Annotated in this window: 95 protein-coding genes, 1 tRNA gene and 2 pseudogenes (1 of these 98 only partly in view); 21 read left to right on the forward strand and 77 right to left on the reverse strand. The window is 46.1% G+C overall.

What is annotated here, in order from left to right:
* Nucleotides 1–1,652, forward strand: partial view of a sensor histidine kinase gene (locus AC50Y5_RS15535; RefSeq protein ID WP_494861883.1) — the 3' portion only. The gene continues 154 nt to the left of window position 1, outside the view; 1,652 of the gene's 1,806 nt are visible here — the last part of the coding sequence; its start codon lies beyond the left edge, outside the window; the stop codon is at nucleotides 1,650–1,652.
* Entirely contained in the window at nucleotides 1,645–3,249 is a 1,605-nt protein-coding gene (locus AC50Y5_RS15540; protein WP_494861885.1) for a response regulator, read from the forward strand. The genes AC50Y5_RS15535 and AC50Y5_RS15540 overlap by 8 nt, the downstream gene beginning before the upstream one ends.
* A gap of 123 nt (nucleotides 3,250–3,372) precedes the next feature.
* Here the strand turns inward: AC50Y5_RS15540 and AC50Y5_RS15545 are convergent.
* The 30 genes and pseudogenes from AC50Y5_RS15545 to AC50Y5_RS15690 form a co-directional block, all read right to left on the reverse strand.
* Nucleotides 3,373–4,368 (reverse strand): annotated as a pseudogene (locus tag AC50Y5_RS15545) (glycoside hydrolase family 43 protein).
* 151 nt (nucleotides 4,369–4,519) lie between these two features.
* Complete coding sequence (locus tag AC50Y5_RS15550) at nucleotides 4,520–4,969, reverse strand: MarR family winged helix-turn-helix transcriptional regulator (protein ID WP_494861887.1); 450 nt, start codon at nucleotides 4,967–4,969, stop codon at nucleotides 4,520–4,522.
* Between the two features lie 210 nt (nucleotides 4,970–5,179).
* Nucleotides 5,180–5,848: an NAD(P)H-dependent oxidoreductase gene (locus AC50Y5_RS15555; RefSeq protein WP_056041782.1), complete on the reverse strand. Its 669-nt coding sequence runs from the start codon at nucleotides 5,846–5,848 to the stop codon at nucleotides 5,180–5,182.
* A gap of 239 nt (nucleotides 5,849–6,087) precedes the next feature.
* Nucleotides 6,088–8,355: a helix-turn-helix domain-containing protein gene (locus tag AC50Y5_RS15560; RefSeq protein WP_494861889.1), complete on the reverse strand. Its 2,268-nt coding sequence runs from the start codon at nucleotides 8,353–8,355 to the stop codon at nucleotides 6,088–6,090.
* Between the two features lie 210 nt (nucleotides 8,356–8,565).
* Nucleotides 8,566–10,083: an extracellular solute-binding protein gene (locus tag AC50Y5_RS15565; RefSeq protein WP_494861891.1), complete on the reverse strand. Its 1,518-nt coding sequence runs from the start codon at nucleotides 10,081–10,083 to the stop codon at nucleotides 8,566–8,568.
* Between the two features lie 37 nt (nucleotides 10,084–10,120).
* Nucleotides 10,121–11,002 carry a carbohydrate ABC transporter permease gene (locus tag AC50Y5_RS15570; RefSeq protein ID WP_056041787.1) on the reverse strand — a complete coding sequence of 294 codons (882 nt, stop codon included), beginning with the start codon at nucleotides 11,000–11,002 and terminating at the stop codon, nucleotides 10,121–10,123.
* Between the two features lie 21 nt (nucleotides 11,003–11,023).
* Complete coding sequence (locus tag AC50Y5_RS15575; RefSeq protein WP_494862316.1) at nucleotides 11,024–11,932, reverse strand: ABC transporter permease; 909 nt, start codon at nucleotides 11,930–11,932, stop codon at nucleotides 11,024–11,026.
* A gap of 989 nt (nucleotides 11,933–12,921) precedes the next feature.
* A complete protein-coding gene (locus AC50Y5_RS15580; RefSeq protein ID WP_494861893.1) occupies nucleotides 12,922–14,376 on the reverse strand; it encodes a family 43 glycosylhydrolase in 1,455 nt (484 codons plus the stop codon).
* 46 nt (nucleotides 14,377–14,422) lie between these two features.
* Nucleotides 14,423–16,813: an alpha-L-arabinofuranosidase family protein gene (locus AC50Y5_RS15585; protein WP_494861895.1), complete on the reverse strand. Its 2,391-nt coding sequence runs from the start codon at nucleotides 16,811–16,813 to the stop codon at nucleotides 14,423–14,425.
* 36 nt (nucleotides 16,814–16,849) lie between these two features.
* Nucleotides 16,850–17,797 carry a glycoside hydrolase family 43 protein gene (locus tag AC50Y5_RS15590; RefSeq protein WP_494861897.1) on the reverse strand — a complete coding sequence of 316 codons (948 nt, stop codon included), beginning with the start codon at nucleotides 17,795–17,797 and terminating at the stop codon, nucleotides 16,850–16,852.
* An 84-nt stretch (nucleotides 17,798–17,881) separates the two neighbouring features.
* Nucleotides 17,882–18,721, reverse strand: coding sequence for a carbohydrate ABC transporter permease (locus AC50Y5_RS15595; protein ID WP_494861899.1), 840 nt, complete (start codon nucleotides 18,719–18,721; stop codon nucleotides 17,882–17,884).
* Nucleotides 18,706–19,653, reverse strand: a complete 948-nt coding sequence (locus AC50Y5_RS15600; RefSeq protein ID WP_494861901.1) for a carbohydrate ABC transporter permease — start codon at nucleotides 19,651–19,653, stop codon at nucleotides 18,706–18,708. The genes AC50Y5_RS15595 and AC50Y5_RS15600 overlap by 16 nt, the downstream gene beginning before the upstream one ends.
* 71 nt (nucleotides 19,654–19,724) lie before the next feature.
* Nucleotides 19,725–21,077 (reverse strand): ABC transporter substrate-binding protein, encoded by a 1,353-nt coding sequence (locus AC50Y5_RS15605; RefSeq protein WP_494861903.1) that lies wholly within the window; start codon nucleotides 21,075–21,077, stop codon nucleotides 19,725–19,727.
* Nucleotides 21,078–21,278: 201 nt separating this feature from the next.
* On the reverse strand, nucleotides 21,279–22,862 hold the full coding sequence (locus AC50Y5_RS15610; protein WP_494861905.1) for a response regulator: 1,584 nt from the start codon (nucleotides 22,860–22,862) through the stop codon (nucleotides 21,279–21,281).
* Between the two features lie 8 nt (nucleotides 22,863–22,870).
* Entirely contained in the window at nucleotides 22,871–24,664 is a 1,794-nt protein-coding gene (locus tag AC50Y5_RS15615; protein ID WP_494861907.1) for a sensor histidine kinase, read from the reverse strand.
* Between the two features lie 118 nt (nucleotides 24,665–24,782).
* Nucleotides 24,783–28,508, reverse strand: coding sequence for a LamG-like jellyroll fold domain-containing protein (locus tag AC50Y5_RS15620; protein ID WP_494861909.1), 3,726 nt, complete (start codon nucleotides 28,506–28,508; stop codon nucleotides 24,783–24,785).
* Between the two features lie 160 nt (nucleotides 28,509–28,668).
* Nucleotides 28,669–34,449, reverse strand: a complete 5,781-nt coding sequence (locus AC50Y5_RS15625; RefSeq protein WP_494861911.1) for a LamG-like jellyroll fold domain-containing protein — start codon at nucleotides 34,447–34,449, stop codon at nucleotides 28,669–28,671.
* Nucleotides 34,450–34,804: 355 nt separating this feature from the next.
* A complete protein-coding gene (locus AC50Y5_RS15630; RefSeq protein WP_494861914.1) occupies nucleotides 34,805–37,195 on the reverse strand; it encodes an alpha-L-arabinofuranosidase family protein in 2,391 nt (796 codons plus the stop codon).
* A gap of 31 nt (nucleotides 37,196–37,226) precedes the next feature.
* Nucleotides 37,227–38,666, reverse strand: coding sequence for a glycosyl hydrolase family 28 protein (locus tag AC50Y5_RS15635; protein WP_494861917.1), 1,440 nt, complete (start codon nucleotides 38,664–38,666; stop codon nucleotides 37,227–37,229).
* Nucleotides 38,667–38,879: 213 nt separating this feature from the next.
* Nucleotides 38,880–39,788, reverse strand: coding sequence for a response regulator transcription factor (locus tag AC50Y5_RS15640; protein ID WP_494861921.1), 909 nt, complete (start codon nucleotides 39,786–39,788; stop codon nucleotides 38,880–38,882).
* Nucleotides 39,781–41,523, reverse strand: a complete 1,743-nt coding sequence (locus AC50Y5_RS15645) for a sensor histidine kinase (protein ID WP_494861922.1) — start codon at nucleotides 41,521–41,523, stop codon at nucleotides 39,781–39,783. The genes AC50Y5_RS15640 and AC50Y5_RS15645 overlap by 8 nt, the downstream gene beginning before the upstream one ends.
* A gap of 213 nt (nucleotides 41,524–41,736) precedes the next feature.
* A complete protein-coding gene (locus AC50Y5_RS15650; RefSeq protein ID WP_494861925.1) occupies nucleotides 41,737–42,684 on the reverse strand; it encodes a glycoside hydrolase family 43 protein in 948 nt (315 codons plus the stop codon).
* A 17-nt stretch (nucleotides 42,685–42,701) separates the two neighbouring features.
* Nucleotides 42,702–43,619 (reverse strand): glycosyl hydrolase, encoded by a 918-nt coding sequence (locus tag AC50Y5_RS15655; RefSeq protein ID WP_494861927.1) that lies wholly within the window; start codon nucleotides 43,617–43,619, stop codon nucleotides 42,702–42,704.
* 2 nt (nucleotides 43,620–43,621) lie between these two features.
* A complete protein-coding gene (locus AC50Y5_RS15660) occupies nucleotides 43,622–44,650 on the reverse strand; it encodes a family 43 glycosylhydrolase (RefSeq protein ID WP_494861929.1) in 1,029 nt (342 codons plus the stop codon).
* Nucleotides 44,601–44,873, reverse strand: coding sequence for a family 43 glycosylhydrolase (locus AC50Y5_RS15665; RefSeq protein WP_494861931.1), 273 nt, complete (start codon nucleotides 44,871–44,873; stop codon nucleotides 44,601–44,603). The genes AC50Y5_RS15660 and AC50Y5_RS15665 overlap by 50 nt, the downstream gene beginning before the upstream one ends.
* 144 nt (nucleotides 44,874–45,017) lie before the next feature.
* On the reverse strand, nucleotides 45,018–46,571 hold the full coding sequence (locus AC50Y5_RS15670; protein ID WP_494861933.1) for a type 2 periplasmic-binding domain-containing protein: 1,554 nt from the start codon (nucleotides 46,569–46,571) through the stop codon (nucleotides 45,018–45,020).
* Between the two features lie 81 nt (nucleotides 46,572–46,652).
* Complete coding sequence (locus AC50Y5_RS15675; RefSeq protein WP_046229252.1) at nucleotides 46,653–47,522, reverse strand: carbohydrate ABC transporter permease; 870 nt, start codon at nucleotides 47,520–47,522, stop codon at nucleotides 46,653–46,655.
* A gap of 27 nt (nucleotides 47,523–47,549) precedes the next feature.
* A complete protein-coding gene (locus tag AC50Y5_RS15680; protein ID WP_494861935.1) occupies nucleotides 47,550–48,419 on the reverse strand; it encodes an ABC transporter permease in 870 nt (289 codons plus the stop codon).
* 873 nt (nucleotides 48,420–49,292) lie between these two features.
* The gene (locus AC50Y5_RS15685; protein ID WP_430163155.1) at nucleotides 49,293–49,736 is read right to left on the reverse strand and encodes a hypothetical protein; all 444 of its coding nucleotides are present in this window, start codon (nucleotides 49,734–49,736) and stop codon (nucleotides 49,293–49,295) included.
* A 37-nt stretch (nucleotides 49,737–49,773) separates the two neighbouring features.
* Nucleotides 49,774–50,325: a pyridoxamine 5'-phosphate oxidase family protein gene (locus AC50Y5_RS15690; protein ID WP_494861938.1), complete on the reverse strand. Its 552-nt coding sequence runs from the start codon at nucleotides 50,323–50,325 to the stop codon at nucleotides 49,774–49,776.
* A 172-nt stretch (nucleotides 50,326–50,497) separates the two neighbouring features.
* On the opposite strand from AC50Y5_RS15690, the gene AC50Y5_RS15695 reads away from it, so the two are divergent.
* Nucleotides 50,498–51,100 (forward strand): TetR/AcrR family transcriptional regulator, encoded by a 603-nt coding sequence (locus tag AC50Y5_RS15695; protein WP_494861940.1) that lies wholly within the window; start codon nucleotides 50,498–50,500, stop codon nucleotides 51,098–51,100.
* A gap of 191 nt (nucleotides 51,101–51,291) precedes the next feature.
* Here the strand turns inward: AC50Y5_RS15695 and AC50Y5_RS15700 are convergent, their stop codons facing one another.
* The gene (locus AC50Y5_RS15700; protein ID WP_494861941.1) at nucleotides 51,292–54,057 is read right to left on the reverse strand and encodes an adenosylcobalamin-dependent ribonucleoside-diphosphate reductase; all 2,766 of its coding nucleotides are present in this window, start codon (nucleotides 54,055–54,057) and stop codon (nucleotides 51,292–51,294) included.
* Nucleotides 54,058–54,467: 410 nt separating this feature from the next.
* Here AC50Y5_RS15700 and AC50Y5_RS15705 point away from each other — a divergent pair, with 410 nt between their 5' ends.
* The 3 genes from AC50Y5_RS15705 to AC50Y5_RS15715 all read left to right on the forward strand — a co-directional run bounded on the left by AC50Y5_RS15705 (nucleotide 54,468) and on the right by AC50Y5_RS15715 (nucleotide 58,477).
* Complete coding sequence (locus tag AC50Y5_RS15705; protein ID WP_494862318.1) at nucleotides 54,468–56,210, forward strand: DEAD/DEAH box helicase; 1,743 nt, start codon at nucleotides 54,468–54,470, stop codon at nucleotides 56,208–56,210.
* Complete coding sequence (locus AC50Y5_RS15710) at nucleotides 56,203–57,402, forward strand: YqhG family protein (protein ID WP_494861942.1); 1,200 nt, start codon at nucleotides 56,203–56,205, stop codon at nucleotides 57,400–57,402. Before AC50Y5_RS15705 ends, AC50Y5_RS15710 begins: the two co-directional genes overlap by 8 nt.
* A 178-nt stretch (nucleotides 57,403–57,580) precedes the next feature.
* Complete coding sequence (locus AC50Y5_RS15715) at nucleotides 57,581–58,477, forward strand: hypothetical protein (protein WP_494861944.1); 897 nt, start codon at nucleotides 57,581–57,583, stop codon at nucleotides 58,475–58,477.
* On the opposite strand, the gene AC50Y5_RS15720 is transcribed toward AC50Y5_RS15715, so the two are convergent.
* Nucleotides 58,468–58,662 (reverse strand): YqzE family protein, encoded by a 195-nt coding sequence (locus tag AC50Y5_RS15720; protein ID WP_056041798.1) that lies wholly within the window; start codon nucleotides 58,660–58,662, stop codon nucleotides 58,468–58,470. The two genes, AC50Y5_RS15715 and AC50Y5_RS15720, sit on opposite strands and share 10 nt — an antisense overlap.
* A gap of 179 nt (nucleotides 58,663–58,841) precedes the next feature.
* Here AC50Y5_RS15720 and AC50Y5_RS15725 point away from each other — a divergent pair, with 179 nt between their 5' ends.
* A complete protein-coding gene (locus AC50Y5_RS15725) occupies nucleotides 58,842–59,579 on the forward strand; it encodes an N-acetylmuramoyl-L-alanine amidase family protein (protein ID WP_235533308.1) in 738 nt (245 codons plus the stop codon).
* Here AC50Y5_RS15725 and AC50Y5_RS15730 read toward each other — a convergent pair.
* The gene (locus AC50Y5_RS15730) at nucleotides 59,532–60,476 is read right to left on the reverse strand and encodes a divergent polysaccharide deacetylase family protein (RefSeq protein WP_235533309.1); all 945 of its coding nucleotides are present in this window, start codon (nucleotides 60,474–60,476) and stop codon (nucleotides 59,532–59,534) included. The two genes, AC50Y5_RS15725 and AC50Y5_RS15730, sit on opposite strands and share 48 nt — an antisense overlap.
* Before the next feature lie 203 nt (nucleotides 60,477–60,679).
* On the opposite strand from AC50Y5_RS15730, the gene AC50Y5_RS15735 reads away from it, so the two are divergent.
* The 3 genes from AC50Y5_RS15735 (at nucleotide 60,680) to AC50Y5_RS15745 (ending at nucleotide 62,505) form a co-directional block, all read left to right on the forward strand.
* The gene (locus AC50Y5_RS15735; RefSeq protein WP_494861954.1) at nucleotides 60,680–61,510 is read left to right on the forward strand and encodes a hypothetical protein; all 831 of its coding nucleotides are present in this window, start codon (nucleotides 60,680–60,682) and stop codon (nucleotides 61,508–61,510) included.
* Between the two features lie 231 nt (nucleotides 61,511–61,741).
* On the forward strand, nucleotides 61,742–62,341 hold the full coding sequence (locus tag AC50Y5_RS15740; protein ID WP_494861956.1) for a hypothetical protein: 600 nt from the start codon (nucleotides 61,742–61,744) through the stop codon (nucleotides 62,339–62,341).
* 80 nt (nucleotides 62,342–62,421) lie between these two features.
* Nucleotides 62,422–62,505: transfer RNA gene (locus AC50Y5_RS15745), tRNA-Leu, on the forward strand.
* An 86-nt stretch (nucleotides 62,506–62,591) separates the two neighbouring features.
* On the opposite strand, the gene AC50Y5_RS15750 is transcribed toward AC50Y5_RS15745, so the two are convergent.
* On the reverse strand, nucleotides 62,592–63,602 hold the full coding sequence (locus tag AC50Y5_RS15750; protein WP_056041805.1) for an LLM class flavin-dependent oxidoreductase: 1,011 nt from the start codon (nucleotides 63,600–63,602) through the stop codon (nucleotides 62,592–62,594).
* Between the two features lie 365 nt (nucleotides 63,603–63,967).
* Between AC50Y5_RS15750 and AC50Y5_RS15755 the strand changes: the two genes are divergently transcribed.
* Entirely contained in the window at nucleotides 63,968–64,384 is a 417-nt protein-coding gene (locus tag AC50Y5_RS15755) for a MarR family winged helix-turn-helix transcriptional regulator (protein WP_155973513.1), read from the forward strand.
* A 169-nt stretch (nucleotides 64,385–64,553) separates the two neighbouring features.
* On the opposite strand, the gene AC50Y5_RS15760 is transcribed toward AC50Y5_RS15755, so the two are convergent.
* From AC50Y5_RS15760 to AC50Y5_RS15795, 8 genes are all read right to left on the reverse strand, one after another.
* Nucleotides 64,554–65,744 carry a Ger(x)C family spore germination protein gene (locus tag AC50Y5_RS15760; protein WP_494861959.1) on the reverse strand — a complete coding sequence of 397 codons (1,191 nt, stop codon included), beginning with the start codon at nucleotides 65,742–65,744 and terminating at the stop codon, nucleotides 64,554–64,556.
* A complete protein-coding gene (locus AC50Y5_RS15765) occupies nucleotides 65,737–66,840 on the reverse strand; it encodes a GerAB/ArcD/ProY family transporter (protein WP_494861961.1) in 1,104 nt (367 codons plus the stop codon). The genes AC50Y5_RS15760 and AC50Y5_RS15765 overlap by 8 nt, the downstream gene beginning before the upstream one ends.
* 26 nt (nucleotides 66,841–66,866) lie before the next feature.
* Nucleotides 66,867–68,519 carry a spore germination protein gene (locus AC50Y5_RS15770; RefSeq protein WP_056041812.1) on the reverse strand — a complete coding sequence of 551 codons (1,653 nt, stop codon included), beginning with the start codon at nucleotides 68,517–68,519 and terminating at the stop codon, nucleotides 66,867–66,869.
* A 149-nt stretch (nucleotides 68,520–68,668) separates the two neighbouring features.
* Complete coding sequence (locus AC50Y5_RS15775) at nucleotides 68,669–68,851, reverse strand: hypothetical protein (protein WP_056041814.1); 183 nt, start codon at nucleotides 68,849–68,851, stop codon at nucleotides 68,669–68,671.
* A 142-nt stretch (nucleotides 68,852–68,993) separates the two neighbouring features.
* Nucleotides 68,994–69,350, reverse strand: coding sequence for a HesB/IscA family protein (locus AC50Y5_RS15780; RefSeq protein ID WP_430163114.1), 357 nt, complete (start codon nucleotides 69,348–69,350; stop codon nucleotides 68,994–68,996).
* Nucleotide 69,351: 1 nt separating this feature from the next.
* Entirely contained in the window at nucleotides 69,352–70,275 is a 924-nt protein-coding gene (locus tag AC50Y5_RS15785; protein WP_494861964.1) for a transposase, read from the reverse strand.
* Between the two features lie 62 nt (nucleotides 70,276–70,337).
* Nucleotides 70,338–71,702 (reverse strand): FAD-binding oxidoreductase, encoded by a 1,365-nt coding sequence (locus tag AC50Y5_RS15790; RefSeq protein ID WP_494861966.1) that lies wholly within the window; start codon nucleotides 71,700–71,702, stop codon nucleotides 70,338–70,340.
* 19 nt (nucleotides 71,703–71,721) lie between these two features.
* Nucleotides 71,722–73,122: an MFS transporter gene (locus AC50Y5_RS15795; RefSeq protein WP_494861968.1), complete on the reverse strand. Its 1,401-nt coding sequence runs from the start codon at nucleotides 73,120–73,122 to the stop codon at nucleotides 71,722–71,724.
* Between the two features lie 169 nt (nucleotides 73,123–73,291).
* On the opposite strand from AC50Y5_RS15795, the gene AC50Y5_RS15800 reads away from it, so the two are divergent.
* A complete protein-coding gene (locus AC50Y5_RS15800) occupies nucleotides 73,292–73,954 on the forward strand; it encodes a helix-turn-helix transcriptional regulator (RefSeq protein ID WP_056041821.1) in 663 nt (220 codons plus the stop codon).
* Nucleotides 73,955–74,035: 81 nt separating this feature from the next.
* On the opposite strand, the gene AC50Y5_RS15805 is transcribed toward AC50Y5_RS15800, so the two are convergent.
* From AC50Y5_RS15805 to pelA (AC50Y5_RS15860), 12 genes are all read right to left on the reverse strand, one after another.
* Nucleotides 74,036–74,344, reverse strand: coding sequence for a hypothetical protein (locus AC50Y5_RS15805; RefSeq protein WP_056041823.1), 309 nt, complete (start codon nucleotides 74,342–74,344; stop codon nucleotides 74,036–74,038).
* 251 nt (nucleotides 74,345–74,595) lie between these two features.
* On the reverse strand, nucleotides 74,596–75,786 hold the full coding sequence (gene cntE / locus AC50Y5_RS15810; protein WP_056041825.1) for a staphylopine family metallophore export MFS transporter CntE: 1,191 nt from the start codon (nucleotides 75,784–75,786) through the stop codon (nucleotides 74,596–74,598).
* 62 nt (nucleotides 75,787–75,848) lie between these two features.
* Nucleotides 75,849–76,592: an ABC transporter ATP-binding protein gene (locus tag AC50Y5_RS15815; protein WP_056041827.1), complete on the reverse strand. Its 744-nt coding sequence runs from the start codon at nucleotides 76,590–76,592 to the stop codon at nucleotides 75,849–75,851.
* Nucleotides 76,579–77,400 (reverse strand): staphylopine uptake ABC transporter ATP-binding protein CntD, encoded by an 822-nt coding sequence (cntD, locus tag AC50Y5_RS15820; RefSeq protein WP_056041829.1) that lies wholly within the window; start codon nucleotides 77,398–77,400, stop codon nucleotides 76,579–76,581. The genes AC50Y5_RS15815 and cntD overlap by 14 nt, the downstream gene beginning before the upstream one ends.
* A 4-nt stretch (nucleotides 77,401–77,404) precedes the next feature.
* Nucleotides 77,405–78,298, reverse strand: a complete 894-nt coding sequence (cntC, locus tag AC50Y5_RS15825; RefSeq protein WP_056041831.1) for a staphylopine uptake ABC transporter permease subunit CntC — start codon at nucleotides 78,296–78,298, stop codon at nucleotides 77,405–77,407.
* On the reverse strand, nucleotides 78,299–79,231 hold the full coding sequence (opp1B, locus tag AC50Y5_RS15830) for a nickel/cobalt ABC transporter permease (RefSeq protein WP_056041833.1): 933 nt from the start codon (nucleotides 79,229–79,231) through the stop codon (nucleotides 78,299–78,301).
* Between the two features lie 26 nt (nucleotides 79,232–79,257).
* Nucleotides 79,258–80,892 carry a staphylopine-dependent metal ABC transporter substrate-binding lipoprotein gene (gene cntA, locus AC50Y5_RS15835; RefSeq protein ID WP_494861973.1) on the reverse strand — a complete coding sequence of 545 codons (1,635 nt, stop codon included), beginning with the start codon at nucleotides 80,890–80,892 and terminating at the stop codon, nucleotides 79,258–79,260.
* A gap of 31 nt (nucleotides 80,893–80,923) precedes the next feature.
* A complete protein-coding gene (locus AC50Y5_RS15840; protein WP_494861975.1) occupies nucleotides 80,924–82,237 on the reverse strand; it encodes an opine metallophore biosynthesis dehydrogenase in 1,314 nt (437 codons plus the stop codon).
* A 46-nt stretch (nucleotides 82,238–82,283) separates the two neighbouring features.
* Nucleotides 82,284–83,081, reverse strand: a complete 798-nt coding sequence (locus AC50Y5_RS15845; protein WP_494861977.1) for a methyltransferase domain-containing protein — start codon at nucleotides 83,079–83,081, stop codon at nucleotides 82,284–82,286.
* 27 nt (nucleotides 83,082–83,108) lie between these two features.
* Nucleotides 83,109–83,939, reverse strand: coding sequence for a histidine racemase CntK family protein (locus AC50Y5_RS15850; RefSeq protein ID WP_056041841.1), 831 nt, complete (start codon nucleotides 83,937–83,939; stop codon nucleotides 83,109–83,111).
* Nucleotides 83,940–84,218: 279 nt separating this feature from the next.
* Nucleotides 84,219–85,238: a DMT family transporter gene (locus AC50Y5_RS15855; RefSeq protein WP_235533310.1), complete on the reverse strand. Its 1,020-nt coding sequence runs from the start codon at nucleotides 85,236–85,238 to the stop codon at nucleotides 84,219–84,221.
* Between the two features lie 216 nt (nucleotides 85,239–85,454).
* Nucleotides 85,455–86,405: a pectate lyase gene (gene pelA / locus AC50Y5_RS15860; protein ID WP_056041843.1), complete on the reverse strand. Its 951-nt coding sequence runs from the start codon at nucleotides 86,403–86,405 to the stop codon at nucleotides 85,455–85,457.
* Nucleotides 86,406–86,674: 269 nt separating this feature from the next.
* Here pelA (AC50Y5_RS15860) and AC50Y5_RS15865 point away from each other — a divergent pair, with 269 nt between their 5' ends.
* Genes AC50Y5_RS15865 through AC50Y5_RS15875 form a run of 3 tightly spaced genes read left to right on the forward strand, consistent with a single transcriptional unit; the run spans nucleotide 86,675 to nucleotide 89,128 of the window.
* Complete coding sequence (locus tag AC50Y5_RS15865; RefSeq protein WP_494861979.1) at nucleotides 86,675–87,466, forward strand: helix-turn-helix domain-containing protein; 792 nt, start codon at nucleotides 86,675–86,677, stop codon at nucleotides 87,464–87,466.
* Entirely contained in the window at nucleotides 87,463–88,098 is a 636-nt protein-coding gene (locus AC50Y5_RS15870; protein ID WP_056041847.1) for a GNAT family N-acetyltransferase, read from the forward strand. The genes AC50Y5_RS15865 and AC50Y5_RS15870 overlap by 4 nt, the downstream gene beginning before the upstream one ends.
* A 25-nt stretch (nucleotides 88,099–88,123) precedes the next feature.
* Nucleotides 88,124–89,128: an alpha/beta hydrolase family protein gene (locus AC50Y5_RS15875; RefSeq protein WP_056041849.1), complete on the forward strand. Its 1,005-nt coding sequence runs from the start codon at nucleotides 88,124–88,126 to the stop codon at nucleotides 89,126–89,128.
* A 128-nt stretch (nucleotides 89,129–89,256) separates the two neighbouring features.
* On the opposite strand, the gene pelA (AC50Y5_RS15880) is transcribed toward AC50Y5_RS15875, so the two are convergent.
* The 7 genes and pseudogenes from pelA (AC50Y5_RS15880) to AC50Y5_RS15910 form a co-directional block, all read right to left on the reverse strand.
* Nucleotides 89,257–90,207, reverse strand: coding sequence for a pectate lyase (gene pelA, locus AC50Y5_RS15880; protein ID WP_494861982.1), 951 nt, complete (start codon nucleotides 90,205–90,207; stop codon nucleotides 89,257–89,259).
* Nucleotides 90,208–90,374: 167 nt separating this feature from the next.
* Entirely contained in the window at nucleotides 90,375–90,866 is a 492-nt protein-coding gene (locus AC50Y5_RS15885) for an EVE domain-containing protein (protein WP_494862323.1), read from the reverse strand.
* 210 nt (nucleotides 90,867–91,076) lie between these two features.
* The gene (locus AC50Y5_RS15890) at nucleotides 91,077–91,682 is read right to left on the reverse strand and encodes a pentapeptide repeat-containing protein (RefSeq protein WP_494861988.1); all 606 of its coding nucleotides are present in this window, start codon (nucleotides 91,680–91,682) and stop codon (nucleotides 91,077–91,079) included.
* A 21-nt stretch (nucleotides 91,683–91,703) separates the two neighbouring features.
* Nucleotides 91,704–92,024, reverse strand: coding sequence for a hypothetical protein (locus tag AC50Y5_RS15895; protein WP_056041855.1), 321 nt, complete (start codon nucleotides 92,022–92,024; stop codon nucleotides 91,704–91,706).
* The gene (gene uvrA / locus AC50Y5_RS15900) at nucleotides 91,990–94,566 is read right to left on the reverse strand and encodes an excinuclease ABC subunit UvrA (protein ID WP_494861992.1); all 2,577 of its coding nucleotides are present in this window, start codon (nucleotides 94,564–94,566) and stop codon (nucleotides 91,990–91,992) included. Before uvrA ends, AC50Y5_RS15895 begins: the two co-directional genes overlap by 35 nt.
* A gap of 153 nt (nucleotides 94,567–94,719) precedes the next feature.
* Nucleotides 94,720–95,732 (reverse strand): annotated as a pseudogene (locus AC50Y5_RS15905) (MFS transporter).
* A gap of 63 nt (nucleotides 95,733–95,795) precedes the next feature.
* Nucleotides 95,796–95,969 (reverse strand): hypothetical protein, encoded by a 174-nt coding sequence (locus tag AC50Y5_RS15910; RefSeq protein WP_442952561.1) that lies wholly within the window; start codon nucleotides 95,967–95,969, stop codon nucleotides 95,796–95,798.
* A 142-nt stretch (nucleotides 95,970–96,111) separates the two neighbouring features.
* Between AC50Y5_RS15910 and AC50Y5_RS15915 the strand changes: the two genes are divergently transcribed.
* On the forward strand, nucleotides 96,112–97,056 hold the full coding sequence (locus AC50Y5_RS15915; RefSeq protein WP_056041862.1) for a helix-turn-helix transcriptional regulator: 945 nt from the start codon (nucleotides 96,112–96,114) through the stop codon (nucleotides 97,054–97,056).
* Nucleotides 97,057–97,149: 93 nt separating this feature from the next.
* On the opposite strand, the gene AC50Y5_RS15920 is transcribed toward AC50Y5_RS15915, so the two are convergent.
* The 5 genes from AC50Y5_RS15920 to AC50Y5_RS15940 all read right to left on the reverse strand — a co-directional run bounded on the left by AC50Y5_RS15920 (nucleotide 97,150) and on the right by AC50Y5_RS15940 (nucleotide 101,518).
* Nucleotides 97,150–97,701 carry a methylated-DNA--[protein]-cysteine S-methyltransferase gene (locus tag AC50Y5_RS15920; RefSeq protein ID WP_056041863.1) on the reverse strand — a complete coding sequence of 184 codons (552 nt, stop codon included), beginning with the start codon at nucleotides 97,699–97,701 and terminating at the stop codon, nucleotides 97,150–97,152.
* Nucleotides 97,702–97,796: 95 nt separating this feature from the next.
* A complete protein-coding gene (locus AC50Y5_RS15925) occupies nucleotides 97,797–98,195 on the reverse strand; it encodes an Rrf2 family transcriptional regulator (protein WP_056041866.1) in 399 nt (132 codons plus the stop codon).
* A gap of 94 nt (nucleotides 98,196–98,289) precedes the next feature.
* Nucleotides 98,290–100,056, reverse strand: coding sequence for a sensor histidine kinase (locus tag AC50Y5_RS15930; protein WP_494861995.1), 1,767 nt, complete (start codon nucleotides 100,054–100,056; stop codon nucleotides 98,290–98,292).
* Nucleotides 100,053–100,733: a response regulator transcription factor gene (locus tag AC50Y5_RS15935; protein WP_056041870.1), complete on the reverse strand. Its 681-nt coding sequence runs from the start codon at nucleotides 100,731–100,733 to the stop codon at nucleotides 100,053–100,055. Before AC50Y5_RS15935 ends, AC50Y5_RS15930 begins: the two co-directional genes overlap by 4 nt.
* Nucleotides 100,734–100,966: 233 nt before the next feature.
* Complete coding sequence (locus AC50Y5_RS15940; protein WP_494861997.1) at nucleotides 100,967–101,518, reverse strand: hypothetical protein; 552 nt, start codon at nucleotides 101,516–101,518, stop codon at nucleotides 100,967–100,969.
* Nucleotides 101,519–101,615: 97 nt separating this feature from the next.
* On the opposite strand from AC50Y5_RS15940, the gene AC50Y5_RS15945 reads away from it, so the two are divergent.
* Nucleotides 101,616–102,212, forward strand: a complete 597-nt coding sequence (locus tag AC50Y5_RS15945) for a TetR/AcrR family transcriptional regulator (RefSeq protein ID WP_494861999.1) — start codon at nucleotides 101,616–101,618, stop codon at nucleotides 102,210–102,212.
* 103 nt (nucleotides 102,213–102,315) lie between these two features.
* On the opposite strand, the gene AC50Y5_RS15950 is transcribed toward AC50Y5_RS15945, so the two are convergent.
* Both AC50Y5_RS15950 and AC50Y5_RS15955 read right to left on the reverse strand, forming a co-directional pair.
* A complete protein-coding gene (locus tag AC50Y5_RS15950; RefSeq protein ID WP_494862001.1) occupies nucleotides 102,316–102,852 on the reverse strand; it encodes a ClbS/DfsB family four-helix bundle protein in 537 nt (178 codons plus the stop codon).
* Nucleotides 102,853–102,906: 54 nt separating this feature from the next.
* Nucleotides 102,907–103,482 (reverse strand): GNAT family N-acetyltransferase, encoded by a 576-nt coding sequence (locus tag AC50Y5_RS15955; RefSeq protein ID WP_494862003.1) that lies wholly within the window; start codon nucleotides 103,480–103,482, stop codon nucleotides 102,907–102,909.
* Nucleotides 103,483–103,659: 177 nt separating this feature from the next.
* Between AC50Y5_RS15955 and AC50Y5_RS15960 the strand changes: the two genes are divergently transcribed.
* Nucleotides 103,660–103,962, forward strand: coding sequence for a hypothetical protein (locus tag AC50Y5_RS15960; RefSeq protein WP_494862005.1), 303 nt, complete (start codon nucleotides 103,660–103,662; stop codon nucleotides 103,960–103,962).
* Nucleotides 103,963–104,021: 59 nt separating this feature from the next.
* Here the strand turns inward: AC50Y5_RS15960 and AC50Y5_RS15965 are convergent, their stop codons facing one another.
* From AC50Y5_RS15965 to AC50Y5_RS15985, 5 genes are all read right to left on the reverse strand, one after another.
* Nucleotides 104,022–104,447 (reverse strand): Rrf2 family transcriptional regulator, encoded by a 426-nt coding sequence (locus AC50Y5_RS15965; protein ID WP_099521865.1) that lies wholly within the window; start codon nucleotides 104,445–104,447, stop codon nucleotides 104,022–104,024.
* Nucleotides 104,448–104,461: 14 nt separating this feature from the next.
* A complete protein-coding gene (locus AC50Y5_RS15970; RefSeq protein WP_494862007.1) occupies nucleotides 104,462–105,034 on the reverse strand; it encodes a xanthine phosphoribosyltransferase in 573 nt (190 codons plus the stop codon).
* A gap of 3 nt (nucleotides 105,035–105,037) precedes the next feature.
* Nucleotides 105,038–105,262: a hypothetical protein gene (locus AC50Y5_RS15975; protein ID WP_056041882.1), complete on the reverse strand. Its 225-nt coding sequence runs from the start codon at nucleotides 105,260–105,262 to the stop codon at nucleotides 105,038–105,040.
* A 111-nt stretch (nucleotides 105,263–105,373) separates the two neighbouring features.
* Nucleotides 105,374–105,694, reverse strand: a complete 321-nt coding sequence (locus AC50Y5_RS15980; RefSeq protein ID WP_046229684.1) for a hypothetical protein — start codon at nucleotides 105,692–105,694, stop codon at nucleotides 105,374–105,376.
* 82 nt (nucleotides 105,695–105,776) lie between these two features.
* On the reverse strand, nucleotides 105,777–106,346 hold the full coding sequence (locus AC50Y5_RS15985) for a xanthine phosphoribosyltransferase (protein WP_056041884.1): 570 nt from the start codon (nucleotides 106,344–106,346) through the stop codon (nucleotides 105,777–105,779).
* Nucleotides 106,347–106,577: 231 nt separating this feature from the next.
* On the opposite strand from AC50Y5_RS15985, the gene AC50Y5_RS15990 reads away from it, so the two are divergent.
* Nucleotides 106,578–107,291, forward strand: coding sequence for a hypothetical protein (locus tag AC50Y5_RS15990; RefSeq protein ID WP_494862009.1), 714 nt, complete (start codon nucleotides 106,578–106,580; stop codon nucleotides 107,289–107,291).
* Nucleotides 107,292–107,293: 2 nt separating this feature from the next.
* Here the strand turns inward: AC50Y5_RS15990 and AC50Y5_RS15995 are convergent, their stop codons facing one another.
* Nucleotides 107,294–108,583 (reverse strand): ArsB/NhaD family transporter, encoded by a 1,290-nt coding sequence (locus AC50Y5_RS15995; protein WP_494862014.1) that lies wholly within the window; start codon nucleotides 108,581–108,583, stop codon nucleotides 107,294–107,296.
* Nucleotides 108,584–108,706: 123 nt separating this feature from the next.
* Here AC50Y5_RS15995 and AC50Y5_RS16000 point away from each other — a divergent pair, with 123 nt between their 5' ends.
* Entirely contained in the window at nucleotides 108,707–109,750 is a 1,044-nt protein-coding gene (locus AC50Y5_RS16000; RefSeq protein ID WP_056042087.1) for a YkvI family membrane protein, read from the forward strand.
* A gap of 55 nt (nucleotides 109,751–109,805) precedes the next feature.
* Here the strand turns inward: AC50Y5_RS16000 and AC50Y5_RS16005 are convergent, their stop codons facing one another.
* Nucleotides 109,806–110,939 (reverse strand): glycosyltransferase family 4 protein, encoded by a 1,134-nt coding sequence (locus AC50Y5_RS16005; RefSeq protein WP_056041890.1) that lies wholly within the window; start codon nucleotides 110,937–110,939, stop codon nucleotides 109,806–109,808.
* Between the two features lie 227 nt (nucleotides 110,940–111,166).
* On the opposite strand from AC50Y5_RS16005, the gene AC50Y5_RS16010 reads away from it, so the two are divergent.
* Entirely contained in the window at nucleotides 111,167–112,336 is a 1,170-nt protein-coding gene (locus AC50Y5_RS16010; protein ID WP_494862017.1) for a GGDEF domain-containing protein, read from the forward strand.
* Nucleotides 112,337–112,980: 644 nt separating this feature from the next.
* On the opposite strand, the gene AC50Y5_RS16015 is transcribed toward AC50Y5_RS16010, so the two are convergent.
* The gene (locus tag AC50Y5_RS16015) at nucleotides 112,981–113,505 is read right to left on the reverse strand and encodes a GNAT family N-acetyltransferase (RefSeq protein WP_056041895.1); all 525 of its coding nucleotides are present in this window, start codon (nucleotides 113,503–113,505) and stop codon (nucleotides 112,981–112,983) included.
* A gap of 548 nt (nucleotides 113,506–114,053) precedes the next feature.
* The gene (locus AC50Y5_RS16020; RefSeq protein ID WP_494862019.1) at nucleotides 114,054–115,343 is read right to left on the reverse strand and encodes a rhamnogalacturonan lyase family protein; all 1,290 of its coding nucleotides are present in this window, start codon (nucleotides 115,341–115,343) and stop codon (nucleotides 114,054–114,056) included.

Raw genomic sequence — 115,343 nt, forward strand, 5'->3', positions numbered from 1 at the left:
CGCAATCCCTTGCCATTGTACAATCTCAAGCCAATGCAATTATGGAGGAGCTTGTGTCTATCTCAAATTTCGTCCAATTCGATCCCGAGATTAAAACCTTGCTGGAGGAAGCCCAGGATCATCCGATTGCTGCTAGACAACTAACGACCCGGCTAGAGCAGATTGCGGGAGAGAAGCCTGATTTACGGCTTACGCTGCTGACAAGGGATGGCCGCGCTTATTCCGATTATTCCTTTTACGATTTCGAGCCACAGCAATTTACTCAGCAGGACTGGTTCGCCAAGGCATCCCGACTGACGGCATACGAGACGTTGTTTTTGGGTGGATTGCGGAACTACTTGCCGCCGCTGGATCAAGATCAAGGATATGTTTATTTGACGGCTCGGGCATTGACGGAGGCTGTTGATCAAGCCCCCTTCGCTTATTTGATTGTCAGTCGAACGGAAGACTCCATTCGAGATCTGTTCGCTGGCTTGGAAGAGGATGTTTACCTGCTGAGTGACGAAAATATCATTCTATCCAATCGAAACGCCGACGTAATTGGTCAGCCATTCCACACGATCATGAACGAGGAGACAAGCTCATCACCAAGCTTTATTCACCTGCGAGGAGAGAATCAAATTCATCTCTCGCTTCCACTCCGTTATGCGGACTGGAGACTGGTAAGTCTGGCTCCTTACGAGCAGCTTACCGGTAAATTAAATACCTTCTATCAGTCCGCCTTATTGCTTCAATCGCTGTTTGCCATCTTTTTCTTATTTGCTTTGACCTATCTATTGGGTAGATTCACGAAACCGGTTCGATTGCTGGGCGAGGCGGCCAAGAAGGTGGAATCCGGGGATTTGCAATACCGCTCCAATATTCGCGGCCGTGACGAGATTGGGCGGCTCGGACGCTCATTCGACATGATGCTGGATCGGATTCAGCAAATGCTCCAGCAAGTTGAGATCGAACAACAATTGAAGAGGCAAGCGGAAATGGCGATGCTCCAGGCGCAAGTACATCCGCACTTTTTGTTCAATGTCCTAAGCTCCATACGCTTGAAATTATTGTTAAAGCATGATGAAGACACCGCTCATGCGGTCGGCTCCTTAGCCTCGCTGCTGCGGGCAAGCTTGATGAGGCAAAATGAATTCGTAACGCTGTATGCCGAGATTGAAACGACGATGCAGTATATTGATTTAATGAAATTTACAATGAGATTCCCGACCGAGTGCCACCTAGACATTCAGCCAGACCCGTTAACCATAACGGTGCCTAGATTTATTTTGCAGCCAATCATCGAAAATGCTTATAAGCATGGATTTACGCAGAGCGGCGGTATCATCACGATTAAGGTAGCCACGGATGCTCATATGCTGCGTATCACAATCGCAGATAATGGTCTGGGCATGACACCAGAGACGCTTCAGACTTTGAAAGATCGATTCAATGTTCAGAAGCGGGACGTAATTGAGAGGATGATGGCGGAGGAGCGTACAGCCGCCTCAGGAATTGGATTATTTAATGTGTACAGCAGGTTGAAGTTGATTTATAGTGACCGTTTTGAGATGAACATTCATAGCGTGTACGGCGAACAGACGACAGTCGTATTAATATTCCCTGCTGCTGAGCCAGCCGAATCTGTAGAGGTAGGTGAACACCATGTTTAAAGTTGTTATTGCAGACGACCATTACCCCGTGCTTGATTATTTAAGCAATATCATTCCTTGGTCCAAGCTTGGATTTGAGCTTTCCGCGCTCTGCTCCAATGGAGGTGAAGCATGGGAAGCCTGCCAGAACCAACAGCCGGACATTCTTATTACGGATATCGGTATGCCCGTGATGGATGGTCTTGATCTCATCGAGAAGGCTCGCGAGGCAAATCCTCGTTTGAAGACCATTATTTTATCCTGTCACGAGGATTTTCAATATGCCCAAAGAGCCGTTAAGCTTAACGTCAACGATTATATCCTGAAGGAAAGCCTTCGCATGGAGCATGTCGTTACGGTTCTGCAGCAGCTTGCTTGCACGTTAGCCGAAGAGAAACAAGCCGAGAACAACCGTCTCCAGCTGCAGAACGTCGTGCAGCAAAATCTGTCCGCCATTCATACCCGATTTATTCGCAAGCTGCTGGAGCAGCCGATATGGAACGAAGCGGAGTGGAACGACGAAGCAGAGAGGATGGGCATCCACCTCCGTGATGGCATGCCATACCTGCCTGTTGCGGTGCTGCCGGAGCGCTCCTTCGAGCTCGCAAGCCGGTTTGGCGGAGCCATGAATATGCAATTCGTCATCGACAACGCCTTGCAGGAATTGGTTCAATACGAAGGTGTTATCTTGCTTGTACCGAACGAACGCCAATACTTCCTTCTGTTTCCTTTCCCGGCCACATTGAAACGTAATCTTCATGAGGACATCCGCTCCGAGCTGAAGCGTGTTCAACAATTAGTGTACCGACATCTCAGTATTGGGATATCATTCTATCGTGGTGATGTGGCTCGGGATTTCCTGCAATTGAAGAAGCAATTACAAGATTTGATGAATGTGAAGATGTTCCGTTTCTATGCAGGAGAGCTCGTCTTTGCGGAGCTGCGGCCGCTCCAAACGACGAAAGAAGATTTGTTCCTGCATTATGCCAAGGCCTTTCAGGAGCTGAAGGACAGCATGCTTGGGGGAGAAAGGGCGCTCATCCAATCTACGGTGAAGCGATGGGGAGCATTCATTCAAGATCGTGTTTATCCAGTCGAATCTGTGAAAAGCTGGGTACTAAAAATGGCATTGGAGCTAGAGCTCAAATATACGGTGATGCAAAACTTCGTGATCAACTTCAACAGTGAGCTGCAGCAGCAGCAAATCGCTTCTATCGAAACGCTGAATCATCTTTTGGAATGGCTTCAGAACTTTCTCGAAGAGAAAGCTACCGATATTCAGATGCTGCGCGACCATACGGTACGGAGGGAGATCGCGGAAGCCCAGCGCTACATTCAAACCCATATTGGAGAGAAAATCGCAATGGATGAGATGGCCCATCGGTTGAATCTGAATCCGTCGCACTTCAGTCGTATTTTCAAGCAGGAAACCGGGGAAACCTTCGTCGAATTCGTCACGCGGACGAAGATGGAGAAAGCGAAAGAGCTATTGAATCAGTCCGACATGACCGTGGTAGAAATTGCGGAGCAGCTAGGCTACGAGCATACCAGTTACTTTATTAAGCTGTTCCGCAACGCCTCCGGCATGTCTCCAAACGAGTATCGTAAATCAATGTGAGCACATACAACTTAAAAAATACCCCCATTAAATATAGAATCCAGCTCATATGCGAGCTGGATTCTAATAAGATTATTTAAACAGCAGATTCTACCATAAAAAAAGAAAGAAATTTATGCTTAGTCATCCCCACTTAGCCAGGATAGCATCGTACTCACTCTGAGTGACCGGCATCACCGTTCCATGGCGTTTCTTTAAACGACCAAAAGCATATTCTTCTGCCGCCGGCTTCCGCCAGCACTTCCCGGTTGTATCGCCGATATTCGTTGTAACGAGTGGCAAGTAGCCACGATTCGTTCCATACTGATCAACAAGAAGCCCCCACTTCTCTTCGCCGTTAAACTTGAAAAACTCTGGACCCTCTACATCCTTTCCAGTTAGTCCCAGACCTAATGACTCAAGTGTAGAAATAACTTTCCATTCCCCCATAAGTCACTCGCTGGATTCGATCGTGATTTGCCCATCGCCCGAAGCTCGATAATACATACCGCCTGCTTTAATAATAGTGGTGTCGATAATCGTACGCTCTTCACCTCGAGTGATGTACAGTTCAGAAGGTGTAAAGGTTCGAAAATCCCGTGTTTTGCTGGCGTAGATGTGCAATCCTTTTTCCTTGCCGTTACTGGACACCATGCTGGAAGCCCAGAAAACCAGGTAATCATCTTCCTCTTCATCATAGATCGCTTCCGGCGCCCAGGCACAGCCCGCTTCCTTTGGAGCGACCTCAACCATTCGAGGCTCAGACCAATTCACCAGATCGGACGACTCCCAAATCATGAGCGAGCGGCTTCCCGTGACCGTTGCTTGAGACTCTTGCCAACCGCCGCGATGATAGATACTAAGATCAGTAGCCATTAAATAGAATTTGTTGCCGTCGACACTGCGAAGCAAATACGGATCTCGAACTCCTTTTTCGCCGATTGTTGAGCGTAAGACTGGATGATTTTGATGTAGATCCTGCCAGTGAAGCCCATCTTGACTCAATGCGAAATAGATCTGCTCCCCGTCCTCCTGTTCACCGATAAAGTGTGCAAATAAATAGCCGTAAAATGGCTCTTTCGTATTTTTCATGTGCCCTCCATCATGTTCTACCTTTAATAAATCGTTCAGAAATTGCATTGATGAAATTTGCAGCAAAAAAAGACCTAATTCAATAAAGTGCGTAGAACCGCAATTTGGGTGCACCCCTTCGAATATAGATCTTGCAAGCCTGAACAGTATACAGGTTTCTTGAAATAGGAAAAATAAGCTGCACAACGGCTGGATTTACCTATTGACGGCATTCGCTCGCCTTAATCTCTTTGACATTCTTATTTAATTTTGATAATACTGCCCTAAAAGCAACAAGTTCTTCTTCACCAATATCAGCGAGCAATGCCCTTGCAAAACTCTCTTTCTCTCTTTGTGCATTTTCAATTAAGTGTCGCCCCTGTTCTGTTAGTCGGACTAGAATTAAACGGTTATCATCCTCTTTTCTTCTTCTTAATATAATCTCGTTTTCTTCAAGCTGTTTAATATGTCTAGTAACGGCTGACTTATCAATGGTCACTTTTCTTTGCAAATCACCTTGACTGATTTCGAACTCTTGGTAAATTAATGAGAGTATTTCAAAACGAGATTGACTGATACTAATGCAGGCATCAAATGAGGTATTAATCGTTTTGTTTACACCATACATTTGGAATAAAATTGCGGCTTCCTGAGCCCAATCTGTTTTCAAGAAACATCCCATCTTTCATTAAATAGATATTTGGCAAATTTTTTTGACAATGTATTAGACACTATACCGCTTAATTTCTTTTTTTACAAGCAGCTAGGCAGCTCGCCTATGCTCCACAAAAACATGTATAGCTTATGCCTGTTCCATAAAAAAAAGCCGCTCTAATAGCAGCTTCTTTTACTTCGTCTAATTAAATTATACTTTGTTTGTTTATCTCCACTCAACGATGTCACTCAGGATTTGCCTTGTTTTTGGACGTTTAGGCTCCTCTAGCCGATATCCGAAAGCAACTAGGCAAGCTACCCCAAATTCGTTATTATGAATAATTCCCTCTTCTTCAAAAATAGCAGCCACCTTCTCTCGGTCGATGCCTTCAATTGGGCATGAGTCAATCCCGATTTGAGCCGCAGCTGTCATCATATTACCGATAGCAATATAACTTTGTTTACATGCCCATTCAAAAATGAGCTGGTCATCATCTTGAAGTTCTGTTTCAGTAAACGTTTTATAAATGCTGGAAACAAATCGGGCAATGTCTTCCGGCATATGTTGAATATCCTGCATCATTTTGTTTACGTAAGGAGAATCGAATCTAAGCCCGCTTTGTTTTCTAGCCAAAACAAACAGTAAATGGCTAGCAGTCGAAAGCTGTCCCTGAGCGCCGCTAGAAACCGGTCTTAATTTTTCACGAAGCGCAGAATCTTGAACTACGACAAACTTCCATGGTTCAAGACCAAATGAACTTGGTGATAATCTGCCCGTTTCCAAAATGAATATAAAATCATTATCGGGGATCTGTTTGGCTGTATCAAAGTTTTTACATGCAAATCTAAATTCATAAGCCTTTAAAATTTCTTGTTTTTTTTCTTCGGTATTCATACAGAACCATCCTCCATACATGCTTTTTTTATTTGCCTGAAAAACTTAAAAGCGTTAATCTTTATATTGTTTATACATCAACCGTTTACACATCAACTGTTGATGTGTTAACAAGCGTTCTTTTTATTTTGGATGCTAAAGGGGATGCTTTCTGATACAAAAAAGGTGAGGACTGGTTTAATTACAGTCCTCACCTTTACGCGAAAAAACGAAGTCATTACTTCATTTGATAACCGATTTTAACCTTCCTCTCTGTACTGCCCCGGTGTCTTGCCCACAAGCTTGCGAAAGGAACGTATAAAATTGGCAGAATTATTATACTGCAGCCGTTCGGCGATTTCTACAATCTTCAGGTCGGACTCCTTCAGCCATTTCTTCGCTATAGCAATCCGATGCTGTGATAGATATTCCCCGAAATTAATGCCCGTCTCCTGACGGAACACACGGCTCACATAATGCGGGTGATAGTTGATGCGCGAAGCGCATTCCTCTAGCGTAAGCGCCGAATCAAATTCTCTTACTATAATATCAATTATTGCATCGGAAATATGCTTGAATTGAGAGTCCCGGCGAGTGCCTAACTCCTGGATATATGGCAGCACGAATATGGACCAGAACCAGTGCTCCATCTCCTGTACGTTTCGAAGCTTGAACAGCGACTGAATTAACGCCGCTTCATCCTCCGGAATCCGCTCCATTGGAATAGATAACTCCTGTCCAAACTTGAGAAGGGCAATCAGAAGCCGCAGCAATGACAATTGATAATCACGATGCTGCTCTTGAGGCCAAAACAACTCGCCAATTAATTGCTTCAAAGCGGCTTCTGCCTGCTCCTCATTTCCAACCCGGATTGCATCTAACAAGGCTTGCTCACCCACAATCGGATATCTGTTCAAATGACTCTTCTGCGGCTGCACATCTTCAATAAACAGGATCGATTCCTGCCCTAATCCTACTCTGGCCTTAAGGGCGGTCGTTGCCTCGTGAAGGGCTTGCTGCGTCTCTGCAAACGACACGAACGGACGGCTAATACCGATACTGATTTTAATCTCCAAGTACTGGTATATGGCCTTCTGAATTTCGTCTGACAAGTTGAAAATCTGCTCTTTAAAGCGCTCTCCCGTCTGCAAGGAACCGATCAGCGTCACTTGGTAGTCCGATTTGACAATCGGCTCCAGCCTTTGCTCGGAAAGAATCAATTCGCCAACGATGTTGTTAATAGCAAACATCAGCAAGTCCCGATTTCCTTCCGCGTATCTCGTATCCTTAAGCGTATCGATTTGAATCGCAACGACGCACATAGATGGCCACGGCTGCTCCAAACCATACAAGCTCAGCTTCTCTAAAAAATCATTAGGCTGAATCGTGCCGCCAAATAACTTTTGCATAAAAAATTCTTTAAGCTGCGTTTGCTGCCCCTTCAACTCATTCATAATAAGAGACTGATTACGAATCAAATAGTCAACGCGTTCGCCGATTACCTGAAGCTCACCGCTCGACTTCACCTTTTCATTCATTGCAGGAACAACTGTTAAAGAAGAATATAGGGATTGAATCGGACTGTACATTTTTTTGGAGCCAAACCAAGCAACGATGAGCGTTACGAGCAGAATAATCAAGCATACGAGCATGGTAATCCAGCCGATTATTTTATTTTGCTCGTTTACCTGCTCATTGGAAATGACGGATACATAGCTCCATCCGTTATAGGGGGATTTACGAAAAGTGACCGTAACTGCCTCTCCGTACCGATTAGTCGCGTATTGACCGATAGTTTCATTCGTATCGATAAATGATTTCAGATAGGGTTCATCCACGATTCGGCTTCCCAGTTTGTCGTGGTCACGGTGAACAATAATCGTGGCATTCTGATCCACGATAAATGCGCTGCCGAACTTACTGTTCAAAAACTCGTCCATATTTTTCATCACATCGGAGGACAATACCACACAAATAATACCTGTCGGGTTGGGAGAGTTGAACGGATACTTTTTCACAAAATAAACGGACTGGAACGAATCAGGGAATTCTACTGATCCGCTGCTCCAGAACGAGCCCTTCGCGTTCCGTGAAAACGATTCTAGTACTGGCCTAAATTCAGGAAAACTGTACTCGTTTACGCCGCTGCTCGAAACGATCCAATCGTTGTTCAGGCTAAATAGAAACACTTCCTTGATGCCTAGCTCATACGTTTGAATCTGCGAGATGCCTTTATATAGCTCTTGCACCAATTGGAAATCATGATTGGATAAACTTCGATTGAAAGCGCTTGTAACATTTTGCGACTGGAGCAGCTGTGTTGCAGAATTATCGATCGTCCTGAGTGTTTGCTCCGTACGCACCTGCATTTGTTTTAACAGCAGCTTGTTGCTCTCGTCCACTTTTTCCTGCACCGTTCTGGAGGCGTTAAAATAAGCGAACGTACCTAGCGTAATAACTGGAAGCGTACCGATTAATATAGACAACAGCATCAGCTTCAATAAATAAGACGGGGACCGGAATCTCATAATGCCTCCAATTGGTCGTTTCCTGATATTCCTTAAAGTGTACAAGAAAACTCCTTATTTAGCCATCATGCAGCTCCTGACTTCCCATACGTTCCTGTAACCTTCCGCATCCATTATTCATGCAAAACGACTAGCAAGTCAGTCTCCGTTTTGATTGTTCTTGATCTAATTAATGCTTCATTGCATTCGGCTCTGAGCTTTGCTCTTAAGTCATTTCCCAGCCTGCTTGGCGTATTCGGCGTTCATTTCTTCAATCACTTTGCTGCCGCCGCTTTGAAGCCATTGCTTGACCGCACCGTTCCAATCGTCCTCGTTGATCGCGCCCATAATGAATTTCACGGTTGCATCAGCAATGATTTTGGACAACTCCTTGCCTTTCTCAATATCCGTGTTTGAAATAAACGGCGCAGCAGGGTTTGGCACGGCGAACGTCGCATTGTCCTGAAACAATTTCGAACTAAGCAGCTCCAGCTCTGTCCCGTAATTGACAACCTCATCCTGTAGAATCATAAATTGACCGCCGTCGGTAATATCTGCTCTGAGCTTCGCATCTGAACTCGGAGTATACACGCCATTCTCTAGCGTATATTGCTGGCCATCAATACCGTATTTCATCAGGTTCTGATTTTCCTTCTCAGACACTTTATCAAAATATGCCAATATTTGCTCAAGCTCTGCTTCCGTTTTGACGCTTGTTTTCGGAATCATATACATGCCGAGATAACCAGAACCAGCGCGCGTACGATCACCCAACGATCCTTCGATACGGTTAAGCAAGTTGATTTTGGCATTGGGAACGACCTTCTTGATGTTGTCCTCAATGTTTTTACCGTCTAGCATATTATCGATCCATAGCCCTGCATGGCCTTTATACATGACCGAACGGCCGTCCTGAACGGTTGCGAAGTCCTGATTAATGATTTTTTCGTCGTACAGCTTTTTGTAAAACTTCATTGTATCCAAATAGGCTTGCGTCATATGAGCTGGAACGAGCTTGCCATCCTGAAGCTCCCACTCGTTAGGTCCGCCCATATAAACGAGAATGTCTTTGAACCCTGCGATGTTGTTTCCTTGCATGCCAACAGCGAGTCCAATCGTATCCTGCTTGGCATTTTTGTCTGGATCTCCCGTTGTAAAGGCTTTCAGAACATTGTAAAGCTCATCGACGTTTGTAGGTGCTTCAATCCCCAGATTGCTAAGCCAATCTTGGCGGATCATCAGCCCGAAGCGAGCGAGATCACGCTCGCGATACAAGCCGTACACTTTCCCGTCAATCGAAACGTTGCTTAAGACGAGCTCCGACATTTTGCTTAGGTTTGTATAATTCTTCAGGTACGGACCGACTTCCCAGAACATGCCAGAACGGGCGGCGTTAACGATGTAGGAGGCTTTCGGCTCCAATGCCACGAACGTTTTTGGCAATTCGCCGGATGCGATAGTAGCGCTGAGCTTATCCGTATAAGAGGCGGATGGAACCCAGGAGACGCTTAGCTTCGCGCCTGTTTGCTCCTCCAGCATTTTCAGAACAGAACTATTGGCCGGCATTTGCTCCGCACTGTAGGTTGGGAGCATCATTGTCAGCTGAAGCGGTCCTTGTGCATCTCCTGAATTGCCGCCGCTTTGCGGATTTCCATCATTGTTTCCTCCGCAGGCTGTAACGGTCAGCGCGATTGTGACCAGCAATGCCCCTGCTTTCGCTAATCTTCTTTTTTGATATTTTCTGTTCATACTTGCATCCTCCCTTTATCTAAATCCTATTATATCTTCATCCCTTAACCGAGCCTAGCAATACCCCTTTTGCAAAATGCTTTTGCAAGAACGGGTATACAAGCAGAATCGGAAGAGTTGAGACCACGATTACCGCCATCTTCACAGCTTGATCCGGTGGAGCGACATAGTCCGTTTCCATTGTACTGGAGTCCCCAATACCGCCCGAGGCCAGGATGACGATTTGCCGCAAGAGCACCTGGATCGGCCACTTGGTATGGTCATTAATGTAGAGAACCGCGTTAAAGAACGTATTCCAATGGCCAACCGCATAAAATAACGAAAAAGTCGCGATAGCGGGCATGGATAGCGGCAGCACGATTTTAAGAAAAATGCCAAGATCGTTGCAGCCGTCTATTTTAGCCGATTCCTCCAGCCCATCCGGCAGCTGTTGAAAAAAATTGCGGATAATAATCAAGTTAAAGGCGCTGATCGCTCCGGGAATAAGCAAGGCCCAATAGGAATCGATCATGCCGAGCTCCTTCACCACGAGGAACGTCGGAATCATGCCGCCGCTGAACAGCATGGTGAACACAACCAACATCAAGATCGGCTTTTGAAAATCCATATCCTTGCGCGCTAAAGGATAAGCCATCAAGCATGTGAAAAAAAGGTTAATCAGCGTGCCTACAACCGTAATATAAACCGTTACCAGCAGGCTTCTGACAAGTGTTTGAGTAGAAAAAATGTACTTGTATGCATCCAAAGAAAATTCAGTCGGAAATAAAATAAAGCCTCGCATTAACAATTCCTTCTGGGTAGCAAATGAGCCTGCAATGACATAAATGAACGGAATGACAGTCATTAAAGCGAACACAAGCAGTAGTACAACGTTCACGCTATCGAAAATCCGGCTCCCCCAGCTTTGTTTAATTCGCATGGTGGTTTCACGCTCCTCTCTCTAATAGATGCCTTCTTCTCCGAATTTTTTGGCTAGTCGGTTGGCTACAACGACAAGGATCAGACCAACAATCGACTTAAATACGCCTACCGCCGTGCTGAAGCTGTATTGTCCTTGGCTGATTCCGACGGAGTATACGTACGTATCGAACACCTCTCCAACCTCACGGTTCATGGCGTTAAGCATAAGGAAAATCTGCTCAAAGCCCGTGTCGAGAAAGTGGCCGAGACGCAAGATGAGCAAAATAATGATGGTGCTGCGAATGGCTGGCAGCGTAATATGCCAAAGCTGGCGAAGCCTGTTCGCTCCATCCATACGGGCCGCTTCGTAGAGCTGAGGATCCAAGCCGGACAATGCCGCAAGGAAAATGATCGTGCCCCAGCCTGTTTCCTTCCACATGACCTCAGCCGTAATAATCGTCCGGAACCATTCATTGCTAACGAGAAAATTAATCTTTTCGCCTCCAAAGCGGACTAGCAGCTCGTTCATAATGCCGCCTTCCGTCGTCAGGAACATGTAGGAGATGCCTACGACGACGACCCAAGACATAAAATGCGGAATGTAAATGAGCGTCTGCACGATACGCTTTGTAAACTCCACTCTCAGCTCATTGAGCATAAGCGCAATAATAATCGGCAGCGGAAAGAAAAAAATAATGTTGTAAGTCGCAAGAATGAGCGTATTCCGAAACAGAATCATAAAGCTGGAATCGCTGAACAAACGCTCGAAATGCTTCAACCCTACAAATGGACTGTTCCAAAAACCGAGAAAAGGCTGAAAATCTTGAAAGGCGATGAAGATTCCGTACATCGGCCAGTACTTAAATATAAGAAAGTACAATAATCCGGGGAAAACCATCATGTAGAGCCACCGGTTCCGCATAAGTCTGCCGACCAATGTAGATGACATGGATGTCCGCGGCGCGGGGACTCTTACTGACTCTGTATTTCTTTTTAACATGCTGCTGCCTTCCTTTCTTTGCATATGTAATTGAATCTGCAGCCTCATCATACGGGGCAACCGTAATTGCCGTCGATAGTCCCTACTTGATCTAATTGGCCAGTTATGTGCCATTTCTGCTGTAATTGCAGGGCATTGTCATTAGTTGAGGTCGCTGTCTTTGGATGCTTTTTCGTGTTTTTGCCCATGAAAAAAGAGCCCGCAGTACGCAGACCCTTAATTTCATATCCCAACCTCACAACCGATTTGGGTGGAGTGAAGCATATCCAGCAACGTGAGCCCGATTAACGAGTCAAAACGATTTAAAATATTTTGTTGAAACGCAACTATAGATATTACTCGTTAATCTCTGACCAATAAATTGTACTTTGTCTTTAACAAACTTGGAACAAATCCATTTAAATATGGATTTCACAGTATATGTGATTTTTCATTTTAAATGAGAATTACTCAACGAAAAACCGCGTAAAATAAGGAGATCTGTTTCATTTCATTTGAGAAATTGAAAGGCTAGTGTGCTATACACTGCTAAAAATTCATTTTAATTGAGAAAAAGCGCATTTTAGAAATATGCAGAGTTTATGCATAATATACACTTATTAAATTTCAGATAGGCTCTCGGTTAATTATTGATTTCACCGTAGCAAGCTTAGAAAAATATATTGATTTCCATTTTCAAATCGACTTGCTTGTTTACTTTAAAAGAAGAGGTGTTTGAAAAAATTAAGCATTAGACTGACCACAGCATTAAAAACAGAGGCAGCCATGGACGATTAAATAAAGCCCTAGACTGCCACTGTTTTTATTGCATGATCCTATCCCATAAGTTCAATGTCGATTATTCCGAATCAAAAATAACAATTTTACCAAAAGCCCATCTCGCGAGGACGCGACGCCGTCGTAGATCGGATTGCGGAAAAAAGGGGCCTTTACGCGATTCATCCGCTGTGTGTCACGCCCTGCATAGTCATCGATACGCCAGCCCGATAGACAAAATCGCTAAAGGTGACCGTACCTTCGCCCGTTGCGTCAAGCGCGATGCGAAGACTTAAGAAGTCGCCCAGTACATTGTGATGAAAGCCGGACATTTCGAAACCGTGATCCAATTTGGTCCATAGTCCGATCGAGTGACGATAATATAAGCTAACCTCGTGGTGATCGTTGACAATTCGGAGCGTTACGGAGCCTTGGGACAATGCTGTGTGTTCACTCTTGTATCGATTCCGGAACGCAAACGGCTCCTTTCCGTTAAAGCCGATCCCGCAATGAAATCCCGGTTTGTAATAGAGGCCAAGCGTGCCCTCCGCTTCGCCTTCCACCGTTACGGTAACCTCCGCAGTATAAGCATGGTGCACTGGAATGCACAAGAGTGGTTCGGCACTTTCCTTCGCGGCTGCCTTCAACACCAGCTGGTTATCTTCGATCATGTAATCGCGCAGACGTTCCCCGCCGAAGAAATGCCATTGAAGCCCCAATCGTCCGGAATCCACCAGCGTCAAAGCGCTATCCGAAAGCTCTGCGGTTGCAACAGGATCGGTCTCAGCAGTAGCTTCACCTTCGGGATCAACCGCGGTGAACCAGCCGTCGGTTGTCCATTGAATCGGTTCGATCAGCGTCTGTCTGCCGAGCGTATAATAGTCTTTTTCATATGCGTGATAGACGACAAACCAATCCCCTTCAGGGGTATCCACCAGCGTCCCGTGTCCCTTGGACCACCATGTTTCGCTGCGATTTTTCGTGCGCACGATCGGATTGTAAGGCGAATTCTCCCAAGGTCCATCCAGCGACTTGGCGCGAGCGGAGACGATCATATGACTGGTCGCAGGTCCGGCTGTCCCCCCTTGAGCACTGGTCATATAGTAATAGCCATCCTTAAAGTTAAGCTTAGGAGACTCCAGATAAAACCCTTCCGTCAGCCATTCCTTCGGATATCTCCAGCCTTCGTATATCTGCTCTAACTCTCCTACGGTAGATAAGCCGTCTTCTGACAATCGAATCCGGTAACCTTCCGATAAGAATAAGTAACGATTCCCTTCATCATCAACCATGTGTCCCGGGTCGATATAGCCAACCTTCAAGTCAACCGGTTGGCTCCATGGGCCCGCAGGGCTGTCTGCGGTTACGACCCAATTGGTTCTGCCGGCTGGGAAATAGATGTAATAGCATCCCTCATGGTAGATCAAATCCGGCGCCATAATCGATCCGCCCACATGCTCCTTGATCGCGTGACCGATCGGCTTCCAGTCGATCAAATTACGGGAATGCCATACGAGCAGCCCTGGGGTATAGTGGAATGAAGAATGTGTCATATAGTAATCCAGACCAACCCTCACAATGGATGGATCCGGATAGTCGCCTGCCATTATAGCTTGAAGACCGTGAACTCGTGACATGGTTTGCCTCCCGTTTAATTATGAATGCCTACCACAGGCGATCGGGTTATCCTCTTCTAATCCGGAAAACCGTATACGAATGTTTCGTGAATTCATAATTGACTTGATTTGTTGATGTTTGCATGCTCCTATGTTGTGGTTTTATATTATGCGGCGCTTCAAAGCTGTTCACGGCATCCAGTGCGTGACCAGACAATTCATAGATTTCAATAGATAGTTTATCCGTATGCGCGTCGACGAGTTGGAGCTGCGCCGGAACATGGACATCCTGTACGTTTACGACTTTGACGATCACATCGCCGGTTGTCTCATCCATGCTGGCCGAGCAGTATAGCGGCTCAATAATAGGCACGAGATGTTCCGTCTCACTGATCAAAGTACCGTCAATAAAGGTACGGATCTTCCGGCCTTCCACACGCACTTCCAGCTCATATTCCACATTAAGCTCGATCTGGAGCAGGTTTTGCGTCAGACACGATCTCATCCCGCTCGACATGGCATGAATCATCGATTCCTGATTGTGGAAGCTTCCGACCTCCCACATTACATAATTCGCTTCATCCAGATGACCAAAATACAAAATGAATCCTCTGATGCCCCCTGTCTTCATCGCTTTCGTCCGGAACGAATAGTGCGTCCAGTTCGTTTCGCCCACGACCATTTTGCGACCAAGCTGAGCGGTATGAATCCGATCTTCTTCTGAATCGCTAATTTCAATCTGGTCTGCAAGCAGCCGTTCTTCGCCTGTCTCGAGATTAATGATGCGTATATCGCGATATTCACACGTATTGAGGTTCGCCCCAACGAGCAGCTTGCCTTCCAGACGATCTGCATTTCCTGCAGGCTGCGCCGGGGTGTCAAACCCTTCCGATTCAATACGCAGCAAGTGGTCGCCTTGATGGTGCATGAAGAGCTGCTGGACATAATAATTTGCCGTGCCGAACACCTGATGATTGTTAAACCAGATCATGTCCGGCTTCCAATTCACATAATCAGCGTTACACAGGAGTGGTGCATAACAAGCCAAACCAACGGCATGAGCATTTCTTTCAAGTCCAATCATGAAGGCCGCTTCCACTAATGCGTTATAGTACGTATTGCCCCAAGAAGCGTACTCGCCTAGAAACACTTTTGGATCAGCGGCTTTGAAAGAATCATAACGGTGATAATGAGCCAGCATCCAGTCCGGTGACATATAATAATGCTCGTCCACGTAGTCCGAATGGTTATCCCGTGCGGATTGCCATCCCCGTTCGTATTCGCCGCCAGCCGCAAACGGTCCGCTTGAATTGATGATCTTGATGTCGGGATATTTCGCTTTAATCGCCTGATGAAAATAGGCATATCGTTCGAAGAACGGCTCCCCGACCTCTTCATTGCCAATGCCGATATACTCGAGCTGGAAAGGTTCCGGATGTCCAAGCTGTGCCCGTACGCTCCCCCATTCCGTTGCAGCGTCGCCACTCGCGAATTCAATCAGATCAAGTGCATCATCAATCCATGGTCCCAGCTCGTCAATCGGAACGATACGTTGGTGATGAGGGTCATAACCTGCCGGCAAGATCGGGATCGGCTTGGCACCAATGTCCTCGCAAAGTTGAAAATACTCGAGATAACCAAGCCCCAGCGTCTGATGATAATGCCAGTTGTTTCTGCGCGGAGGCCTCTGTTCAACAGGTCCGATCGTGTTTTTCCATCGGTACATGGCATTGCGGTCCTCTGCGTTTAATGAGCCGTCATGAATAAGACATCCACCCGGGAAACGCATGAATTTCGGTTTAAGATCTGCCAACATCTCCGCGATGTCCTCGCGTACTCCACCAGGTCTGCCACGAAACGTCTTGGTGGGGAAAAGCGAAATCATATCCAAATACAAAGTGCCATTGCCTCGGGTCACAACTGCAAGCCGGCCGCAAAAGTCGGTAGCCGAAGACGCAAGAACAACCTCGTATTTCGCCCATTCTGATGTGACCAACATCTCCGCTTTTCCGTAAACCGTACCGTCGATGCCTTCCAACGTTACAACGATTGGCTCGTCAAAGCTTGTGCTCCGCCGGGCATACATGGAGAATAAGTATGTTTCCCTTTCGCGATACGGCAGTCCCGAATTGAAGCCCAGGTTTTTAATACCTACGCCTGCTCCCGGTGCTACGATTTCAATTGCAACGTAGTGCGGATTACGTGGATGGATAGGATCAGTCTGTTCCACAACGATGCTGCTCTTCCCTTCGCCAAGCTCAACCTTGTCCCAAGCCGTTAAACCATGGTAATCACTCCGGTCAATCGGGTCGAATTCGAACGAACGGTTGCGAATCATCTCGGCATACAAACCGCCATCCGCAGCATGATTGATATCCTCGAAAAATATACCGAACATATCCCCCAATGCGGCTCCCTTCTCTTTCGTTACGACAGAGATCGTTCCTTGCTTGCTCATGGTCTCTCTATCCCCTCATTTCACATTAGATGCTGCCTAGTATTCGGATGGCTGCTTCGCATAGGCGTTCAATCTTTCATATTCTTCCATCGTAATGGTGAGAATTGTACCGTGCTTGTAGCCATAAGGGAACGTGAAGGCGGTGTCGGAACGAATGAATTTCCCGCTAGCCAGACGTTCCGCTATGAAGGGCACATACCCCTGCTCTTCAGCTGAGCAGCCATAGAAGTCTAGGAACAGACACCATCTTCCATCCTCCAATTGAATCGCCGTTGGTGCCTCATAAAGACCGGCCTCGACGACCTCCATACTTTGATCAAATGCCTCAACTCTCTTGAATGGACCGGTAATCTCCTCCGACTTCATGAGAATGATTTTGCCGGGATTTTGTTCGCTCTTTAAGAACATATAATACCGTTCGTCTTCCTCATACATCGCAGAGTCAATGACGCCGCTGTCTTCTTTCTGATACAGCAATTGCGCTTTGCTGAACTGCTCAAAATCTTTGGTCCGGGAATAATAAATTCCCTTTGATCCAAAATCATTGCTGCTATGAGTCGAAGACCAGTGAATAACGTAGTCGTCGTGGTTCTTGTCATAGATAATATCTGGTGCCCATAAACAGCCGAAATCCTCATCTCCGAGCTTGATCATCTTCTGCTCCGACCAATTGACCAGATCGTCAGACTCCCAGAACGACAAACATTTACTCCCGTTCCGTGCAGCTTCCGCCCATGAATGGTTATATTGATTCAGCATGCCGTAGGACAAACTCAAATCGGTGGCCAAAATAACAAATTTGCCTGTCTTCGTGCGGGTAATCGTAAAATCCCTGACACCCTTGTCACCGTAATAACTCCACAATACGGGGTTCCCATCATTCACTTGCTCCCAGTCAAAGCCATTCTTGCTCACACCGAAGTACACCTGCTCGCCATCCGGCGTTCTCTTTTCTTTGAAATGTACAAACAAATAAGCCTGCAAAGTTAACCCTCCAAACCTGATTATTAGATTAAGCTTACCGCAGCGCTTGCCTCAAGGCAGACGCCAATTCCATCCGCGTGATACCTAACCTTTCACACCGCTGGAAGCAATCCCTTGCACAAAATATTTCTGAGCAAAGGTGAATAAAATAATTGGCAAAAGAACGACGATCGAAGCACCAGCCATCTGGAGGGAATAATTTGCTCCGGCTATAGACGAAAAATACTGAATGCCAACGGTCACCAACTGCTTCTCTTGACTGGAAATGAAGATATAGGGACCTGCAAAATCGTTCCAAATGAAGACGAAGGAGAAGATCACCATGGTCAGCAATGCGGGTACCGCCAATGGAAGGATGATGCGGAAGTACACGCGATAATGCGAACATCCATCCATAATGGCCGCTTCTGTAATTTCTTTTGGAATTCCCATGAAAAATTGCCGCAGCAGGAATAAGAAGAACACATCGAAAATCGCCGGAATAATAATCGCCCAATGGGTGTCCAGCATATGCAGGTATTTATACATTAAATAACGGGCTACAACAGTCGTATCGGACGGAATCGCAAGCGTAGACATCGAAAAGAATAGCAGCAAGCTTTTCCCCTTAAAATTCAATCTGGCAAATGCATAAGCAGCCATCGTGACCATGAACCCGCGCAGCAAGATCGAAAGGACAACTACCTTAAACGAATTGCCGATCCAAATGAAATAATCAGGCGATGAAAACAACGTCTTATAGTTTTCCCAATAGATCGTTTTCGGAATAATATGGGCAAGCGGATCATCGAAAGCATCCGCGGTCGTTTTCAACGAAGCGGAGATCATAAAAATAAATGGAGAAATCATAGTAAGCGCGATGATAAACATAAGGATAGAGTACAGTGTTGTGGACAGGTTCTTTTTTGCTAATAATGCACCCATTTTTTCTGCCCTCCCCATTGAATAGCCGAAATCAGCAGAATGATCACAAACAAGACAATAGCTTGCGCCGCCGAATAACTGTAGTGATTGAGAGAAAATGCCTCTTCGTAAATATTTAGCGAACTGACTCGGGAAGCAATACCCGGTCCTCCTCTAGTAAGCGCATTAAAGATCGTAAAGTTCTGGAACGACCCGATGGTCGCCGTAATGACCAAGAAGAAAGTAGTCGGTGATACCAGTGGAAGCGTAATTCGGGTCAGCCGCTGCCATCTGGATGCTCCATCAATTTCTGCCGCTTCGTACAAATCGCTTGGAACGCCTTGAAGCGCAGCCAGATATACGATCATTTGAAACGGAAAATTGGCCCATACCGCGACCAGCGCAGTAGTTAAAATAGCGGTGCCGCTGCCTGCGAACCACAAAGGCGGATTGTCCACGCCCATTTTCATAAGCACCGTATTGACGATTCCGCCAAAGGGATCAAACAGCATCGTGAACACGATCGAAATGGCAACGATGTTGGCGACATACGGCATCAGGAATAAGGATCTTGAAAAAGCCTTCCAATGAAACGTTTTATTCAACATGACGGCTGCTGCAAAACCGGCCGCCGTCAACAATGGGACGTAAATCACCGTATAATAGAAGCTTTTGAAATACGAGGATACGGCAACGGAATCATGAAAGATTGCCTTATAGTTGGATAAACCGGCCCATTTCAAGGAATCCAACGATTTGAACGAATTGAAATCCATAAAGCTGATATAAAGCGCATAAAAAAAAGGCGCTAATCCGAAAATAACGAATCCGATAAAGAACGGCAGCACAAAGACGAAAGCAGCCCTCGCCTCTTGTTTATCCAAACTCAAGCGTCTTCTTTTGTCTTTTTTTTCTATACTTAAGGTAGCATCGATTTGCCGTGGTATGGACACGCTTCTCACTCCTAATTCAAAGATCACTTATCCGCATAAGTGACCTTTTATTTGCTTGCAAGGACCATTCGTTAGTTAACTGTGCTTTGTTTTTTTATCGCTTCATCCGCACGGGTCTTGATCGCATTGATCGTATCATCCAGCGACTTTTGACCAACCAGATACAATTCGCCTTCTTGCAGAATGATATTTCCATATTCGGTCGGAATGGTTCCCGTAATTTTCTCAGGTACAATTCCAAGGTTAGGTGTTAATAAAGCCGCTTTAAGTTCCTCTGACGTAATACCGTCCGAAGCCGGGTATTTGGAAGCCATATCGGTAAAAATTTTGTTCGCTTCCTCATCACTCAGATTCACTTGCGCTGTCATCCCGCCGGAATACTTATAATTATTTTTGGCAAACCATTTTACGAAATCCGCCGCTTCCTTCGGATGCTTCGATGCTTTATTTACCGCAATGCCTCCGGACGATCCGATGCTATTTTTGCCCTGCGGATCAATTGGAATCTGAGTAACACCTACCTTCCAATCCCGCGGATAGGTTTTCAAATCCTGTGGGGCGAAAGAAAACCAGGAGCCGATAAACTGCATGCCGTATTTACCAGTCATGAACGTGTCATACGGTATTTTTTTGGACTTGATTTCTAGCCAACTCGGCTGAATTTTCAGCGTATTACCCAAATCCCCATACCATTGCAACGCTTCTTTGAAAGCAGGATCATCATAGTTGGAGGACCCGTCCGCCTTATAACCGTTTATGCCCCGCTGCTGGGCCAACAGATATAAAATGCTGTCATAGTCGGGCATGGACGATCCGTAGATCCCTTTGCTGGCATTGGTTAACTTCTTCGCGGTTTCGATATATTCATCCCACGTCCATTCGCCTTTCGGATAAGAGACATTCGCATCGTCAAATATTTTTTTGTTGTAGAATACAACCCAAGATACTACGCCGTCCGGAAGCGTATAAACGGTATCCCCATTAAATTTGGTCAAATTCTTGCCAAACTCCGCCTCGTAATCATAGCCCTCTTCTTTATAAATATCATTTAGCGGCAGAAGCCAATCATTGGTAGCATATTTCGCATGTACAATCGGATTTTGAATTGTAATCAGGTCCACGTCGCCGCCTGCCGAAAGATCCACGTCGATTTTTTTGTAGATGGCCTCTCCGTCGCCAGGAACCACTTGCAGCGCCACCGTCACCCCGGATTCGGCTTTGTAATCAGCCAGAATCTGCTTGGTCGTCGGCTGATTGCTTGTTCCGGATGTCACATACCACTTGATCGTGACCGGATTCGCGCCCCCATTCGATTCTGCGGCCGACTCGTTAGGCGAGTCACTCGTTCCGCTACAGCCTGCAATAGAAGTTCCTGCGAACCCAAGCAACAGCAACGATAACACTGCTTTTTTTGTTATTTTCATCGTATTAGCCCCCTTCGATAATTTCATCGTCTTTCTGATTAAAGTATAAAATTCTCCACTGGTCTTTCCCATGCAATATCTTTTATCTTTTTATCCTATTTATCTATATCGCTATTTTTCTGCTGCGCGAATTTGTCTTATTTAAAGAAAAAATGTACTTTTTTGAGATTGTTGTCATCCCATTAAGTACATTTCAGATCGTTATCGATATTTTAAGGGGGACTCCCCTACATTCTTTTTGAACACTTTGCTGAAATAGTATTCATCCCCATAACCAACTTCTCTTGCGATTTCGGAAATTTTCAAATCCGTTGTCTTAAGCAGAAATTTTGCGCGGCCAATTTTGACTTCGGTTACGTAATCGATAAAATTTTGTCCCGTTTCTTTCTTAAACAAATTGCTCAGATACGCGGGGGAAAGCTGCAAATAGTCCGCTACTTTTTCCAGAGACAGCTCACCTTTATAGTGTTTATTGATAAATTGCTTCGTTAAGTAGACTCTCAAGCTTTCATAGTTCTCCATCAGTTGCCGGGTCATCCGATCCTTTAATTGATTGATCCAATCGATAAAATCAACTTTCATACTCATTGTGCTTATGCGATCATACATATCCTTGGTGAGGATTTCCTTCTCGCTGAGCTGATAATTTTCAACAAAGCTCTGGAATAAATAAAAGATGGTGAAGCTGATCCCCATCAGAAGTTCTTTAGTCAGTTTATGGTTACGACTGATCCCCTCGGTTAACCGTTCCAACGCTTGCTGGATATCATCCATTTCTCCGTCAATGAACGCTTTTTCAAGGCTCTTCATTTCCGCTGATAAGTCATCCGTTTCTTGCGAAGACAGCGAGCAAATATCGCGATAATAAACATTTGTCCCTCTCGGATAAATAAAGGCAAATCGGACAGCTTCTTTAGCTTCTCTATAAGCTTGCTGGAGTCGTTCATAGCCATCATAAATTTCGCTGATCCCGATACTGACCGAAGTGCTTAAATATTTGCGCAGCGTGATCCGTAAATTTGCCATTAACTCTTCCAACCCTTCGGAGGACTTCGCATCCCCCTTTGGCCGCAACGACAACACCGCAATAAACTGCTTCAGTTGAAGGCTGACGACATGTCCGTATGCGTAACTGGACAGCACCTCCTCCAAAATATTCAATACGGAATAATCGAGCAGATGCGGAGATTCGCCATATTTTAGATAAATGGACGCATCATCGACTTCAATAATGAGACATACCAACTGCTCCTCCGGGAACGTTAACCTATTCACCTCTAATTGATGGAGGATCTCGGATTGTGTCTTAACAACGCCGAGCAGCATATCTTTAAAGAGCTTTTCTTTGTGAAGAGGAGCATGATAGGCAGGCCCTGCAGTTGAGACATATACTTGCTCGCTGCTTGATGTCAAGATTAACGTCTTTAATTCCTTTAATATGCTAATGAGTTGTTCGGATTCCAATTCTAGTTTTAGGATGTAATCCTCGGCTCCGTTCTTCATCGCTTCTTTGACGAATTCGAGATCATCATGGGCGCTAAGAATAATAAACTTAGCCGGGTGGTCTTCCCGCTTCAACGCCTTTAGCAGCTCTATGCCCGTCATGATCGGCATTTTGATATCCGTTAGGATAATGTCAGGGACGTGCTCCCTGGCCATCTCCAATGCTTTTTTTCCGTTCTCTGCTTCCCCAATAAGTTCTAGCCCAAGTTCTTCCCATGGGATAATCGTCTTGATGCCTATACGAACTAACGCTTCATCGTCAACAATAAGTACTTTAATCATCGGTAATCTCACCTTATTTCAGTATCGTTCGGATTTTGGTTAAAGGATAATGGGAGTGTGATATGAACCTTCGTATAACATAAGGGTTTGCTTTCGATGTGCAAACCAAACTTCTCGCCATATATCATTTGAATGCGATTATGAACATTTTGTACGCCAATCCCATTGCTGTTCTCCCGATTCGGGTGACGGAATTTCATCGTTTCCGATATTTGTTCATCCGACATGCCAACACCGTTATCCTCTACCGTTATCTGGAGCACAGAATCCTCGGCACACACCTTAATTGTGATGACTCCAGGCCCTTCCTTGGGTTCAATCCCATGAAATATCGCATTCTCGACAATCGGCTGCAAAATAAATTTAACGCATTCCGCAGCATAGAACGGTTCTTCCACCTCATAATTAACTTGAAACTTGTCCCGATATCTCGTTTGCTGAATGAATATATAGTCTTTGATCATAACAATCTCTTCACCCAACGTAATCATCGAGGTGGGCTGTCTGAACGTGTTTTTCAGCAAACGGCCTAATGCATCAACAACCTCTTTAATCCCATCTGCTTTCTGAATAATCGCCATCCAGCGGATCGTGTTCAGCGTGTTATAGAGAAAATGAGGATTAATCTGTCCTTGAAGTGCTTTGATTTCGGCGTTCCTTTTTTGCTTTTCTTCCTCAACGACCTGATTGAATAACGCGTTAATCCGCTGGATCATGTAATTATAAGTTACGCTTAACAGGCCGATTTCATCTGTACTCGTTACATTAACTTTCACATCAAGATTAGAGCCCCTCAGTTCTTTCATCGTAGAAATCAAATGTTTGATGGGAAGCACGATATTTCTTGAAACTAGGTACCAGAGGATTCCCGTAAATAAAAACGAAATTAGAAACACGATTGCCGTTACGTTAATGATGATTTTATTATCTTTGGTCAGCGCCTCAACGGGCACCATCTGAATGATTTTCCAACCATACTCCTCGATTTTATAAGAAGAAGTAAGAAATGTTTGTCCATCCTTCTTGATTTCAAGGCCTGATTCTTTGATATGATCTGGAAGGCTAATTCCTTCTGATTGTAACGTTTTGGTGCTTTGCTGTTCGGGAAACACGATTCTTCCACGTTGATCCACCACATAAATTTGACTTTGCGTCTTTAGCGAAGCCTTGCTTAAAATATCCGTAAATACTTTCGTACTCAAATTCAAATAGATAGCTCCGATGTTATTGTGATTCGTATCGTTAATGACTCTGGCAATTGAAAACACCTGATTTCTCCTGAAGTCGTTGTCATTGTCGTGAACGCCTAGCCAAAGGACTTTTCCGTTTAATTCAAGCATGGTTTTATACCATGCTGAGGTTTGAATGTCATCGGTGTTAATGGTATAGGCATCATTGCCATAAGTAAACTGACTGCCATTTTTTCCGAATACAAAGAGGGATGTAATATAGGAGTAATAGTTCGAGTAAAACGATATATTATCAAAAACTTGATCGACTCTTTTCAAATTCATATAGAACTCAATATTGTTGCTGTTATCGGCCGTTATGGCATGCTGGATATCCTCGTTGATGTAGATCAACTCCGTAATCTTTTCAATGCCTGCAAGCTCCTTTTCTGTTGAATTCCCAATATACAATAAGTTTTCTTGAAAGGATTGACTGACCTTTTCTTTCACAATTTTCACGGACAAGAAGTAGGAGCTCACGCTAAGCGCAGTAGTTGGAATGATCATTACAAGTAAGAAAGCAATAAAAAATTTGCTCTGAATACTTTTACGAAACATGCGGGAAGTTTTCATAGTCTGGTCCCCTTACCACCATAACAGTGTATGATAACAATTGTATCTCCTCGTAAATAAAGACCGCTCCTCCATAAGAGCGGTCTTTAGCTTACCACAAATTTTCAAGCTCTCAAAATTAAAGAGCAAAGGAAGCAATCTCACCTGCCGTCAGGCCTGAATCAGTATAGCTTGTTCCAATTACATCTGTAACAATCGTTGTATAAGGCCCGCCGCTGGCTGATGCGCCTGTCGGCATTGTCGACACTGCCAAAGTTCCCCCATTCATTACACTCGTAACTTCTGATGCGCTAATAACACGGTTGTAGATTCTGAAGTCATCAATCTGCCCCTTCAAATATTTATCACCTGCCCATTCCGATTTTCCAATAAAGTTTCCACTGGTCGTCGGTGCCAGATCGGAAGGCTTAAACGTCATACCCGTATTTGTTGCTGCCTGAACTCCGTCGATATAGAGAATACCAGTACTTCCTGATAAAGTTACCGCAATATGCTTCCATGTATTCGCCGTTAAATTGCTGCCTTGCGAAATATTCTGTTCCGCCGTATTACCATTAGCAGTAATCGTAAATCGACTTCCATTAAGCAGCATCATCATATATTTCGTTGGCGTCGCGGCAGCTGCCGGCCCAGCCGTAAATAAGCTGATTGCATCGGCCGTATTGCTGGACTTCACCCAAGCTGAAAATGTCATACTATTCAATCGATCTACAATATGGCTTGGCAATGCTACATAAGCTGCTGTCGTATTCGTTCCTCCAAAGTTAATTGCATTACCGTATTTGCCTGCCGCCCATGTTGCATTGCTTCCGCCAATAACCGTTCCGTTATTTCCGTAGCCGGACGAGTCCACGGCCGTAGTACCGCTCGTTTCGTCAAATTTATACCAAGTGAGCAGACTGGAATCCGGCATATTATTTAGGGTTGCTGCTGAAGCAATAGATGAAATACCTGAATCTCCTACCGCATTGACTGCCTTGACTTTAAAATAGTAGGTTGTATTCGCCTGTAATCCACGGACGGCAAATGTTGTTCCGCTAATAGCATCCGAATTTAAGTTTGTATATATCGCATTCACTGCTGAAGAAGTAGACATGTAGACATGATAACCAGTTACACCTGATACGGCTGACCAGCTTAAGTTGATTGAACTGTAATCCGCTGTTATCGCCGTTACCCCTGTTGGCGTTGCAGGAACGGTTGCCAATGTTTGCCCATTCATTACGCCAGCAATTTCAGACGAGCTTAAAACACGGTTATAGATTCGGAAATCATCAATCTGCCCCTTCAAATATTTATCACCTGCCCATTCCGATTTTCCAATAAAGTTTCCACTGGTCGTCGGTGCCAGATCGGAAGGCTTAAACGTCATACCCGTATTTGTTGCTGCCTGAACTCCGTCGATATAGAGAATACCGGTACTTCCTGATAAAGTTACCGCAATATGCTTCCATGTATTCGCCGTTAAATTGCTGCCTTGCGAAATATTCTGTTCCGCCGTATTACCATTAGCGGTAATCGTAAATCGACTTCCATTAAGCAGCATCATCATATATTTCGTTGGCGTCGCGGCAGCTGCCGGCCCAGCCGTAAATAAGCTGATTGCATCGGCCGTATTGCTGGACTTCACCCAAGCTGAAAATGTCATACTATTCAATCGATCTACAATATGGCTTGGCAATGCTACATAAGCTGCTGTCGTATTCGTTCCTCCAAAGTTAATCGCATTACCGTATTTGCCTGCCGCCCATGTTGCATTGCTTCCGCCAATAACCGTTCCGTTATTTCCGTAGCCGGACGAGTCCACGGCCGTAGTACCGCTCGTTTCGTCAAATTTATACCAGGTATTTAAGTTAGTATCCATGACTACTTTTACGGCGGCATTGTAATTCTGTCCATTGTAGGTAGCTGTAATCGTAGCCGTACCTAAACTTACACCCGTAACTACGCCTCCTGCATTCACTGTTGCCACGGCCGGGTTAGATGATGAATAACTCGCTTGAGCTGTAAGATCCTGAACGCTCCTGTCCGAATCCATGACCGTTAATACCGTCATATGTGTATCATTCAGCATAATGGTATAACTGCTTGCATCCAAAATCGGAACTCCGGTTCCTCCCGTTGCCGCGGATACGACAGCTGACGTCGATCCCCCGGCTACGCTTACCTGATAATAGTAAATCATATTCGATTCTAACCCGGTATTGCTATAAGAGGCTGCTGTAAATGGTGCACTATTAATCTTTGTATAAGTTCCCTCTGCTGTTAGTGATCTATATAAGTTATATCCCAGTGCTCCCGGTACAGCCGTCCAACTTAAGTTGATCGTAGCCGGGCCTGCTGCCGTTGCTGTCAAGCCCGATATTGAGCCTAAAGTGATCTGGTTGCTCAGGCCCACTGTTTGTGCTGCATCAGGTGTGTACAACAAAGTAGCAAGCGGATAATCCTTCGCAGCAACTTCTGGCATTCCCGTTTCATAGGCATAGGCCAGGTATTTATATTTTTCTTGGGTCATATCCCTTTGTTCCATATATTTATAATAGTTATATAAAACACTTAAGTAAGGATCGATTCTGCCCCTGCCGTCCGAGTTGATTTTGTCATAATATGCGGCTCCAGCTGTGTATCCGTCCGAGTACGCAGGGGTCCATAAAACATCATGACCAAGATGATACTTCAGAGTGTATGTCACTCCTGCCAATAACCGATCATCTAGGAAATTGAATACATTGACCGCATTCGAAGCAGTAGAAATCGTTCCATTCATCGGGTCAACTTTCGTACCTTGGGCATCGATGGTTTTCACCAATGTAGACAGTCCACCGACATTGCCGTAAGTATGTCCCGCATCGCGCCCCATTTCCATTAACTGCACGTGGTAATCCAATGGAGCCAACGGTTCTCCTGTTATTTCATTGGCCGTCATCCACCGCATCTGATGCTTGATCGAACCGTTTCTTCCTCCCGGGTTACCTGCTGAGTTAACTGTCGTTGCTTCCACGGCCTCCGCATAAAGCTGCAGGTCATTGTTAAAGATAGCTCGCGCAATCATCCCCATGATGGCAAACTGATGCTGATTCATGAAGAAATTATGGGCTTGATTAGGATCCTCAGATTGATCATAAGTGTTTCTAAGAAGCTCCATCATATTTGTGAAATTTTGAGTATCGGTATCCGACCATTTCAGACTCTGCGTCGGCGTATCGGAATAGCGCAAAATTTCTGCCGCTGCCGCAAGCAAATAAGTCGACGTTGCAAAACGGAAGTTCGTATGTTTAACAACAGACTGTATTGCTGCGTAATTTCTGATGATCGTCATGGCATTCGAGCGATACGTTTCATTACCGGTAACATACCACATAATCGCCTGTATGAAAGCGGTTTCGGAATCCGTATTGGCCCGAGTACCTACATAATCGCTGGGATTGGACCGATATACGCCGTTTGCGTCCGTAAAGGCCCATGGACCCGGAACATTGACGAATAAATCATACCCGGATTCATAATAAATTCTTGGATTTTCGCTGGATTGGGGTTTGCTGGAAAAGGTATTAAATGCCGTGTTCCAAGGCTCGTCGCCCGCTCTTACATGATCGCGCATATTGTCCAAATCTGCCTGTCTCATTGCAATGCCCGGATGGTGGATGATTGCCGATATCGTGTTCCCGGAAGAATCAATATAAGACGCATTGACATCGGTATTTACGACCTGAGGCTTGTAAGAAGTAATAAGCGGCGAAATAGCCGCTTTCGCTGTCTGGCCGCCAACGAAGATAACGCCCGAAACGACCAACATAGCGCAAAGAATGCAGGAAACAAATTGTCGAAAACGCTTTCTACTCATTATTTTATTACCCTCCTTTTATTCTTTTTCCATGAAAATATTGCAATTCCGCCCCCGATTTATTAAAGGAGGAAGGCATTAAGGCCTTCCTCCCGAAACTAGTACGATTATTAATGATATCCTAATTGACCATTGTTGCCTGAATGACCGGACCGAAACCTTACTTGGTCACAGTAACAGTCATCGTATCGCTGGAGATTGCACCAGCATAGTTGATGAGTTCCGCGCGATATTCATATATGCCAATCATCCGATCCGTAATAGCGGTTACTGCCGATTGGGCAGACGGTGTATTGCTCGTCAACTCTTGCGTATGGATGAGAACGCCATTTTCGAACAAATTGTACGTTGTACCATTGGTGCCCCACCACATATTCATGCTGACATTGAAATCCCCGTCGCCGTCCCAGTTATTTACAGATAATACCGGTTTGGCCGGCGCTGCATGCGTTACGTTTACCGTGTGCGTACTGCTTGTTGTTGTCCCATACGCATTGGTCAGCTCCACGCGATATGCATAGGTCCCATTCAGCTTATTTGCAATGGAAGTTATCTCTTTCTGAGCGCTCGGGGAGTCATCCTTTAAAATTTTGGTATCGATTAATACGTCATTCTCGTAAAGCTTGTAGATCCTGCCATTATTTCCGTACCACATATTCATGATAATATTGTAATTGCCGTCCTGCTGACCTGTATCATACCCATTGTCGTCGGACAGAACTGGTTTGCCTGGTACACCTGTGCTCTTTGCTGGGATATTGTTTACTGTCGCGGCAACCGAACCTTGGTTTCCGGCCGCATCGACAAACTCGAATGTGAAGCTGCCATTCCTAATGAACGTATAACTTTCTGAACTGCCATTGTTTGTAATGGATACCGACTCGCTTGGCATAATCGTAGCTATCACAGTATGATCTATCGTGGACGGTCCATTGTAAGCCACGGTTGCCGTTGGAGAGATCTTGTCGATATTGCCGACCGCATAGCTGCTGACATTCGAAATATTGCCCACAGCATCCGTTCCCCGTGCAAACACCGTAACGTTTTCGGACATAACCACCGGACCACTGTACGCGATCCATTCGCCACTGTCGCCTACTTTGTATTCCTTCACCGCAGTGTCATCCGGATAGCTGATCGTTAAGGTGACGTCGCCGTTGGTCGGGTCCGTAACGTCTGCAACGAAAGTTGCATCAGCAGGAGCTGAGATATTTCTGAACACCGCCTTCAAATGCCAGTCTCTGACTACATTGTACGTTTTTCCGCCGCCCAAATAACCGCCTGAATAGGTTGTCAGGTTGAACACGGGGTATTCCGACCATAAATAATCTGCCGTCATCCCATAGGTGATCGTCGGCTCCACCCATTTGACGAATTCATAGCCTTCAGCCGGCTTCGCCACCACGGTAACGGACGTTTGATCGCCATGCACCGTCAGCGAGGTTCCCTCATTCCCTGTCGGCGCTGGAGCAGGCGGAAGGCCGTTCGAATTGACATAAACCAAGGTCGTTCCTGCCGCCGGATCACTCGACGATGTCGTGATCGTATACGTAGGATCGTAGCGCTTCAGATCCTCGCCGACTTTCCCAAACATACGTAGTTCCGATATATTTCCATACCAGGCTCCTCCATAAATACGGAAATATCGGAAGGCGTAATCCTTAAATTGATCCTTCGCTTTAATCGGCTGCCAGATATCATAGCTATAGCCTTTCGATGTTTCGGAAATCATTCGCCAGTTTACTCCATCATCAGAAGCACTTACATTCACAGCTGCTGCCCTGCCAGGAAAGCCGCTACGGTTCAAAATTTCGATTCGGTCAAGCTGCATCAGCTTGTTATTGTTGCTCGCGCCGAAATCAATGTCGTAGTAACCGTAAGCGTTACCATTATATCTTACGTCGGCGAAGGTTGATATTTTGCCATCGAACAAGTAAGTAGCTTCAGTCGCGTCCAACGTATTGCTTGAACCGCTTAATTGTGCTTCAGCTCTCACATTAATCTCATTGGAAGTATTGGAAATCAACACTTTCTGGGACACTTGTGCGTTATTCACATTCGTAATGTATTTCTCCGGGTAGCTGTAGACAGTATAGGCCGGTGTACCGTCTGCAAAGGTATAATCAATGGAAAGCTCAGCATAGCCTGACTTCGATCCGGCATGAACAACATACTCAGCGGTATAGGAACCATCCCCGTTATTTGTCACGCCAACCGTCTCACCCTGAATGGTGGCCCGAACATTACCGATCAGTTCATCTGCTTTGAATGTGAGAATCACCTTATCGCCTATGACGGCACTAGGCGGGATATCGAGCGTATCCTGGACAGGCGCAACGGCTTCCAGTTTCAAGCTTATATCTTTCAACACATTGCCCGTTTCAAAGCGTTCGCCAAAAATATGGAGATCAGAGATATAGAACGGTTGGTCCTCCGTATAATCATCCTTGTTTAATACGCCGGCGGTAAGATCCTTCATTCTAAAATAACGGAATCCGGTATTTTTGTACTCGTCTTTTACCGAATAAGTGAACCAATCTGTGGTATATTCCGATATATCGTCGGAGATTCGCACCCAGTTCGTATAGTCATTGGATGCCAGAATGATTGCTCCCTCTGACCGTGCCGGGAAGCCAAAGTCGGGCAACATCAGGAACTTGCTGGGCTTTACCTTAAAATCCTCACCGAAATCCAATGTAAACTGCTTCTCGTCAACTATCCATCTGATAGGAATACCTGAGCCATCATAGTCTACTAAAAATGCCGGATTGACATTGGGGCTGTCCGGCGCCCCGACTGCGATTCCCGTTAAATCAAGGGCTCCATCCGCTATCAACGGATTTAACAGGCGCAACCCGCTCACAGCTTCCTTCAGATCAAGCAATGCCTGATTCATGGCAGCCGCGTCGCCGGATTCGACAAGAGTCAGCGCAGCTTCATACTTCGTCCGGAATACGGTATAGCTAGCTGTTTCATACACTTGAGCAGGATCATAAGCTTGGATTACATTTTTAATCGCTTCACTATAGCTGCCTGTGACCGAGACGGTGACCGCCAAAATATTCATGGCTGTGCCATTAGATGCCGACACATAGAATGAATAATCACCCATTGGGATGGATGGCGGAATGTTCCCCGACAGTATGCCGTTGCTATCTACGGTCATATTTGCATGGCTAACAAATTCGGTGTTATCTTCGACTATGCTGTATGTTATGGTTTGTCCTGCATTGCTTGCGGAATTGGACAAATCATATTGCAGCCGCGCCGACGTATAAGAGTCCAGTTGCAGCTCGTTTACGGCTCCCTTGAAGAGAGGGGCTTTCACCGTTGTGCTGTTGAGCAATAGATGATCAAACTCGACATATTCCCCCGTCTTGCCGTATACATTGAAATAGATCATGGAGTCTGCTTGGAAAGCGGGGCTAGGCACACTTGCCAAGTTGACGATCACATACTTCCATTCCCCTCCGGTATCGGGCAGGTTAACCGTGGCGAACGGCTCTTTGCCAATATCGCCATGGAACTTCAGCGTCGTAATCGCATTGCTCTTGATTCGGAACGCCAAGTCACCATTACGCCAGATGCCCACACTAGGAACAGCGAATAGGGAGCCGGCTTCTTCGGCCTCGATGAGGATCGAATCGTTTGTTCTCGTAATGCCGCTGTCTAACGGGGTAAAATGTGTTTCAAACTGGTACGGAATCGTGCTCCCATTCTCATGGGCAATAACTGCAGGTACGGGTGTGCCTAAAGCACCATCAGGAATATAGAGCCACAAATCGCTGGTTCTCAAACCATAAATTTCCCAATACTTATTCATCGCTTCGGCTACATACTTAAAGTCGGGATTGTTATCCGTATAGCCCTTGCCATACTTATAGATGTAGTAGTAGTCCTCGCTGGCGCCAAGGCGTCCCCGTCTGTCTGCGCTAACTGAATTATTCAAGCCGTCATTGAATGGAATAGCGTATCCCAGATTGTATTTATAATAGGTATTGATGCCTTTGATAAGCCGGTCGTTCAAGAATGAATAGACGTCCACTCCATCACTGGCCACAGTAGCTGTCCCGTTGACTGGGTCGAGTGAAGTGCCTTGTGCCGAAATGATTTGAGCCAGAATGGACAAGTTCATCACGTTATCGAACGAATGCGGTTGATCCCTTACCATTTCTTTGATCGCCACGACAGGCTCGTCCAGCACATTCCCTTTGCTGTCCGTGGAGTATTCAAACATGGCGTTGGCTATCGCACCGTTATGGTATGCGTGCCCAGATGGAGTGCTGGCGTTTATTGTCGCCCACTCTAACACACGCTCGTAATCCACCTTGTTATCCATGAAAATATAGGAGGATAATGTTGCCATGACAGAAGTTTGGTGTTGATTCATCCAGTTGGTATTTCGCTCCATCCAGAGACTGAGCGCCGGTTTCTGAAAGTTATCGCTATATTTTTGTGAATACTCATCCTTCCATTTCAGCTCTTCGTGACCAGTACTCGTATAACGCAGCAATTCCGCAGCAGCATTCATATAGTACATGGGTCGTCCCTGATGAATATGCGCATCCGTCACATACTTCGCTTTAGACGGATCTAGGCTGCCCCACAGCAGGACGATCCGCATCGCTTTTTCCCGATAGTCGGGATCTCCTGTCATGAAATACATGATCGCCTGATAGTACGCTGCAAGGGCATCCTGCGTCATTGCCCCATTAAAGAGGCTGGTGCTATAGCTGTCGTAGGTGTAGTTCGCCTCAAGCGCGTCAAAACCGGCGGACGGATTTTTATCGATTCTGATTCCGTACGATTTGGACGCGAACGAACTGGCCGCAAAATTTTCAAAATAACCGTACCACGGCTGTTCTTTGTTGCGGATATGCTCCCGTATACGAAACAGATCCGCTGGCGCCACACTGACGGCAGGATGAACAAGCTCTGTACCCGTGTTGTTGACGAAGGTCGGCAAAGGCTCGGCGAGACCCTGAATCGCAGCAAGCAATTCTGCCGCCATGGCGTCTATCTGATCTTGACTGGCTTCCCGATCTGCTTTCAACGCCAGTGCGCGACTGTTTGCTTCCAGCAGTATAGCCCAGGTTTCGTCCGAGTAGTATTGCTGTCCGGCCGCAATCATATTGGCGGCTTGATGAAGCACGGAATAGAACTGGGTCCCCTTGTATACCCTCTCAATCTCGGCCGCGCTTAGGGCATAGTCGTAGATACTGAATTCATCAATCAAGCCGTTAAACAACGGATCACTAGCGAACTGGCTTTTCCCGATATAGTTCAAATTCGGCGCAAAATCACTTGGCTTAATCGCAACATTGCTATTCGTTGCTTTTGCTTCCCCGTTTACATAAAGTGTAGCTCCTCCACCGCCCAGCGTCAGAGCCACATGAGTCCACTGTCCTACTGGGAGCTGCGGCGTATCCAAAACTTTCTCGGAGCCACCGTTTATAATGGCGAACCGCATAAGTGTCCCTCTTTTCGGTGTCAGGAACATATAATTGCTTGTGCCTTTGCCGAAGTCGAAAATCCTCTGCCAGTTGCTTCCTCCATTCCATTTCACCCATGTAGATATGGTAATGGCTTCATAGTCAGACATCGGATGCTCAGCCGGCAGCGTCACGTAAGAGGATGTTCCATTCAGCTGGATGGCTTGCCCGACTACCCCGTCCACGTATGCGGGAGTGCCTGTGACCGTACCATTAGCCGCTCCGTCAGAGCTATTGGCATTCCCTTCAAACTCGTAAACGATCGGCTTCGGGGAACTTTCGTAAGTTGACTCCGTGACAGTCTGCCCGTAAGTTGCTTCCGTAACCGACACGCCTGAACCTGCGGATTCTTCGCCTTGCACAGGCAATGCCAGAGAGAACAGCATGATCAGGGATAGAATCAGGGCTATCAGCCTGCGCGATTGCATAATAACATTTACGATTTTCATTTCGTTCCTCCAATTTTAAAATTCTTTTAATTTACTCTCTTCCCCTAAACCATTACAATTAAGAAAACGCTTACAATCCCAATCATAAAAATCACCCCCTATCAATGGTTCTTATAACCAAAAATGTAGAGACAATTTATCGAAATGTTTATATGTTGGCTTCTTCTACAAAATAATAATACTTCGAATCACTTGACTAACCATCATGTCAGTTGTTTTCATATCTTTCACCAGTTGTCCATTACCCGGGATGTAGTCTCACATCATGAGAATGATGCCGTACTGAACAGCATCATTCTCTGAATTGTTATTTAATCGAAATCCTAAGTGGATTCTTTCGAAAAATAAAGAGCGATCATCCTTTCCTAACGCGGAACACAGTAACTGAATGCTTAGGGAAATCGTAGCTTACTTGATTGCCTGGCGTTTGCATCCTCTTATACTTGGGTACAATTTTAGCCGGCGCCTCCAAGCTGTTCATCTCATCCAGACCGTAACCAGACATATCATATACATCCATCAAAAGGCTGTCCGAATGCAAGTCGGCAAATTGGAGCTGCGCTTGAACGTCGACATCCTGTACGTTCACGGCTTTGACAATAACATCTCCGGTTGCCTCTTCAATACTGGCAGAACAGTATAGGGGTTCAATGACTGGTGCAATGTGTTCCGTATCATTGATCAAAGCGCCGTCGACATAGGTGCGTATCCTCCGTCCATCTACTCGCACTTCCAGGTGATATTCCACGCCAGTCTCCGGCGAGAACAGGCTTTGCGTCAGACAACCTCTGTACCCTTTCGAGCCGGCATGAACCATCGATTCCTGATTGGAGTGGCTGCCCGCTTCCCACACCACATAATTGGCTTCATCCTGAAACCCCAAAAATATGATAAACCCTCTCGAGCCATTTTTCCTTATCGCCTTCATGCTCAGCGAATAGCTCTTCAAGCCAGTTTCGCCGACTACCGCATTGCGGCCAAATTCAGAACGGTGGCGTCGATCTTCTTCCGTCTCGCCTATTTCGACCTTGCCGGTCAGCGTCTTCACTTCACCAGTCTCGTGGTTAATCAAGCGAATATGGCGGTAAACAACTTCATTGAGATTCGCCCCCACTAGCAACTTACCTTCAATTCGTTCTTTATTTCCGGCAGGTTGGGCTGGAACTGCGAACCCGTCGGTAACCATGCGCAGCAAATGGTCTCCTTGATGGTGCATGAACATTTGCTGAACATAATAGTTGGCCGTACCGAAAACTTGATGATTATTGAACCAAATCAAATCCGGTTTCCAGTTCACATAATCGATGTTGCAAAGAAGCGGCGCATAACACGCCAATCCGACGGCATGAGCATTCTTCTCGAGTCCGGTCATAAATGCGGCTTCCGCAAGCGCGTTGTAGTATGTATTGCCCCATGAAGCGTATTCCCCGAGGAACACCTTAGGATCGTCGGCGCTGAATGAATCATATCGGTGATAATGAGCCAGCAACCAGTCCGGAGATTGATAATAATGTTCGTCCACGAAATCCGAGCCGTTGTCCCGCGCGGAACGCCATCCGCGTTCATATTCGCCCCCGGCAGCGAACGGCCCACTTGAATTGATAATCTGAATGTCGGGATATTTCGCTTTAATCGCCTGATGGAAATAAGTATACCGTTCGAAGAACTGCTCCCCGATCTCTTCATTGCCAATACCGATATACTCCAGGTTGAAAGGCTCTGGATGCCCGAGCAGCGCGCGCAAGCTGCCCCACTCGGTCGAAGCGTCGCCGTTCGCAAATTCGATCAGATCGAGTGCATCGTCAATCCATGGTCCCAACTCATCAATCGGAACAAAGCGTTGGCTATGCGGATCAGAGCCCGCAGGCAAAATTGGAATGGGCTTTGCTCCAATATCTTCGCAAAATTGAAAATACTCGAAATAACCGAGCCCCAGCGTCTGATGATATCGCCAGTTGTTCTTGCGCGGCGGTCTTTGTTCGACAGGCCCGATCGTGTTTTTCCATCTGTACATGGAGTCACGGTCCTCGGCGTTTAAAGAGCCGTCATGAATAAGGCAACCGCCAGGAAAACGCATAAATTTCGGCTTCAGATCGGCCAACATTGTCGCGATGTCCTCTCGCAGTCCCCCCGTTCTGTTCCGAAACGTATTGGTCGGGAAGAGCGAGATCATGTCCAAATATAGGGTGCCATTTCCCTTTGTCACAACTGCCAGCCTGCCGCTGAAGTCGGTAGCCGATGACGCAACGACAACCTCGTATTTCGTCCACTCCGATGTAACCATTACCTTCGCTTCGCCGTATACCGTACCGTCAATCCCTTCCAGCCTTACGGCTACAGGCTCATCGAAGCTTGCGCTCCGACTGGCGTACATGGAGAACGCATATGTTTCACCTTGGCGATATGGCAATCCTGAATTGAAGCCCAGATTTTTAATGCCTACGCCTTCTCCAGCCTCTATGATCTCAACCGCAACGTAATGAGGGTTGCGTGGATGGATGGGGTGCTCCTGCTCCACTTGTATGCTGCTTTTCCCTTCTCCAAGTTCTACCTTCTCCCACGCTGTTAAGCCATTATAATCATGCCGGTCAATTGGATCGAATTCGAAAGAACGGTTTCGAACCATCTCGGCGTATAGACCACCATCCGCGGCATGATTGATATCCTCGAAAAAAATGCCGAATAGATCGCCCAAAGCAGCCCCCTGGTCTTTTGTATAAATCGAAATTTTTCCCGTATTGCCCATTGTCCTTCTTCCCCTCATTTACATTGTCTGTTTATTCCTTGACGAATACGATATTGCGGACATAACCGTTTATATCAAGAGCTCGGTGGCCGGTTCCCTCCACGCGTTCATCCCCGAACCGTAAGTTATGGAACAGGACGCCATCTACAATGCGTTCATTATCGAACCCATGTATTCGGGACGGATGCGGCGTTTTACCAGCGTAATGAATGTCTCGAAATACAACATTTTCGATTCGATTGCCAGGCACGGGATTATAATCCTCGTTATGAACGACGCGGATATCGAGCAATTGCCCCTGCTCGATCGCTTCCACGCGAATGTTCTCGAATACAACATTCCGAACTGTATTCCGGTCCCCCGCGTTAATAGCCATGGCTCCCCAATAGTTGGGTTGAGGCTCATGGTGTTCAAGAATGTCAATATTTTCGAATCGAAGCTCTTCGATAACATCGCCATTGCGATGATGATCTCCATGTGTGCCAATCATGATGGGATGAGCAACATCGGCCCAAAGAATGGAATTCCGCACCGTTACCCCTCTGGTGTCCCCGTAGAAATCCCAGCGCGAACCGTAAACGGCTATGCAATCGTCTGAATTCCGCATAAAGATATCGTCAATGTGAATCCGCTCGCTTGACATGATATCGATGCCATCCGACCAGCCTCGCGTGCTAAACGACTTGAAATTCCAGATCGAGATTCCTTGCGATTTTCCAATAAAAACGCTGTAATGCGGCGGGTCGATGACCGTAATCCCTTCTATTGCAATATTCTCGGAGAAGATGACCCTAACACCCCGAAATGCCGAAAAACGAGGGAAATCGGCTAGGTAGATAAACCCGCGCCCCCGAATGACAACGTCCCTCACATGATCGCATACGATCGAGCCGACGAGAATAGCGCCGCCTGCGATATAGACCGTCTTGCCCGATGAAACGGGAAGCACCATCTCTTCGATATAGTGCATGCCCGGTGCAAAATACAAAATATCAGGAGCTTGATGTTCGTTCTTACTATTATTGAACTGTTGTAAAATATCCGGTAAGCGATGAATTCCCGGCTGAATCGCGAGCACATTCGAATCGTCGGGATTCGGTGCATCCGTCTCTATAGGGTTCGCAAATAGATGCAAATTGCCGAAACGTTCGCCATTGCATTCGATAACTAGCTTTCTTGGTTGATTGAGCGTCAATCGAATGGTGTCCTCTTCGACTGCGTAATGAATAGAATGCGACAAAGGTCGAATAGCAACATCCTTCAATTTACCTCGACGGTACGTAATCTCCGCTTCGATAGTTCCCTCCATATCGAAACTAGACATGGATGCTTCCCGCACATCGTGCATATCTACCTTGACCTTATAGACAGGCACATGCTGCCAAGCCTCGCCGGGAACCCGTACCTTTACTTTAAATTCATCTAGCAAAACCGCCCCCATCGGGGCAGCATAGGTCACTACGCTGCTCACTCGCCATACACCTCGCTAATCCCATTTATTGAAAGCGCTTTACAAGTTATCATATATAAAATCTTTCCGCATGAGTATTTAGCTCAATTAGGGAAATATGGACAATTTATTGTTTAATTGCGTTGCTTGTCTAATGGTGCTAATAATCGTCCATGTTCTTCTAATCTTTATCAATAGTAAAGAAAAAACCCCGTCAATGACGGGATTTGAAAGTCAGTATAGAGTTGATGCCCGATAACTGCTTGGGGTCGTACCCTTCGCACGCTTAAAGATTCGGGTAAAATAAAAATAGTCGCTGTATCCCGACTGCTCCGCAACCTCATTGATCGGCATATCCGTTTCCGACAAAAGGCGGCAAGCATAATCCATTCGCAGCGCGGTTATATATTGCGTAAAGGTCGTACCCATTTCTTTCCTAAACAATTGACTAATATAATTGGCGTTGACATTAAATTGCTCCGATAAAAATGAAATCGTAAGGTCTTCGCGATAATGCTCGTCAACATATTGCAATATGCCTTTGAATGACCTGTTCCTTACTTGCTGAGCTCCCGGCCGCGATTTGCTTGACATCGTACCATCGCAAACGAGGACGGAGGAGCCCAATCCAGCCGTAAAGTTCCGATCCACCTCTTCACTCTTCTGAATGATTCCCGCGGCAAGCAGCATTTTCTTCAGCTGCTCCGCATATTCCGGAGATCCCGTTTCCAAGTTTTCAAAGATATTTACGTCTTTGGTCATTTCTTTATCTTTTATGAGTTTTGCGGCATTCTTGAGAAAACCGGAAATTTCGATTTCGTCAAACGGCTTTAAGCAATAGCCGAAAGCTCCGTAATTGATCGCTTTTTGGGCAAGCGCAAATTCGGCATATCCACTGAGCACGATGACCAGCGCTCTAGAAGATGTATCCTTTAACTGCTTGATAAGCTCCAATCCACTAATCCCGGGCATACGAATATCAGTAAAAACAAGGTGTGGTTCGATTGCCTGAATCGCATCGAATGCCTCCGACCCGCTTAATGCGTAACCGGTTATTTCGAATCCGTACGCCCCCCATTCGACGCTTGCGATCAAACTTTTAATGACCAGCTCCTCATCATCAACAAGAAACACTTTATACATCGTTATCCCTCCGAAGCGGTAGATTAATGACCGCCATCGTTCCAGTGTCAGATTTGCTTGTAATGGTTATACCAAATGCTTCGCCATAGTTCAATTTGATCCGGTTATTGACGTTAACGAGACCGATATTCGTCCTCTGATCGTCCGTCATATCCTGTATAACCGACAATTTGGACTTCAGCGCTCCAAGCTGCTCCTCGTCTATGCCTATCCCATTGTCTGAAATGGACAGCACAAGGTTTTCCTCAAGTTGTTTGACAGTAATCTCGAGAAGCCCGTTCCCAGTCCGTTGCTCGATACCGTGAAATATGGCGTTCTCAACCAGCGGCTGAAGAATCATCTTCGGAACTTTGTGGGACAACAAGTCATCGGGAATGCAATAGGTGACGCGAAACCGGTTGCCGAACCGGATTTGCTGGATGTGTACATGGCTTTTGACCAACGTCAATTCTTCCTGCAGCGTTACGAAATCCGTGCCTTTGATGCTATATCGAAAAACAAAAGCAAGCGCTTTCACCATATGAAAAATTTTATCCGAACCTTCTTCTACGGCTAATCCTTTGATTGACTCAAATGTATTATATAAAAAATGCGGATTGATCTGGCTTTGCAGAAATGCCAATTCAGACTGCTTCTTTACAAGCTCAGCGCGATAAAGCTTCGTATTGCTATCGAGCAGTTGCTTGGTTAACGTATCAATCTCGTCCAGCATGCGATTGAAATCGCTTGCCATGCTCGTGATCTCGGCATATCCATGAAGGCTGATCCGGTTATTTAGATTACGAAGATGCCCCAGCTTAAAGTCGTTCATGAATCGCATCAACTTTTTTAGTGGACGCAAAATATTGTTGATGACAAGTAAAAACGGAATAGACAGCACCAGCAAGGAAGCAAGCAGGATCAGCAACGATTGCTTGCGGATATCTTCCAGCCCCCGCAGCAATTCGCTTTTCGGTAGCTTGAACACAAGCTCTCCCTCAATATCGGGAATCCCCCCCCTCTGAATAAAAAAGCTGGAGTCCGAATCGGCAGAACTGATCTGTGAATAAGGCGTGCCTGTCTTTACGTCTTTATCATTGGTAAAGAACACATTCCCGTTGCGGTCCAATGCATAAAGCTTGCTCCCTCCCATATTAACCATACTAGGCGTGGATCCTAATATAGTCTTGGCATCTAGCACGATCAATATAACGCCGTATCTCTTGTTGTCAACGAAATCTATCGTTGGATTAATGGGACTGCCCACTATTAAAACATCCCGGTTAATGTTATGAATTTGCAGCTTTTGCAAACCTGTAAAATTAAAAAATTGATTTTCTGGTATTTCATCTATAAACGGAGTCAGAATATTGACATCTCCATTTAAAATAAACGTTGTTCCATCGCCGCCGATCAAGGCAATATCCAGTATTCCGTCCTTCATGTTCCTCATGTCTGCCATATAGCTCATTAATTGCGTATACTGGGTATATTTTTTGACAGGATCCTTCTCGTTCAAATATGGCTGCACAATTTTTGGATTGTAAGCGATGCTTAGTAAGATTCGTTTAATTGCATCGGTGTTGGAAGCGATGGTCTGATTTATTTGAGCAATCATCTCCATATGATATTCGCTGTTTTTCTTCTCCACAACTTGAGCTGCTTTCAAATAATTAGTATATACAATGACCAAGACAATGACGAATATAATGGCTACAAGAACGGAAAGCTGAATCCCAATCGGCAAGCTCTTCAAAGCCTTCCTGCTCCTCGCGAACTTTAAACTTAACATCTCAACACGACCTCTTGTCAATTTTGCCTATCCTGTACTTGGAAGTAGTATCTATTTATGATTGCATGATGAAGCGCCAATTGTAAAGGAAAAAGCTTCGTATCACTCAGAGAATAACCGACAAAAACAGGAATAGGCAGCATCGCTGTCCATCCCTGCTCGGTTACTCATGTATGGCTAGTATTCCGAAGGAATCTTTTGGTAAGATTTTAATATTTCGTATTCCTCCATCGTAATGGTCAGAATTGTACCGTGCTTGAAGCCATATGGGAATGTAAAGGATTTGTCCGATCTTACGAACTTCCCGCTTGCCAAACTGTTTGCAATAAACGGCACATAGCCTTGTTCCTCTGCCGAACAACCGTAGAAATCCAGGAACAGGCACCATTTTCCATCTTCCAATTTTACCGCCGTTGGCGCTTCATATAATCCAGCCTCTACATCTTCCATACTTTTATCAAACGTATCCACCCTCTTGAATGGACCGGTTATATCCTCCGACTTCATTAGAATATTTTTGCCGGGGTTTTGTTCGCTCTTTAAGAACATATAATAGCTTCCGTCTTCCTCGTACATTGCGGAGTCGATGACGCCACTGTCTTCTTTTTGATACAACAATTGAGCTTTGGTAAAATTTTTGAAATCTTTGGTACGGGAATAGAAAATTCCCTTGAATCCATAATTGTTGCGAGCATGAGCCGATGACCAATGAATAACGTAGTCATCTTGTTTGTTGTCATATATAATGTCAGGTGCCCATAAACAGCCGAAATCTTCATCTCCGAGCTTGATCATCCTCTGCTCCGACCAATGAATCAAGTCTTCCGACTCCCAAAGTGACAGACATTTGCTCCCGTTACGGGCGGCTTCGCCCCATGAATGGTTATATTGATTCAGCATACCGTATGACAAACTTAGATCTGTGGCCAGAATAACAAACTTGCCTTCCTTTGTTCTCGTTATTGTAAAATCTCTGACGCCTTTGTCGCCGTAATAGCTCCACAACACTGGATTTCCATCATTCACTTTCTCCCAGTTAAAGCCATCCGTGCTGACACCGAAGTAAACCTGCTCACCATCCGGCGTTCTCTTTTCTTTAAAATGCACAAATAAATAAGCCTGCATATTCTTTTACCCTCCTATTATTCTGGTAATAGCTTCAGATCGAACGGTTTATCCCGATTGCAAATGAGAACGCCATCCACAACTTCCAACTCGGCTGCTTGTATCGATGATCGCCTTGTTCCGTAGGTTGACTCTTCGTTACCGTTCGTTCTCTCGGGATGCGTGAAATAAAAGATGTACGCATGCTCACCTTGAACGACAACATCGGCATGAAGGCCGTTTGTGCCATCATCCTCCCGGGAACCCGGTTGATCGAGAATAAGCCCGTTGCGTCCCCAATGAAGCAAATCATCGGAGCGGTATACGCCCTGCCCTCTCCACTCGTCCACGATCATCCAATAAAACCCTTTGAACTGGAATACGTTAGGCCCTTCATGCCAACGTCCCTCGATAACCGGTCCAATCCGTTTCCATTCGTACAAATCGCTGCTCTCAGCGGCATATGTGTGATTGCTTTCCTTAAACCACATTCTGAACATGCCGTCCGGCATTTGATAAATGCAAGCGTCTATGATATTGGTGTCGCTAATTTTCAATTTGGATTGAAATGTCCACTTGATAAGATTCGAGCTTGTATAATGAAGCATATCCGCTTGATGCCCCCAACGATCGGGCACGCCTCTTATATAAGAAACATACATATGGTAAGTACCCTCGTGCCAATAGATTTCCGAAGCCCAAAACGTATTTCTTCCCCATTCAATGTCTAACCCTTCTATCGTGCCTCTGTATACCCACTCTTTGCCGTCGACGGATGAAGCTACCCCAATATCCGTTCCATACACCCAGGCAACATTACGATCCTCCGCCGTCGCCCTGCGATTCGTATATAACATCCACCATTCCTTGGCCTCTCTATTCCAGATAACGACAGGATCTGCCGCACCGTCATAAAAGGGATCTCTGTACAAGGGAGCCTTCGTCACGTTGTCCATGTTTATTTGCCCTCCTCTTGCCGTACATTCCCATCAAGACCGTTGTAAATGAAATGACTAAATGAAGCCCTACCGCTTCCAACGGCATCCAAAGCGATTCTTAAACTTAAAAACTTCCCTAACACATTATTATGAAACCCAGACATTTCAAATCCATGGTCCAGCTTCTTCCAATTAGACCCGTCTGAACCATAATATAAATCGACGTCATGGGAATCGTTTACAATACGTAGCATGATGACATTTTCGAAAACTTCCGTATTCTCAGACCGATATTGATCGCGAAATGAAAACACATGCGTGCCGTTAAAGCCGACACCGCATTGGAAGCCAGGCTTGTAGAACAGGCTTAAGCGACCTTCCGTATTTGCATCCAATTGAAGGGAAACGATAGCTTCATACGCGTGATGGTATGGAATACATAATAAAGGCTCGACGATTTCAGCGGAAAGTCCTTGCAACTCTAGTTTCCCTTTTCCGACATTGTAGCCGGTCACGGTTGAACGGCCATAGAAATGCCAATGCGACTTCAAGCGGTCTGACTCGAACCGGTCGGATAAAGCGATTTCTCCGGTCGATGGCAAATCGCTTACGCCAAGTTGCTCCGACGTTCGGAACCAGCCATCATCTTCCCATTGCACAGGCTCCATAAGCGTCTGTCTTCCAAGCGTCGCATAGTTATTTTCATAAGCATGATATATGACGTGCCATTCTCCCTCGGGCGTATCCACCAGGGTTCCGTGACCTTTCGACCACCAGCGCTCCATGCGGTTCTCGGTTCGTACGATTGGATTATAGGGCGAGTTCTCCCAAGGACCATCAATCGATTCCGATCTGGCCGATATAATCATATGGCTGGTTGCCGGACCAGCCGTTCCGCCTTGCGCGCACGTCATGTAGTAATATCCATTCTGAAACGTAATCTTGGGCGACTCCAGATAAAAGCCTTCGGTCCGCCATTCATTAGGGTAGCGCCAGCCTTCATATACCTTCTCGAGCTCGCCGATCGTCGAGAGCCCATCGGCCGCCATGCCAGATGATTTCCGGTGCCATAATACAACCCACATGCTGATGAACGGCGTGTCCGATAGGCTCCCATACCGTTAAATTGCGGGAATGCCATACAAGCAGTCCCGGCATATAATCGAATGAAGAGTGGGTCATGTAATAGTCGTCCCCTACGCGTACAATGGACGGATCGGGATAATCGCCAGGAAGAATTACAATGGGAAACCCAGTATTGGATGGGGGCATGAGAAAGATCCTTTCTTTTTATCTCGAAGTATAAACGTTTCGTGCCAAGACCAAGGGACTGCTCTGACCAATTGTCATCCCGAAGGCTAACAACCATCTCGGCAGTCCGATCCTATTACTGTTACATCACAATGTTACCAACCCTTATTTCGCAGTTAGACGTTCTTGATACACTTTAGTCGCTTCTTCCAGCAGCTCTTTTCCGCCGGATTTCAACCAATTTTGTTTGAACTCTTCAAATGTTTTATCAATATGATCAGTTCCGATAATCGCTTTTACATAATATTCGTCTTGAAGCGGATTGAGCGTTGCGGAATATTTGGACTTCGCTTCCAATGGCGTCGGTCCTAGCAGATCCGAAATCGTTTCAATGCCTTCATTCAGTGTTTCTCTGAATTCCAGCTTTGCAGGGGAGAAATGGTATTTCCACATCGACAAACTACGCTCAACGAGCGGATTGTAGTAGCCGCCGTAGCCCAATTCGAGCACCTTGTCGTTATTGCTCTTATAAGGCTCCAACGCCTCCGCCGCACCGTCCTTAAGTTCATAGGAAACGCCTTCGAGACCAAACGCCGTCTTTAGATAAGCATCATCGTTGCTCACCAAGTCTTCAAGAATTTGCAAAATTTTAATTCTTTTCTTCTCATCTTTCTCAACTTGCGCGCCGAACAGAAGCGGCACTTGCAATGCGCCGTTGGACATAGCCAGCGACTTGCCGGCAGGTCCAATTAAACCTTTGCCATAAACGGGCTCTATGCCGTTTGCCTTATTCGTCTCGATTTGGTTGAACAGATGATGGTACATATTGTGGTCGAGTATGCCGATTTTTTTGTTGTTCCACTTTTGCGTAATGGTATCGTTATTGTCCGTTAAGAATTCTGGATCTAGAACGCCGTCTTTATACCACTTCTGCAGAAGCTTCAACGCTGCTTTGGCCTGTTCGGAGAGACCTCCCCACGTTACGGTCCCGTCATCGGCTAACATGAATTGATAAGGATTTACGCCGTAAGCCGCATAGATCTCGTTGAATTGCTGATTGCCTGTACCGCGGGTCGTAAAAGCGTACGTATCCTTTTGACCGTTGCGGTCCGGATCGTTGTTCCGGAACTTGTACACGACATCCTCGTATTCTTCAAGCGTCTTCGGGGCTTCGTTATAGCCGATTGCTTTCAACCATGCGCCGTTGTAAGTCGGAATGAATCCGTAGGAGCCGTTCAGCCATACGCGCGGAACGCCCCAGTTCTTCCCGTCATAAAATCCGATATCCCACGCATTCGGATCGACAGCTTCCACGTCCGTCGTGTATGTCGGCATATATTGCTTGATTTCGTCTACCGAAATGCTGGCGATTACGCCTTGTCTTGCGTAATTCACCATATCTCCTTCGCTAATATTGTGAGGAAAAATGTCGGGAATTTCGCCCGCCGACACTTTGACCTTGAAGTTCTCGTCGGTCGCTCTCATATTCACGATTTTGACGTTATACTTTTCCTCGACGTACTTCTGAATTTCGTTGTCATCATTTGTCGGAATGCTCCATGTGCTTGGGTTGATTGTAAGTACAATCGTTTCTTCTTTGTCCGGCGTATTGCTCTGCGAAGGCGCGTTCGTTTCGCTGCCCGTCCCGTTCGAACAAGCCGTTGCAACCAATGTCATAGACAACATAGCCACAAAAATCAATCGTTTTTTGTTTTTCATTTCTTTTCCTCCCTTTTATGTGCCAATAAAATTTATTAAAACAAGGAATGATTGTATTTGTCATTCCCTGGATAAATCGCGCTAACCTTTAAGTGAGCCGATCATCGTCCCTTTAACGAAATATTTTTGCAGGAACGGATACACGATTAGAATCGGCAGTACGGCGAACATCACGGTAGCGGCTTTGATTGAAGTTTCATACTTGTAGTTCCCGACAACCGTGCTGCCGAATGTCTCTTTGTCCGCATTAAGAATAACGATTTCTCTTAAAAAAAATTGGAGCACTTGCTTGGACTGATCGGAAATGTACAAGACCGCGTCGAACCAAGCGTTCCAATGTCCGACGGCAGTCCATAACGCCAGCGTTGCCAATACGGGCTTCGACAACGGCAATACGATCGTTACCAGAACGCGAATATCGTTCGCTCCGTCAATTCTTGCCGATTCCTCGACTTCCTGCGGAATAGACATGAAAAAGTTGCGCAATACGAGCATGGAGAAAGTCGGCACCAATCCCGGAATGATGTACACCCATCTGCTGTCCATCAAGTGCAGCTCTTTGATAAGCAAATAGCTTGGAATGAGGCCGCCGCTAAAAAACATCGTAAATAAAATGATCATCGTGTAGAAGGAGCGATGAGGCAACGTTTTGCGCGATAAAGGATACGCAACCATGGACATCGCGACGAGCGTCAACAAGGTGCCGACCACGGTCCGAAAAGCCGAATTGCCGAAGCCCCACCATATTTTTTGCTGGCTCACAACCTGCTTCCAACTGAACAAGTCGATGTCTTTCGGATATAAGTGAAATCCCATACGCGTCGATTCCGCCGGCCCACTTAACGATACGGACGCAATATGAATAAACGGATAGATCATAGCAGTGCACAAGCCACATATAAATGCAATAAGTATAAACTGGAAAATATTTTCTCCAACTGACGATTTCATGATGTTCGCTCTCCTCCTGACGGCTCTTTACAGAACCCCTTCTTGTCCCATTTTTTTCACAACATAATTCGTGCCGAGCACCAACGTGATGCCAATAATGTTCTTGAACAAGCCGACCGCTGTCGTTAATCCGAATTGACCGTTAACGATACCGGCTCGATATACGTAGGTGTCGATGATGTCGGAAACGTTGTATACAGTAGGCGAATACAAATTAAATATTTGATCGAAGCCCGCGTTGAGAATGCCTCCCAGCGATAAGATAAACATGATGGTAACTACTGGAAAAATAGACGGGATCGAAATATGCCTTATTTGCTTGAACCGATTGGCTCCGTCGATCTTGGCCGCTTCGAACAAGGTTGGATCGACCCCCGTTAAAGCAGCCAAATAAATGATCGTGCCCCAGCCTATTTCTTTCCATATATTCGTTACAACAAGCGTTGATCGGAAGTAGTTGGAATCGGCTAAAAAGTAGATCGGATCGATGTTCACGAGCGACAATAAATAGTTAATCGGTCCATGGGTTGGCGAAAGCATCATCATGATGATGCCGGACAGGACGACCCATGAAAAGAAATGCGGGATATACGAGATCGACTGGGCTACTCTCTTGAATAAGCCAAATCGTATCTCGTTCAGCAATAATGCCAAAATAATCGGCGCCGGGAATCCGAAAATAATATTATAACAGCTAATGATGACCGTGTTTTTCAGAATTCTTAGAAAGTCTGGCGATTGGAAAAACAAAAATTTGAAATATTCAAATCCGACCCATTCGCTTCCCCAAATTCCGCGTATCGGACTAAAATCTTTAAATGCCAACTGGACGCCGTATAACGGTCCGTAATGAAAAATCGCGTACCACACCAATATGGGGAAAAGCATAAAAAACATATATTTATTTTTTTTGTATTCTCTCCAGGTATGGGTCCATTTTGACCTTTTAGGCCTAGCCGCTTGAAGGACGCTCTGCACATTTTCACTTTTCAAATCCAACAATCCTTTCCGCAATCAAATTGACGTTATATTCGCCTATCGCGAATACGCTACCCGCTGTCTACCGTTTATTACCGCTTTCATATAATGTTGTTTTATTGGTTACTCAGTTGCGATTTCCTCCGGCAGCTGCAAATGCTCAGTCGGCGCTGCCAAGCTTCGGAGCTTGCATTCCAAATTTCGGATAATCAGCTGCGCTATCTCTTCCATATCCTCACCTGCTCTTTGGCTTCTCAACAAATGGTAGATATCGTAATTGCACTCAATCGCCTCGTTCCATAAGTAGAGATCGAATGCTTAGTCTTATTTTGCCCGCACCATAACGCCTTGAATAAGGCATAACGCTAGGAAAACGCCGAACACGATAGGCTCGAACAGTCATTTCATAAAAACCTCCTCATAAGCTGCAAAAAGGATGTCCTTCTTCTACACACAAAAAAGAAAGCGCTTTACTAATTCCATCATAATGAATTCTGGAGTTTGTGAGTATTCCACACAGTTAGGGAAATATGGACGATTCAGTGTCCTATCTAGCAACAAAATTTAATAACACTATTATCTGTCCATATTGGTATAAGTTTTATCCATATGAAAAGAAACGGACGTAGCAAACGAATCGCCTCAAACTCCTTGAAGGAGCCTGAGGCGATTCGTTCATTCTATTTATCTTGATTAACTTTTGTTGGAATAAGGACTTGGTTCCTTTATAAGTAGCAATTTTAGCGGATTTGTATGGTACTATGTTCTCGTCCCTCGACAAATTTGGCAAAATTATCTTTTGAGTTTTAATTTTCCGGTAAGTACAAATCCATCCTTCATGTTTATACTCATTAGGAATAGGTTGACACCACCGCCTATGAGTTCAATCAGCTGAACCAACAAAAATTTCGTGCCAAATTGACCTGTTGATGCCCACATATTAAGTAATATTGCGGACGGTATCATAATTAATATACCGATCAAGGCAATATAAGGCATTCTTTTCTTTTTCTTTTCAATAATCATTCCTTTCCTTCCTTTAGATATTTTGAAGCCCGTTGCCCCAGTTATTGCCATGGCCGGAATCAAAACGAGCAATCCTGGTAGAACAATCAAACTTTTTAATTTAGCGATCGTTTCATGACTACAGAACAAATCTACTATAATAGTAGAACTAAAAAAACTGGCGATACATAGAAAAGATATAATGCTAGCAAACGCATGTAGTTTCTTCATATATAAATCCCCCCATCTTTATCACAGACGTAAGATGCTATACCTGCCGCAGATAGTCTAATGATACAAATGGGTGCTTCCTCGATTGATCCATCCACGTGCCGTATAGAACATCTACTCGTATGCAAGGTTGTTTTTCAAGAGGTAAATATTCTGTAAATTCATACCCCAGCTTACTTCTTTGAGCTGCCAGTGCTTTTTTAAATTCCTCTTCGTCATTGATAATTTCGGCGATTCCTATAAATTGAAATGCCTTTGCCTGCTTTTTATTTTCATATCCCAGTAAATTATATACCGACAATCCAACCTGTGGATTTACAGTGATATTATGCAACTTTCTGGTGCCTGGAACAGAAAATAGGTAGAAGACCGGTCTGTTTTCTTTATCTGCAACTGTGGCAAAATGCATAGCATGAATAAGTGGCCAATTTGTCGGAGTTGCTGTCGCTAGATTAGCAACCTCTTGTACTTTTAAAAAGTCCAAAATGTCTTGCCTAATTTCATTTTCAAATTCTTGTTTAACTAACTTAGGCATAAGATCTTTCTGTTCCAATCTGTTTTCAATCCACATTGATTTAATATCCCTCATAATCTAACCTCCAATAATTAAACTGTACAGTACGGTTTAATTATAATGAAGGAATTACTAACCGTCAATATTCTCTTTCTGCTTGCGAGCTAGCACTTTCTTATTTGACGATAATGGTTTCAAATTTTATAATGAATTTAGAAATTTGCAGATTGTACAGGGAGCGGTTTTTTTGAGAACCAAAAGTGAAAGCAAGAGGAAAGCAATAATCGATGTAGCCTTACAATTGCTAAAGGAAAGTGCTTCATATGACGTATCCATGTCCGAAATCGCTGCACGTGTAGGCGGTTCCAAAGCAACTTTATATAACTACTTTTCATCAAAACAAGAAGTATTTGTAGAAATGGTCAAACAGTCTGTTCAACCTGAATTAACCACAATAAAGTCCATATTGACAGAAACTGAGGATCTTAAGACTGTGCTACAGAATTTTGGGGAACATTATTTGCATCAACGATGTAGTTCGGATACGATTGCCATTAACCGCATGCTAATTGCTGAGTCCACTCGCTCTGACATTGGGATTTTATTCTTTGAGGAGGGTCAGAGGAAAATTCTCGATATGTTATCCGAGCACTTTGAGAAAGAAATGGATTCTCAAAAGGTAAAAAAGAGAGATATAGGAGTGGTTGTATCACACTATATAGCCTTGATCGAATCAGAGCTAGTGGAAAAATGTCTATTCGGTATTATTGAAGATCCATCCGATGCTCAAATCAGAATGTTTGTTGAACGCGGTGTTAGTGTTTTTTTGGATGCGTATATATTAAACTAAGTTGTTCGTTCGTTAGGAGGATCTACTAAATATTTGAATAGATTCGGGACTATCGCTACAGGTAACGATTCACCTATTACCAAGTGTCCCTTGTTGTAGGGATTTAAGAGCGCATAGCCTGTTGAATTAATTGCCCCCACCTCTCAATGAGGCGGGGGCAATTGCTTCAAGACTTTCCCTATAAGGAATCGTTAATTACATCGGCTGTACCCGCAATTGCTGCACTGCTTGCAGCCTTCTATATTAATCAACGACGCTGACCCACAAGAAGGGCAAAGATCGAGCGAGCTTGCGCTGCTGCGTCTTTTTGCTGAGTCTGGAATGACGTTAGCAGCCGCTATTGATGCAGCTGTTGCGGATGAAACTACTTTTAAGCCCTTACTGGCTTCAGTTCCTTGAGCTGCTTCACGGCTTTCCTCTGACCGTTCCACATCCAACTGCTGCAGGTCAGTAGCCGCTATATGCTGCTCCAACGCCTTCGCCACAGCATCAGCAATCGATTCCACGCGGTTTGCGCCAAACCCAATCGCACCTGTGCCGCCGATCCCCTTCAAGTGCTTGATTAACAGCTCCACCTTATGACCATGATCGCCATAACGAAGGAAAAGCGAGCAGACGCGGCCCAGCGCTTCCGCCATGGCGAACACGTCGGAGCCAGCTTTGCCGACATTCAGAAAAATTTCGCCCGGCAAGCCGGAGAGATCATTGATCGTAATGTACGCCATGCCGAACGGCGTATTTACTTTGTAGGTGGCACCGCGCAGTACCTGCGGGCGATTTTTGTATGCTTTGTCCAGCGTTTTCGGACTAACAGCGGTTGTAGCTGTAGTTGTTGTTGAGCCTGCTGCATCCTGTACACTCTCAGCTCTTGGAGCATCTTGAGAAGCCATTCCCTCAATAATAGCATTGGCACCATGAACATTCAATCGAGCAGCTTTATCCTCGCTACCCGCTCCTGATAACGGCTGAGGCTCCACTTCCTTCTCTTGTTTTTTCTCCTTCTCATCCGTAGTCGACAGCACCTGCACATCCCTGCTGCCGTCGCGATAAATGGTCACGCCCTTGCAGCCAAGATCGAACGCCAGCTCATAAAGCTCCTTCGTCTCTTCCACTGTAAAGTCATTCGGGCAGTTCGCCGTCTTCGAAATCGAGCTGTCCACCCAGCGCTGAATTGCCGCCTGTACCCGAATATGATCCTTCGCAGACAAGTCCATCGCCGCTACAAAATAATCCGGCAGCTCCTCGCCAGGATGCGAATCCTTCCACTGCTGGGCAATCGGAACGAGCTGCTTGTCATAGCCAAGCCTGCTTTGGCGGAAATATTCAAAGGCAAAATACGGCTCAATGCCCGTCGAGGTGCCGACCATCGTTCCCGTGCTGCCCGTTGGCGCCTGCGTCAGCACCGTTACATTCCGAATGCCATGCTGCTCTACAGCAGCTCGAACCTCAGGATAATGCGACGTCAAGCTTTGCATAAAGCCGCTTTGCAAAAATTTATCTGCCTCAAAGGCAGCAAAAGCGCCTTTCTCCGCAGCAATTTCCGTCGAAGCGAGATACGCCTCGCGGGCCATAAACCCATATAGCTTATCGAGAAAATCGAGAGACTCTGCGCTGCCATAACGGATTTGCAGCTTAATCAGCAGCTCCGCAAGCCCCATCGTGCCGAGCCCGACGCGGCGCTCGCGCTTCTGGTTCGCTTCATTTTCAGGAAAATGATACGGTGTGGTGTCAATGACGTTATCGAGAAAACGCACCGACCAACGCGTCACCTTCGCCAGCTCCTCCCAGTCGACATCATGCTGCTGCTCATTATAGAAACGCGACAGATTGACCGCTGAAAGATTGCAGACACCCCAGCCCGGCAGGCCCTGTTCACCACATGGATTCGTACTAATAATGGGGTTGAAATACCAGCTATTCGACATTTGATTATAATATTCCATAAAAACGACGCCGGGCTCTGCTGACTTCCACGCTGATTCAATTATCATGTGCCAGATATCGCGGGCGCGGACCGTTTTGTACAAAATCACCTTTTTGCCAAGTGCCCGCCAAGCATCCAAATCCCCTGTCCAAAGCTCGTTGTACTGTGCATCCTTCGTATCGGGGAATACAAGCTCCCACTCTAAATCTTCCTTTACGGCTTTCATAAAAGCGTTGCTGACGCATACTGATAAATTCGCGTTCGTCACCTGGCCCATTGTCTGCTTGACTGTAATAAAATCCAGCACATCGGGATGCCAGTCGTTGATCATCAGCATTAAGGCGCCGCGGCGGCTGCCGCCCTGCTCAATCAACCCCGTCGTATAGCTGAACAGCCCGCCCCATGATACCGCCCCGCTTGAAGCGCCATTTACCCCTGCTACAATGGCGCGGCGCGGGCGAAGCGACGATAGATTAATGCCAACGCCGCCCCCGCGCGCCATAATTTCCGTCATTTCCGTCAACGTCTTCATAATGCCGCCACGGCTGTCTGCCGGAGAAGGCAGCACATAACAGTTAAACAGCGTTAATTCCTCGCTGGCACCTGCCCCCGCTGCAATTCTGCCACCCGGCACGAGCTTCCAGTCGTCCAAAATATAGCGAAAACGTTCCGTCCATTCCGCCCGCTTCTCCTCGCTGCCCTCGACTCCGGCCACCGCCTTCGCCAGACGATCCCACATTTCCTCCGGCGCCTGCTCAATGGTCAGCGTCAGCTTCTCAACTGCAGCCGTTATACGCTCACCGTTTCGGAGCTGCACCTCCACCTGGTCCCCCTCACGGGCAACGATCTCTCCGACTTCCTTCGTCGGAAACTTCGGATCATCTTTTGTCAGCACCAGCACGATGTCTCCGGGCTTTGCGCTGCTGGAATCAGCATTTTTCCAGGCATAACGATCGAGAAAAATTTTCTCGCTGAGCCCCTCCAGCCTGCCGCTGCCTATCCTATTTTCCTTTAAGGTTTGTTTCTTCTCCATAAGTAACGCCACCTCTCCTCACATTTGCAAAAACCCACCTATTTGCCCGCTAACACGGTGTCCCACAAATCCGATATATTGTGTCTAAATATCATTATAACATACTACATATTGTGTTTCTCCTTCATTTCCAGCCAAAAACGCCCAATTTTCTCGTTGGCCAAAGCCTGCGCTTTCCTTTGCTTGTCCTCACGCTTTTTTTGGCCCTTTCTTATGAATAGGCGATGAAAGGGCCATACTAGAAACAAAGATTTCAACCTACTCGTTTTGTTCTATTGGACGATGAATGTTTGGCTTAAACGATGAAAGGAGCTGCTCCCTTGTCTTCAGATATTAAACAACCGCTACACGGATCTTCCGCCGCTCCAGAAAGTGCACTAGTCACCCGCAAGCTTCATCCGCTCGTAGATTTGCAATATGACCGTTCCACTTTCGACGAGTTGCAAAGCCGTATTGCCAAAAACGGTCCATGGGATGACTGGACGTTATATCAGCTATCGATGGAAGCGGAGCAGGCGAAACGGATTGAAAGCTTCGAGCAGCTGCAATGCTTGCGCAGTCTGCCAATGCTTGAACCGATGCCTCATCAAATCTCGACCGCGCGCAAGGTGCTGCATGAAATGGGCGGACGCGCCATTCTCGCTGATGAGGTTGGCCTTGGCAAAACGATTGAAGCGGGGCTTGTGCTGAAGGAATACATCGTTCGCGGACTCGTACGCCGTACGCTCATTCTTGTGCCAGCCTCGCTTGTGCTGCAATGGGTGCGCGAGCTGAATCAGAAATTCGGCATTTCCGCCGTCGCTCAGAAAAAAGCCCACACATGGCATTATGACGTCGTCGTCGCTTCGATGGATACGGCTAAACGCGATCCGCATCGCGACGTCATTCTCGGTACCGACTACGATATGGTCATCATCGACGAGGCGCATAAGCTCAAAAACAAAAAAACGACCAACTACCAGTTCGTCACCGAGCTGCGCAAAAAATATTGTCTGCTGCTCACCGCAACGCCGGTGCAAAACAATTTGGATGAGCTGTACAATTTGATCACTCTGCTCAAGCCTGGCCAGCTCGGCCGCCAAAGCGAGTTCGCCGCCAACTTTGTCGTTGACAAGCGTCTTCCGAAAAACGAGGAGCAGCTGCAAACGGCGCTGTCCAGCATTATGATCCGCAATCGCCGCGGCGACGGCGGCATTTCTTTTACGAAGCGTTTTGTGAAAAATATTCCGCTGCAGCTGTCAGCTGACGAGCAGGCGCTTTACGACGCAGTGACCGCCTTCGTGCATGAACGCTACGATGAGAGCGGCCCCGACCTGAGCAGCATGCTGTCCTTGGTCACGCTCCAGCGCGAAGTTTGCAGCAGCCGCGATGCTGTCTTCCTGACTCTCGTCAATATGTTCAAAAAGACGGCTGAGGATTCACCCGTCCGCGCAAAAATATGGGAGCTCGTCGAGTTTATTAAAAAAATTGAAGCCAATACGAAGGCGGAGAAGGCGCTTGAGCTCGTTAAGGAAATGAACGATAAAGTTATTATTTTCACCGAGTATCGGGCTACGCAGGAGTATTTGCTGCAATATTTCCGTTCTCACGACATGATTGCCGTCCCTTACAGGGGCGGGATGAACCGCGGCAAAAAGGATTGGATGATGGACCTGTTCCGCGGCCGGGCCCAAGTATTGATTGCAACAGAGGCGGGCGGCGAAGGCATCAATTTGCAGTTTTGCCACCATATGATCAACTTCGATCTGCCGTGGAACCCGATGCGCGTAGAGCAGCGGATTGGCCGCGTCCACCGGCTCGGACAAACCGAGGATGTCAAGATTTACAACCTATGCACCCTCGGGACGATAGAAGAGCATATTGTGCATTTGCTGCATGAAAAAATTAATATGTTTGAGCTTGTGATTGGCGAGCTGGATCATATTTTGGAGCGTTTTGAGAAAAAGGATGGCTCGCTGGAGCAGCAGCTTGCCCGCATGCTGCTCGAATCAGGCGGCAGCGAAACGGAGCTGCGCGAGAAAATTAGCGATCTCGCCTCCTCGATTACGCAAATTCGCGATGAAGTGCAGCAAGGCCCTGAGCTGCAGGCAAGCGCGCAAATAGTGTCACAAATGACAGCCCTCGGGCAGACGGTGGAGATTAGACATGAATGAGAAGCAGGTACACAAGTTTGTACAGCGATATTTGGAGGCGACGCAGTGCCAGGTTTTGGAGAAATCGCCCTGCCATTTCACCGTAAAACTGTCTCCTGATGCGGATCGGGAGCTGACGAACCGCCCGTACTACTGGAGCTTCGTTGACCGTACGAATGCCGCTCCCGAGACGATGACCTACCTGCTCGTAACCGACCGCGAAAAATATGACGCCGCTCAAGCCGGGACACTGCCCGCGCAGCAGCGCTTGCCGGGCGGTGGCGTTGGAGCGGCGGACATAGTAGCGGACGCACAAGGAAACGCAGGTGCAGCAGCGTTTCCCGGTGCAGCAAGCAGCGTGAGGCCTGATGCGGGCATAGGCCCCGCAAATACAATTGCAAGTCCAACCGTCCACGGTGATACGGCAGGTTTAGCATCAACCTCGACGGCGCCAGCGAGTTCTGGTCCTGCAGCCGGCCCTGCCGAAAGTGCCGATAGCAGTGCCAGCACAGCGGCAGCCGACACGGGCCAAGCGGCAGCAGCTGATGCAGCGCTTGGCCGCTCGCTCGGCTTCGTGCACGGCAATATCAATCAGACGGGGCTGCGCATTCCGCGCGAGGAAATGTATTTCGGCTCGCGCAAGCTGGATCAGCTGTTTGGTGCGGCAAAATCGAAGGGCAGCTACGTCTTTCTTTTTCAAGAACCGGAACGCGGTGCCGCCTCTCCCTACAGCTCTACCCCTTACACCGCCTGGCTCGGCATCAATATGCGCGTAGAGTTCGCCTGCGACCGCAAGCGCGAGGAAATACACAGCTACGGCATTTCGCTGGCAACGGGGCATTGCACCGAGCAGTTCCATGATCGGCTTCAGCGCCTCAGGCTCACGCCGCGCCTGCCCGCGAACATTCATTTGGCGAAAAATGGCCTTTCCTTTAATAAGGCGCTGTCTATTATGGAGCAGGCGCTCGAACGCAAGCTGAAAAGCTACGATTATGAATGGGCAGGCGCCGCAACCGAGCGGCTGGAAGAGGAGCTGGAACGCATCCGGCTGTATTATGAGCCGTTAATTGAGCATGCGGCTGACGATGAGCTGAAGCAAAGCGTACGCGAGCAGTACGAACAGCGCCAATCGGAAATTCGCTGGCAATATGAGCCCCGCGTGACGGCTTCCGCCATTAACTGCGGTATTTTCCACCTGGAAGGTATCGAATAGACGAAGATCAGACCCGATCCGCACCATTGCGGCAAAAAAAGAACGGGACAGGCTGCTGCATGCCTGACACATTCCAACAGCCTTCTCCCGCTCTGCCTTTTATAATGAAGCTGCGAGTTAATAATAGGCAGCATTCGCCACTTTAGCGATCTGCCTCATGAAGAAAAGGGTGAATTTATTGCTGAGCCAAATTCGGAAGCTAATGATCGGCGCATTATTATTAAGCGCTTTATTATGGACAAGCAGCCTCCAACTCCTGCAAGCTGCCGCCATGCCGGAGCAGGAACAAGCAGGCCAAGCGTCCCTCCTCGCCCATGCAAAGGCATGGACCGAACAGCTCGCAGCTCAGCCTGCTTTCAAAAGCTGGCAAGGCGCAACGCTCAGCATATCCGCACTTGGCCCTGGCACACACAGCTGGATGGCCAGCGTTATTCAGCACAAAAAAACCGTCGGCTACCTCGTTGTCCATGCAACGGAGAGCGGCGGGTTTGTTTTAGGTGAATATGGGCTTGGCGACTATCTGTATAATTTAACGACGCTGCAGCAATCGCTTCAGCGGCTTGAACTCATTCCATCTGCCATTACGAGTACGCCGCTATATGTCCATCCCCTGCTGTCCGTGTGGAAAATTTCCGGCAAGTCCACTGCATTTACCGATGCCATGAGCGGTGAAGCGCTGCCGCTGAATGATTCTCTCTGGAGCGCCGAGGCAAGTCAGGAGCTCAAGCTTATTCAAGTACAAACGCCTATGACCGCCACTGCGGGCATTGCCAAAGCGGTATCCAATTCCTCATTCAGCCCTTACGAGAAGCTGCAATGGCTGACAGATGCTCCTGTAGACAAGGCTGAATCCAAAGGCTCAATAAAGCTGCTGCACATTTTGGACAAAAAGAAACACCTTACCTATACAGCGGCAAGGTTTAATGGCGACATGCTGTATGTGTGGTCGGCAACGGGCTATCACAGCTGGAATAACGGCGCTGTCTACGTTGCCCTTGAAACAGACGAGCTAGGCGAAAGCCAGCGTTATGTGCCGCTTTCGCTGCTTCTTGAGCTAGGCGACTTTTACCGCTGACGCTCGCTTTTTCCCCGCCACCACATCATTAGACTGACAGGACCCCAGCCGAACCAGCGCGTCAGCCATGGCTCCCTTATCGCCTTCGCTGACGCTTTCATTTGCTTGCGTTCCCCTTTTGGCTTTTCCATATATTCCACAACCTGAACGGTCACATATTTAATTAAATCATCCCCGCTGGCCATTTCTGTCGCTCTCCTTTTTTGCTTAAGTAAAAAGACAGTCGCTTCTTAGAACAGTTGTTTCTCACAACCATTGATGATATCAGTTTGCCCTGTCATCTCCAAACATAAACATGCATGAGATTTCCTCCATTGAGCCACGATATAGCTAAGAAAAAAGCCTTTCAAAAGGAGGATGGCATGTGCTTGCTTGCTTTAGATGTTTGATCATTACACTGCTCTTCTGCCTTCCTGCCCATTCCGCATCAATGGCAGCAGAAGAACATAACGCTTCAAAAGACGATGCGGCTCCACCCTCCCAACAATCCGCCCCACATGCTGGGCATTGGACTATGCCTTCTTCCGTCGTACTCATTGATGCAGGACATGGCGGCATAGATGGCGGTGCAACAGCTGGAGGCGTAGTGGAAAAAGACATTAACCTTGCTGTAGCCAAAAAGCTTTATTTGCTTCTAAACAGCCAAGGCATTACCGCCGTGCTGAATCGCACGGACGATTATGCGCTTAGCGACGATAATCGCTGGCATATTAGCGGCTCCCGTCATCGGCGCGATTTGTCGCAACGGCGGCAGCTTACTGAGGAAATTCCTACGCAGCTGCTCGTCAGCCTGCATGTCAATTCGACACCCGACCGCTCGGAACGCGGGCCGCTGGTGCTGCATCAGAGCAGCGGAGAAAGCGCCCTGCTTGCTTTCTGTATTCAGGACACGCTTAATCGCCAGCAGCGTACACGCTTTCTCCCAAGGGAAGGCAAGCCGTTTTATTTACTTAGACGCGTATACCAGCCAGCCGTTATTGTAGAAATGGGCTTCGTCAGCAATAGCGATGATCGAACGATGCTCACCGACCCCCGCGAGCAGCTGCACATCGCATCAGCGATCGCTTCCGGAATTCGGCAATACAAGCTGATCACCAAATGATTGCAGCACCATATCCGATAGCTTGACGATGGAAACAGCGGTGTTCATGGCAGGTATCGACTGTCTTAGAACAGCCGCTGTTTTTTTGCCTGGAGGCCCCACATGACCGATTACGACGCAGGTAACATGCGTAGCGAGATGCTTTTGCACTTCATTCATTTGCTTGCTAATATGCTGCACCGTATACACATCATCGAGAAAAACATCGTTGGACAGCAGCGGTACGCCAACCTCCTTGGATACCTTCGGTACAACGGTCTTATAGGTCGTCCGGCTATCGAGGAAAAACAACCCGCGCTGCTTGCAAACGTCAAGCACGATACGCATAATCCGCTCATCCGCAGTCACCTTGGATCCCATATGATTATTCATGCCAATCGCATGCGGCACATTGTCAATGGCCGCATTGATCCGCTTGCGGACTTCGTCATCGCTTAGATCTGCCGTAATGGCTCCGGGACCGAGCCATTTTTTCAAGCCCTTATTTGGCTCCATTGGCATATGCACGATGACATCATGCCCCAGCCGATGCGCCTCCTCTGCATCTTTTTGCGTAGAGGGCATAAACGGCATCACCGCCGCTGTAAACTTGATCGGCAGCTTCAGCATTTCCTCCGTCCCCTCCATATCATTGCCGAAATCGTCAATGACGATGGCAAGGTGGCGCCGCTCCTGTGCAGGGGATTGCGCTTCATTCGATGGTATTTGCGAAACGGACAGCGTCTCCGAGACTAGCTGCTGCTGTATCTGCTGTTGTTGCTGGAATGCATGCGAATGCTGCTCGGCAGCAAAAACGGAAGCGGTTCCTGTCCCATTGCTCATAGACAAAACCAGCATCGTTAATCCAAGCAGCCTAACCGCCTTCTTTTTCCATAAATAGCTTCTCTTCACGTTCACACTTCCACACTCCTCATTCGCTATCTACGCGTCATCACTCATTCCCTTTCATTGTTTGTGAACTTGCGCCAAAATATGCTGAATGCTGGAAATTAATTCGCCGTTATTCTGCTTCCTTTGTCACATATCGCCAAAATCACCAATTCCATAGTAAAATAGCTAGGAAGGATGCTGGATATTTATTTATGAGGAGGCGATTCGTTATGCTCGCTTTAAATAGCTCGATTTGGTCGGAACTGGAAGGTCCTTACGGCTTCGCCGATTCTGTACCGGAAATGCTGCAGCAGCTAGCGCAAAACTATGACTCAGAGGTCAAAGACGAGCTTTACTGGGAACATCTTTATCATCAAAATACGATTTATCCGTGCACCTACGCCGCGGTCCCTTATTTGGCGGAAATCGCCCGGCTCTCGAGCGATCCGGAAGTGAAGCTGGATATTTACATCACGTGCGGCTTATTCGAAGCAAACAATTCTTGTCATTTAACATCGGAAATGCCGGCTGAATTTGAGGAATTAGTACCTGATATTACTGCAAAGGTACGGACTGATATTTATCTTTCTTATTATGATGCCATTAAAAAGTTTAGTGAAATGTCCGAGCAGATTGCCGACTATGCGCGGCCTAATAAAGATGACTCAGAGAAGCGTTATATCGCAATCGCAGATGCTGCTTTTCAAGGGGAGCAAGCCGTTGCCAATATGCTGCAAACCCACAGCGAGGGAGATGAATATGTCGCTGCATGCCCTGCTTGTGAGCATGAAACGTACATTTGGCCGGATGAAAGCGGGGAGAAGCTTGTCGCGTACAAGGCAGATCCCGTTTTTAACGACAAGGATACGCCTGTGAATATTACCCCTGCTGATCCTGCAAGCTCGGAGGAATCCAGCCTTCGTTATGTACACAGCCGAGCTGAGCGATTGGGTGATGAGCAGCTTAAGGTGCAGCTGCCCTATTTGGCTGGACACACGAATTGCCTTGCCTGCGGCGAGAAATTTCATATTTGGAAACAGCTGCTTGCCCTCTATAACTAAAAATAAAGCTTTTTCTATTTCATGTTTCCACCTCATTCTACATAAAGGCAGCGTGATCTTTTGCATAAATCATTTTATATTATTTGGACGGTATTGCTTTTATTAATCGGCTCCATTACGCTAGGCTATTTCATTAATAAGACGCTCAACCCAAGCCGGGCTTTTTCGGTTGGGCTAACCTCTAATACGGAAGCAATTCCTACGATTGCGGAGGAAGAGCCTGCTTTTACAATGGAAGAGGAACTGGATGATGAGTATGTATTGGATGAGGAGGAAAATGTAGAGCCGTTCTTAGAAGAGGAGCCGATAACGGAGACACCATTGGAAAGCGCACCTTTTAAAATATGGGATAACTTGGAGGAATTTGAAGCAAAATTTAATGAAGCTGCACTAATTATGCATCCTTCCATGACGTTGGGAGAAATGACGGTTAAAGAAGGCATTGGAGGGAACTTACTTTTCACTTATGATTTTTCTGATACCCATACGTTGGGCGGAATGATTAATCCAATAGACGGGAGTATAGGAGGAGTGACCATTTACATAATCAACGATGAGACTCCTGAAACATTAGAAAACTTTTTGGATACCGTCAGCATTGCTGTAGCCTCCACTTATCCCCTTTCTGAAATCAATATGAATGTTGAAGACATTCTTATTGATTTATTGTGGGAGGATGTTCCTTATCAAGATTTTTACAACATGGATAGCATCGTTGATTTGAACGGAATCAATTACTCCATCAGCAGCGAAACAGGCTATGGCATCTGGTTCTCCATTCAAGATAGCCAGTTTACTGGAGTTCCTAAATTATATGACGCAACCGATTAGACTGAAAATTTCAACTTCTTAAAGCCAACTTGACTTCCCCCATGACAACATGCTAAATTAAAAATGTAAATTCTGCATGTGCGGTCGTGGCGGAATTGGCAGACGCGCTAGATTCAGGTTCTAGTGGTGTAACAGCCGTGGAGGTTCGAGTCCTCTCGACCGCATTAAATCTTCAACTAACAGGTTCGTGAAATGGCTCTTAGAGCGATTCACGAACCTGTTTTTTTATATGCTTTTGAAATTCAAGCTGCTACACGCTCATCCCAAATGCATCTGCAATCAGCCTGTAGGAATGGATTCGCGCTTTCTCATCATAAATCGGGCTATTGATGAGAATCTCCCCAACATTGTATTCCTTGCTCATCAGAAGCAGTTGTTTCTTTACCTGTTCTGGCGTACCGATAACCCGCCGCTGGCGAGTTTGCAGAATATGATGCCGATCCTGCTCCGTATACGGATAATCGGCTGCAGTCTGCACAGAGGGCAGAAATGGCACCTCCAGACCTGTTTGAATACCGAGGAATAACAAATCGCTGCTCATCGCCAATCGATTCGCTTCTTCTTCCGTTTCAGCGCAAATCACAATAGTTGCAATTATAGAACGTGGATGATTTTGTAATACGTTGTTAGATTTAAAATGCTCGTTATAATGCTGCATCGCCTCTTCTCCGCCAGGCGTGCCGAAAAACTCCGCGAACGCATAAGAAGTGCCCAGCCTTGCCGCTATTCTTGCACTCTCACCACTGGAACCAAGCAGCCATATTTCAGGTGCCGTCGAAATAGCAGGTGCAGCGAGCAGCTTCTCAAACGGATGCCCAGCAGGCATTGAACCATGCAAATAGCCGATAATATCCTGCACCTGCTGAGGGTATTTATTCACATCAACGTATTTATCCTGTTGCAGCGCTCTGGTCGCAAGCGGCATACCGCCCGGTGCCCGACCCAAACCTAAGTCGATACGGTTTGGATGAAGCGCCTCCAGCAGCCGAAAATTCTCTGCAACTTTGTAGGCACTGTAATGTGGAAGCATGATACCGCCAGAACCGACACGAATACGGGAGGTTGCAGCTGCCAAATGGGCGATTAGCACCTCCGGACTTGAGAAAGCAAGCGCACGCATGGAATGATGCTCGGACACCCAAAAACGGGAGTAGCCTAGTTCCTCCACCGCTTGTATGAGACGAGTCGATTGCTGCAGTCCTTCTGTGGCTGTTTTGCCTTCAGGGACAAGTACTTGGTCAAGCACACCTAATTTAATCATATTAATCATTCCTCCTTTTCCCTGTGGGCTTACGGGCAAGATCCAAGACAGAAACGGGTATATTTATATTTCCATTACTATCCACTTGACGATTCGACACTACGACAAAAAATAAATGCATTCGCACGCATACATTATTGCACGCAAAATATGACATGTCAATATCATGTAATTCTTTTAAAAGACTACCTATTACAGGTTTCAAGGTTTCCTTGAGCCCTTATTCCTTATTATTGCCTTTTCAAAGTAAAACAAAATGGACTTGAAACAAAACAAACGTTATCATAGATTAAATGGATTTATGTATAACCCCGTGCCATACGATAATCATAGGTCTTCATTTTATAGAATAGGAGAATCTTATTATGAATAACGAACTTTTAGATAATTGGTTATCCCTTTCGCATATTCAAATGAAAATAAATAATAAACTCGAAATTGCATTTCAAGATAAACATAATATAACCTTGAAAGAATTTTATGTGCTCTATCATTTATTACTAGCAGATGATAAAAAATTGAGACTACAAGACCTGCCTGACTTGGTTGGGCTAAGTCAAAGTGCTGTATCCAGGCTTGTAACCAGGCTAGAAGCAAAAAATTGTAAGGGCCTTGAACGAGATGTTTGCGAGGGCGATCGCCGCGGTGTTTATACACGTCTATCTGCAAGAGGTGAAGAAGAAGTAAGGAAATGTATCGATACCTTTCATCAAATTTATCTCTCTGCTGCTTCTGAACAGAATATTAAACAAGAATTACAAATACTCATCAAAAAAATATAACCTTATCCATAATTAATCAAAACCCAACGTATATACGAATCCAAGTTTTGCACCTCTACTGACGATCCTTACCTCCCTCTTCATTAGAGGGAGGCCTTTTCATGACATTCATTCACCATGAATGAACCGCTTTTTATCGTTTGTATGCACCCCCTAACTGAGCATAAGTTTATTTTGTCGAAGAACCAAAATCAGTAATCTTCAATTTAATTTCAAAGGTTACGGGAACCCGGCTGAACACTTCGTCCCAGTTGTCCTTAACCTTTTTCCATTTATGCGGATATTTAATAGCGAGAGATTTCCCGAATCCAGCTACGTCTACCTTATATTTAGACTGCATTTTCTCCATCACATGATCAATCATCGTCGTTAATCTTTTTTCAAAAACCTTCTCTGCTTCCTTTAAATAAGTTAGCTTGGATGGATTTTCTTCCGTATCCCAATTTTCAATCAATCTCCCGTCTGATTCAATGGCAACGTGAAAGGAAATCTCATCACCCTGCAGTTTTGCAGTCATTTTACTTTTCATGGATTTAATCTCATAGGTAATGTTCTCATTTCTCCAATTATAACTTTTGATTACTCCTCCTTGACCTGTTCCTTGAATCCAGGATAGACTTTCCACATTTTCTTGATTCAAATCGCCAATCCATTTGCTCGAATCCCCCTTAATGATACCGGCACCTGAGAATTCTATTTCCCCCTTTGAACTAACAATATTTTGCAGCAAGAAGCTTTGCTTGGAATGAATCAATCCATCGATTCGAGTCAGATTGACCTCATTCATTACCTTATTGGTTCTGAAACTATTATTGATCATCGAGTTTATCCGAAAAGCGGGAACTTCTTCCGGTTGATTACTAATAAAGGTATCATAAGCCTTCCCCTTGCTAAAAAATACCCGGCAGCTAGGACGTATATCATTATCACGCAGCACGAAGTCCATTAGTTGGTCCATCTTATGCTGTTGTGCCACTTTTGTAGATACTACTATGACTTTAAGATGGTGCCCGATGACTGGACGTTCCCTTCTTGTTGAGTATTGGCGCATAATTTCAAAGACAGAATCCCCTGTTAGGCGCAAATTTGAATACTTCAACAGCTGCTTCTCTTTTGACTTTTCTTGCCGTTCGAACGATTTTATTGGAACAATTTGTATGGTAGCTGTAATCAGATTTTTTTTCTTATAATTGGCGCCTTGTCTTTCCAGATTGCGTTCAACTTCAGGCCGTTCCCCTACATCCAGAGCCAGACCTGCATAAACACTTAAATCCTCAATTTCTTTACTGCTCCAGCAGCCTTGAGTGACAACAAGTGACGATAAAAGAAGTAAAGCAAACAAGTTTTTAAATCTATACATGATGATTCAAAACCTTCTTTCTAAAGAGCAATATGACAGTAAGTAAGACAGGCACGAGAAAAAACAAAAAGATCCCCATCTTGCCTATCGTATCACCTAGCTTAAAAACTTCATTTATTCGCACAGGAAGCATCGTAGTGATAAATATAACGGGGATTAATCCAAATATCACCGGGTGAATTTTAAGATGAAAAACCTGTGAAATTCCTAACGAAGCATTAAAGTAAAAACTGGTGAAATTGCAAAATAACTGCATCATCCAAATGACTAGAAACGGAAACTCAAAACGTTCAAAAATTAATCCTGTAATTTCAAAGCTGCGAAGAAGATCGATTGTAGGCCAGGTGCTATTCAGCACCGAATCAATTGACATTCCCCCTATGACGACGACTACAGTCATAAGATATAGCACAAAAGGAACGCCTATTCCTGCAACAGTCGCTCTGACTGCCCGCTCGGGATGCTGCATATGTGCGACGAGAGTCATGATTACTTCGCATCCTGTAAATATAAGTACAGTTGATTTCAACCCTTTGAATACGGGGAGGACGCCTTCGCTCAAAACAGGACGTAAATTATCAATATCAAATAATCGAATACTGAGGAAATACGAAAGCACCAGTATTAGAATGCTGATTGGGAAAATAATTTGAAAAACTCGTGCAATGGAATTAATCCCTCCAAAGCAAATATAGGTGCCCACCCAAATAAAGGGAATGACAATAGCCCAGATCGGAGTTCCTTCCAGCAAGTAATACATGGTTATCTCTGCAAATATCCTTACCTCAAAACCCGCAATAATAATGTAATAGCAAATCAAGCAAACACCTAAGATTCCGCCAGGTATAGTGCCTACAATTCTTTTAGAGTATTGATATACCGTGTTATTAGGAAATTGCTGACTTAATTTCACCATGACCATCGTTACCAAAATGACGATAATGCCGCCTAATAGCACAGAAAGCCAGACATCCGGTGTTTGTGCAGCTTCGATCACACCTCGGGGCAAGGTCAAAATACCAGCCCCCAGCACTGAATCCGTAATAAAGATCGATGTTTGTGTTGTGGTGATTTTATCATCGTTGCGAATAAACACGTTTGCGCCCCCTCTCTAAGCCGTTACTATCTTCGCTTCTTATCTTGCGTCTTCATCATGTCCGGTCGTTTATTCATAAAAGGCAGCGGGGAACGCAGAAATAAATCCTTCCAGTCGTTAAAGCGAAACGGTGAGATCGGAGTCACATAAGGAACTCCAAAGCTTTTCAGCTTGCTTAAATGACCGCAAATTAACAATATAAACAAAATGGTTCCAAACATCCCTAGCACTGCCGCACATAACATGCCAGCGAAACGTAATATACGCAGTGTAATCCCTGCGCTATATACGGGTATCGAGAAAGACGATATAGCCGTCACAGCGACTACGATCACCAAAAAAGGACTGACAATTCCTGCCTGGACCGCTGCTTCACCAATGATCAAACCGCCAACAATGCCCATTGCCGGTCCAATAGGCTTAGGCAAGCGAATGCCTGCCTCACGCAATATTTCAATCGATATTTCCAAAATCATCACTTCTATCAATGAAGGAAAAGGGACACCCTGCCTTGTTTCAATGATCGTAACGGCAAGCTCTGTCGGGATTAAGCCCGGATGAAAGGAAATAAACGAAATATACAAAGCTGGTGCCATAAGGGCCAAGAACGCTGCGAAAAATCGCAGCATGCGCAAAAGAGTCCCCGGCAGCCAACGATCATAATAATCCTCAGGCGATTGCAGCAGCATGCTAAACGTCACTGGAACAATTAGAGCAAAAGGAGTGCCGTCCAATAGAATGGCAATCCTTCCTTCTAACAATCCGCTAATGACCCGATCCGGGCGTTCTGTATTTTGAGTTTGCTGAAATGGGCTTAGGTAATCATCTTCAATGAGCTGTTCCACATAACCCGATTCAGCAATGAAATCCATATTGATTTTTCCAACTCGATCTTTTACCTCCTGAAGCAGGTCTGGATTAACAATTTCCTTCATGTAAGCAATAACCAGCTTCTTTTTAATTCGAGTTCCTACCTCGTACATATTTATTTCCAGATCTTCACTGTAGCCTTGTCTGCGCAGCATCGATGTGTTCTCACTTAATACCTCGGTAAATCCGATACGAGGACCTCGAAGCAAAGCCTCAGAGCTTGGTTCATTGATTGCCCTGGTCTTCATTCCTGACGAGCTGATAAGCAGGGCGTGAGGCATGCCTTCAATGAACAAGGCTGTAAAACCCATCAAAATGGATTGTTTTAAATCATGAAGTTCTGCAACTTCATAGGCTTCGCAAACAGGTAGTACTTTATCTTTAAGATACGAGGAGAACTCCAATGGATTAACGAAATGGCTCCCGTCAGTCATATCATGCTTAACATCTTTCATTAAAATGTTCATGACCTGCTTACTGACCAGCTCTTCATTTTGCATCCCATCTACAAAAACGAGCGTAGCCCGAGCATGAAATTCTGTTATTTGAAATTCACGAAAATGGACATCACTGTTACTGCCAATAGCTTGTTTAATTGCATTCAAATTTTCATCATAATCTTCGGACAAATTCGAAGGAGCGGCATGGTGCTTACTCTTCCGTTCTTTTTGGATAGGAGCATTCTTTTTTGTAACTAATGACCGCAAATATTTATTTAGATAATAAAGAGTAATAGCAATGATCAGGCTTAAAATAGCCTGCGCACAAACTTTCCAATCAGGGAGGTGCGATATTATAACAGACCACACGCTATTCCATCCTTCCTAAATAAAGCTCAATTTTAACTTGTCCCTTTATTTTCTTTTCATGCACCATTTTTCAGAAAATCAAAAAGCCCGATTTAGATCGAAGTTGACGATCTAAATCGGGCTAGCGTTCATTTTTTCACAAATTCGGACTAATGGTTGATATCACATTTGTTCAATATGAACGAAATTTGATTTTCAAGTCGATTGATCGCTTCTTGTGCTTCTTTGTCCTCCGCTTGCTGTTCACGAAGCGATTCGAGCTCCTGCTTAAGTTGATGCAGATCATCTCCCGCATTTGCACAATCATAATTACTCTCGAGGCTGTCGAGCATGTTTTATCCCCCAATCCATAGGTAAGTGTACTTGAGTATTATGATGAATTTCCATTCATTTATTCATTTCCCTCAGATTTCACTATCGCCTATGCCTCGACCTTGTTTCACACCCCTCTATTCCTAAATTTTAATTGTCAGTTCAGTCACACTTTTTACGGCTTCCTTTGTAGGTTGCTGTTCTGAAGCTCGCGCCGCAGCCGCAGGAGGCTTTCGCATTAGGGTTGTCGATCGTAAATCCGCCAGTCATGCCTTGATTTTGGTAGTCAATTTTGATCCCTTCCAAAAATTCGATGCTCCGTTTATCCCATACGATGTTGAAGGTTTCAGTCGGCAATACCTCATCTTCTTCCGTCAACAGGTCGTCTAGTTTAATATTGTAAGATAATCCGCTGCATCCGCCGTCTTCAATACCTACTCGAAGAAACAGATCAGCAATATTTTTGTCCAAGATCATTTGATAGATAGCCGATTTGGCCTTTTCACTGATTTCTATCATCTCAGTCACTCCTCACTAAGTATCGCGATAACGAAGCCTGAATGGCTTGTGCTCGTTCATAGATCAGCATACCGGGGAGGTTAAACGGGGGATCCCCGCCTTCCAACAATAAAGCCCGAGCAGCTGCGGTATATTTCTTGGCCAGATTAATTTCAGCCATTCCACCAATTGAAGTGCCGGCTTCATCTGATTGCTTGCTGATGTTTTTTTCCATTAGCCCGATTTTTCTTTCAAAATCTCTTATAGCTCGCATATTCTTTTTCAGTCGCTTTTTTAGTTTGCGATCTTCCCCTAAAATTGGTTTAGAGATATAGCAGTATTGGCAGTATTGGTAAGGTAAACCGGGAAGCAAGCCTTCAAAGACCAAGCGCAAACTATACTGGCCATCAAACACGATACCTACAATCGGAAATCCTAGTTTAATGACTGACAAAATGAGAGCTTGAAGTTCCGCAACCGTTCCACTTTCCATATTTTTTGCAGCAATTACCGTGCCGCTAAATACTTCATATAAGATGTAGAGCGTTTCGTTCCCCTTTTTTTGCTGCACACCGTGCATCGACAAAACAATGCCGCCATTGAGCTCAGTCGTCACATGAAGTGCAGCAGTGAGTTCGCTTACCGTCATATGAGGTGTAAAGCAAGACTCTCCTAAAAGACCTAGCACATCCCCACCATAGGATGACTGTTTCATGCCTAGCATTTCGGCTTCCGCTGATTTGTAGAAGATGCCTTTGTGTGAGCAAATCATATTTTTGCATGTGTAGGCTATACTCCATGCTTCAATAATACCGTTTAACGTCGTAATTTTTTTGTGCCATCCTGTGTGGGCACGCTGTAATTTCTTCTCACAATGCGGGCAAAAAGTAAATTCGGGTCGAAAATATATTTTGCGATTTTCCTCTTGCCGATTTTTCGAAAGCAAGGCGAACACTCCTCAAAAGGTCTACCCCATTGCTCAGCAGTATTAATCCTGCAAAAAGAAAACTAAATTTGCGGGTCAATATTATGATTTTTGCGGAAAAAGTTTGTCGGATCGTATTGCTGCTTGATGGCGAGCAGCCTCTCGTAATTAGCTGCATAGGCATCTTTCGTTATTTGCTCATCGGCTCGAACGGTATTCAGATAAGATGACTTGCGAAGCGAATAGGGCAATAACGCCTCGTAAACGGATTCTATCCAATCGGCACACTTCTCCGCTTCCTCCATGGGAAAGTCGACATCCAAACTGAGAAGAAACGATGCATCACGAACAGCAAATGCGGTAGCATCGGAAGGTATGCGATTCATCCGGCCGTGACAGCTCCAGAATTGTACCAGTAAAGACGGTCTTGGAGGGTTTTCCAGTTTGCTGAGCAGCGTATCAATGATTTCATCGTTCAATTCTTTAACAAAAAGTGACGTTCCATAAACGGGAACATTTTTCGGAGCTGCTAGGTCGAACCTACTTTGTAATTCAGTATATAGAACGATACCCGTTTGATCGGCAATCGGGATAGCCAATTCACGCAGTGGTTGAATGGCCTTTTCCCCATCTGCCTTATCACCTGCATATAACCCGGCAATCACTATAACGCGTTTGTTATGCATTGCTTCAGGCACACTAGGCAGCGAAGGCAGCTGAAAGGTCATCATATTAAAGGACACTTCATCCGGTGCCTGCTGCAGGAAAGCCTGCGCTTTTTGCAAAATCTGCTTCGCATCTTTATAGTCATACATGACATCGACAGCCAAAACTTCAGGACCTATAGGGTAAAGCTGAAATTCGAAAGAAGTGACGACTCCGAAGTTGCCCCCGCCACCACGAATGGCCCAATACAAATCGGGATTTTCCTGTTCGCTTACTTGATTCTCTTCCCCGTTAGCAGTAACGATACGCGCCGAAATCAAATTGTCGCTTGTTATGCCGTACATCCCTTTTAGATAACCGAGTCCACCGCATAAAGCGAGTCCCGCAATGCCCGTTTCTGAAACCGTTCCTGTCGGAGTAGCTAGACCGTATTTCTGCGTCTGTGCATCGACATCCCCTAAAGTTGCGCCTGGTTCTACAACAGCTATACGCCTTATAGTGTCTACGGTAACCTTACGCATATCGGATAAATCAATCATGATACCTTTATCGCAAACGGCTGTTCCAGCAACATGATGACCACCACCCCGAATGGAAACGGGGATGTCTTTCTCCTTGGCAAATTGAACGGCAGCGACAACATCGGTTGAAGTCTTGCAAACCAATATGGCTGCCGGATATTTATCAATGGCCAAATTCCACACCTTTCTTCTTTCGTCGTACCCTTGCTCTCCTGGTAAAATGAGATTTCCATCAATATTAGCTTTTAAGGTGTTAAACATTGTACATCTCTCCTTTCGTTTATTTGTTTTTCAAGCCTGAAGTTTGAAGACTTGCTCTATTTGCTTCAGTTGCTGGTGTAATCCGTGTGCTAGCTAATAAACTCATAACGATTAACAAGAGATGAAAACCCATCGTTACAGTTAATGCAGCTTGCATCGACATCCCGGCAGCTTGGCAAACAACTAGGATAGAACCGCCTATCCCGATAACGACGCCCGGTGTAAAAGAATCTGCAAATTGCAGATTTGCCGAGGTTTTGCCAACCCCTTCTTCACCTGTTTGGGAAAAAGCCACTACGCCGCTAATCGGATGCGCCAATCCGATTCCAATCCCCGCTATAATTTGGCCAATAACCGCGACAGCAACGGTTACAACGGGTACCCAAAATACGAAGGCAATCCCAATTGCAAGCAGCAGCACACCCAGAATAATTCTTGTATGACGTCCACGTCCCTGGTCTGCCGAATCCCAACGTCCTTGCAGATAAGCAATGACGCACCAGCTCAGTGCGGCGCTAGCTACAATTAATCCGGCCTGAGAAGGCGTAATTCCTTTCACATCTATTAAAGCCAATACCAGAAAATTTTGTGTGCTCGTATAAGCGGCGAAGAATAGCCCACGTGTTGCGAGAATAGCCGGCATGCCTCTTCTCATAGCAAGCGTTCCCTTGGGGAGCAGTTTGCGCAGCGGATATACCATTAGCACTAAGCCGATAATGCCTAAAACAAACCCTGTAATGGTCGGCAGCTTGCTGAGACCAACTAATAAAATCCCCGTACCGACCGTCAATAGCAACGCCATCCATGTAGCGGCAGCTCCATTTTCCCCTTGTGTCCCCTGCGTTTTCAGCTTCCTAAAAGCAGGCAGGCTAAGCAGCGCTGAAACGATCAGGATCGGTAATATTCCCCAGAAAACGAAGCGCCAGGACCATTGATCGGCGATAAGGCCTGCAACGTATGGGCCGAGCATAGATGGAAGCACATAGGCAGTACCGAATGCTCCGAGTATTTTCGCACGTAATTCATCGGGGTAGCTTAAAGATATTGCCGTGTAAACACAAGTCATCATGGCACCGGCACCTAGGCCCTGCATGGCTCGGGCCAAAATCATCATATACATATCACTTGCTGTCGCCGCAGCGATCAGTCCAACGATGAATAATAACAGGGCGTAAGTGAACGGTGCTGCTGGCCCTTTTCGATCAATGATACGACCAACGACCAAGGTGCCAATAATCTGCGCAAGCAGATACGTGCTGAATATCCAGCCAAATAGGTCAATGCCGTTCAAGTCGCCAGCGATGGAAGGAGCAATCGTCGTTACCGAAAGGCCTTCGAATCCAACCGCCATCACGGACAGGATAATTCCTATAGACAATGCAAAGTAACGCGGGCTGAAAATGCTTTGATGATTAGACATTAAAATTGACCTCCAAACAAGATTGTTATGTATACACCGTATCCGGATACTTAGTAAACATTTTTCTTTACAAAGTATACGGTACCGTTCGCCTTTGACTTTGTCAACATTTTTATTTAAAATGTAAGGAGCGATGTAGTAGATTCAGTTGCTTAATAAGGAGGGCACCATGAGCCGAAATCAAACAAATAAAGATTCCTCGACCAGAACCCGAAGAGCGATCATTGATCTGCTAAAGCAGCAGGGCGGGATGGATGTGATGGCACTAGCCTCCGAATTTATGCTATCTGGAATGGCGATTCGCCAGCATTTAAATGCCCTGAAAGAAGAAGGATTAGTTACACATGAAGAAGAAGCCCGCCCCATGGGCCGGCCGGCAAAGCTATGGAGATTAACTCCCGAAGCTAATCGTTTTTTTCCAAGCGGTTATTCGGAGTTGTCCGTCAGTTTGATCCATTCGATGAGAGAGGCTTTCGGTAACGAGGGGTTAGACAAGCTGCTCGCTGTCCGGGATAAAAATATGCAAGCGCAATATCTTCAGCACCTTGGTGACGCATCGGACATAAGGGACAAGCTAGAGAAGCTGGCCGAGATTCGAACAAATGAAGGCTATATGGCCGAGATTAAGGAGCAAGACGATGGGAGCTATCTATTTATTGAGAAGCATTGTCCGATTTGCGAGGCTGCCGTAGTCTGTACCGGGTTATGTAAAAATGAGCTGCATTTATTCCGAGCTGTTCTCGGAGAGCAGGCGCTTATCGAACGGGTGGAGCATATTTTGGTGGGAGGCCGAAACTGTGTCTACAGGGTTAGCATAGGCAAGCAAGCCTAATTCTGCTTAAATAAAGACCCGCAAGACGGTCGCTTGGCTCACCAAGCAGCTGTTCTTACGGGTCTTAGTTTACTATTCAGCCTATTTTTTTGAACGTTTATTAGCAGATGCTTTAGCCCGCTTTGCGCGTCTCGCACTCGAAACCATAACATTTTTCTCCGTATGCGTGAAATGCTGCTTGTAGACAGGACAACAATGATGCTGCTTCACGGTTTCAATGTTTTGAACGACATTCACAAGCTGTGGGTGATAGTAGTTCTCGTATTGTACAATCGGAGGATCATAGATCGTCTGCGTTGGACAATCGGGACAAAAGTTCATGTCATTCATACCGCCTACATTACCCATATTGCCTATAACACCCATATTATAGTAATTATTTCTGTTCAAAATAATTATCCCCTTTCGGTTTTGGAATACACGTTATTGTATTCGCAGAAAGAGAATGCGGCTTGTATGTTTGACATGGAAGGCTATGGCCTCCCCTATTTCTGCGGCTTGGAGTGCGTGATACGAGCTCAAGCCTTGCTTTCACGCAGCAGCTCTATTTTGATCCCATGCATAAACGGCTGCCGCCGTCCTCTGGCTGCAAAGCTACCGTTTCGCGTTGAAATAGAAGCCCATTATAAGGATCGTACTTATCATTTCTTATATTCAACAAAAATTTTACGTCGCTCATAAGAAAAAACAATCATCGACACGCCCAATATCGCGCATATCATATACATAAAGGAATAAGAAAAAATATCCGCTATCGGCCCCATAATAACTCCTCCAAGCGAAACGCCCAAATCCGCCATCGCAATAAATAAACCAATTAATACATTACGATTCAATTGCGGCAATACAAACGTTAAATAAGTTGTTAATGTAGGATAAAGCAGCGCCTGAGCGATCCCCATCAAACCTGCACCGACATAGAAAAACCCGGCTCCACCCCTTGCAGAAAAGCCCACACATAACGCCGCTGCAGCTAGCATCAGCATAATAACCATGATAAAAGCTGAATGCCATTTTCCGTCTGATGGAATTTTCTTTCGTAATACAAATCGGGCCACGACTACCGCTCCTGCCTGCAGCATGAGATAAATAGCGGCATTGCCACCTTCGACTTGTGCAGCGTAAAGCGGTATGAAGGTGGTCACCGCTCCAAATACAAGGGAAGCGATCAGCATCAGCACACTGCATTTGAACAAATGCGGGTTTTTGAATAACTGGCCAAAGGAAGCGGACATTTTTGCCCCCTGCTCTGACTTGTCGGGAAAAGGCTTGGCCTCTTGATTGTCCATTTTGGCGCTATACCCTACTACGCCTGTAAGGACAGCAATGGCAATCATGGCCACTGTAAAATCATTCATCTGCCCTGTTTGCCAAATGCCTAAAGCCAGTAATGGGCCAATAATACCCGGCATCGAAGCGCATAGGGAATACATGGAAATCCCCTGTGAACGATCCTTTTCTGGCAGCGCATCAATAATGCCCAGTTGCAAAGCCATGGAGAAAAAAGCCGTACATACGCCTTGCAGCATGCGAGCGACGAAATAGCCCTCTAATCCTGTAAACGTATATAGGATTAAAGCAAAGCCATTCATAATAAGAATGGTGCGCAGCACGCGGATGGGCCCGTACCTTTGAATCATTTTGCCCGCCCATGGCCGAAAAAACATCGTTGTAAATAAATACGCCCCCATAATGATACCGATCGTTGTATTGGTAGCGCCAAGCGATTCACCCTTCAAGGGGATAATGACATTAAGGATGGAGTTTGCACTAAAATACAACAGGGTCAAAATATATAATCGAACAAAAGGCCATGATAGAGCTCCTCTCACCACTTCTGCTCCTTCCTCTATTCTCCTTGTGACTGGCTCTGGAACTCTCTTTGCTGCTAGCGTCAGGTAATGATCATCTGCAGCAATCTCCTTGCATACGCTGACTGGACGTCTTTTAATTGTTCCATATGGACCATTTCTTCGATTTGACCATTTCTAATCATCAAAACTTTATCGCAAATATAAGCGGCAGCCTGAATATCATGGGTGATGAAAATATAAGCCATGTTGTAAATTTTCCTCAAGCTTTTTAGCAATTCCAGCACCTGCATTTGCACGGAGCCGTCCAAAGAGCTAATCGCTTCATCAAATACGATACATTTTGGTTCTGTTGCAACGGCTCTTGCAATGCATACGCGTTGAGCTTCCCCACCCGATAGCTCATGCGGATATTTTTTTCGATAGGACGTGTTTAAGCCCACCTGCTGCAGGAGCAAATCCATTTTGTCCTGAGCTTCAAGGCGACCTCTGCTTTGCTGCTTCAAAGGCTCCATCAGTGCCTGTTCTACTGTATAAAAGGGGTTAATCGAGGAGGAATAGTCCTGAAATACGGCGCTAATCTGTCCCCGTCTCGCTCGTCGATCCTCTACGTTGTTCCCCTCAAATAAAATCGTTCCGCTATCAGGCTTTTCAAGCCCCAATAATAATCGTCCCAATGTCGATTTGCCGCTTCCGCTTTCCCCGATAATGCCCAAGCATTCACCCTGCCCGCATTCGAAGCTAATGTCTGTCAGCACCTGCTGTATTTCTTTTGAGAAAAATCCGCCTTTTAAATAGGTTTTATGAACATGGTCAACGCTGAGCAAGGCTAACTCCTCCCATTAATCGCTTGAAATGATCATTCAGCGCTTGCTTCGAGGATACTAAATATCGGGTATAGGCATGCGCAGACTCCGAGAAAATAAACGGGCTCGTCCCGCGATCCACAATTTCCCCTTCTTTCATAACCAGAACGTCATCCGCTATTTTTCGGACGATGCCTAAATCATGTGAAATAAAAATCATCGAGCAGCCCATTTTCTCCCGCAATTGAATAAATTGTTCAACGACCTCGAACTGCGAGATCGTATCAAGAGCCGTCGTCGGCTCATCCGCGATAACGATAGCAGGCTCTAGCACCAGAGTGAGCGCAATCATAATCCGCTGCAGCATGCCGCCGGACAACTGATGCGGATACATATTCATCACCGCGATCGGATCTTTCAGCATCACGCTTTCCATAGCACGTTTCATTTTAGCCGTTATTTCTTCTCGGCCCCAACCGAAATGGCAGGCCAGCGTTTCCCGCAAATGAACGCCGACCACGCAAGAAGGATCAAAGGCACGCATTCCATTTTGCAAAATCATACACAGCTGCTTGCCTCGTTTTTTCCTCATTTCCTTTTCTGAAAGCTCGCTGAGATTGACCCCGTTAAACAAAATGTCCCCAGCTTGGCGGATGCCAGGCTTGTTTAATCTCATGATGGCTCTGCATGTGAGGGATTTCCCGCTTCCGCTTTCGCCGACAATGGCTAGGCAGCGGCCTTGCTTGACATGAAAGGAGCTGCCCGGAACAATGACCTGACCCGTCTGGCTGTCCCAAATTTTCAAATTCGCCACTTCCAAAATAGCCATAAAATCAAGCCACCTCCTTGCCTTGTAGTCTAGCAATGGCAGCAAGTCCCCGTGCTTGCTGTTTATATTTGGAGGCCAATAATTTAGGATCCAAAGCAACCTGAAGCGCATCCGATAAAAAATTGATCGCCGATACGACTATAATAATCGTTAAACCGGGCGCGAGCATAAACGCTGGCTTTGAGAACATTACTTCCCTCGCCTCATTTAACATCATGCCCCACTCCGCATTCGGAGCCTGAATGCCTAAGCCAAGAAACGAAAAGCCTGATAATTGCAATATCATGGAACCGAAGGAACTGCTTGCAATGACCGCAATTTCCGGAAGCGCTACTGGAACAATATGCTTGGCTATGATTTTGAGGTTGCTGACACCAAGCACTTTGGAAAATTTCACATAGTCGGATTCAGCATATTGCATCACAGAAGTTCTAATGATTCGCGCAAACCATGCCCATTTCATCAAGACGAAAGCGAGCAAAATATTTTCAAGGCCTACCCCCAAAATACCGATCACGGCCAAGGTCATGACATAGCCAGGGAAAGAAAGCATCACATCACAAATTCTCATCACAATGGCATCTATGATCCCTCTAAAGTAACCGGCTATTAAGCCTAAAACCGCTCCAATTCCGACTGATACGGCCAATGCAGCAAGCACCCAAAGCACACTAGGACGGATTCCAAAAATTAATCTCGATAAAATGCAGCGCCCAAGGTGATCGTTGCCTAACAAATACTCCCACGATGACGCAGCATATCGAAGCTCCATATGCACTTCTTCAGGATCATGCGGAGCAAATAAAGGAGCGAATATGCCGGCAGCCAGGGTCAAAACAAGAATCGATAAAGAAGCTGCGGCCAGCTTATCTTTCAACAGAAATCGCAATCGTTTCATTTAGTGTCCCTTCCTTAATTTAGGGTTCATCGCCGCATTCATAATGTCAGAAACGGTGTTGAACAGCACAAAAGCCATGGCGAGTACAAGGACATACGCCTGAATGATCGGGAAATCCCTGCTAAGAATGGCTTTAACACTCAGCGTTCCTAACCCCGGCCATGCAAAAATATTTTCCACAACGACCGTGCTGCCTAAAATAATCGGGATCGCCATACAAAACACTGATACAGCAACCTGCAATGAATTTCTCAATATATGCATCGTTATTTTCATCTCTGGCAAACCGCTTGCCCTGCCATACAGCACGTAGTCTTCATTCATATTACTTAACATCGAGCTTCGAACGATTCGAAAATAAATGCCTGTATAACTGATCGTGATTACAAGAACCGGTAAAATATAACTTGCGTACGAATCCATCCCGCTTGTCGGCAGCAAATCCAATTGCACGGAAAAATACCAAACCATAAGCGCCGCAAGCCAATAAGGCGGCATGGAGGTTAGAAAAAAGGAAACGCCTCTAATCGATTTATCGGTCATTTTCCCTTCTCTAAGGGCACTAATTACACCTAATCCAATGGACAGCGCAATAATGGCAGCCGCCGACACCAACGTCAGCTTTAACGTATTTAGAAAAGCGGGAGCCAGCAAGGACCACACGGTTTTGCCGGTAACATACGAGTTCCCGAAATCAAGCTGCAGGCATGACACGAACCAGTTCAAATAGCGGATTAGAAATGGCCGATCCATCCCAAGCGCTGCTTTCGTTTCCGCTATTAATTCATCCGTAATGGCCGGCACGCCTTGCGCGTGCAATATGACTTCAGCCGGATCTAACGGGGACAAATTGTTCAAGCCAAACGTTAAAAAAGATATGATTACAAGCAACGGAATCGAAAGGAGTGACCGTTTGATAATATAGCTGACCATAGCAAGCTCCTTGTTTTGGTTATCATCTATTCAAAATGCATTTGCTCAAAGGGCAGTTCAAATTGGGTTTGCTTAAATGAAATACCCTGCAAGTCTTTGGGAGCTACAATCGTAACGCTGCCATTGGTAATGGGAATAAAGACGGCTTCATCATGAACGATCGCTAAAATATCCGCATACAACGATTTCCGTTTTTCCTCATCCAGCGTGACCATTACTTCATCAATTTTCTTGTACAGCTCATCCGCTTGGTTGATGCCGCTTGTCGTGTGGTAATAAGCCGACTCGGAAGTAAAAGCGGAAATGGTGCTCTGCGGGTCGTAGGCGAGTCCCCATGTTTGATTGAACAGCAAATCATAGTCTCCCGTAGCTCTTCTGCTTGCAATGGAGGAAGATTCTTCGCCGATAAGCTCCAACTGGACCCCGATCTTTTTTACTGTGTTTTGAATGAACTCGGCCTCTGTTTTTTGCGAGGAGGAGCTGACGTCATAATAAAGCTTCATCGCTAATGGCTTGCCGTCCTTCATTCTAATCTCGCTGCCATTCTTCTGCATCCAGCCTGCTTTCTCCAGTAGCTGCTTCGCTGTATCCAAATTAAAGCCGCGTTGCTTTAGCTCGACATTGGCATAATGGACGTTAGCGGAAAATAGCGTATGGGCTGCTGTTTCCGTACCGCTAAAAATTTGCTTGCTGATCGTTTCTCTGTCAATCGAATACCAAATGGCTTCACGAACAGCCGTTTCATGGGCGGGATTATCCGCTTTGCTGCTGTTGGCAACGATCATTTTCGTATTCATCGCTTTGCTTCTGACAAGCTGGAAGTCGCCCGAATCCATTAACTGATTCATCGCCTCCACATCAATGCTGTCTGAGCCCCGATCATCTGTAAATATAAAGTTGACCTCTCCCTTTTGCAGCGCCAAAAAGGTTGTCTCCCCTGCCGGAAGCACCTTCGCTGTAATGTTCTTCACCTTTGGCGCACCGCCCCAATAGCTATCATTCGCTTCGAATACCGCATATTGATCGGTTTTATGTTCGGTCAGCTTATAGGGCCCCGTGCCGTTATGGCCGCTTACGCCATCTTTCGTTTCCCCATTAACAAAATCTTTGGGCGAGATGAATACATAGGGTCTAGTCATCGATAATTCAAGCAATGCCGGGTAATACGGCTCGGACAGCACCATTTCAAACGTATACTCATCGAGTACGCTTACGCTCACAATTTTCGTCGAAAGCTTGATCCAGGCATGCTTGCTTGCATTGCTTTGCACCGCTTCTATATTCTTCTTTACCGCATCGGCGTTAAATGGCTCGCCATCGTGGAATTTCACATCTTTTCTTAAATGAAAGGTGTATACTTTGCCATCGTTAGACACTGTCCAGGACTCGGCAAGCAATGGCTTGATACCATCCTCCGTGTTTTCAACTAATGATTCGTACACCATCCCTTGCGCTGGCAATGAGCCGGGATACAGATGGGGGTTCATATCATTAATATCTTTTGCTGTGGCGTACACCAGTTCCTTGCCTTGATCCGCTGCTTCTGTTTTTGCAGCATTTTCAGCATTTCCAGCATTACGATCATTACCGCCACTGCAGCCTGCCAATAATACAATTGAAACGATTAATGCCGATAATAAAACAACGATTTTTCTTGTCATGTCATATCCTCCTGTATAAGTGCGCACTCCATCACCTGTGTTCTATGCTGCTGCCGATTTCACTGCAGATCATCTTCAAATCTTCTTCAAAGCTCTGGACAACGAATGCATCCGATATTTTTTCGCCTTTAAGCGCTTGGGCAGCTTCCTCGATTTTATGCTCATAGGCTGCAATGAATTGATCAAGGGTTGGGCAGCTTGAGCCTGCGAATCTTGCAATGCCCTGAATGATTTTTATCCGATAATAATCCTCTTTGGGCATTCGTGGAATATCCCAATATTGCTCTTGGTTGACGAAGATTTGACGAATGGGAACGGCGGAAAAATCGAAATATTTCCCGTCCTGATCCGGCTCCGAGAATGGGTCGATTAACAGCGACGTATAGCGTATGTACAATAAATACTCTTGATGAATCGTCTCCAACTGAATAAAATTATCGATATCATGACGCGGTAAGCTCTCTAATCTAACCGGATAATTATCATCGATCATGAACTTCAGCAGATTTACACCATTCAAATTCAGCTTTTCGATCACATTCGTCATCTCTTTCCACCCGGCCAGCATATCGCGAATTAAATATTGCGTAATAGGTCCTTCGGGAAACATTTTATATACATATTTCCTTACAGCTGAATGGCCGAAGATAACGTTTAGTGAGAAAGGGTTCATAAACAATGGCGGATGGACATAGAGAGAGATGTTTCTCGTCTCCGCCTCTATGGGACTGCTCATGACTTCCAGCCTAATGCCCAATCGTTCAAATAATGCACAGAGCCTTTCTACATGGGGTGAAGCATTGTTCGAGGAGCCAATGAAAACCTTTTTCTTAACCCCTGTCGTCAACACATGATTGGTTGGCTCGCCGCTCTTCCAGCGTGTATCGCCAAGGTAGGTAGAAAAGCTGATGATGTCCACATTTACATTTGGCAAAATCGTATTCATATAATGGCGTACTAAGCTGTTGGAGCCGAAGGTGGGCGAAATTAATACGATGCACCTTACTTGTTGGAGCAGTTGATCATTAAGCTGCTTCAAAACCCCCATATACGCATCGGTTGTGACAGCAAAGATCAGCGTATCCCATTCTCCCGTCATGCTGCCATATCCATCATAAACATGATCGATGATACAGCTGCCTTCCATCTGCTGATGCTTTTTATTTTGAACGTCTACCCTCACTTGATTTTGGCTGTGCTTAAGTGCCGTAAAAAAACGTTCCGAACGAGCCGACTTTCTGCCAACAATGCCAATACAGCTGTTCAAATCCTTTTTTAGCGTGACGGCAAGCTGAATAGAAGCGGGCCCCGTGCCTACGATTAACACGCGTTGGAATTCACTCATATAAACCTCCTATTGGATCATGATTAAGCCTGTGCTTTTTTTAAATCTAAGAATTACGCTTGTACAAAGCTATATCAAACACATGGTCAGGACGCAATATGGTGTCAACCAGCCTCCACCTTCCTTCATCCACCGCTTGCATAGGGTAATTGAATAAGGACTTCAGTTGATCGCCGTATCTCATCGCCACGACCACTTGCTCATTCGTTAAGTCATATAATTGCTCCAGCAGCTCGTATTTATTGGAAACGGTTGAGCTGAAAATAATATGGGTCACATCCTTGATGATATCAAGCTGCTCTATGAACGATTTTTCTAACCGAATGTTTAATTCGCTTCCTAATTTATGTATCACTTTTCGTCCTAGCTCGATAGCTTCCTCATCGATATCAATGCCGACTACTTGTGCGCCCGTCCGCTTTGCGATAAATAATGGCGTCATGGGGAACGAGCCTGAGCCAATCAACAATACGGTGGATCCCTCCGTGACCTGAAAGCTGCCAAATTCTTGTTCAATGCAGGACTCGATATTTTTAAAATAATCGGTATTGTCCACTTCTCCATCCAGCAGCTTCAAGGCGCGATATTTTTCCATAATAGCGACGCATAACGAAGACATCTTCCTTAGGTCAGCGAGAAGCAGAGGAAGCTCATTACCGACTTGCTGCTCCAAGGCTTCCCATGATGCTTTGTTCCCCTCGTCTAGGATGAAAGCTGAATAGTCATCTATGACCCGCTCTAGCTCCGAGCTTTTATGAGACGTGCCGTCATATCGCTTTACTAAATCCGTAAACCGTTCTCGAAACAAGGTCAAGCTTTGTTCAAATGTCGTTAACTGATTCATTCCCTTCTCCCCCATACCCATTAATCGTTATACAGAAATAAATGCTTTGCCTTGTGCTACGATTCCAACAGATCCTTCAATTTTCAAGCTTGTTACTTCATCTTTATAGCAATCAGCCATTACATGAATCGTGCCGCCGGGCTGCTTAACTGGTGCAGCAATAGCTCCTTTGTTTTTCCAAGACAGATATGCGCCAAGTGAAGCCGTACCTGATCCGCACCCTCGCTCCCATATCATGCTGTCTAAAGAAGGAACGTAAATGAGCGGAGCCATTTCATTAGAGTCAGATTTAAACAATAATATGCCGATCAAGTTGGCTCCTAACGTTATGCCAAGCAGCTTGGCTAGTGATTGTGCTCTGTCCTTCTCGGCCCTGTCGAACTGCTCTACTTCAATGACAATATGAAAAAAATCATCATAGCGCACAATGACAATATTCAAATCATCGCCTTCATACACAACGGTCTTCTGCTCGATTTTTCGAGGCATAGGCATCGCCACTTGGCAAAAAAACTCCTCTTGCATTTTTTTCACTTGGCATGTCACTAATTGATCGGTTCCCGACGCTTCTAATACGATTTCCATTAAATCGCTTTGATTGATTCCTTGTTCAGAAGCAATAAATGCAGCCAGCGCCATACACGCATTTCCGCAAAACTCACCTCCCGCCATTTGCAAATAGGCAGCAGCACCGTGCTTGGGCTGTTCGATAAAGCCTACTTGTTCAGCATAAACATGGTCATAAGACATCATTTTTGAAGCAATTTGCTTGTACTCGGAAGCGGCATGATTGGTTTTCACAAGAATGGTCATATTTTGCGTGGGGTTGAACTTTACAAAATCGATTTCTCGTTTCATCATAACTACCCTCTAATTCAATTTTTTTGATCCAGCGCTCCTCTTGCTTTATTGTTGCTTAATAGTAATAATTACTATTAACATTCGAGTACATCATAACCATAATTTGGAGCACTGTCAATGATGAAAATAGACAGATTGTGCTCGGACTAGCAGCTTCAAAATGGAACAATCAAAAAAACCCGTCAAGAGCCTTGATCTCACAAGGCTCTTGACGGGTTTTAACTTCTGACGCTTTGACGTATTTTACGCTGAAGCATCGTCTATTAACGACTACTATCAACGACTGCTTCGCAAGGCTTCGGAACTTTGAGAGACTATGACCTCTTTTCTTGTCCGATTGACCATATAAATGCCAAGAGAAACGAACAGCAGGGCCACGAGATTTTTAAACTCCATAATCTGTTCACCGAGAAACAATGCGGACAGCAAGGTCCCGAACACAGGAATCAGGAAGTTATAAACGGACACCTGCCCGACTTTGTTATATTTAAGCAGCAAATTCCACAGACAGAACGCGGCCGAGGACAGCAGCGCCAAATAAATAAGGTTGCCTGTCGACTCCGGTGTAAAATGCGTCACACGGCCCCCAAGTCCAAGGCCCAGCAAGGTTAGAGCCAAGCCGCCAATGAGCAAGCTGTAGCCTGTCACTAGCAAAACATCAATGGTAGCTGTCAGCTTTTTGGCATAAATGGCCGTGATGGAGAAGATGAGGGCTGCCACAATGACGAACCCCTCCCCTTTAAAGGAAAAGGAAAACTCCAGCAAATCCGTATGGAAATTCACAACAATAACGCCGATAAACCCGAGCAGGCAGCCGAAAATTTTATTTTTGCCCAGCTTGTCATTTTTATAAAGGTAATGGGCCAAAATGACGCTGAAAAAGGTCGTCGTTGCATTCATAATCGAGCCTTTGACGCCTGTTGTATTGCCTACTCCCACATAAAAAAATATATATTGGAGACCTGTCTGCAGCAGGCCCAGAACGAGCAAGCTTGTTAGCTGGCTTTTGGATAAGGAAAGCACCTTCTTGCCCGTGGCCCGGAATAACACCAGCAGCAACAGCCCTGCCAGCACAAAGCGATAGCCGGCAAAAACATATTTTGAAGCGATGTCCTCTGGCATAATATCAAAGGCGAGATAGCCCAGCTTAATAGTCGGATAGGCACTCCCCCATAATAAGCAGCACAAAGTAGCAATTAACGCTACAAATTTCGGATCGCTAAACCTGCTCCGATTACTTTGTTGCATTCCATTGCGTTGTTTCTGTTGATTCTTTTGTTCCTTCTGTTCCTTCACAGCCAACCTTCTCCTCATCCTTTATATCTCAAGCGTCAGCTCTAATGGCGCGCCTTCAACGACCATATCATAATTCGGCACGGCTTGTAAGGAGAAAAATCGAATAAGCCCGGAAAAACCTTTTATAATAAAGGTCCTCCGGGCTTATGGCACAATCAGGAAATCGCTTTCAATTCAGTTCTCCGCACCTTCTATTTCGAAAGAGCATCCCTCTACTTACTTGGATGGCCAGTTGCCATACCAGGCGTAGCCTGTTCTTCTTTCCTGGTCGATATCGCTGAGCTTGTACTTCACTACACCGTCACGGCCCACAAAGATTGGCTTGTTGGTACCAATCTCATAGAACCGCGCCCAGATTGGGGTAGTGACGCTCGGATCGCTGATTACAACAACATCATTGCTCGTTTTCTCGACCCGGATTCCCTTAATTTGTACCGCTTTGAACCAATCTTCAGCCCCTTTAATCGCAGCGGCGATTTTCGTAGTGGACGTTCTCGTTTTCAAAAACTTCACAATGTTTACGCTCTCCTGAGCGGTGAGTGAAGGCACTTCATAAATTCTTGCCCCCGCCGGCTTCAATGTGCTGGAGTCATGCTGCTGGCCCCATGCTGTCAATTTGCCGCTAACTGTAACTTGCGTGTTCAAAATGCAGTCTACCCCTTTATCTACCGCCTGCTTGCTTTTGGCAGCGAGCGTGCTGTCGATAAAGGAGAAATCCCCTTTTTTATTCGCAATTTCATCCAATAAAATCAGGACATTAACCATTGCATTATCATTATAGGTAATATGTTTATGATAGCCAGAACTTTGATAAACTTGTGGGAATCCTCCATTCGCATATTGCATATTGATTAGAAAATTAATGCCCTTGATTGCCGCTGTGGAATATTTGCTGTCCTTCGTTTTCTGATATTCGGTCGCCAATCTGCGAATTTCCGAGTAAGTTGCCTTATTGTCGATTGTTGACTTGGACCACTCGCCACTAGTTTCTGAGTAATCCTTTCTCCAGCCTCCATCCGCTTGCTGGTTTTTCAAAACATCGGAGAGGCTTGCTGTCGTGCCCGAAGCATCTGCCGCCATCACTGTCGTAAGCGGTTGCATGATTACGGCTGGAACAGAGAGAAGCATGCTAAGAGCTAAAGCTGCGGTTACTGTACTTCTTTTCATTGAACAAAATCCCCTTTCTTTTTTCCTAATAGTTGTAATTAATGATATTTAATTACTTTTTTAGTTTACTGAGTCTCGACTCAATTGTCAATAATATCCTTGTAAAAAATTGTATTTTTGTGTAGAAAGCTGTCTGTCGTTGGCGATTTTCTAACCATCCATAAGCCAAATGAAAATAAATGGAGCACAGGCTTGACCTTAGGGCTGACCTAAGGTATATAGTGAAGCTAATGACAGTGTTCCCCCCATAAAATAGTAGGAGCGACATAATGAAAAATGATATTACAATTAGCAGTCTCGCAAAACTCATGCATGTATCTGTTCATCAAATTCGTTATTTTGAAGAAAAAGGAATTCTTCAACCTGCGTATATTGATAACAACCAGTATAGAATGTACGGAATAGATCAGATTTATCGGTTGTCCCATATATTACTGCTGCGCAGGCTCGGTATACCTGTCTCGTCTATTAAGGACTGCTTCTCTACCTATTCTTCCGAGCAATATGAGCAATTGCTGCATACGTCTTTGCTCGAAACCGATCAGGAGATTGCCAGGCTCCAGGGGCTCCAACTTTTAATTCGCAAAGTGCTTCATGAACAGCAAGCATTTAGCACACAGAACAAGCCCTATCAAATCAAATGGCAAAAACCTGTTCATTTGAAGTGCTGGTTCGCCAAGGCTGAACAAACTAAACTTCATGCGAGGCTGCTGTCTGAACAGTCGGACCCTGTTCCGGACTTGTTCGAGTCGGATATTTATTATGTGTATGAACAATCATCTACCCTTAAGCTATGCACCGAAACACCCGAACCCAGCGACCTTGTCCTGCCTTCAGGAGACTATCTTTCCGCCCATTTCCAGGTTAACGACGAGGAAGAGCTTGAACAACGAATCGAACAGCTATACGGTCATGCAGCAGCACAAGCTTATGTTACGGAGGGACCGTTAATTGTCATTGAAAAATCTTATTTATCTTTGTTTAGCCACGACAAACTCCATTATGAGCTGCTCATCCAAGTTGAAACAGCCTTACGTGCCGAACAGGAGGCGAAAATATGAAGGTTTCTTCTATTACAATTGAGCCGATGCAGGCCAAATATAATCGGCAAGTCGGCCAATTGCTTGTACACGGCTTTAAAGAGAAATTTTTTAAGCTTTCTAAGCTGAATGACTCTATTCTTGCGCTCTTTTTTGAGAAGCTTCTGGAGCACTTTCCCAATGAGCCCGCAACACATCGAGTAGTAGCGCTGCAAGCTGGTAATATCGTAGGGACATTGTCCATCAAGTGGTGGCCTGAGTCCGAACTGGAAGGAAGCACACCACAGCCTATGCTCCCTTTATGGCGGGAATTCCGTATATTTGGTAAGGGAGCTTTACTCAAACTGCTGCTTGGTTTGTATTTTCTATCGTACAAGCCGCAACCAGGCGAATGTTATATCGCAGACGTAACCGTCCATCCTAATTATCGAGGCGAAGGCATCGGCAAGCTGATGCTGGGGTGGGCGGAGCTTTATGCCCGTGCCCATCCTTCTTTTAATGTCCTGAGTCTGCACGTTTCGAGCCATAATCTGGGCGCCAAACGGTTATATGAACAGCTTTCCTATCACATGCATCGTAAAGAACGCAGCCTGCTAAAGTATATGTTGTTCCATGAATTGGAATGGGAATATATGAAAATTAAGTTGAAATAAAATGAATACCTATTGAGGAGCCGCTATGAAAAAGAAAATGGGCATTGTCCTTATCGTTATTTTATTGATTATAGGCAGTTCGACTTTCTATGTATTGCAGCAAAATAGCTTTGACATTGTAGAGCAAACGATCCAGATTCCCAGCCCCGAAGGCCAATTAACAGGCATACTCGCCATGCCCAAACACGCTTCGGGAAAGCTTGGGCTTGTATTGTTCGTGCATGGTGACGGCCCGATTAATGCCTCTCATAATGACGGATACAAGCCGCTTTGGGAGCGGCTTGCTGCCCACGGCTACGCTTCTTTGTCCCTCAATAAGCGGGGAATTGACGGCTCTGCCGGCAACTGGCTCGATCAGAGCATCGATGACCGGGTAGAAGAGGCGCAGCAAGCTTTAGCGTGGGCCAGAACACAGCCCATGATTGATCATACAAGAATCGGTGCATGGGGTGCCAGCCAAGCCGGATGGGTCATCCCAAAGCTTGCAGGGGAAGAACAGCTTGCTTTCAGCATTTTGGTATCCCCTGCCATCAATTGGCTGTCTCAGGGTCAATATAATACGCGCGAACAAATGAAAAAGGAAGGGTACTCAGAGGACGATATTACAGCCCGGCTAGCATATGAGCAACAAGTCAATGCGCTGTTAAAAAACAAAGCCCCGTACGAGAAATATGTAAAAACAGCTCATCAAGGCGAAATGATGTCACAGGAAAGATGGGCATTTGTGAGCAAAAACTTTTTATCTGACGCCGCTGGCGATCTGGCTAATTTCCGTTCACCCGTGCTTCTGCTGCTCGGAGAGGACGATATTCACATAGATGTAAAAGAGACTGAACAGGTGTACCGCGAGGGCGTGGCCCCTTCGCTGCTCACTGTCGCGGTCTTCCCGAATACAGAGCATTCGATGCTGAGCACGAGCACGGCAGATTCGGAGCTTAAAGCAACTTTTATTAGTCTGTTTGCGCCAAGAAAAATAACCGTCAGCGAATATATGAATCAAATCGAGCTTTTTATAAAACAGCTTCCCTGACTTGATCTGAATGTCAGGAACGAAACCAAAAGGATGCTGCAGTAAAAATAGGAACCAGCTGCGCAATCTCGCGGCTGGTTCCTATCCCTATCCCTATCCCTATTCCTATGACAAAGGCAATTGCACCATTACTTAGCCGGCCAGTTGCCATACCAGGCATAGCCTGTTCTTCTTTCTTTCTCGATGTCGCTAAGCTTGTACTTCACTATGCCGTCCCGGCCTACAAAAATCGGCTTGTTGCTGCCTATTTCGTAAAAGCGTGCCCAGATCGGCGTCTTCATATTTGGATCGCTAATGACAACGACATCGCCGCTCTTCTTCTCGACCCGGATTCCCGTAATCTGCGACGCTTTGAACCAGTCTTCAGCGCCCTTGATGGCCGCAGCGATTTTAGCATCGGATGCTCTTGTTTTTAGAAATTTTACAATGTTTACACTCTCCTGAGCGGTGAGAGACGGCACTTCATAGATTCTAGCTCCGGCTGGCTTCAGCGTGCTGGAATCATGCTGCTGTCCCCATGCCGTCAATTTACCATTGACTGTAACCTGTGATTTCAGGATGCAGTCTACTCCTTTGTCCACCGCTTGCTTGCTTTTGCTAGCCAAAGTGCTGTCGATAAAGGAGAAATCGCCTTTCTTGTTCGCAACCTCATCCAGCAAAATCAGCACATTAATCATCGCATTATCATTATAAGTAATATGTTTATGATAGCCGGAGCTTTGATACACTTGCGGGAAACCGCCATTGGCATATTGCATATTGATCAGGAAATTAATGCCCTTGATCGCCGCTGCGGAATATTTGCTGTCCTTCGTTTTCTTATACTCACTAGCTAATCTGCGAATCTCCGAATAAGTTGCCTTATTATCAATCGTAGATTTAGCCCATTCGCCGCTGCTCTGTCCGTAATCTTTTCTCCACCCTCCGTCACTTTGCTGGTTCTTCAGCACATTCGAGATGCTTGCTGTCGTACCCGACGCATCTGCCGCCATAACGGTTGCAGCTGGCTGCAGCAGCACTGCTGGAGCCGAGAGCAGCATAGTAAAAGCTAGAGCTACGGATACCGTACTTTTTTTCATGGAACAATTCACTCTCCTAATTTTCAAATAGTTGTAATTTTTGTCTCATAATTACCTTTCGAATTATACTTAGACCTTATAAATTTGTCAATAATATCCTTGTAAAAAATTGTCGTCCAATGTAGAAGTATGTCTAAACATGGCGTTATATGATTTTCGCTTTACACCTATAAAGCGTGCAGTTCTTCCTCTATGCTTTCCCCTAGCATTTTTATGGCAATCTTCAAAAAATCCTCCTCGCTAATTTTAAATTGTCCGAAGCGGAAGCAGTAGCCCCAGTTGCGCTTGCCACTCGTAAACGTCAAATCGTCCAACAGACCCGCGATTTTCACGGTCCGGCAAGGCAGAAAGCGAACGGCCCGCCGAAAGGGAATGAACGATTCCGTCATTTGATGCGGATAAATCCGGTCATCCATCATCTGCCCAATGGCGGTAAACGCCTGCAGCGATTCTCCTCCGTTCATCTCCGTCCGCGGCGAATAATAAATGAGCCAATCTCCCGCCCGCATCCGCTTCAACGCAGCTTCCTTGCCGTTGCAAAGCTGGGCAACGCCCTCCTCCACACCGTTCCGCACATGCGCTTCCGAGACGACGCCTATCCAATAGCGGCGCTGCTCTAGCGAATCGCTTGCTACTGCGGCTAAACTATTTTGCTCCATGGACAATGCAAGCTGCGCCGGCTGCTGAGTGTGTCCCCTTTGCGCCAATTGCTCTAACTTCCTCATTACGGCTTTCGCATCATACGCTTCATTTCGTAACATATTTGCTCTCTCCTCGGCCTTTTATTAAGCTAACTATACAAAAACACTACTGACAACAGGTTGTCAGTAGTGTTGATCACCTTCTCTAGCTCGTCCATTTCCTTCAAATTAATTGATGATGGCTCCATAGGATCGCAAAAAAATAACCGCCTGTTCGCTATCCATACGCACCCCCTTCAAATCAAGGCCCTTTAAATCAATTCCATCCAGCTTGGCCCCTCTTAAATCGGCTCCTTTAAGTCTAGCTTTGCTTAAAGAAATTCGGGTCAGATCGGCATCTCTTAAATCCGCCTTCTCCAAATTAGCATCCGTAAAGTCAGCCTCCAAAAAACGAACGCCTCTTAAATCTTGTTTTGAAAATCGGGCATGCCTTAAGTTCGTGTAAGCCCAATCTCCTTGAGCAATCGTAATTCCGTCCATTTGGGCACTCGAAAAGTCGGAGCCTGTCATTTTGCAAGCGTTGAATATGGAAACAAATAGGTTTGCATCGTTGAAATTACAATTTTCGAAGGCTGTCCCCGTATGAACGGAGCCGTTTAAGGATGTTCCGCGAAAGCTGCATTCGACAAAACGACAGTTAGTCGTAACTACTTCCTCCATGGAAGTATTCGTAAATGTGCATTTAGTAAACGTACAGCGAAATAATTCGCCATAACGCAAATCACGTCCATCAAACCGAACCTCATTATAAGACTGCTCCTTGTATTGGTACAAAAATAACCCTCCTGCCCTATTTTATTGCTTCTTTTTGGATTCTGCCTTTTTCTTCGATGACTTTGTTGATTTTTCTGGCGTTTTTCGCTCAGCTAGTACAGCAGCCAATTGATCCGCCTCTTCTCTGAGCAGCTTTTCTTGCTTCGATTGATATTCCGATATAATAAAGTTTTGGAGATCAGAATTGTTCATTTGCAGAAATTGAGCAAAAGCTTCCGGATATTGGAATGATTTTTCCCCAATTGCATTTGAAAATAAAACGTTTATTTTCCCGTCTTCCTTGCCTACTACACGCCCAATACCAAATTTAATATGGGTAACCGGTTGATCCATCATATTCATTGGATTCGTTTCCTTTCAGCTCAGCTCGCAAATATTGGCCGGTGTAGCTCGCTTCGCAATCGGCTACCTCCTCTGGGGTACCTGTGCAAACGATACTGCCGCCATGTGTACCACCTTCGGGGCCTAAATCGATGATATAATCTGCGTTTTTAATCAAATCCAAATTGTGCTCAATAACAACTATCGTATTCCCGCCATCGACGAGTGCATGTACTATATGAACCAGTTGATGCACATCCGCCACATGCAGCCCTGTCGTAGGTTCATCCATAACATATAGGGTTGAGCCTGTAGCCGGCTTCTGCAGCTCTGCTGCAAGCTTCACTCGCTGTGCTTCCCCTCCTGACAACGTCGTGGAGGATTGTCCCAGCTGCACATACCCCAGTCCTACCTTGCAAAGCGCTTCGATCTTTTTACGAATTTTAGGAACGTTGCCGAAAAATGTGACCGCTTCATCCGCTGTCATTTCTAACACTTCCGCAATGCTTTTACCTTTATAGTGAACCTCCAGCGTTTCACGATTGTATCGCTTCCCTTTGCATACATCACAGGCTACAAATACGCTAGGAAGAAAATGCATCTCCAGCTTCATCATTCCGTCGCCGGCACATGCCTCACAGCGGCCCCCCGATATATTGAACGAAAATCTTCCCGGGCCGTAGCCACGAACTTTCGCTTCATTTGTCAGGGCGTAAAGAGATCTAATTTGGTCAAAAAGTCCGGTGTACGTAGCCGGATTGGAGCGCGGGGTACGCCCTATCGGGCTTTGGTCAATGTTAATGATTTTATCTAAAAAATCGATTCCTTGCATTTGCTGATGATTTCCCGCACTCATGTGGGCATGGTTGAGCTCCGCAGCCAGCCTTTTATAGACGATTTCATTGATTAAGCTTGATTTTCCAGAACCCGAAACCCCCGTCACACATGTAAAGGTGCCCAGTGGGATGGAAACATCAATAGCTTTCAAATTATTTTCTGCTGCGCCGATAATCGTTAAAGCTTTTCCATTGCCTTTACGCCTGTATTCCGGGACGGCAATTTGTTTTTTGCGAGATAAATATTGGCCAGTTACCGAGCTTGGCTCCTTCGCAATATCGTCAAGCGTTCCTTGCGCAACAACATAACCGCCATTTTTCCCGGCGCCGGGCCCAATATCTACAATCCAATCTGCCTGTCTGATTGTTTCTTCATCATGCTCAACAACAATGAGCGTATTCCCCATTTCACGCATGTCCCCTAATGCCGACAACAGTCGCGCATTGTCTCGTTGATGAAGGCCAATGGAGGGCTCGTCTAAAATATATAATACGCCCGTTAAGCCCGAACCGATTTGCGAAGCTAATCTAATGCGCTGGCTCTCACCCCCGGAAAGAGTGCCAGATGTCCTTGAAAGCTGTAAATATTCCAAGCCTACATTGTTCATAAACTGAAGCCGGGAACCAATTTCCGCAACGATCAATTCAGCAATCGCCGCCTTCGTTCCAGGCAGCCTCAAATTCGCAATAAAATCAAGGGCAGCAGAAACAGATAACCTGCAAAATTCAGCGATGTTCATACCGCCAACCGAGACAGCAAGCAGCATGGGCGCAAGACGGTCTCCGTGGCAATCTGGGCATGGCGGCGCAAGCGTTTCATCCACAGCCTCCTGCTGCATCCCAGCAGCTCCCTTAAAAGAGGCCGCTTTGACTTGAAAGCCTAGCCCGGAGCAGGTCCGGCATGCCCCTTCTTGGTTATTGAATGAAAACATGCGTGGCGTTAACTCGGCTAATGACACCTCGCAGCGTGGACAGCTGTAGCTTTGTGAGAAGGAAGTCTCTTCCCCGCTGTCATACTGATAAATAAGGACGATATCACCAGCTAGCGAAAACGCGGTTTCAAGGGAATCGGTCAGCCGCTGTGCATCATCTGCTTTCACCGTAAGCCGGTCAACGACAATTTCCACCGTATGCTTCTCGTTTTTATGAAATGGAATATCATCATCCAGCTGATAAAAGGAGCCGTCCACCCGGACACGCGCATAACCGCTAGCCTTGGCGTGCTCCAGTATTTTACGGTGCTCGCCTTTTTGCTTTCGCACGATAGGGGCAAGCACTGCAAACCTCGTTCCTTGCGGCAAACTATAAATTTGATCAACGATTTCATCAACAGATTGCCGGCTAATTTCATCGTTGCAAACGGGGCAATGCGGCGTTCCGACTCTGGCCCACAGCAAACGCAAATAATCATAAATTTCCGTAAGTGTCCCGACGGTAGAACGCGGGTTGTTGGAGGTCGTTTTTTGCTGAATGGCAATCGCTGGCGAAAGCCCTTCTATGGCGTCAACATCCGGCTTGCCGACTTGTCCCAAAAAATGCCGGGCATACGCAGATAATGACTCTACATAACGTTTTTGGCCCTCCGCATAAAGGGTATCAAACGCCAAGCTGGATTTGCCAGAGCCGCTCACTCCAGTAAATACGACGATTTGATCACGGGGAATTTGAATACTAATGTTTTTTAAATTATTTTCCCGCGCACCACTAACCTGTATAAAATGGTCCATCTGCTAACCTCCTAAATGACTCAAGCAGGTTGTAAAAAGCTCAAATAACCGTTTTCCGCCTGCGGCGTCTGTTCATGAAAAAAATCAACGGATAGCTCTCTAAAGCTGGATATCCGTTGATTAAGTCTCTATATCATTTATATCTCGAATGAACTAGGCAGCTTTTACACGTTTAATAAACAGTCCAACGATGGCCCCTGCGACTGCAACGAATAGGACAAACACAAAGGCATCCTGAACGCCTGCCGTAAGCGCGGCTGGTGTAAATGTCGAACCGCTTTCCCCAGCTGCATTTTGCATATAGTGATTGGCACCGGATGTCATGACGCTAACCGCTACAGCCATGCCAATCGCGCCTGCAATCTGGATGAGCGTATTCATAATCGCTGTTCCATCCGGATGCATATGGCGAGGTAGCTGATTCATCCCATTCGTCTGGGCTGGCATCCACACTAATAAAACACCGATCATGAGACAAATATGCAGCATGACAATGAACGCAATCGTGGATACAGCCGTTACAGCCGAGAAGAACCAAATCGTAACCGCCGCTAAAAGGATGCCCGGTATCACGTGCCATCGAGGGCCGAATTGGTCGAACAGACGGCCAAAACAACAAACATCGGGTGCTTGAATGCTCTTAAATTCATTAATGGCTGCTTCATCATCAATTGCCGAATGACGAACAATACGAGTGAAAGATGCGCGGTTTGGTATTGGCAGATACATTTTGCATATATATGAACCCAACAAGCGATGCAATTAGCATAAGAACGAGGGATAGCCAGAAAATCCAGTGCCAGCTTAAATGGGCAATCATCAATCCGGAGACGGTTGGACCTACAGCAGGTGCAGCCGTAAATACGAGTGTCACAAGTCCCATGGCAAAGCCACGCTTATGGGGCGGAAATATAATAAGCACCGTATTGAACATAAGCGGGAGCAGAAGTCCTGTTCCGATCGCCTGGAAAATACGGGCTGTCATCAGCACCTCAAAGCTGCCTGAAATTCCCCCAATACCAGCACCAATAACGGAAAAGATGACCGCGGTTAAAAATATTAAGCGCCGTTTCGTTAAAGGCTCCAACAAAGCCAGCCAATATCAACGAAATGACGATCGGAATTAATTTGATGCTTGGATTTGCTTGTTGTTGTCCTATTGTCATGCCTGCTTGCAAATTGCTCATACTCCTGTTTATAAATACACGATACATTATTTTTATCTTTATCTAGGAAATCAGCTTGCGGATCACTTCATGGAGCGGAATCATGCGACGGCCAAGCAGCTTTGGCGGGTCGTCACTCTCGATTACAGCCAAGCTATTTGCAGGAACTAGCTGCAGCAATGATTCGACGATCAATGATCCAAGCTGACCCGTTGCTCCGGTTACCATTAATTTCATCTTTTAATACCTCCATATCCCTTATAAATTTGGATTTGTTCGTTTATGTCCATCGACATAATTAAAGTTATCATATAGAATTATGACAACAGTATGTCATAGTTTTTTTCGCAAAAAAAAATAAAAAATAAGGATGAATCCCTTGAAGATTGATCGACTATTATCCATCGTTATGCTGCTGCTTGAGCGTAATAAGGTCAGTACTTCTACCCTTGCCAAAATGTTTGAAGTCACTCCTCGCACGATTTTCCGAGATATAGAAGCGATAAATAGAGCCGGCATTCCCATTATTTCTTATCCGGGTGTTCATGGCGGTATTGGCATTATGGAAGCCTACAAAATAGAAAAAAAGCTATTTACCGTTTCGGATATAACGGCCTTATTAATTGGGCTTAACAGCATTCAAGCTTCAATGTCCAGTGAAGAAATTTTAACTACGATTGCGAAAGTAAAGGGGCTCGTTTCCGAAGAGCAAATGAAGGATTTTGAAAGTCAAATTTCTATTGACCATACGCCCTGGCTAGGCAACCGTAACGTAAAGCCGAATTTCGAGGAAATGAAAAATGCGATTCATGAGAAGAAGCTATTGTCGTTTAAATATTCTGACCATAACAGCAAGCGGACGCTGAGAAAAATCGAGCCCTACCGTTTGGTACTGAAAAATTCAAACTGGTATTTACAGGGCTATTGTATGGCCAAACAGGATTTTCGCACATTTAAATTATCTCGCATTTCAGCTCTTAAACCTCTTAATGAAAGCTTTGTGCCTAGGGAAATTGGGCCAGAGCTATTCGAAATGGCTGAAAAACATACGATTACCATTAAGCTTCTAATTGATGAGTCGCTTCGCGACTTTATGGTGGAGTACTGCGGGGAGCAAAACGTCGAGCCTCATGGAGGAAATAATTTTGTCGTTTCCTTTCCATTCAATGAAAATGACCTTGGATACGGTTATTTACTTGGCTTTGGCGATAAATGCGAGTGCCTGGAGCCTGAACATGTGCGTTTAGAGCTTATTAAGAGAATTAATCATTTAGTGGATACTTACAAGCTGCGTGCATTCCCGCAGGTGGACCATGAGAAATAAGCTTGTAACAGCTTTTGAAAGCGGCATAACCTAATAAACCTTAAGCAAAAAAAGCGTGAAGCTTGGACGAAATACGAGTGTCCAAGCTTCACGCTAAAATTGAAATCTTGCATGCCCACCGTCTGCTATGCCTTCAATGCGCTCCAGCTCCAGCAGCTTGCGCTTCATCTCCAGACCTCCGCGAAAGCCAGTCAGCTTGCGGTCCGCCCCAACAATTCGGTGGCAGGGCAGCAAAATCGGAATCGGGTTGGCGCCATTCGCAGCACCGACAGCCCGTACTGCCGTAGGCCGTCCGATGGCAGCCGCAATATCGCCATAGGTTCGAGTCTCACCATAAGGCACCTGACCAAGCGCGGTCCATACTTGCTGTTGAAAGGCCGTCCCGATTAAATCGAGCGGTATTTCAGCAAAGGAGCTGCGTTCCCCGGCAAAATAACGCTCCAGCCATTCCACAATGCCTGTCCGTCTAATCGCCTCTGCATCTTCCCGCGGCTCCTTGCCGGGCGCTGCTTTGTTCATCCAATTGCGCCAGCCTTCCAGCTCCTCATGTGGGAATACTACACGGCACAGCCCCCGCTCGGTTGCAAGCAATAACCACCTTTGCTTGGCAAGCTCCAGCTCCATCCACATCATATCCGTTCTCATCAGCCCTCGTCCTTTCCTAGCGAATGTTATGAAAAAGAAACCCATAGACTGGACGCTTCTACTCCAAGCGTCCAGTCTATGGGCATCCGTCTATGCTAATGTTCCGGCATTTTTTGAGCAAGCTCAAATATCGTTTGATTTCTTAGATGCTCCTCCATCTTCCCCTCAGCTGACACCATCACTTGTTGAATTAAACAAGTGGAACTATGATTCAGCGAGCAATCAAACAAGGAGGCCGTGCCTTCGATGGCATGAATAATATCCAGAAACGATATTTGTTCCCAATTACGCTTTAGCTTGTAGCCTCCGTTGGCGCCTGAAGCGGATTCAATCATGCCCGCTTTAACGAGCTTGGTCAATATTTTGGACAAATAGGTAGGCGATACTTGCTGCCTCTCTGCCAACTGCTGAACCCCAACTGGCTTATCCGGGCTGGTCGCCACAAGAAACAGCATCGTATGAAGAGCATAGTTAGTAGCTTTTGAATATTTCATGCGGGTCATTCCCCTCAATACAAGACTTCATTTATCTATATTAGCGGTTATTAGCTTAGCTAGTCAAGCTTGCCGGGTGACTACAAAGCGGGCATCAGCCTTTAAAAATGACCGTGAATTTCACGCCCTTCTCGGTATTTTCAACCTGGTACTCACTTTCATGGAGCTCCAAGATCCGTTTCACAATAGAGAGTCCCAGTCCCGTGCCTCCTGTTCGCCGATTGCGCGAGCTTTCGACGCGGTAAAAACGCTGCCATATTTGCTCCAGCTTTTCCTCGGGAATCGTATCGCCAACATTTTCTATGGAGAAAATCAGCCTGCTCCCTCTGCCCTCAATCTGAATCGTAATGGCGCTGTTTTCCTGCGCGTGCTGAATCGCATTGCCTATGAAATTTGATAGCACATGCTTCATCCACCTCGCGTCGGCATGCAGCGGGAGCTCATTGCTCGTCATGACGGTAGCCTCAAGCTGCTTAGCTTGCAGCATATGGACATAGTTTCCCGTCACTTCCTCAAGCAGCTCGCTAAGCATAAATGTGCTTTTACGCAGCTTGAACGTATCGGATTGCAGCGTGGCCAAATTGAGCATGTCCTCCACAAGCATTTCCATGTTCTGCGCTTCCTCTACAATCACCTTTAAATAGTGATCCTGCTTTCCCGCTCCTACGCCATCCTGCAGCCCTTCGCTGAAGCTTTTCACAATACTAAGCGGCGTTTTCAGCTCATGAGAAGCATTTGCGAAAAATTCCTGCTGAGCCTGTTCCATCCTTTGCTTTTCCGCAATATCTTTTACAAGCTGCTGATTGGCCTTCTTCAGATCTCCTAGTGCAGTGTCCAAGCTGCGTGAAAGGGTATGGAGGCTGCTTGATAAGCTTCCCAGCTCATCGTTTTGCCGAATTGGCTCATGCACGCTGAAATCGAGCTGCACCATCCTTTTGGCTGCATTGTTCATCGAAATGAGCGGACGGGTAACCATTTTTGAAAAAAAGAACGATAAAATGATGATGAGGATAAATCCACCTACACCTAAATAGACGTAAAACCAACGCAAAGCTTCATTCGTTTCGCCGATTTCCTGCAGAGAGGTGACGGAAAACAGCAAATCCACTTCCCCCGATTGCTGCTCAACGGGATAAATCATGATCGAATTGCGAACACCTGACCATGTTTGCGTCCACTTTTCCTCTACAACCTCCATGTTTTCGAGCTTTTCCTTCCGCTCCTGACTGAGTGGGAACCACTCGCTGATCGCATCCAGCAAAATGCCTTGCCGCGTCGTATACGTCCTCGAAACGGGTTGGATCAGTTCGGTGACGATGCCGGAAACCTTCTTATACTCGCCTCCGATCGTCACATTGGAGGTGTAGCCTACACTTGGGCGGCCCGTTTTGTGAATGCTTAACGGATAAAGCACCTGATTCATCGATTCTGCCCCAGGCTCCATCTCCCCTTCCACCGTTACAACATTCCCCGACTGAATGCCGGCTGCCCGGAATTCCGTTTCGTAGCTATTCAAGAACAAGGACAAGGGAACAACATACAAGCTTTGATCATCCGTTTTTAATGTAATGTGATAAGGATCATCCATTCTCACTTTGCCGTCCAGCGTTAAAATGGCGAGCTGGATTTTATTTTGAAGCATAAAACGGGCAGCTTCATTAGACGTTTTGCTGGAGCTCCAGCCGGTCTGGGCATAGTTTTGGGCAAATTTCGCCAGCTGCTTTTCATTGCCGCTTATTTTCTGATTTTCATAAAATTGATCAAACAGCAGCAGCTGACAGAGGATGACCATGCCGTAAAAACAAAGAAAAAAGACAACGGTCATAATGAACAGCTTAAAAGTAACTCCCCGCTTCTTCATGGCTCCTCCTCAAATTTATAACCCGTACCAATAACGGTGCGAATATGCCGGGCCTCAAAGCCGAGCTTGCTCCGGAGCTTCTTAATATGGGAATCAACGACACGGGAATCCCCTTCAAAATCCATCCCCCAAATTTGGTTCAAAATGACGTCTCTGCGCAAAACAATCCCTTTATTTTTAATTAAAAACAATAACAAATCGTATTCTTTAGGCGCGAGCACCACCTCGGCGCCGCTTACATCCAAACGGTGAGCGGTCAAATTAAGCATCGCATCGCCAAATTTCAATATATTCGGCTGCAGCACGACGCTGCCCTCCACCCGTTTCATTAAGGCGGCTGCTCGCGCCAGCAGCACCTTAGGACTGAAGGGCTTCGTCACATAATCGTCGGCACCTAGCTCAAACCCCATAATTTTATCTTCATCGCTTGATTTAGCCGTCAATAAAATAATCGGAATAGCCAAGCTGCTCCGTACCTGCCGGCATACCTCGAAGCCATCCAATTGCGGCATCATAATGTCGAGAATGATCAGATCGGGCTGCACAGTGCCCAGCCAAAGCAGCGCTTCCTTGCCATTTTCCGCCTCAAATACGCGCCAGCCGCTCATCTTGAAATAATCGGCTATCACTTCCCGAATCAAGCTTTCGTCTTCAACTAGCAATAACGTTTTATTCATTATTTGAGTTCCTCTTCTATCCATAATGATCCTTACTTTAACAATCGACTATGGCTTTTATGTGCCCAATCCGCTCAGAGCAGATCGATCTTATCTATTATACCCAATCTAGTTTGAGGAGATAGGTCGTGCTGCATAACCATATAGCAAAAAGAACGAAGCATAGCTGCTCTTCCAAAGGGAAGAAGCGCCTTCGCTTCGTTCTTTTTGTACACCATTAACCTACTTGCTAGTCAACTGGCTTTCTCATTAGCTGCTTTAGCCTTTCTTGGCCAGATCGTATAGCTGAAGCTGATCACAAAATCAATGCCGAGCACCCATGTCCACCACTCCATGACTTGCCTTAAAGCCACTGTCTGGGGCGGCTCGTTAACCATTATAATCATGCCATACAACACTGCACATCCAATAGCCCAAGCAGCGAGATGGCGAAGCCAGCCTAACCGCTCATTGCGGGCATGCTCTTCACCCGTTTTCGCTTTCTTCTGTGGTGCAAGGCCTCCGGCAAAGCGATGGGCAAACTGCACATCTGCCCAACGGATCATCGAATGCCCATATGCGATCGAACAGCCGATATATATGGCAGCCAGCCCGTGAACGAAGCTCGCCTCTGCCCCGCCACGAAGGTGAATAACTGTAGCGGCAAGCAGCACCAGATCGATGACAGGGGTGCAGTACAGCAGAAACGCTCCTAGCTTAGGGGCGCGCAGCATATAGCGGCTAATTAGACCAGCCAGCACAAACACCCAGAAAGCCATTTCACAGCCAATAATAAACACGGCCATTGTATCCTCCGCCTTTTTTAGTACGAATGTATTATTTAAATACCGTTGTTATTATAGCTCAATTGTATTAAAAAAACAACTGCGCTATAATACACTCATGCCAAAAATAGTTGATCACAATAAACGAAAAGAAGAAATTGCCGAAGCCGTATGGCGCATTATCGTTAGGGAAGGGCTGGACAGCGTCTCCGTGCGCCGCGTTGCCGACGAGATGGCCATGTCGCTCGGATCCATTAGACATTATTTTGTTTCGCAGGACGAGCTGCTGGTCTTTTCCATGCAGCTTGTTTCACAGCGTGTCAATGAGCGTATACAAGCGCTGCCCTTTACCGGAATGGTCCGCCACGATATGGAGCTGATCATCTGGGAGCTGATGCCGCTGGAGGAAGTGAGTATGCAAGAAGCGCAAATTTGGCTCGCCTTCGCAGGAAGAGCGTCCGTAAGCGAAGCGATACGAGCGATAAGCCTCAGCACCTATGAGGAAATATACAACGGCCTAAGAAGGTCGTTAGAGCATCTTATCCAGCAAGGCGTAACGATAGCAAATATAGATGCCGAATACGAAACGGCAAGGCTTCATGCCCTAGTGGACGGACTTGTCGTGCATGGCGTCACCTATCCACAGCGATTCAGCAAGGAAAGGATGAAAAGCATCGTTATCCAGCATCTCGATACACTGATGAAAATCCCTTGAACATCTGGATGTTTTCAAAAAATAGGAGCTGGTCAGTTGGAAGCCATTAAATAAGCTATGCCGTTGATCCGGCTTATTTAATGGCTTCCATATGTATCATTTACTATGGAGTTAATGATTTATGCTTTATATTATATTTTTTCCATTTCCTTATTTTCGCACGGAATGATTTAAATGGAGCCGCCGAATTAATATGAATCCACCGGGCCATCGGCCAGTTTTCCTTACTACCCGTCCAGTGGCGAGCGCCTTGTATAAAAAGCTCGTCCTCGGTTAATGTGTCAATCCATTCCAGCCAGCGCTGCTCCTCTTTCCGAAATAAGTCTCTAAGCTCAGATAGGGAATATGTACCGTACCTCTCGTAAAAAGATTGGTACAGGTTACCGAGCTGGTTCCATTTATGATCTGGAGTTGGCATAATGACACGGCGCCCTGCTTCCTCATCCCTATCCCAGCCCATAACTAGACCAAGCCAGCCCAGTTGGTAAGCGATTATTTCAGCAGGCGTTTTATCCACGTCCGGTATTCTGTCATCCTTTTGATCATTGCTGATTTCATCAAACTCCTTGTCGAGCAGTAAATAATTGGAGTGGATAACTTCCAACAGCTCTTTTTTGGATGTATATTCATAGCTCGCCATAATAACACCCCTCTTTATCATTTCGGTTATATCACATCCGTGTACAATGATGAATTAATATTCATACCCTTTCACCTTCGCATAAACACAAGTATTAGCAAGCTCGCCTGTCTGCTCACGGGCGGACTTTCGCAAAATGCCCTCCAGCGTAAAACCGGCCCGCTCCGCTACCCGCGCACTGGCGTGGTTCATCTCATTACAGCGAATTTCGATTCGGCTGGCATTCAGCTCCTGAATGGCAAAGGTGGTAATTCCATTTACCGCCTCCGTCATCAAACCTTGGCCGGAACGCGACGTTCTCAGCCAATAGCCGATTTCAAACCTCCGCACATCCCAGTCAAATCGGTGCAATCCGCTGCTGCCGACAAATTCACCCGTCTGCTTATCAAACAAATGCAGGGGCAAATCGGTACGCTCCAAAAAATTCAACCGAGCCTTCCTTACATAAGCTTCCGATTGCTCTACAGTAGGCATGGTTTGCACAAATGGCATCCACGGCTTCAACTGCTCCAGGCTTTCAACAATAGCCTCATTGCTAAAAACACCGTCCCCCCACTGCGGAGCCCGAATGAGCAAGCGCTCGGTTTCAAACGATTCAGGGAAAGAAATTAAAATTGGATTTTCGCTCATTTCATACAGCACCTCCTGAAGGTTAAGGAAATAAATTTTTTATAGTATAACGGCGATTCCATTATTTTACCAGCCTATTTTCGCCAGCTTTCCCCTCTATTCCTTTATGAGCCTATTAATCTATAAAACAATCAATTGTCTCGTTACAAACACTAGGTTCGCTTCATATATTATCTTATGAAGTGGAAAGGGGAATGCATATGCCTAACATCGAAAGTTCACACCGTTCTGAAGGTAACCGTACTGGCGGCAACCGTACTGGCGGCAACCGTACTGGCGGCAACCGTACTGGCGGCAACCGCACTGGCGGCAACCGTACTGGCGGCAACCGTACTGGCGGCAACCGCACTGGCGGCAACCGCACTGGCGGCAACCGCACTGGCGGCAACCGCACTGGCGGCAACCGCACTGGCGGCAACCGCACTGGCGGCAACCGCACTGGCGGCAACCGTTAATCGCCATGCTCCTTTGCTCCCTTGAGCTGAAGCAAATACAAACAAGAAGAGCTGGGCCTATGAAGGCCCAGCTCTTCTTGTTTGTTAAATTTTACTCGCAATACTCTGTGTTACCTGCGACAGCCGTATGGATGCAAGCTTATCCTCCATCGCCTGCTGCGCTTCAGCAAACACCTCTTCGAGCGACGACTGGATGTTTCGTCCAGTCGGACAAGCCGGATTCGGCTTGTCATGAATCGCAAACAATTCCTCCTGCGTCTGCGATTGAACTGCCCGATAAATATCGAGCAGCGAAATTTCGTCCAGCGGACGGGTAATGCTCGCTCCAGCCACTCCCGGACTAGTCTGTACAAGACCCGCTTTCGCCAGCATGCCGATGATGCGGCGAATGACAACCGGGTTTGTATTCACACTGCCTGCAATATGGTCGGACGTCAAACGCTCGTCCTTATCCAAATCCAGCAGGCTCATGATGTGTATGGCTACTGCAAACCGATTGCTAGTCACGATGACCACCCTGCTTTCTATTCGACAAATGCAACCTGTCCATTCGAAAGTGAAGCAATTCTTGCCAGCGACTCCACTCGGTATCCCAGCTCAAGCAATCGTTCTCTGCCCGGTTGGAAAGACTTTTCAATGACGATGCCGATTCCTGCAACTTTGGCTCCAGCTTGCTCTACGATGCGCGCCATGCCAAGTGCCGCCTCCCCATTTGCCAGGAAATCATCGATGACGAGAAACACATCGTCCGCCTGTACAAACTTGCGGGCAACGCTAACCTCGCTCTCCTCCTGCTTCGTAAAGGAATATACCTTATGCGTGTATAAATCATCTTGAAGCGTCAATGACTTGCGTTTCCGGGCAAAAATCAGCGGAACGTCCAGCTTCATTGCCGCCATGACGGCAGGCGCAATTCCTGATGATTCAATCGTTAACACCTTCGTCACACCCGCAGCAGCAAACAGCTCTGCAAGATGCTCCCCAATGGCAAACATCAATTTCGGATCAATCTGGTGATTCAAAAACGAATCTACTTTAAGCACCTGCTCGCCTAGCACGATGCCCTCTTCTCTAATCTTCTGCTTCAAAAGCTCCATCCGTCATACTTCCCCTTCCAAAATGCTGCCACGTTCCTGAGAGGCCGGTTCATACAAATACGTCCTGCTCAGCTTGACGACCCGCCTGTTTGCTCTGCGAATGACGACGGAAGCATCATCCCAAGCTACGACGATGCCAATGACGTCATTCATCTCCAGCCCATCGCGGACAACGCGCACTTTCTCGCCGCTTATTCGGAACTGATCCAGCAATTCCTCACTAACCATGCACGAACACTCCTCCCCTCAAGCCGTACTCCCGTATATGGTGAAAAAAAACCTCAATAAACTGTAGAACCGTTTATTGAGGCTGATATATGCTATTGATCTGCGTATGCCTTAGCCAACATGTTCCTTGGAATCATTCGTTTCATACCACTCATCCAATACGCGCGAGGACATGACACGCTTACCAATGTACTCGGCTTGACGCTCGCTAAACGGCTCACGCCATTCCAGATCCAGCTCTTCAAACAGCTTCACGATCGTAAGCAGCTCTGACCATGCTACATATCTTTTGTACCAGAAAAATTGCGGATGCTCAATCATATAAGGGTACAAATCATCAAATTCCGTATGTTTGCAATCTAATGCACGCTCAAAATGATTTTTCGCATCGGATAATTTGACATCCATGAATTCTGCTGACCAATTTCCCATTATTTCTGCCTCCCCTCGATCACTTACGTTTTATTATAAGCCAATTTCACTTGCGGGGAAAGAGCAATTGTTCTGGAACATCTTACTCAAATGTAATTTGGCCGCCTTCAAGCGACGAGATGCTAACGAGCGATTCCACGCGAACCCCTTGCTCACGCAGCGTGCGCGAGCCTGCCTGAAACGATTTTTCCACGACAACACCCATGCCCACAAGCTTTGCGCCAGAGCGCTCAATAATTTTGAGAAGTCCTCGTGCTGCATCGCCATTGGCAATAATATCATCAATAAACAGCACCCGGTCTTCGCTTGTCAAATATTGCTTGGATACCATAATATCGGTAACCATCCCTTTCGTAAACGAAGGGACACGCTCACAATAAGCGTCATTATCTGCGATTAGCGTCTTTTTGCGTCTTGCAAAAACAAGCGGTACACCAAGCACATAAGCAGCTGCAAAAGCAGACGGGATGCCTGAAGACTCTATTGTGATGACCTTCGTAATTTGCTCCCCAGCGAAGCGGTTTGCAAACTCATGGCCCATTTCCATCGTTAATGCAGGATCGACCTGGTGGTTGATAATAGAATCCAGCCTAAGCACATCCGTTGACAGTACCGAAGCCTGTTCCAAAATTCGTTGTTTTAAAATATCCATCGTATGCCATTCCCCCCACCAAAAATTCCTTTTGGATAACTTACCATAGGTATAGCCAGCAGCGCAATAAGAAACGCATAACTTGCCTCCTCGTTTCCGCCCATAGGAATTAATGGGTCGTTTCCCCAACTTTTTTGCCCTTTAACAGAAACTTTTTCCCAATATCATCCGTTTTACCTTATAGTAGAATAAAAGCATCATCCAATGATGACAAGCGAGGAGCGCTGCAAAGTGACGAACATGAAGAAATCACCTTATCGACTTGCAAAACATGCCGCAGTTATAGCCATTGCCGTTGCAACAGCTGGCTGTCAAAGCATGGCCGGGCCAAGCGAAACGGCTCAAAGCGCAAGTACTCCCTTGACGGCCGACCAGCTGCTCACTCAGTCGGACAGCCCGCAAAAAACCTATTTGGAAAACGTTCTGGAGCAACAGCAAAGCCCTGTGCAAAATCAGGCGATTGAAGATCATGTAGACGCCAGTACCGAAGTGAATGCTGCAAACGGCTTGTCGAGCAATAAAACAACACCAGCCAAAACAACGGAAGAAGGAAAATGGAATGCCGCCAAGCCGGCACTTCTCGGCCTTGCAATCGGCGATTCCAAAGCAGCCATGACGAAGCTTTTTGGCACTGCTCTCGATTCCTACACGCTGGAGGAAGAAAATCAGGTTAAAATTGAAGTCCACGAATATGATGGCTTCGCTGTTGGCCTGAGTGACAAAAATACGATTCAATACATCGAAGTGTATGATAAAAAAGTAAAAACCGGACTGAGTGGCGTTAAAATCGGCGACCATTCCAAAACAGCCGTTAAGGCGCTTGGCAAACCTACGTCACAAAGCGGCTTTATTATCGCATACGAGGGAACAAAGACGCTGCTCAAGCTCGATCTTGATCCCGATTTAAGCGAGATCGTGTCCATCAAGCTGCTTGCCCGCAGCTAGCTTTAGTAATCCCCGGTCAACCACAGCATGAGTAAAGCAACGAGCAAAATCGGAAACGTAAACAGCAGCCCATATTTCGTATACTCCCGCCATGAAACCTTTACGCCGCCCTGACTCAGCAGTTGCAGCCACAGCAGCGTAGCAAGCGAACCGATGGGCGTAAGCTTCGCCCCAATCGCCGTTCCTAGCAGGCTGGCGTAAGGCAAATAATCTGCCCCATTCACCTGAGTAATCGCAAGCGACGAAATGAGAACCGCGGGCAGGTTGTTAATAGCTGCCGCCAGCAGCGCAAACAATAGTCCCGAACCAAATATGCCAGCCATTGGCGAGCCGCTGGAAGCCGCAGCAATCAAGTCCGGAAACCACGCAACAGCCCCATGCACATGCAAACTGTACACAACCAAATTCATCGCCAGCGCAAATACGATAATGAGCCACGGTGCCCGCAGCACCGTCTGTTTGGCATCCACTTGTTTAAAAATAGCCGACGCCACCCAATGGAGCCCCGCACAACCAAGCGCAATCACACAAGCTGGGAGCCCGAAATGCTCCGACATCAAATAACCGGCCATCATGATGATGATAATGACCCAGGAAAGCCTGAACAGCGTAACATGGCCCAGCACGGTTGCAGGCTGCGGAAATACCTTTGGCATGTCGCCCCTGCTCTTGTCATTTTTGATGATCCGGCCGAAATAAGTTAAAGTAACTGCAATGGTCGCGCCAATTGCCGCAAGTCCAGGCAGCAGCATTTGCGAGGCATATTGATCAAAGGGAATACGAAAAAAATCGGCCGTCAAAATATTCGTCAAGTTGCTCATCATCAGGGGAGCGCTTGCTGTGTCTGCCATCAGCCCGATTCCGAGCAAGTAGGCGAGCCTTCCTTTACGGGACAGCTTCAGCAGCGCGGTTACTTCGAGCACAATCGGCACCATAATCAAAATCGTTCCATCGTTGTTGAAAAAAATCGTAATTCCCGCAGCGAGCAGCGACAGCATCGTAAACAACAGCAGCGGCAGTTGGTTAAAGCGATGGACAATATGAAGCGCCGCCCAGCGGAAAAAGCCATTTTGATCCAGCAAAGACGTAAAAATCATAATGCCAATCAAGGAAAACGTCGCATTCCACACAAATCCCCAGATGTATACGACATCCTCCAGCTTTAGCAGCTGTAAAACAAATAAAATAATAGCTCCGGCAAGCGCAATTAAAGCTTCATTCATGCCTTTTGGCTTCACCAGTATAAGCGCCAGCGTGATAATAAATACGATAATGGAAATAATCATAGTCATAGCCTTTATGCCAACCTGCCTTTAGTCAGATGAACTTGCAGTCATGCCCGTCCCGTTTTGGACATACCTTCTATAAAGCATGTGCAGAAGAGTTCGGAAACGGGGGAAGGGCAAATCATGATAATGAAACGAACAGGTAAGGTGCTGCAAATTGCATCTACCTATATGGGTACTGTTGTTGGAGCCGGCTTTGCGACAGGGCAGGAAATTTTACAATTTTTCACCCGTTTCGGCTATTGGGGGACGCTGACGATCGCTTTAGCGACCTTCCTCTTCATATGGCTTGGTACCAAAATGATGCTAATTGCCAGCGATATTCGCGCCAAATCGTATGAAGATCTGAATAAAGCGTTGTTTGGCGAGCAATATGGCCGTTGGATCAGCCACTTTATGTTCGTTATTTTGCTCGGCGTTACCGCAGTTATGCTAGCTGGAGCCGGAACGATTTTTTATGAAAACTGGAATATCTCTTATCAAACCGGCCTGCTCATTACGATTGTCGGCTGTTATTTCCTGCTGCGCAAAGGGATGAAGTCGATTTTGATGGTCAATGCGATCGTCGTTCCCGTCATGCTGCTGTTTACCGTCCTCATTATTATTGATACATTCAATACGCCAGGCGCCGGGCGCTTTATCTCGCTTGCCAGCGATCATTCGATCTGGGCAGCATGGGCTGCGCCTTTCCTGTATGCCGCCTTCAACCTGTCGATGTCCCAAGCGGTACTTGTCCCGCTCGGAGCCGAAATCCGCGACCGTAAAGTGATCATCATCGGCTCTTGGCTCGGCGGCATTGGCATTGGCTTCATGCTTCTTGCCGGCCATATTGCCTTGTCCGTACATATGCCTGGCATTCAGCAATATGCCATTCCAATGGGAGGCATCGCCAAGCAGCTTGGGCAAAGCGTGCAATTTATTTATGTATTCCTGATTTTCGCCGAAATTTTCACCACCCTGATCGCCGACATTTACGGCCTTACCCTCCAGCTGCAAGAGCGGCTGAAATGGTCACGTTCCATTATTACAACGATCATCCTGCTGTTCTGCTATATGGCAAGCCAGATCGGATTCGGGCCGCTTCTATCCACTCTTTACCCGATATTCGGGCTGATCAGTCTCGGCTGGCTGTATTTAATTATCCGCAAGCGAATGGACCGGAGCGAGGCTTAGGCAGCTTCTGCCCTTGGCCTTCTGCTCCAGCCCACTCCGAAATGACAGCATTTGATTATTCCGCTTGACGCAGCGTATTGACGTACACTTTTTTCAACTGTGCAATAACCCGCGTCAGCGAATAAACCTGCTTTGCTTTATCCCAGCCTGAACGCGCCAAGTTGTAGCGATAAGAGGAATCCGTAACCAGCTTCTCCAGCGCCTCAGCAAGTGCAATCGGGTCCTCTGGCGGTACGAGCAATCCATTGACGCCATCATCAATTTGCTCCGAAATGCCCCCGACATTCGTTCCGACAAGCGCCAACCAGCAGAGCGCGGCCTCGGCAAATACGGAACCGAACGCCTCCGCCCGCGAAGGCAGCACGAAAATATCAAAAAACGGCATAAATTCCTCGGGATGCAGCATGTAACCGTAAAAAATAATATCGTCATATAAATCCAGCTCGACTGCAAGCTGCTCCAGCTCAAGGCGAATCGGCCCATCTCCAATAATATGCAGGACGAAGGGATGACCCCTGCGCTTCAGCTCGGCACAGCCATGAAGAAGAATGTCAATGCCTTTGGCCGGTACTAGGCGGCATACGGTAATGAGCTGTGGAACTTCATTTTCATGGGCAATCGGCTTAAAGCGCTTCTCATCAAATCCGTTCGGAATGACCTTAATCGCTGCTGCGTCCAACACATAAGGAGAAATATACGTGCGGAATGATTCCGACACCGTCAGCAGCTTGTCAACACGCGCTTCCAGCTCGCCGTAAATAGCGGTCAAAAATTGATGCACCTTGCCATTCTCTTCGATTTTGCCATTCAATATTAGCTCGCGTTCATAGCTGGAGTGAATCGTCATCATGACGGGCGTGTCTGGATAAAGCTGCTTCATAACCAGCGCCGCAATCGGATGATGCGCATGAATAATATCATAGGACTTCTTCAGCCGCAGCTTCGTCCACCAGACGTAATCGCGGTACGTTTGAATATATTTATCGACAAGCGGATCCCCTTCGAAAGCATGGTAATCGAATGTTTCGAATACCACTTCCTCCTGCCCTTTTCCTCTTACTCGCTTCGGAATCGAGAATAGCTCCATTTCCCATCCCATTTGCTGAAAGCGGTCCTGAATATAGGGAATCATGGAAGAAACACCACCCGGCTGCTCCGGCGGGAAAAATAAAGCTTGTAAGATGTTCATAACTTCAATCTCCTCCAAATTTGCGCTCAAAGCCTCAATTACCCGTATTCGATTGCTTGCAACGGATTACACATTTTGGGCAACGATGCCGATACTACTTATATTGGCGTTGTTCATCTGCCATCAAACATGATATAGTAGAACATATGTTTCTGTAAACAAGACGAATGTTGACAAGCGCAATTATTTTTTTAATTTTTATATTTTGAGCATATGGTGGTCTTACAATGACAATCCTTTCCTGGTTAGCAGGACCTAATGGTCAACTGCTCGCATCTTCATGCGTTATTCTCATCCTTATTCTTATGTTATTCATGTCTGTGCGCCTTAGCGCCAGCTACAAGAACAATCGAACGTATGGGCTGCTCAATGCAACGCTGCCCTTCTTCATGATTCATCAGGCGCTGCTGGCCATGCTTGCTTATGCAGGCACCGCTATTCCGCCGTGGATTCATCTGCTGGCTACAACATTGCAAATCATTTCTTTTATCATTATAAACCTTGTTTTCATGAAATTATATACTCATCGGGGAACCCGCCTGAAAGTGACGCCTTTTGTCGTCATGCTCGTTCTCACTTTTGTGATCGCTGGGCTGCACATTACGTATATGTCCTTCACTGGAGCAGAGGCTGCCTCAAGCAGAGCAGGCAACTTTATCGGCCTTGATTTTTACGCCCTGATCGTTACGTTTCTGGTTTTGCTCGATACGAAGGGTATCGATATGAATACGAAATATTTCGCCAGCCTCGTCACCTATTTCGTCTATGAGCTCGCTCATTTGGCTGATGCGTACGCTTTTCACGGCACGATGCCAGGGATGCAAATTTTCACCTATTTGCTGTCAGTCGTCTATTTTGTCCAGCTGTTTCTGCTGTTGTTTGATTGGGTTATTGAGCGTCTTATTGCAACCTATCAATCGTCGATTACCGATGGTTTGACGGGGCTGTATAATCGCCGCACTTTCAATATGAAGGCGGGCCAGCTGATGAAGCGCGGCAAAGGCGTGGCCGTTATTTTCTGCGACATTGACAACTTCAAGCAGCTTAATGATACGCAAGGCCATCATAAGGCGGATATTGTGCTGAAGCAGGTGTCGGAAATTTTGAAAGAGGAATCGGCGGGAATTGGAACGGCCGGAAGATATGGCGGCGAAGAGCTGCTCACCTGCATTACCCTCGACAAGGTGAAGCCGGAGCGGGTAGCTGAATCGATCCGCAAGCGCGTAGAGCTGGAGACGATCGTAACGATCAGCGTCGGCGTATGCATCGCGAAGAAAAACGCAGACATTCAGGAGCTGGTGAAAGCCGCTGATGAAGCGATGTATACATCCAAAAAAAGCGGTAAAAACCGCGTCACCATAGCTCCCGCCTCTGCGGCTATGAAGCAGTCGCTTTAGAGATAGCTCGGCTCATGATGATTTTCAGCCATTTGTTTAAAATTCTGTTCATTCAGAATCTGAAATGTAGCGAAACAAAATGATATGCCTTGGTTTAAAATCAACAAAGACGAACCTGCGGAGGTTTAACTGATTCGCAAGTGCGTCTTTGTTTTGTCTTTCTAGATGAGCTTGGTTGTCGCATTACAAGACTGGCACCGTTTTATTGTACTTTTGTTACCTGATTAGGTTAAAGTCTAGTGACCCAAAGGGCCGGGTCACTAGATCTTTGTGGCAATAATTGAGATTAAGTTCATATATTTCCCGTCGTCAGCATTCAGCAGCGCGATATTATCGCGTGCATGGTCGTTGTCGCACTGAAGCCATTCGTGCCACGCTTTAGAAAAGCAATTCATTTCTCTTACCGATTCCACGTAAACATTTGGCGACTGCTCCCATAATTTCTGCCACCAATTGCAAGTATACCAATGAATATCATCCGTACTAGGTGAAAAGAACGGCTGCAACGCCTCAGGTACGCCCCCATCAAACTCGCATTCCTTTTTGCAAAGGCAAATTTGCCGTTAATTCCTCGATTATTACAATTGAACTAGGCCCCATTAAATTTGCTCTTATGAAATCAACGTTACCTAGGTCCCGTTTATTCATATTTGAGTCTCCTTTACTTTCTTAATAGGATATTTCCAATAAATCAACTCTTGATCTTCGTTGTCCATTTGAAATTCTAATTTCAATAACGCATTCTTAGAACCAATATTGTCAAGTTCGCATCTCGCTGTTATGATTTTGACATCATCGTGATTTAGCGCCCACTCTAATAATTTCTGAGCGGCTTCAAAGCAATAACCTTTGCGACGGTGGCTATCATTCGTTGCAAATCCAATTTCAATCATACCGTTTTGATCGGGATCTCCTAAAAAACCAATCCCTCCAACAATTTCTTGAGTATCTTTTTCCAATATGATCCATGAGTCATATCCTCTGGAGCCGTTATTTTTAATCAGTCGTTCTCGAAAGTAAGGTAATGCCTCAAAAAAATCAGGACCTGGCCATTCTCCGTTAGATTTGTAACCCATAGCTTCAATAGCGCCGGTATCATGACGAGCTGCTGCGTCGATCAAATCAAGATCCAGTGTTTTTAATATGAGCCGTTTCGTTTGAAGTTTCATGTATTGTCCGCCTTTCTCTTACTGATTTTGGATCCAAAACATTCGATTTCGTTTGACCAATATTTGAAATTTTTCGATTCCACCCCCTATGCCAAAAAATAGAAAAGGGTAGAGATGAACATACGTCATCCCTACCCTCATGTTACCTGCTATTGAGCAACAAAAAAATCCGCGCTGAATCAGCACGGACATGAACTCATTATAACAGGTATCCCTAAGGATCTGGTTATATCCGTTGTTCTTAACTAATTCCGAAGCTTTCAATCCCCACCCGCATAACAAAAATCGGGCAGACGGATAGTAGGTACATGAAAACCTCATCATATGGAACTGGTTTAGTTAAGAATAACTCCAGACAAAAAAATCTCTCCTTAGTGAACTTTAGTCATTATACCAAAGACAATTTCACCTGCCAACCCTTCACCATATTGTAAAAACGTTCATTGGAAGCATTCTGCCCTCTAGCCTAATAACGAATCGTAAGTCTAACACTTTATTTTCATCTGACACCTTTTGAGAGAGCTGGTTGTCCGCTGCATATCATTCAGTTAGCCGACGCTTTCCGTCCTGTCAAAATCGACTTCTCCGCCAGGATACAGCGTCGAGCTGTACAGCCGTTTCTGCTGCGGCAGTGCTTCTCCTGCTCCAGCTGTCCGTTCTAGCGATAGCGGCTTGCTTGCATAAATAGTCGCCAGCTCATCGTTATAAATAACAACCTGCTCCGTCCCGCTTCCTAGCAAATCCGCATGTACCGCGTAGCCTTCCATAGGAAACTCTGCAACGACTTCTCCATAACCGTCATACAGGGCAGGAAATACGCCGCCCCCACGGCGGTAGCCAAGAATATAGTCAGGCGCCTGCTCGCGCCAGACGCTCACCGTCTCAATGATCGTCAGCCAGCCAGCCGTACTGCGGTCCTCCTTCCACAGCTCTTGTCCTGTGGCATCAAGCAAGAACAGCGCGTCTTTCCCTTTCAGGCCTTTGCCATCATCCTCGCGTACGAGCCGGTCGAGCCCGGCCACTTGCAGACCAGGCGAGTCGCTGCGAAAACGTCCTAGTGCGATGTGCTGCGATTCAATGGAGCCTTCATAACGCCATAACTCCTCGCCGCTGCGGCTGTACATGACCGTAACGCTGCCGCCAATGACGAGCTCCGGCTCTCCGTCGCCATTCACATCGCCAACCCAGATGCAGTCGGCATGGTCATCCAGATCCGTACAGCTCCAGCGGACCTTGCCCGCCGCATCCAGCAAATCATAGCCCGCCATTACCTCATCCTTGCCGTCGCCATCCAAATCGTACACCCATGGATAATGCCCCGGGTTGCCCTCATGCGTCCACAACAGCTCAAAATGCCGATTAAGCGCCCACAGCTTATGGTAGCGGTCTTTCAAAATAATGTCGGAGGCGTGCTCGCCGCCTGATAAGTTCGCAATGATGATGCAGTCATGGGCATGAGGATCCGGCAGGTCATAGCTTTCCTTAACCGTCCCAGTCGCGCCATCCAGCAGCAAAAAACGGTCCTCCATAATGCATAGCACCTCCAGCCTGCCGTCCCCATCCAAATCATAAATTTGCACGGGATAATCCGAGCCTTGTTTGCCTGCCTCTGGATCTGGCTTGCCATGCTGCCACAGCAGCCTGCCCTGCAAATCATAGGCGGTCAGGCACCGTACCTGATGGGGAATATAGCGAACATCCTGCCGATTGTCCGGCTGTACGAGCAGCAGTTCCATGCGGCCATCACCATCCAAATCGCCGATCAGCATTTTGCAGCGCGGCCCTGCCTCCCTAATGTCGATGCTTCCGAGCGTATATACCGATTCCGTTCCTGACAT

It is taken from the genome of Paenibacillus sp. JT22N7, assembly GCF_059383875.1.

Coding starts and splice junctions, on each gene's coding strand:
- AC50Y5_RS15560 (WP_494861889.1), bottom strand. CDS start 8,355: ATGAGATTCCGGTCCCCGTCTTATTTATTGAAGCTGATGCTGTTGTCT.
- AC50Y5_RS15750 (WP_056041805.1), bottom strand. CDS start 63,602: ATGATTAAATTAGGTGTGCTTGACCAAGTACTTGTCCCTGAAGGCAAA.
- AC50Y5_RS15975 (WP_056041882.1), bottom strand. CDS start 105,262: ATGGTTAGTGAGGAATTGCTGGATCAGTTCCGAATAAGCGGCGAGAAA.
- AC50Y5_RS15850 (WP_056041841.1), bottom strand. CDS start 83,939: ATGAAACGAGAAATCGATTTTGTAAAGTTCAACCCCACGCAAAATATG.
- AC50Y5_RS15925 (WP_056041866.1), bottom strand. CDS start 98,195: ATGAAATATTCAAAAGCTACTAACTATGCTCTTCATACGATGCTGTTT.
- AC50Y5_RS15575 (WP_494862316.1), bottom strand. CDS start 11,932: ATGTCATCTACATTGGTCGGCAGACTTATGCGGAACCGGTGGCTCTAC.
- cntD (WP_056041829.1), bottom strand. CDS start 77,400: ATGGCTATTTTGGAAGTGGCGAATTTGAAAATTTGGGACAGCCAGACG.
- AC50Y5_RS15710 (WP_494861942.1), top strand. CDS start 56,203: ATGAATGAGAAGCAGGTACACAAGTTTGTACAGCGATATTTGGAGGCG.
- AC50Y5_RS15595 (WP_494861899.1), bottom strand. CDS start 18,721: ATGGGTGCATTATTAGCAAAAAAGAACCTGTCCACAACACTGTACTCT.
- AC50Y5_RS16005 (WP_056041890.1), bottom strand. CDS start 110,939: ATGAACATCTTACAAGCTTTATTTTTCCCGCCGGAGCAGCCGGGTGGT.
- AC50Y5_RS15640 (WP_494861921.1), bottom strand. CDS start 39,788: ATGTATAAAGTGTTTCTTGTTGATGATGAGGAGCTGGTCATTAAAAGT.
- AC50Y5_RS15655 (WP_494861927.1), bottom strand. CDS start 43,619: ATGGACAACGTGACGAAGGCTCCCTTGTACAGAGATCCCTTTTATGAC.
- AC50Y5_RS15755 (WP_155973513.1), top strand. CDS start 63,968: ATGAATAACGAACTTTTAGATAATTGGTTATCCCTTTCGCATATTCAA.
- AC50Y5_RS15685 (WP_430163155.1), bottom strand. CDS start 49,736: ATGAAGAAACTACATGCGTTTGCTAGCATTATATCTTTTCTATGTATC.
- AC50Y5_RS15775 (WP_056041814.1), bottom strand. CDS start 68,851: ATGCTCGACAGCCTCGAGAGTAATTATGATTGTGCAAATGCGGGAGAT.
- AC50Y5_RS15620 (WP_494861909.1), bottom strand. CDS start 28,508: ATGAGTAGAAAGCGTTTTCGACAATTTGTTTCCTGCATTCTTTGCGCT.
- AC50Y5_RS15920 (WP_056041863.1), bottom strand. CDS start 97,701: ATGAGAACGGATATGATGTGGATGGAGCTGGAGCTTGCCAAGCAAAGG.
- AC50Y5_RS15955 (WP_494862003.1), bottom strand. CDS start 103,482: ATGAGCGAAAATCCAATTTTAATTTCTTTCCCTGAATCGTTTGAAACC.
- AC50Y5_RS15940 (WP_494861997.1), bottom strand. CDS start 101,518: ATGGCCGTGTTTATTATTGGCTGTGAAATGGCTTTCTGGGTGTTTGTG.
- opp1B (WP_056041833.1), bottom strand. CDS start 79,231: ATGGTCAGCTATATTATCAAACGGTCACTCCTTTCGATTCCGTTGCTT.
- AC50Y5_RS15935 (WP_056041870.1), bottom strand. CDS start 100,733: ATGAATAAAACGTTATTGCTAGTTGAAGACGAAAGCTTGATTCGGGAA.
- AC50Y5_RS15675 (WP_046229252.1), bottom strand. CDS start 47,522: ATGAAATCGTCAGTTGGAGAAAATATTTTCCAGTTTATACTTATTGCA.
- AC50Y5_RS15650 (WP_494861925.1), bottom strand. CDS start 42,684: ATGCAGGCTTATTTATTTGTGCATTTTAAAGAAAAGAGAACGCCGGAT.
- cntC (WP_056041831.1), bottom strand. CDS start 78,298: ATGAAACGATTGCGATTTCTGTTGAAAGATAAGCTGGCCGCAGCTTCT.
- AC50Y5_RS16010 (WP_494862017.1), top strand. CDS start 111,167: ATGACAATCCTTTCCTGGTTAGCAGGACCTAATGGTCAACTGCTCGCA.
- AC50Y5_RS16015 (WP_056041895.1), bottom strand. CDS start 113,505: ATGAAACTTCAAACGAAACGGCTCATATTAAAAACACTGGATCTTGAT.
- AC50Y5_RS15740 (WP_494861956.1), top strand. CDS start 61,742: ATGGAAGAGGAACTGGATGATGAGTATGTATTGGATGAGGAGGAAAAT.
- AC50Y5_RS15795 (WP_494861968.1), bottom strand. CDS start 73,122: ATGTCTAATCATCAAAGCATTTTCAGCCCGCGTTACTTTGCATTGTCT.
- uvrA (WP_494861992.1), bottom strand. CDS start 94,566: ATGGACCATTTTATACAGGTTAGTGGTGCGCGGGAAAATAATTTAAAA.
- AC50Y5_RS15565 (WP_494861891.1), bottom strand. CDS start 10,083: ATGAACAGAAAATATCAAAAAAGAAGATTAGCGAAAGCAGGGGCATTG.
- AC50Y5_RS15790 (WP_494861966.1), bottom strand. CDS start 71,702: ATGTTTAACACCTTAAAAGCTAATATTGATGGAAATCTCATTTTACCA.
- AC50Y5_RS15960 (WP_494862005.1), top strand. CDS start 103,660: ATGAAGTGGAAAGGGGAATGCATATGCCTAACATCGAAAGTTCACACC.
- pelA (WP_494861982.1), bottom strand. CDS start 90,207: ATGAAAAAAAGTACGGTATCCGTAGCTCTAGCTTTTACTATGCTGCTC.
- AC50Y5_RS16020 (WP_494862019.1), bottom strand. CDS start 115,343: ATGTCAGGAACGGAATCGGTATATACGCTCGGAAGCATCGACATTAGG.
- AC50Y5_RS15555 (WP_056041782.1), bottom strand. CDS start 5,848: ATGAATACCGAAGAAAAAAAACAAGAAATTTTAAAGGCTTATGAATTT.
- AC50Y5_RS15995 (WP_494862014.1), bottom strand. CDS start 108,583: ATGACTATGATTATTTCCATTATCGTATTTATTATCACGCTGGCGCTT.
- AC50Y5_RS15885 (WP_494862323.1), bottom strand. CDS start 90,866: ATGGAGCAAAATAGTTTAGCCGCAGTAGCAAGCGATTCGCTAGAGCAG.
- AC50Y5_RS15985 (WP_056041884.1), bottom strand. CDS start 106,346: ATGGATATTTTAAAACAACGAATTTTGGAACAGGCTTCGGTACTGTCA.
- AC50Y5_RS15585 (WP_494861895.1), bottom strand. CDS start 16,813: ATGAGCAAGCAAGGAACGATCTCTGTCGTAACGAAAGAGAAGGGAGCC.
- AC50Y5_RS15580 (WP_494861893.1), bottom strand. CDS start 14,376: ATGTCACGAGTTCACGGTCTTCAAGCTATAATGGCAGGCGACTATCCG.
- AC50Y5_RS15605 (WP_494861903.1), bottom strand. CDS start 21,077: ATGAAAATAACAAAAAAAGCAGTGTTATCGTTGCTGTTGCTTGGGTTC.
- AC50Y5_RS15720 (WP_056041798.1), bottom strand. CDS start 58,662: ATGGCCAGCGGGGATGATTTAATTAAATATGTGACCGTTCAGGTTGTG.
- pelA (WP_056041843.1), bottom strand. CDS start 86,405: ATGAAAAGAAGTACAGTAACCGCAGCTTTAGCTCTTAGCATGCTTCTC.
- AC50Y5_RS15735 (WP_494861954.1), top strand. CDS start 60,680: ATGCTCGCTTTAAATAGCTCGATTTGGTCGGAACTGGAAGGTCCTTAC.
- AC50Y5_RS15875 (WP_056041849.1), top strand. CDS start 88,124: ATGAAAAAGAAAATGGGCATTGTCCTTATCGTTATTTTATTGATTATA.
- AC50Y5_RS15540 (WP_494861885.1), top strand. CDS start 1,645: ATGTTTAAAGTTGTTATTGCAGACGACCATTACCCCGTGCTTGATTAT.
- AC50Y5_RS15690 (WP_494861938.1), bottom strand. CDS start 50,325: ATGAGGGATATTAAATCAATGTGGATTGAAAACAGATTGGAACAGAAA.
- AC50Y5_RS15625 (WP_494861911.1), bottom strand. CDS start 34,449: ATGAAAATCGTAAATGTTATTATGCAATCGCGCAGGCTGATAGCCCTG.
- AC50Y5_RS15970 (WP_494862007.1), bottom strand. CDS start 105,034: ATGGAGCTTTTGAAGCAGAAGATTAGAGAAGAGGGCATCGTGCTAGGC.
- AC50Y5_RS15700 (WP_494861941.1), bottom strand. CDS start 54,057: ATGGAGAAGAAACAAACCTTAAAGGAAAATAGGATAGGCAGCGGCAGG.
- AC50Y5_RS15680 (WP_494861935.1), bottom strand. CDS start 48,419: ATGTTTTTTATGCTTTTCCCCATATTGGTGTGGTACGCGATTTTTCAT.
- AC50Y5_RS15865 (WP_494861979.1), top strand. CDS start 86,675: ATGAAAAATGATATTACAATTAGCAGTCTCGCAAAACTCATGCATGTA.
- AC50Y5_RS15945 (WP_494861999.1), top strand. CDS start 101,616: ATGCCAAAAATAGTTGATCACAATAAACGAAAAGAAGAAATTGCCGAA.
- AC50Y5_RS15840 (WP_494861975.1), bottom strand. CDS start 82,237: ATGAGTGAATTCCAACGCGTGTTAATCGTAGGCACGGGGCCCGCTTCT.
- AC50Y5_RS15800 (WP_056041821.1), top strand. CDS start 73,292: ATGAGCCGAAATCAAACAAATAAAGATTCCTCGACCAGAACCCGAAGA.
- AC50Y5_RS15615 (WP_494861907.1), bottom strand. CDS start 24,664: ATGAAAACTTCCCGCATGTTTCGTAAAAGTATTCAGAGCAAATTTTTT.
- AC50Y5_RS15895 (WP_056041855.1), bottom strand. CDS start 92,024: ATGAATATGATGGATCAACCGGTTACCCATATTAAATTTGGTATTGGG.
- AC50Y5_RS15630 (WP_494861914.1), bottom strand. CDS start 37,195: ATGGGCAATACGGGAAAAATTTCGATTTATACAAAAGACCAGGGGGCT.
- AC50Y5_RS15910 (WP_442952561.1), bottom strand. CDS start 95,969: ATGAAATTAATGGTAACCGGAGCAACGGGTCAGCTTGGATCATTGATC.
- AC50Y5_RS15610 (WP_494861905.1), bottom strand. CDS start 22,862: ATGATTAAAGTACTTATTGTTGACGATGAAGCGTTAGTTCGTATAGGC.
- AC50Y5_RS15760 (WP_494861959.1), bottom strand. CDS start 65,744: ATGTATAGATTTAAAAACTTGTTTGCTTTACTTCTTTTATCGTCACTT.
- AC50Y5_RS15930 (WP_494861995.1), bottom strand. CDS start 100,056: ATGAAGAAGCGGGGAGTTACTTTTAAGCTGTTCATTATGACCGTTGTC.
- AC50Y5_RS16000 (WP_056042087.1), top strand. CDS start 108,707: ATGAAACGAACAGGTAAGGTGCTGCAAATTGCATCTACCTATATGGGT.
- AC50Y5_RS15845 (WP_494861977.1), bottom strand. CDS start 83,081: ATGAATCAGTTAACGACATTTGAACAAAGCTTGACCTTGTTTCGAGAA.
- AC50Y5_RS15950 (WP_494862001.1), bottom strand. CDS start 102,852: ATGGCGAGCTATGAATATACATCCAAAAAAGAGCTGTTGGAAGTTATC.
- AC50Y5_RS15660 (WP_494861929.1), bottom strand. CDS start 44,650: ATGGCGGCCGATGGGCTCTCGACGATCGGCGAGCTCGAGAAGGTATAT.
- AC50Y5_RS15665 (WP_494861931.1), bottom strand. CDS start 44,873: ATGCCCCCATCCAATACTGGGTTTCCCATTGTAATTCTTCCTGGCGAT.
- AC50Y5_RS15870 (WP_056041847.1), top strand. CDS start 87,463: ATGAAGGTTTCTTCTATTACAATTGAGCCGATGCAGGCCAAATATAAT.
- AC50Y5_RS15570 (WP_056041787.1), bottom strand. CDS start 11,002: ATGCGAATTAAACAAAGCTGGGGGAGCCGGATTTTCGATAGCGTGAAC.
- AC50Y5_RS15670 (WP_494861933.1), bottom strand. CDS start 46,571: ATGAAAAACAAAAAACGATTGATTTTTGTGGCTATGTTGTCTATGACA.
- AC50Y5_RS15780 (WP_430163114.1), bottom strand. CDS start 69,350: ATGATAGAAATCAGTGAAAAGGCCAAATCGGCTATCTATCAAATGATC.
- AC50Y5_RS15980 (WP_046229684.1), bottom strand. CDS start 105,694: ATGGGAAATTGGTCAGCAGAATTCATGGATGTCAAATTATCCGATGCG.
- cntA (WP_494861973.1), bottom strand. CDS start 80,892: ATGACAAGAAAAATCGTTGTTTTATTATCGGCATTAATCGTTTCAATT.